At 72.9% G+C, this 111,382-nt stretch carries 103 protein-coding genes, 5 tRNA genes, 2 pseudogenes and 1 riboswitch (2 of these 111 cut by a window edge); of the genes and pseudogenes, 46 read left to right on the forward strand and 64 right to left on the reverse strand.

Features of this window, described 5'->3' with window-relative positions; translation table 11 throughout:
- Positions 1-123, forward strand: partial view of an ATP-dependent DNA ligase gene (locus ITJ48_RS09435; protein ID WP_194613490.1) — the 3' portion only. It extends 2,445 nt beyond the left edge of the window; the window shows 123 of its 2,568 coding nt (coding positions 2,446-2,568); the start codon falls outside the window, past its left edge; the stop codon is at positions 121-123.
- Positions 124-283: 160 nt separating this feature from the next.
- A complete protein-coding gene (locus ITJ48_RS09440; RefSeq protein WP_194613491.1) occupies positions 284-1,678 on the forward strand; it encodes an MFS transporter in 1,395 nt (464 codons plus the stop codon).
- Positions 1,679-1,765: 87 nt separating this feature from the next.
- Here ITJ48_RS09440 and ITJ48_RS09445 read toward each other — a convergent pair whose 3' ends face one another.
- Positions 1,766-2,413, reverse strand: coding sequence for a MerR family transcriptional regulator (locus ITJ48_RS09445; RefSeq protein WP_370544862.1), 648 nt, complete (start codon positions 2,411-2,413; stop codon positions 1,766-1,768).
- A 115-nt stretch (positions 2,414-2,528) separates the two neighbouring features.
- Here ITJ48_RS09445 and ITJ48_RS09450 point away from each other — a divergent pair, with 115 nt between their 5' ends.
- From ITJ48_RS09450 to ITJ48_RS16195, 4 genes and pseudogenes are all read left to right on the forward strand, one after another.
- Positions 2,529-3,029, forward strand: a complete 501-nt coding sequence (locus ITJ48_RS09450) for a DUF4188 domain-containing protein (protein ID WP_194613493.1) — start codon at positions 2,529-2,531, stop codon at positions 3,027-3,029.
- A gap of 52 nt (positions 3,030-3,081) precedes the next feature.
- Positions 3,082-3,672 (forward strand): GNAT family N-acetyltransferase, encoded by a 591-nt coding sequence (locus ITJ48_RS09455; protein ID WP_194613494.1) that lies wholly within the window; start codon positions 3,082-3,084, stop codon positions 3,670-3,672.
- A gap of 68 nt (positions 3,673-3,740) precedes the next feature.
- Positions 3,741-3,833: pseudogene (locus ITJ48_RS16190) on the forward strand (DivIVA domain-containing protein); the annotation flags it as partial.
- A gap of 12 nt (positions 3,834-3,845) precedes the next feature.
- A pseudogene (locus ITJ48_RS16195) lies at positions 3,846-3,998 on the forward strand (DivIVA domain-containing protein); the annotation flags it as partial.
- Positions 3,999-4,006: 8 nt separating this feature from the next.
- Here the strand turns inward: ITJ48_RS16195 and ITJ48_RS09465 are convergent.
- Positions 4,007-4,591, reverse strand: coding sequence for a gluconokinase (locus tag ITJ48_RS09465; RefSeq protein ID WP_194613496.1), 585 nt, complete (start codon positions 4,589-4,591; stop codon positions 4,007-4,009).
- Positions 4,591-5,979 (reverse strand): GntP family permease, encoded by a 1,389-nt coding sequence (locus tag ITJ48_RS09470; RefSeq protein WP_194613497.1) that lies wholly within the window; start codon positions 5,977-5,979, stop codon positions 4,591-4,593. The genes ITJ48_RS09465 and ITJ48_RS09470 overlap by 1 nt, the downstream gene beginning before the upstream one ends.
- A 210-nt stretch (positions 5,980-6,189) precedes the next feature.
- Between ITJ48_RS09470 and ITJ48_RS09475 the strand changes: the two genes are divergently transcribed.
- The 5 genes from ITJ48_RS09475 (at position 6,190) to ITJ48_RS09495 (ending at position 13,581) form a co-directional block, all read left to right on the forward strand.
- Positions 6,190-6,921, forward strand: a complete 732-nt coding sequence (locus tag ITJ48_RS09475) for a FadR/GntR family transcriptional regulator (protein ID WP_194613498.1) — start codon at positions 6,190-6,192, stop codon at positions 6,919-6,921.
- A 126-nt stretch (positions 6,922-7,047) separates the two neighbouring features.
- On the forward strand, positions 7,048-7,359 hold the full coding sequence (locus tag ITJ48_RS09480) for a hypothetical protein (protein WP_194613499.1): 312 nt from the start codon (positions 7,048-7,050) through the stop codon (positions 7,357-7,359).
- Positions 7,360-7,363: 4 nt separating this feature from the next.
- Positions 7,364-8,092, forward strand: coding sequence for a 4'-phosphopantetheinyl transferase superfamily protein (locus ITJ48_RS09485; RefSeq protein WP_194613500.1), 729 nt, complete (start codon positions 7,364-7,366; stop codon positions 8,090-8,092).
- A gap of 105 nt (positions 8,093-8,197) precedes the next feature.
- Complete coding sequence (locus ITJ48_RS09490; RefSeq protein ID WP_194613501.1) at positions 8,198-12,217, forward strand: Pls/PosA family non-ribosomal peptide synthetase; 4,020 nt, start codon at positions 8,198-8,200, stop codon at positions 12,215-12,217.
- 50 nt (positions 12,218-12,267) lie between these two features.
- A complete protein-coding gene (locus ITJ48_RS09495) occupies positions 12,268-13,581 on the forward strand; it encodes a M1 family metallopeptidase (protein WP_370544863.1) in 1,314 nt (437 codons plus the stop codon).
- Between the two features lie 18 nt (positions 13,582-13,599).
- On the opposite strand, the gene ITJ48_RS09500 is transcribed toward ITJ48_RS09495, so the two are convergent.
- Together ITJ48_RS09500 and ITJ48_RS09505 are read right to left on the reverse strand one after the other, a co-directional pair.
- On the reverse strand, positions 13,600-14,145 hold the full coding sequence (locus tag ITJ48_RS09500) for a MarR family winged helix-turn-helix transcriptional regulator (protein WP_370544864.1): 546 nt from the start codon (positions 14,143-14,145) through the stop codon (positions 13,600-13,602).
- Positions 14,142-14,405: a hypothetical protein gene (locus tag ITJ48_RS09505; RefSeq protein WP_194613503.1), complete on the reverse strand. Its 264-nt coding sequence runs from the start codon at positions 14,403-14,405 to the stop codon at positions 14,142-14,144. The genes ITJ48_RS09500 and ITJ48_RS09505 overlap by 4 nt, the downstream gene beginning before the upstream one ends.
- Before the next feature lie 116 nt (positions 14,406-14,521).
- On the opposite strand from ITJ48_RS09505, the gene ITJ48_RS09510 reads away from it, so the two are divergent.
- The gene (locus ITJ48_RS09510) at positions 14,522-15,421 is read left to right on the forward strand and encodes an SDR family oxidoreductase (protein ID WP_194613504.1); all 900 of its coding nucleotides are present in this window, start codon (positions 14,522-14,524) and stop codon (positions 15,419-15,421) included.
- Positions 15,422-15,512: 91 nt separating this feature from the next.
- Here the strand turns inward: ITJ48_RS09510 and ITJ48_RS16200 are convergent, their stop codons facing one another.
- The 10 genes from ITJ48_RS16200 to obgE all read right to left on the reverse strand — a co-directional run bounded on the left by ITJ48_RS16200 (position 15,513) and on the right by obgE (position 23,692).
- On the reverse strand, positions 15,513-16,259 hold the full coding sequence (locus ITJ48_RS16200; RefSeq protein WP_228506846.1) for a general stress protein: 747 nt from the start codon (positions 16,257-16,259) through the stop codon (positions 15,513-15,515).
- A gap of 183 nt (positions 16,260-16,442) precedes the next feature.
- A tRNA-Ala gene (locus ITJ48_RS09520) sits at positions 16,443-16,518 on the reverse strand.
- A 116-nt stretch (positions 16,519-16,634) separates the two neighbouring features.
- Positions 16,635-17,342, reverse strand: a complete 708-nt coding sequence (locus ITJ48_RS09525; protein WP_194613505.1) for an AAA family ATPase — start codon at positions 17,340-17,342, stop codon at positions 16,635-16,637.
- A gap of 68 nt (positions 17,343-17,410) precedes the next feature.
- Complete coding sequence (gene rsfS, locus ITJ48_RS09530) at positions 17,411-17,818, reverse strand: ribosome silencing factor (RefSeq protein WP_194613506.1); 408 nt, start codon at positions 17,816-17,818, stop codon at positions 17,411-17,413.
- A 45-nt stretch (positions 17,819-17,863) separates the two neighbouring features.
- Positions 17,864-19,093 carry a hypothetical protein gene (locus tag ITJ48_RS09535; RefSeq protein ID WP_194613507.1) on the reverse strand — a complete coding sequence of 410 codons (1,230 nt, stop codon included), beginning with the start codon at positions 19,091-19,093 and terminating at the stop codon, positions 17,864-17,866.
- Complete coding sequence (nadD, locus tag ITJ48_RS09540; RefSeq protein WP_123548624.1) at positions 19,090-19,725, reverse strand: nicotinate-nucleotide adenylyltransferase; 636 nt, start codon at positions 19,723-19,725, stop codon at positions 19,090-19,092. The genes ITJ48_RS09535 and nadD overlap by 4 nt, the downstream gene beginning before the upstream one ends.
- A 17-nt stretch (positions 19,726-19,742) precedes the next feature.
- Positions 19,743-19,961, reverse strand: coding sequence for a hypothetical protein (locus ITJ48_RS09545; RefSeq protein WP_123548623.1), 219 nt, complete (start codon positions 19,959-19,961; stop codon positions 19,743-19,745).
- A gap of 34 nt (positions 19,962-19,995) precedes the next feature.
- On the reverse strand, positions 19,996-21,276 hold the full coding sequence (locus ITJ48_RS09550) for a glutamate-5-semialdehyde dehydrogenase (RefSeq protein WP_194613508.1): 1,281 nt from the start codon (positions 21,274-21,276) through the stop codon (positions 19,996-19,998).
- A 47-nt stretch (positions 21,277-21,323) separates the two neighbouring features.
- A complete protein-coding gene (gene proB, locus ITJ48_RS09555) occupies positions 21,324-22,160 on the reverse strand; it encodes a glutamate 5-kinase (protein ID WP_194613509.1) in 837 nt (278 codons plus the stop codon).
- Entirely contained in the window at positions 22,157-23,692 is a 1,536-nt protein-coding gene (gene obgE / locus ITJ48_RS09560; RefSeq protein WP_192041263.1) for a GTPase ObgE, read from the reverse strand. The genes proB and obgE overlap by 4 nt, the downstream gene beginning before the upstream one ends.
- Positions 23,693-23,943: 251 nt before the next feature.
- On the opposite strand from obgE, the gene ITJ48_RS09565 reads away from it, so the two are divergent.
- Complete coding sequence (locus ITJ48_RS09565; RefSeq protein ID WP_194613510.1) at positions 23,944-24,216, forward strand: DUF4031 domain-containing protein; 273 nt, start codon at positions 23,944-23,946, stop codon at positions 24,214-24,216.
- Between the two features lie 70 nt (positions 24,217-24,286).
- On the opposite strand, the gene ITJ48_RS09570 is transcribed toward ITJ48_RS09565, so the two are convergent.
- The 5 genes from ITJ48_RS09570 to ITJ48_RS09590 are packed head-to-tail and all read right to left on the reverse strand — an operon-like array spanning position 24,287 to position 31,495.
- Positions 24,287-25,693: a hypothetical protein gene (locus ITJ48_RS09570; RefSeq protein WP_194613511.1), complete on the reverse strand. Its 1,407-nt coding sequence runs from the start codon at positions 25,691-25,693 to the stop codon at positions 24,287-24,289.
- Positions 25,674-26,585: a TIGR03943 family protein gene (locus tag ITJ48_RS09575; RefSeq protein ID WP_228506848.1), complete on the reverse strand. Its 912-nt coding sequence runs from the start codon at positions 26,583-26,585 to the stop codon at positions 25,674-25,676. The genes ITJ48_RS09570 and ITJ48_RS09575 overlap by 20 nt, the downstream gene beginning before the upstream one ends.
- A complete protein-coding gene (locus ITJ48_RS09580; RefSeq protein WP_370544865.1) occupies positions 26,578-27,633 on the reverse strand; it encodes a permease in 1,056 nt (351 codons plus the stop codon). Before ITJ48_RS09580 ends, ITJ48_RS09575 begins: the two co-directional genes overlap by 8 nt.
- 58 nt (positions 27,634-27,691) lie before the next feature.
- Positions 27,692-28,549, reverse strand: coding sequence for a hypothetical protein (locus tag ITJ48_RS09585; protein WP_194613512.1), 858 nt, complete (start codon positions 28,547-28,549; stop codon positions 27,692-27,694).
- An 18-nt stretch (positions 28,550-28,567) separates the two neighbouring features.
- Entirely contained in the window at positions 28,568-31,495 is a 2,928-nt protein-coding gene (locus ITJ48_RS09590) for an Rne/Rng family ribonuclease (protein WP_194613513.1), read from the reverse strand.
- 442 nt (positions 31,496-31,937) lie between these two features.
- Between ITJ48_RS09590 and ITJ48_RS09595 the strand changes: the two genes are divergently transcribed.
- Complete coding sequence (locus ITJ48_RS09595; protein ID WP_370544866.1) at positions 31,938-32,570, forward strand: vitamin K epoxide reductase family protein; 633 nt, start codon at positions 31,938-31,940, stop codon at positions 32,568-32,570.
- Between the two features lie 70 nt (positions 32,571-32,640).
- Positions 32,641-33,564, forward strand: coding sequence for a thioredoxin domain-containing protein (locus ITJ48_RS09600; RefSeq protein ID WP_194613515.1), 924 nt, complete (start codon positions 32,641-32,643; stop codon positions 33,562-33,564).
- Positions 33,565-33,722: 158 nt separating this feature from the next.
- On the opposite strand, the gene ndk is transcribed toward ITJ48_RS09600, so the two are convergent.
- The 4 genes from ndk to ileS form a co-directional block, all read right to left on the reverse strand.
- Positions 33,723-34,139 carry a nucleoside-diphosphate kinase gene (gene ndk / locus ITJ48_RS09605; RefSeq protein WP_123548247.1) on the reverse strand — a complete coding sequence of 139 codons (417 nt, stop codon included), beginning with the start codon at positions 34,137-34,139 and terminating at the stop codon, positions 33,723-33,725.
- A gap of 79 nt (positions 34,140-34,218) precedes the next feature.
- On the reverse strand, positions 34,219-34,629 hold the full coding sequence (locus ITJ48_RS09610; RefSeq protein ID WP_194613516.1) for a DUF4233 domain-containing protein: 411 nt from the start codon (positions 34,627-34,629) through the stop codon (positions 34,219-34,221).
- Positions 34,626-36,029 carry a folylpolyglutamate synthase/dihydrofolate synthase family protein gene (locus ITJ48_RS09615; protein ID WP_194613517.1) on the reverse strand — a complete coding sequence of 468 codons (1,404 nt, stop codon included), beginning with the start codon at positions 36,027-36,029 and terminating at the stop codon, positions 34,626-34,628. Before ITJ48_RS09615 ends, ITJ48_RS09610 begins: the two co-directional genes overlap by 4 nt.
- Positions 36,026-39,307 carry an isoleucine--tRNA ligase gene (gene ileS, locus ITJ48_RS09620; protein WP_194613518.1) on the reverse strand — a complete coding sequence of 1,094 codons (3,282 nt, stop codon included), beginning with the start codon at positions 39,305-39,307 and terminating at the stop codon, positions 36,026-36,028. Before ileS ends, ITJ48_RS09615 begins: the two co-directional genes overlap by 4 nt.
- Positions 39,308-39,588: 281 nt before the next feature.
- Between ileS and ITJ48_RS09625 the strand changes: the two genes are divergently transcribed.
- The gene (locus ITJ48_RS09625; RefSeq protein ID WP_194613519.1) at positions 39,589-40,593 is read left to right on the forward strand and encodes a cation diffusion facilitator family transporter; all 1,005 of its coding nucleotides are present in this window, start codon (positions 39,589-39,591) and stop codon (positions 40,591-40,593) included.
- Positions 40,594-40,681: 88 nt separating this feature from the next.
- Here ITJ48_RS09625 and ITJ48_RS09630 read toward each other — a convergent pair whose 3' ends face one another.
- Positions 40,682-41,899 (reverse strand): LPXTG cell wall anchor domain-containing protein, encoded by a 1,218-nt coding sequence (locus ITJ48_RS09630; RefSeq protein ID WP_194613520.1) that lies wholly within the window; start codon positions 41,897-41,899, stop codon positions 40,682-40,684.
- 260 nt (positions 41,900-42,159) lie between these two features.
- Here ITJ48_RS09630 and ITJ48_RS09635 point away from each other — a divergent pair, with 260 nt between their 5' ends.
- Complete coding sequence (locus ITJ48_RS09635) at positions 42,160-42,660, forward strand: GtrA family protein (protein ID WP_194614402.1); 501 nt, start codon at positions 42,160-42,162, stop codon at positions 42,658-42,660.
- Here the strand turns inward: ITJ48_RS09635 and ITJ48_RS09640 are convergent.
- Entirely contained in the window at positions 42,657-43,289 is a 633-nt protein-coding gene (locus ITJ48_RS09640; protein ID WP_194613521.1) for a TetR/AcrR family transcriptional regulator, read from the reverse strand. The two genes, ITJ48_RS09635 and ITJ48_RS09640, sit on opposite strands and share 4 nt — an antisense overlap.
- Before the next feature lie 91 nt (positions 43,290-43,380).
- On the opposite strand from ITJ48_RS09640, the gene ITJ48_RS09645 reads away from it, so the two are divergent.
- The 4 genes from ITJ48_RS09645 to ITJ48_RS09660 are packed head-to-tail and all read left to right on the forward strand — an operon-like array spanning position 43,381 to position 48,701.
- On the forward strand, positions 43,381-45,018 hold the full coding sequence (locus ITJ48_RS09645) for an ABC transporter substrate-binding protein (protein ID WP_194613522.1): 1,638 nt from the start codon (positions 43,381-43,383) through the stop codon (positions 45,016-45,018).
- Positions 44,996-46,063: an ABC transporter permease gene (locus ITJ48_RS09650; protein WP_194613523.1), complete on the forward strand. Its 1,068-nt coding sequence runs from the start codon at positions 44,996-44,998 to the stop codon at positions 46,061-46,063. Before ITJ48_RS09645 ends, ITJ48_RS09650 begins: the two co-directional genes overlap by 23 nt.
- Before the next feature lie 5 nt (positions 46,064-46,068).
- Positions 46,069-46,938, forward strand: coding sequence for an ABC transporter permease (locus tag ITJ48_RS09655; protein WP_370544963.1), 870 nt, complete (start codon positions 46,069-46,071; stop codon positions 46,936-46,938).
- Entirely contained in the window at positions 46,935-48,701 is a 1,767-nt protein-coding gene (locus ITJ48_RS09660) for an ABC transporter ATP-binding protein (RefSeq protein WP_194613525.1), read from the forward strand. The genes ITJ48_RS09655 and ITJ48_RS09660 overlap by 4 nt, the downstream gene beginning before the upstream one ends.
- 130 nt (positions 48,702-48,831) lie before the next feature.
- Here the strand turns inward: ITJ48_RS09660 and proP are convergent, their stop codons facing one another.
- On the reverse strand, positions 48,832-50,361 hold the full coding sequence (gene proP / locus ITJ48_RS09665) for a glycine betaine/L-proline transporter ProP (RefSeq protein ID WP_194613526.1): 1,530 nt from the start codon (positions 50,359-50,361) through the stop codon (positions 48,832-48,834).
- A 270-nt stretch (positions 50,362-50,631) separates the two neighbouring features.
- Here proP and valS point away from each other — a divergent pair, with 270 nt between their 5' ends.
- Together valS and ITJ48_RS09675 are read left to right on the forward strand one after the other, a co-directional pair.
- The gene (valS, locus tag ITJ48_RS09670) at positions 50,632-53,256 is read left to right on the forward strand and encodes a valine--tRNA ligase (protein WP_228506850.1); all 2,625 of its coding nucleotides are present in this window, start codon (positions 50,632-50,634) and stop codon (positions 53,254-53,256) included.
- On the forward strand, positions 53,256-53,510 hold the full coding sequence (locus tag ITJ48_RS09675; protein WP_194613527.1) for a hypothetical protein: 255 nt from the start codon (positions 53,256-53,258) through the stop codon (positions 53,508-53,510). Before valS ends, ITJ48_RS09675 begins: the two co-directional genes overlap by 1 nt.
- Positions 53,511-53,559: 49 nt before the next feature.
- Here the strand turns inward: ITJ48_RS09675 and ITJ48_RS09680 are convergent, their stop codons facing one another.
- A complete protein-coding gene (locus tag ITJ48_RS09680; RefSeq protein ID WP_194613528.1) occupies positions 53,560-54,414 on the reverse strand; it encodes a class I SAM-dependent methyltransferase in 855 nt (284 codons plus the stop codon).
- Between the two features lie 35 nt (positions 54,415-54,449).
- Here ITJ48_RS09680 and ITJ48_RS09685 point away from each other — a divergent pair, with 35 nt between their 5' ends.
- On the forward strand, positions 54,450-56,552 hold the full coding sequence (locus ITJ48_RS09685) for a M3 family metallopeptidase (RefSeq protein WP_194613529.1): 2,103 nt from the start codon (positions 54,450-54,452) through the stop codon (positions 56,550-56,552).
- An 87-nt stretch (positions 56,553-56,639) separates the two neighbouring features.
- Here the strand turns inward: ITJ48_RS09685 and clpX are convergent, their stop codons facing one another.
- The 5 genes from clpX to ITJ48_RS09710 all read right to left on the reverse strand — a co-directional run bounded on the left by clpX (position 56,640) and on the right by ITJ48_RS09710 (position 61,047).
- The gene (clpX, locus tag ITJ48_RS09690) at positions 56,640-57,920 is read right to left on the reverse strand and encodes an ATP-dependent Clp protease ATP-binding subunit ClpX (RefSeq protein WP_123548231.1); all 1,281 of its coding nucleotides are present in this window, start codon (positions 57,918-57,920) and stop codon (positions 56,640-56,642) included.
- 161 nt (positions 57,921-58,081) lie between these two features.
- Entirely contained in the window at positions 58,082-58,744 is a 663-nt protein-coding gene (locus ITJ48_RS09695; RefSeq protein WP_123548230.1) for an ATP-dependent Clp protease proteolytic subunit, read from the reverse strand.
- Between the two features lie 40 nt (positions 58,745-58,784).
- Positions 58,785-59,372, reverse strand: a complete 588-nt coding sequence (locus ITJ48_RS09700; RefSeq protein ID WP_123548229.1) for an ATP-dependent Clp protease proteolytic subunit — start codon at positions 59,370-59,372, stop codon at positions 58,785-58,787.
- Positions 59,373-59,589: 217 nt separating this feature from the next.
- Positions 59,590-60,912, reverse strand: a complete 1,323-nt coding sequence (tig, locus tag ITJ48_RS09705; RefSeq protein ID WP_123548228.1) for a trigger factor — start codon at positions 60,910-60,912, stop codon at positions 59,590-59,592.
- Positions 60,913-60,974: 62 nt separating this feature from the next.
- A tRNA-Pro gene (locus tag ITJ48_RS09710) sits at positions 60,975-61,047 on the reverse strand.
- Between the two features lie 152 nt (positions 61,048-61,199).
- Here ITJ48_RS09710 and ITJ48_RS09715 point away from each other — a divergent pair.
- Both ITJ48_RS09715 and ITJ48_RS09720 read left to right on the forward strand, forming a co-directional pair.
- Positions 61,200-61,270: transfer RNA gene (locus tag ITJ48_RS09715), tRNA-Gly, on the forward strand.
- Positions 61,271-61,437: 167 nt separating this feature from the next.
- Positions 61,438-62,241 (forward strand): SGNH/GDSL hydrolase family protein, encoded by an 804-nt coding sequence (locus tag ITJ48_RS09720; RefSeq protein WP_194613530.1) that lies wholly within the window; start codon positions 61,438-61,440, stop codon positions 62,239-62,241.
- Between the two features lie 22 nt (positions 62,242-62,263).
- Here the strand turns inward: ITJ48_RS09720 and ITJ48_RS09725 are convergent, their stop codons facing one another.
- The gene (locus ITJ48_RS09725) at positions 62,264-62,902 is read right to left on the reverse strand and encodes a response regulator transcription factor (RefSeq protein ID WP_194614404.1); all 639 of its coding nucleotides are present in this window, start codon (positions 62,900-62,902) and stop codon (positions 62,264-62,266) included.
- 36 nt (positions 62,903-62,938) lie between these two features.
- Positions 62,939-64,363 (reverse strand): sensor histidine kinase, encoded by a 1,425-nt coding sequence (locus tag ITJ48_RS09730; protein ID WP_194613531.1) that lies wholly within the window; start codon positions 64,361-64,363, stop codon positions 62,939-62,941.
- 181 nt (positions 64,364-64,544) lie between these two features.
- On the opposite strand from ITJ48_RS09730, the gene ITJ48_RS09735 reads away from it, so the two are divergent.
- A complete protein-coding gene (locus ITJ48_RS09735; RefSeq protein ID WP_194613532.1) occupies positions 64,545-65,036 on the forward strand; it encodes a Dps family protein in 492 nt (163 codons plus the stop codon).
- Between the two features lie 94 nt (positions 65,037-65,130).
- Here the strand turns inward: ITJ48_RS09735 and ITJ48_RS09740 are convergent, their stop codons facing one another.
- From ITJ48_RS09740 to ITJ48_RS09760, 5 genes are all read right to left on the reverse strand, one after another.
- Positions 65,131-66,696 carry an amidohydrolase family protein gene (locus ITJ48_RS09740; RefSeq protein WP_194613533.1) on the reverse strand — a complete coding sequence of 522 codons (1,566 nt, stop codon included), beginning with the start codon at positions 66,694-66,696 and terminating at the stop codon, positions 65,131-65,133.
- Positions 66,693-67,316: an FMN-binding negative transcriptional regulator gene (locus tag ITJ48_RS09745; RefSeq protein WP_194613534.1), complete on the reverse strand. Its 624-nt coding sequence runs from the start codon at positions 67,314-67,316 to the stop codon at positions 66,693-66,695. The genes ITJ48_RS09740 and ITJ48_RS09745 overlap by 4 nt, the downstream gene beginning before the upstream one ends.
- Before the next feature lie 4 nt (positions 67,317-67,320).
- Complete coding sequence (locus ITJ48_RS09750; RefSeq protein ID WP_194613535.1) at positions 67,321-68,295, reverse strand: Fpg/Nei family DNA glycosylase; 975 nt, start codon at positions 68,293-68,295, stop codon at positions 67,321-67,323.
- A gap of 100 nt (positions 68,296-68,395) precedes the next feature.
- Positions 68,396-68,881 carry a ribose-5-phosphate isomerase gene (locus ITJ48_RS09755; protein WP_123548220.1) on the reverse strand — a complete coding sequence of 162 codons (486 nt, stop codon included), beginning with the start codon at positions 68,879-68,881 and terminating at the stop codon, positions 68,396-68,398.
- A 38-nt stretch (positions 68,882-68,919) separates the two neighbouring features.
- Positions 68,920-69,546 (reverse strand): DsbA family protein, encoded by a 627-nt coding sequence (locus ITJ48_RS09760; RefSeq protein ID WP_194613536.1) that lies wholly within the window; start codon positions 69,544-69,546, stop codon positions 68,920-68,922.
- 94 nt (positions 69,547-69,640) lie between these two features.
- Between ITJ48_RS09760 and pepN the strand changes: the two genes are divergently transcribed.
- The 3 genes from pepN to ITJ48_RS09775 all read left to right on the forward strand — a co-directional run bounded on the left by pepN (position 69,641) and on the right by ITJ48_RS09775 (position 73,788).
- A complete protein-coding gene (pepN, locus tag ITJ48_RS09765) occupies positions 69,641-72,181 on the forward strand; it encodes an aminopeptidase N (protein ID WP_194613537.1) in 2,541 nt (846 codons plus the stop codon).
- A gap of 141 nt (positions 72,182-72,322) precedes the next feature.
- A complete protein-coding gene (locus ITJ48_RS09770; protein ID WP_228506852.1) occupies positions 72,323-73,330 on the forward strand; it encodes a mechanosensitive ion channel family protein in 1,008 nt (335 codons plus the stop codon).
- Positions 73,331-73,380: 50 nt separating this feature from the next.
- On the forward strand, positions 73,381-73,788 hold the full coding sequence (locus ITJ48_RS09775) for a globin (protein ID WP_194614405.1): 408 nt from the start codon (positions 73,381-73,383) through the stop codon (positions 73,786-73,788).
- Here ITJ48_RS09775 and ITJ48_RS09780 read toward each other — a convergent pair.
- Entirely contained in the window at positions 73,769-74,434 is a 666-nt protein-coding gene (locus ITJ48_RS09780; RefSeq protein WP_194613538.1) for a hypothetical protein, read from the reverse strand. The genes ITJ48_RS09775 and ITJ48_RS09780 overlap by 20 nt on opposite strands.
- 21 nt (positions 74,435-74,455) lie before the next feature.
- Between ITJ48_RS09780 and ITJ48_RS09785 the strand changes: the two genes are divergently transcribed.
- On the forward strand, positions 74,456-75,328 hold the full coding sequence (locus ITJ48_RS09785; protein ID WP_194613539.1) for an acyl-CoA thioesterase II: 873 nt from the start codon (positions 74,456-74,458) through the stop codon (positions 75,326-75,328).
- Positions 75,329-75,376: 48 nt separating this feature from the next.
- On the opposite strand, the gene ITJ48_RS09790 is transcribed toward ITJ48_RS09785, so the two are convergent.
- The 6 genes from ITJ48_RS09790 to msrA form a co-directional block, all read right to left on the reverse strand.
- On the reverse strand, positions 75,377-75,850 hold the full coding sequence (locus ITJ48_RS09790; RefSeq protein WP_194613540.1) for a thioesterase family protein: 474 nt from the start codon (positions 75,848-75,850) through the stop codon (positions 75,377-75,379).
- A 1-nt stretch (position 75,851) separates the two neighbouring features.
- Positions 75,852-77,537 carry an energy-dependent translational throttle protein EttA gene (gene ettA / locus ITJ48_RS09795; RefSeq protein ID WP_123548364.1) on the reverse strand — a complete coding sequence of 562 codons (1,686 nt, stop codon included), beginning with the start codon at positions 77,535-77,537 and terminating at the stop codon, positions 75,852-75,854.
- 27 nt (positions 77,538-77,564) lie between these two features.
- Positions 77,565-78,026: a hypothetical protein gene (locus ITJ48_RS09800; RefSeq protein WP_194613541.1), complete on the reverse strand. Its 462-nt coding sequence runs from the start codon at positions 78,024-78,026 to the stop codon at positions 77,565-77,567.
- Positions 78,027-78,110: 84 nt separating this feature from the next.
- Positions 78,111-78,695, reverse strand: coding sequence for a single-stranded DNA-binding protein (locus tag ITJ48_RS09805; RefSeq protein WP_194613542.1), 585 nt, complete (start codon positions 78,693-78,695; stop codon positions 78,111-78,113).
- A 113-nt stretch (positions 78,696-78,808) separates the two neighbouring features.
- The gene (locus tag ITJ48_RS09810; protein ID WP_194613543.1) at positions 78,809-79,060 is read right to left on the reverse strand and encodes a methyltransferase; all 252 of its coding nucleotides are present in this window, start codon (positions 79,058-79,060) and stop codon (positions 78,809-78,811) included.
- Positions 79,061-79,123: 63 nt separating this feature from the next.
- Positions 79,124-79,651 carry a peptide-methionine (S)-S-oxide reductase MsrA gene (gene msrA / locus ITJ48_RS09815; RefSeq protein WP_194613544.1) on the reverse strand — a complete coding sequence of 176 codons (528 nt, stop codon included), beginning with the start codon at positions 79,649-79,651 and terminating at the stop codon, positions 79,124-79,126.
- A 34-nt stretch (positions 79,652-79,685) separates the two neighbouring features.
- Here msrA and ITJ48_RS09820 point away from each other — a divergent pair, with 34 nt between their 5' ends.
- From ITJ48_RS09820 to ITJ48_RS09830, 3 genes are all read left to right on the forward strand, one after another.
- Positions 79,686-80,705, forward strand: coding sequence for an aldo/keto reductase (locus ITJ48_RS09820; RefSeq protein WP_194613545.1), 1,020 nt, complete (start codon positions 79,686-79,688; stop codon positions 80,703-80,705).
- 140 nt (positions 80,706-80,845) lie between these two features.
- On the forward strand, positions 80,846-81,154 hold the full coding sequence (locus ITJ48_RS16205) for a hypothetical protein (protein ID WP_228506854.1): 309 nt from the start codon (positions 80,846-80,848) through the stop codon (positions 81,152-81,154).
- Between the two features lie 168 nt (positions 81,155-81,322).
- Positions 81,323-82,147 carry a hypothetical protein gene (locus ITJ48_RS09830; protein ID WP_194613546.1) on the forward strand — a complete coding sequence of 275 codons (825 nt, stop codon included), beginning with the start codon at positions 81,323-81,325 and terminating at the stop codon, positions 82,145-82,147.
- Between the two features lie 75 nt (positions 82,148-82,222).
- Here ITJ48_RS09830 and ITJ48_RS09835 read toward each other — a convergent pair.
- The 3 genes from ITJ48_RS09835 to ITJ48_RS09845 form a co-directional block, all read right to left on the reverse strand.
- Positions 82,223-82,298, reverse strand: a tRNA-Arg gene (locus tag ITJ48_RS09835).
- A 49-nt stretch (positions 82,299-82,347) separates the two neighbouring features.
- A complete protein-coding gene (locus ITJ48_RS09840) occupies positions 82,348-82,608 on the reverse strand; it encodes a thioredoxin family protein (protein WP_194613547.1) in 261 nt (86 codons plus the stop codon).
- A gap of 84 nt (positions 82,609-82,692) precedes the next feature.
- Complete coding sequence (locus ITJ48_RS09845; protein ID WP_194613548.1) at positions 82,693-82,977, reverse strand: oligoribonuclease; 285 nt, start codon at positions 82,975-82,977, stop codon at positions 82,693-82,695.
- Positions 82,978-83,106: 129 nt separating this feature from the next.
- On the opposite strand from ITJ48_RS09845, the gene ITJ48_RS09850 reads away from it, so the two are divergent.
- From ITJ48_RS09850 to ITJ48_RS09870, 5 genes are all read left to right on the forward strand, one after another.
- Positions 83,107-83,544 carry a MarR family winged helix-turn-helix transcriptional regulator gene (locus tag ITJ48_RS09850; protein WP_192041219.1) on the forward strand — a complete coding sequence of 146 codons (438 nt, stop codon included), beginning with the start codon at positions 83,107-83,109 and terminating at the stop codon, positions 83,542-83,544.
- Complete coding sequence (locus ITJ48_RS09855) at positions 83,541-84,800, forward strand: MFS transporter (RefSeq protein WP_194613549.1); 1,260 nt, start codon at positions 83,541-83,543, stop codon at positions 84,798-84,800. Before ITJ48_RS09850 ends, ITJ48_RS09855 begins: the two co-directional genes overlap by 4 nt.
- 98 nt (positions 84,801-84,898) lie before the next feature.
- A complete protein-coding gene (orn, locus tag ITJ48_RS09860; RefSeq protein ID WP_123548205.1) occupies positions 84,899-85,519 on the forward strand; it encodes an oligoribonuclease in 621 nt (206 codons plus the stop codon).
- A 40-nt stretch (positions 85,520-85,559) separates the two neighbouring features.
- A tRNA-His gene (locus ITJ48_RS09865) sits at positions 85,560-85,635 on the forward strand.
- A 377-nt stretch (positions 85,636-86,012) separates the two neighbouring features.
- Positions 86,013-86,294, forward strand: a complete 282-nt coding sequence (locus tag ITJ48_RS09870; protein WP_192169949.1) for a metallopeptidase family protein — start codon at positions 86,013-86,015, stop codon at positions 86,292-86,294.
- Here the strand turns inward: ITJ48_RS09870 and ITJ48_RS09875 are convergent.
- The 5 genes from ITJ48_RS09875 to ITJ48_RS09895 form a co-directional block, all read right to left on the reverse strand.
- The gene (locus ITJ48_RS09875) at positions 86,291-86,935 is read right to left on the reverse strand and encodes an ATP-binding protein (RefSeq protein WP_228506856.1); all 645 of its coding nucleotides are present in this window, start codon (positions 86,933-86,935) and stop codon (positions 86,291-86,293) included. The two genes, ITJ48_RS09870 and ITJ48_RS09875, sit on opposite strands and share 4 nt — an antisense overlap.
- The gene (locus ITJ48_RS09880) at positions 86,928-87,722 is read right to left on the reverse strand and encodes an energy-coupling factor transporter transmembrane protein EcfT (RefSeq protein WP_194613550.1); all 795 of its coding nucleotides are present in this window, start codon (positions 87,720-87,722) and stop codon (positions 86,928-86,930) included. The genes ITJ48_RS09875 and ITJ48_RS09880 overlap by 8 nt, the downstream gene beginning before the upstream one ends.
- A complete protein-coding gene (locus tag ITJ48_RS09885) occupies positions 87,719-89,197 on the reverse strand; it encodes an ABC transporter ATP-binding protein (RefSeq protein ID WP_370544867.1) in 1,479 nt (492 codons plus the stop codon). Before ITJ48_RS09885 ends, ITJ48_RS09880 begins: the two co-directional genes overlap by 4 nt.
- 19 nt (positions 89,198-89,216) lie before the next feature.
- Positions 89,217-89,882, reverse strand: coding sequence for an ECF transporter S component (locus tag ITJ48_RS09890; RefSeq protein ID WP_194613551.1), 666 nt, complete (start codon positions 89,880-89,882; stop codon positions 89,217-89,219).
- A riboswitch (TPP riboswitch) is annotated at positions 89,874-89,984 on the reverse strand. (Overlaps the previous gene by 9 nt.)
- Before the next feature lie 31 nt (positions 89,985-90,015).
- On the reverse strand, positions 90,016-90,963 hold the full coding sequence (locus ITJ48_RS09895) for an NAD-dependent epimerase/dehydratase family protein (RefSeq protein ID WP_370544868.1): 948 nt from the start codon (positions 90,961-90,963) through the stop codon (positions 90,016-90,018).
- A 162-nt stretch (positions 90,964-91,125) separates the two neighbouring features.
- Here ITJ48_RS09895 and glgX point away from each other — a divergent pair, with 162 nt between their 5' ends.
- From glgX to treZ, 3 genes are all read left to right on the forward strand, one after another.
- A complete protein-coding gene (gene glgX, locus ITJ48_RS09900) occupies positions 91,126-93,324 on the forward strand; it encodes a glycogen debranching protein GlgX (RefSeq protein ID WP_194613553.1) in 2,199 nt (732 codons plus the stop codon).
- Entirely contained in the window at positions 93,321-95,717 is a 2,397-nt protein-coding gene (treY, locus tag ITJ48_RS09905) for a malto-oligosyltrehalose synthase (RefSeq protein ID WP_194613554.1), read from the forward strand. Before glgX ends, treY begins: the two co-directional genes overlap by 4 nt.
- A gap of 134 nt (positions 95,718-95,851) precedes the next feature.
- Positions 95,852-97,609: a malto-oligosyltrehalose trehalohydrolase gene (gene treZ, locus ITJ48_RS09910; protein WP_194613555.1), complete on the forward strand. Its 1,758-nt coding sequence runs from the start codon at positions 95,852-95,854 to the stop codon at positions 97,607-97,609.
- An 87-nt stretch (positions 97,610-97,696) separates the two neighbouring features.
- Here the strand turns inward: treZ and ITJ48_RS09915 are convergent, their stop codons facing one another.
- The 7 genes from ITJ48_RS09915 to ITJ48_RS09945 form a co-directional block, all read right to left on the reverse strand.
- The gene (locus ITJ48_RS09915; protein WP_370544869.1) at positions 97,697-98,503 is read right to left on the reverse strand and encodes a polyprenol monophosphomannose synthase; all 807 of its coding nucleotides are present in this window, start codon (positions 98,501-98,503) and stop codon (positions 97,697-97,699) included.
- 123 nt (positions 98,504-98,626) lie between these two features.
- Positions 98,627-99,334: a class F sortase gene (locus ITJ48_RS09920; protein ID WP_194613556.1), complete on the reverse strand. Its 708-nt coding sequence runs from the start codon at positions 99,332-99,334 to the stop codon at positions 98,627-98,629.
- Complete coding sequence (locus ITJ48_RS09925) at positions 99,331-100,509, reverse strand: glycosyl hydrolase family 8 (RefSeq protein WP_192041209.1); 1,179 nt, start codon at positions 100,507-100,509, stop codon at positions 99,331-99,333. Before ITJ48_RS09925 ends, ITJ48_RS09920 begins: the two co-directional genes overlap by 4 nt.
- A 129-nt stretch (positions 100,510-100,638) precedes the next feature.
- Positions 100,639-101,514 carry a DUF4397 domain-containing protein gene (locus ITJ48_RS09930; RefSeq protein ID WP_192169811.1) on the reverse strand — a complete coding sequence of 292 codons (876 nt, stop codon included), beginning with the start codon at positions 101,512-101,514 and terminating at the stop codon, positions 100,639-100,641.
- 98 nt (positions 101,515-101,612) lie between these two features.
- Positions 101,613-103,616, reverse strand: coding sequence for a glycosyltransferase (locus ITJ48_RS09935; protein WP_194613557.1), 2,004 nt, complete (start codon positions 103,614-103,616; stop codon positions 101,613-101,615).
- A complete protein-coding gene (locus tag ITJ48_RS09940) occupies positions 103,613-105,106 on the reverse strand; it encodes a glycosyltransferase (protein ID WP_370544870.1) in 1,494 nt (497 codons plus the stop codon). Before ITJ48_RS09940 ends, ITJ48_RS09935 begins: the two co-directional genes overlap by 4 nt.
- A 129-nt stretch (positions 105,107-105,235) precedes the next feature.
- Positions 105,236-105,784, reverse strand: a complete 549-nt coding sequence (locus ITJ48_RS09945) for a GtrA family protein (protein WP_194613558.1) — start codon at positions 105,782-105,784, stop codon at positions 105,236-105,238.
- A gap of 144 nt (positions 105,785-105,928) precedes the next feature.
- Here ITJ48_RS09945 and ITJ48_RS09950 point away from each other — a divergent pair, with 144 nt between their 5' ends.
- Together ITJ48_RS09950 and ITJ48_RS09955 are read left to right on the forward strand one after the other, a co-directional pair.
- Positions 105,929-106,933, forward strand: coding sequence for an aldo/keto reductase family protein (locus tag ITJ48_RS09950; protein WP_194613559.1), 1,005 nt, complete (start codon positions 105,929-105,931; stop codon positions 106,931-106,933).
- Between the two features lie 179 nt (positions 106,934-107,112).
- Positions 107,113-107,664 carry a YceI family protein gene (locus tag ITJ48_RS09955; protein ID WP_194613560.1) on the forward strand — a complete coding sequence of 184 codons (552 nt, stop codon included), beginning with the start codon at positions 107,113-107,115 and terminating at the stop codon, positions 107,662-107,664.
- Positions 107,665-107,762: 98 nt separating this feature from the next.
- Here the strand turns inward: ITJ48_RS09955 and yidC are convergent, their stop codons facing one another.
- Both yidC and ITJ48_RS09965 read right to left on the reverse strand, forming a co-directional pair.
- Positions 107,763-108,509, reverse strand: coding sequence for a membrane protein insertase YidC (yidC, locus tag ITJ48_RS09960; RefSeq protein WP_194613561.1), 747 nt, complete (start codon positions 108,507-108,509; stop codon positions 107,763-107,765).
- Positions 108,510-108,569: 60 nt separating this feature from the next.
- Positions 108,570-108,881 carry a hypothetical protein gene (locus ITJ48_RS09965; RefSeq protein WP_194613562.1) on the reverse strand — a complete coding sequence of 104 codons (312 nt, stop codon included), beginning with the start codon at positions 108,879-108,881 and terminating at the stop codon, positions 108,570-108,572.
- A 136-nt stretch (positions 108,882-109,017) separates the two neighbouring features.
- Between ITJ48_RS09965 and ITJ48_RS09970 the strand changes: the two genes are divergently transcribed.
- Positions 109,018-109,575, forward strand: coding sequence for a TIGR03086 family metal-binding protein (locus ITJ48_RS09970; RefSeq protein WP_194613563.1), 558 nt, complete (start codon positions 109,018-109,020; stop codon positions 109,573-109,575).
- Positions 109,576-109,706: 131 nt separating this feature from the next.
- Positions 109,707-111,382, forward strand: the 5' portion of a protein-coding gene (locus ITJ48_RS09975) for a long-chain-fatty-acid--CoA ligase (RefSeq protein WP_194613564.1). Its footprint extends 28 nt past the window's final position; 1,676 of the gene's 1,704 nt are visible here — the first part of the coding sequence; its start codon is at positions 109,707-109,709; its stop codon lies off the right edge, out of view.

Genomic DNA, 111,382 nt, shown 5'->3' on the forward strand with positions numbered 1-111,382 from the left:
ACGCCGTCGCGGGTCGGCGAGGTGTCGTTCGCCGAGTGGACGTCGACCGGCCGCCTCCGCCAGCCCTCGTGGCGCGGCTGGCGCCCCGACAAGTCGCCCGACGACGTCGTCCGCGAGAGCTGACCCGAGGCCGCCCACGTCGCCGGGCCCGTCTGGCACCCCGGAGTGGACGATGCACCCCGCAACGACGGGGTGCATCGTCCACTCCGGGGTGCAGCGCGCTGTGCAGGGACGAGAACAGCGCGAGACCGCGGCCGACACCGGCAGGGAGGAGACTCGAGGCATGACAGACGCCCGCGGCCAGCGCATCGTCCTCGTGGTCGCGGTGCTCGCCTCCTTCGTGGCGTTCCTCGACGGGTCGATCGTGACCGTGGCGCTGCCGGCCATCGCGCGGGGGCTCGGCGACGGAGGCGCGGGGCCGGCGAGCGGAGCCGACCTGACCCTGCAGCAGTGGGTCGTCGACGCGTACCTGCTCGCGCTCGGCTCGCTGATGCTCGTCGCGGGGTCGCTCAGCGACACGTTCGGCCGGGTGCGGGTGCTCCGAGCCGGCCTCGTCGCGTTCGCGCTGACGAGCGTCCTCGCCGCGCTCGCGCCCGACCCCGGCCTGCTCATCGCCGCCCGCGCGCTGCAGGGCGTCGCGGCGGCCCTGCTCGTCCCGTCGAGCCTCGCCCTCATCACGTCGACCTTCAGCGGGCCGGCTCAGGGCCGCGCGATCGGCTCGTGGACGGCCTGGACGGGCGTCGCGTTCCTCATCGGCCCGCTCGCCGGCGGCGCCCTCGTCGACACCCTCGGCTGGCGGTGGGTGTTCGCCGTGGTCGTCGTGCCGGTGGTGCTGACGCTCGCGCTGATGACGCGCCTGCCCGGCGACGCGCACCGCGGCGGACCCGACCAGCCGGCCCGCGTCGACGTCGTCGGCGCCGTCCTCGCCGCGGTCGGCCTCGCGGGCCCGGTCTTCGCGCTCATCGAGGGCCAGCGCGTCGGGTTCGACGCCTGGTTCGTCGTCGCGCCGCTCGTCGTCGGCGTCGTCGCGCTCGTCGCCTTCGTCTGGTGGGAGCGGCGGGCGCCGCAGCCGATGATGCCGCTCGACCTGTTCCGCACCCGCGAGTTCGCCGTCGGCAACCTCGCCACGGTCGGCCTCTACGCGGCGATCAGCCTCGGCACGCTGACCATCCCCCTCGTCGTGCAGGAGCTCGCCGGCCTCACGGCGACGCTCGCCGGGCTCGTCACCCTGCCGACGACGATCGTCTCGCTGCTCTTCTCGACGATGTTCGGCACCCTCGCCGCGACGCACGGACCCCGCCTCTTCATGACGGTCGGGCCGCTGATCACGGCGAGCGGGTTCCTCTGGATGCTGCTCGTCCGCGACCCGATCGACGTCTGGTGGCAGGTCGTTCCCGGGGTCGTCCTCTTCGGCCTCGGCCTGTCCGTCACGGTCGCGCCGCTCACCTCGGCCGTGCTCTCGGGCATCTCGCCGGCCCGGTCGGGCATCGCGTCGGCGGTCAACAACGCGATCTCACGGGTGGCCGGGCTGGTCGCCGTGGCGTTCCTGGGGGTGATCGCGGGAGGCGCCCTCACGGTCGACGGGTTCCACCGCGTCGTCGTCGTGGTCGCGGTGCTGCTCGTCGGCAGCGCGCTCGTGTCGTTCGTCGGCCTGCGGGGCGTGCGCCGCGCCTCCTAGCGTCGCCGCCCCCTGTCCCGTCCTGTTCCGGGCGTCCCGTCGCGTCACGGCGAGACGCGATGCTCGGGACAGGACGGGACACGAGCCCTAGACCGCAGGAGGCGGCGGCGCCGGCAGCCCGCCGACGAGGTCGCCGAAGCGCCGCCACGACGAGTCCTGCTGCGCGAGCCGCCGGAGCGCCAGCAGCAGCGGCTCGACCAGCACCGTGCCCAGCACCACGTACTGCACGGCCGCGTCGACGCTCTCGAGCGGGACCCCCGCGATCTCGGCGTCCGCGACGTCGTGCATGGCCCGCGCGTAGCCGTCGAGGCGCTCGGGCGGCAGGTCGAACCCGGCGGCCTCGAGCCCGTCGACGGCGACCTCGAGCGCGGCGAGCACGGGGCCGTCACCGGGATCGACGGTCCAGCCCCAGCGCTCGACGAGGCCGCGCGCCCGGGCGTGGTCGACTCCCTCGGGCGCGGCGGGCGTGACCGCGTGCTGGGCGACCCCGAGCACCTCCCCCACCGAGTCGTGCTCCAGGTCGAGGAACTCGAGCACTCCGCGCGCCCGCGCCACGCTCAGCCCGCCGGGGCCGAGCAGCGCCCGCACGAGCCGCAGCCGCCGTACGTGCTCGTCGCCGTAGCGGGCCTGCGTCGCCGAGGTGCGCTCGCCCTCGGGAAGCAGCCCCTCGCGCAGGTAGTACTTGATCGTCGCGATCGGGACGCCGCTCAGTTCGGCGAGCTCGGAGATGCGCACGGGTGCCCCCTTGACTTTGGATAGCTGCACTCTCCAAGATGGGAGCGCACTGGAGAGCAACACTATCCAATCGCCAGGCACCCACCCGCGGCAGACGCGTCGAAGGAGCGAGATCATGGCCCGTGTCATCCCCGGCAGGACGACCCACCGGCACGAGGGCGAGCTCGTCGTCTTCCTGATCGGCATGCGTGTGAACAAGATCTGGCGGCCCGACCAGTGGCTCCCCGTGTTCGCCGCGATGACCCCGATGATCGTCGAGTTGTTCAAGGACAAGGAGTCGGGGCTCCGCGGCCTCCGCACCACGATCGGCTCGCGAGGGCCGGTGCTGGTGCAGTACTGGGACTCGCTCGAGAAGCTCTACGCCTACGCCGGCTCGGCCGACCAGGCCCACCGTCCCGCGTGGAGCGCCTTCAACCGCCGGGCCCGCAAGGCGCCCGGCGCGGTCGGCATCTGGCACGAGACGTTCGTCGTCGAGCGCGCCGAGAGCATGTACGTCGGGATGCCCGCCTCCGGCCTCGCCCTGGCGACGGAGGCGGTGCCCGTCGGCCCGCGCGCCGACACCGCCCGCGCGCGCGCCGCGGCCGGCCGCACCACGGCCGGCCCTGCCACGCCGTGAGCCGGCCCGCAGGAGGCGCGGGTCGGCCCGCCCCCTCCGCTACCGTCGACCCGTGCTCACCACCGATCGCCTCCTCCTCCGCCGCTGGCGCGACGCCGACCGCGAGCCGTTCGCGGCGCTGAACGCGGACCCCGTCGTGATGGAGTTCTTCCCCTCGACGCGCACCCGGGCCGAGTCCGACGCGATGATCGACCGGATCGAGCAGGGCTTCGACGCGGACGGCTTCGGCCTCTGGGCCGTCGAGCGGCGCGCCGACCAGCAGCTGCTCGGCTTCGTCGGCCTGTCGCGACCCTCGGTCGACGTGGTCGTCGGCGGCCGGCCGCTCTCCGACCAGGTCGAGATCGGCTGGCGCCTGCGGCGCGACGCCTGGGGACAGGGCCTCGCCACCGAGGCCGCACGCGAGGTGCTCCGCACCGCCCTCGACCCCGACGGGCTCGACCTGTCCGAGGTCGTCAGCTTCACGGCCGCGACCAACCTCCGCTCCCGTGCCCTGATGGAGCGGCTCGGCCTCGCCCGCGACCCGGCCGACGACTTCGAGCACCCGGCCCTGCCGCCCGGCCACCGCCTCCGTCCCCACGTGCTGTACCGCGCCTCCCGCGGTCGTCCCTCCCCGGACGCCGCTCCCCCGACGACGGGGTCCTGACCGTCGCACCGAGGTCGCGACGGGCCACGACACCCTGGCAGGATCGTCGTGACCACGAGGGGGAGACGATGAGAGCAGAAGACGTCCGGGTGAAGCGGTTCTCGCCGGTGAAGTTCCGCGACGGCTACGACACGGACGACGTGGACGCGTTCCTCGCCCGCGTGCAGGCGGCCATGACCGCCGACGACGAGGGCCGTGCGGGCGCGACCGACGTGCGGCCCGAGGACGTCGTGAACGCGCGCTTCACCCCGACGAAGTTCCGCGAGGGCTACCACCAGGACGAGGTGGACGACTTCCTCGACGAGATCGTCGCCGACCTCCGCCGCCGCGGCCTCTAGGCGACCGGCGTCAGCCCGAGCAGGCGGAGCACGTCGTCCGCCTCCTCCTCCGGGGTCCGGGTGGCGTCGACGACGATGTGCCGCTCGTCGGCCTGCGGCGGCTCGAGCGTCGCGACCTGCGAGTCGAGCAGCGTCGTCGGCATGAAGTGCCCCGAGCGCTCGGCCATCCGGCCGCCGATCAGGTCGCCGCTGCCCTGCAGGTAGACGAAGACGACGTTGTGCTCGCGCAGCACGTCGCGGTACTTCCGCTTCAGGGCCGAGCAGGTGATGACGCCGGGCACGCCCTGCATCGCGTGCTCGACGATCCACGACGAGACCGTGTCGAGCCACGGCGCCCGGTCGTCGTCGTCGAGCGGCTGACCGGCGGCCATCTTGGCCACGTTCTCGTCGGGGTGCAGGTCGTCGCCCTCGGCGAGGTCCCAGCCGAGGCGCTCGGCGACGAGCGCAGCGACGGTCGACTTGCCCGAGCCCGACACCCCCATGACGACGAGCACCGGGTCCGAGTCGTGCGCCGGGTGGCGGGCCGACCCCGGCACGAGAGGCGCCGAGGAGTCGGCGCCCGCGTTCTCGAGGGTCGCCATCAGATGAACACGTCCACGATCATGACCCCGGCGAGGGCCGTGACCGACAGCACGCACTCCATCAGGCCCCACGTCTTGAGGTTCTGTCCGACGGTGGTGCCGAGGTACTCCTTGATCAGCCAGAAACCGGCGTCGTTGACGTGCGAGAGGAACACCGAGCCGGCGCCGATCGCGAGCACGAGCAGCGAGGCCTCGGGCGTCGACATGCCCTCGGCGAGCGGGGCCATGATGCCGGCCGCGGTGACGGTCGCGACGGTGGCCGAGCCGGTGGCGACGCGGACGAGCGCGGCGACGAACCAGGCGACGAGCAGCACGCTGATGCCCGACTCCGAGACGGCGTCGCCGATGACGGTGCCGATGCCGGTGTCGATCAGCACCTGCTTGAACCCGCCGCCGGCGCCGACGATGAGCAGGATGCCGGCCACGTCGGGCAGCGACGAGCCGAGCGTCTTCGACACGGCGGCCCGGTCCATGCCGCCGGCGCGGGCGTAGAACACCATCGCGTAGAGGACGGCGACGGTCAGCGCGACCATCGGGGTACCGAGGAACTCGAGCAGGTCGACCCAGGCGCCGGTGGCGGCGGGCAGCGCCGCCTCCCGGACCGAGCGGGCGAGCATGAGCACGACGGGCAGCAGGATGCCGATCAGCGCGTTGAGGAAGGTGGGGCGGCGCCGGGTGCCCTCGCCGCCGTCCTCCTCCTTCGAGACGAACAGGTCGGGCACGGGCACCGGCGCCCACTTGGCGGCGAGCTTCGAGAAGAGCGGGCCGGCGACGATCACGGTGGGGATCGCGACGAGGACGCCGAGGCCGAGGGTCAGGCCGAGGTCGGCGCCGACGGTCGAGACCGCGAGCAGCGGCCCGGGGTGCGGCGGCACGAGGGCGTGCATGGCCGAGAGGCCGGCGAGCGCCGGGATCGCGATGCGCATCAGGGGCAGGCCGGAGCGGCGGGCGACGAGCACGATCACGGGGATCAGGAGCACGAGGCCGACCTCGAAGAACATCGGCAGGCCGATCAGGGCGCCGATCAGGGCCATCACCCAGGGCAGCGCCCGCGGCGAGGCGCGCGAGATGAGCGTGTCGACGATGCGGTCCGCTCCCCCGCTGTCGCTGAGCAGCTTGCCGAACATCGCGCCGAGGCCGATGAGGATGCCGACGCTGGTCATCGTCGAGCCGAAGCCGGCGCCGAAGCTGGTGACGGCGTCGCCCGGGGCGAGGCCGGCCCCGATGCCGACGCCCACGGCCCCGAGCAGCAGCGCGAGGAACGGGTGCACCTTGAGCCAGGTGATGAGGCCGACGATCACGACGATGCCCACGAGGGCGGCGATGATCAGTTGCGCGTCGGTGCCCGAGGGCGTGGGGGCGGCCGAGGCCAAGAGCGTCAGGGTCATGCTGTCGCGTCCTCTCGAGGTCGCGACCGTGCGACCTCTTCGTCAGGTGGAGTGCTGCGTGCGGCGAGCCGGTGCCAGGAGGATCTGCCATCCTGGTGGCGCGCACGGATCTGATTAGTATGACTAATCAGATTCATGGAGTGTGCCACACGCCCGTGCTCCGGGCAACACCCGATCGTCTCGGGTGCCGTCCCACCGAAGGACTCGACCATGACGCCCGGCCTCCCCTCGTCGCGCGACCGCGGGCTGCACGGCCAGGTCGTCGACGTCCTCGGCCAGGAGGTCGTCGACGGCAGGCTCGTGCCGGGCTCCATCCTGAACCTCGACCAGCTCGCCGTCCGGTTCTCCGTCTCCCGGTCGGTGCTGCGCGAGGCGGTCCGGGTGCTGCAGTCGCTGGGGCTCGTGGAGCCCCGCCAGCGCACCGGGACCCAGGTGCAGCCCCGCTCCTCCTGGGACCTGATGAGCCCCCAGGTGATCCTCTGGCGCGGCCGCGGCCCCGAGTACTTCACCCAGATGCGCGAGCTGCTCGAGCTGCGCCTCGGCCTCGAGCCCGTCGCGGCCCGCCTGGCCGCGCGCGCCATGGACCCCCTGCAGGCCTCGCTGGTGCAGGAGGCGGCGCGCACGATGGTCGAGGCCGGCCGGTCCGGGGACGGCCACCGCTACCTCGAGGCCGACGTCGCGTTCCACACGGCCCTGCTGCACGGGTCGGGCAACGCCGTGCTCGGTCACTTCGCGACGCAGGTCGAGGCGCTGCTCCGCACCCGCGTCGAGGAGAAGCGCTTCACGATCACCGACTGGACGCCGACGGCCGCCGAGGCGCACCTCGCCCTGGCCGACTCGCTCGTCGCCGGCGACGCCGAGGCCTCGTTCTCGCGCTGCTGGCACCTGATCGAGACGACCGTCGACGAGTTCGTCCGCGAGTCCGAGGCCGCCGGCCGCTGACGGGCCCGCAGCGCGGCAGGATCGCGGCACGGCATGGCACGGCTCACAGGAGGCGCTGGCCGACCGCACAGCAGTCCGTCACCTCGCGTTCACGTGCGCGTCGCCCGCGGGGTGCACGATGCCCGCATGATCGCGATCAGCGCCGAGGTGCGGCAGGCCGACGGCATCGACTCCGTCCGCCAGCTCGAGACCAGCCTGCGGCGACACTGGGAGAGCATCCCCGTGAAGTCCCACCAGTACCTGCTGCGCTTCTGCGACGGCCCCGTGCTCGTCACGGACGAGCTGCGCTCGCTGCGCCTCGACGTCGTCGTCTCGGACGAGCGCTCCGCCGCGCACTTCGTCGAGTCGTTCCGCAACGAGATCGAGTCGCGCGTGGTCGGCCGCCCCGTCGACGTCCGCTGGTCGCGCCCCGCCGTGGCCCCGCAGCCGCTGCGCTGACCCCGTGACCACCGCCCTGTTCCCGCCGGCACCGGTGTCGACCTGGCTGGTGCCGCTCGACGACACGGCCGACGGCGTCGTCGCCTCGCTCGGGCTGGCACGGCCGGAGGGCGCCCCGGCGTCGTGGCTCGACGCCGACGAGCGCGCCAGGGCCGCGCGGCTGCACGACGCGACCGACCGCCATCGCTGGCTGGTCTCGCACGTCGCCCTCCGCCTCCTCCTGGGCGCGGCGCTCGAGGTGCACCCGTCCGCGGTGTCCGTCGTCCGGGAGGCGTGCCCGCGCTGCGGCGGCCCACACGGCCGCCCGGCGCTCGGCCCGTCCGCCGGCCGCCCGCTGCGTTTCTCGCTCAGCCGCTCCGGAGGGCACGCGCTGATCGCGCTCCGCCGCGGCCTCGACGTCGGCGTCGACCTCGAGACCGCGACCGCGGGCACGCCGTCCCCGGCTGCGCCCGCGACCGACGGCCTCGCCCGCTGGGTGCGCACGGAGGCGCTGCTCAAGTCGACGGGCGAGGGCCTGACCCGCGACCCCGACGCCGTGGCCCTGCGGCCGACGGCGCCGGGCGTCTGGAGCGAGCACGTCGAGGGCGACGACGCCGCCGGACCGGAGCTCGTGGGCCCGGCCCCCACCGTCGCCGACCTGGCGCTGCCGAGCCCGCTCGTGGCCGCCGTGGCCGGCCCCGGGCTCGACCGTGCCCGCGTCCGCGTTCACCTCCCGGCCACCGCGGCGGCCTAGGTTCCCGAGCGACCACGCCGCCCGCCGCGCGCCGCCCCACGACCGAGCAGCTCGCTCGATCGATCGGGCAGCCCTCGCCCCGAGCCCACCCGGAGAGCCCGACCGATGCCGGACACCCCCTCGTCGCCGACGCCCGACCCGTTCCCCGCCGAGACCTTCTTCCGGTCGCCGCTCGCGGCCGAGCCGCGCACCCTCGTCGACGTGCTCCGGGCGACGACGCTCGCGCACCCCGAGGCCTCGGCCCTCGAGGACGAGCGCGGGGCGCTGAGCTACCGCGAGCTCTCGGCGCAGGTCGCGACGGCGGCCGGCGTGCTCGTGGCCGCGGGCGTGCGCCGGGGCGACCGGGTCGGCGTGCGGATGCCGTCGGGCGACCGGCGCCTCCACCTCGCGATCCTGGCCGTGCTCACGGCCGGTGCGGCGTACGTGCCGGTCGACGCCGACGACCCCGAGGAACGCGCCGCGCTGGTCTTCGGCGAGGCCGACGTGGCCGGCGTCGTGGGCGCCGGCGGCGTCTACCGGACGCCCGGGCAGGCCGACCTCGAGGGCGCGGCCCTCTTCAGCGGTCGCGTCCCGCACGCCAGCACGACGACGCAGGGGGTCCCGTCGGTCGCCGCCGCCGCTCCCCGGCCCGCGGACGACGCCTGGGTCATCTTCACCTCGGGCTCGACCGGCACGCCCAAGGGCGTCGCCGCCAGCCACCGGGCGGCGTCCGCCTTCGTCGACGCCGAGGCGCGGCTGTTCCTGCAGGAGGAGCCGCTCGGGCCGGGCGACCGGGTGCTGGCCGGTCTCTCGGTCGCCTTCGACGCCTCCTGCGAGGAGATGTGGCTCGCCTGGCGCAGCGGCGCCTGCCTGGTGCCCGCGCCGCGCAGCCTGGTCCGGTCGGGGGCCGACCTCGGGCCGTGGCTCGTGACGCACGGCATCACCGTCGTCTCGACCGTGCCGACCCTCGCGGCGCTGTGGCCGGCCGAGGCGCTCGAGTCGGTCCGGCTGCTGATCTTCGGCGGCGAGGCGTTCCCGTCCGACCTCGTCGGCCGGGTCTGCGCCGACGGCCGCGAGGTCTGGAACACCTACGGGCCGACCGAGTCCACCGTCGTCGCCACGGGCGCACTGGTCGTGCCGGGCGAGCCCGTCCGCATCGGCGTGCCCCTCGACGGCTGGGACGCCGCCGTCGTGGACGAGTCCGGGCGCCCGGTCGCCGAGGGCGAGGTCGGCGAGCTGATCATCGGCGGCGCGGGCCTCGCGCGCTACCTCGACCCCGCGAAGGACGCCGAGAAGTACGCTCCGCACGAGGGGCTCGGCTGGGCCCGCGCCTACCGGAGCGGCGACCTGGTGCGCCTCGAGCGCGAGGGCCTCGTCTTCCAGGGCCGTGCCGACGACCAGGTCAAGGTCGGCGGGCGGCGCATCGAGCTGGGCGAGATCGAGTCGGCACTGCAGGCGCTGCCGGACGTCGCCGGCGCGGCGGCGGCGGTGCGGACGACCGACGCCGGCAACCAGGTGATCGTCGGCTACCTCGCCCTGGTGGCGGGCGCCTCCCTCGACCGCACGGAGGCGCTGGCCCGCCTCCGCACGGAGCTCCCTGCCGCGCTCGTCCCGCTCCTCGCCGTCGTGGACGGCGACCTGCCGACGAAGACCTCGGGCAAGATCGACCGGGAGGCGCTGCCCTGGCCCCTGCCCGAGCAAGGCGCCGCCGAGACGGGGCTGCGCGCCGACGAGGCCGTCCTCTCCGCCGACTGGCAGGCCGTGCTCGGGCTGCCCGTCGTCGACGCGGCCGCCGACTTCTTCGACCTCGGCGGCGGCTCGCTGGCCGCGGCGCAGCTCGTGGCCCGGATCCGCTCGCGCGACCCCGAGTACACGGTGGCCGAGGTCTACTCGCACCCGCGGCTCGGCTCGATGGCGGCCGACCTCGCCGCGCGGGCCGAGGAGCGAGGCGAGTCGCGCGACGACGCCGGCGCGGGCCACACGTCCGCTCGGGACGACTACCGCCGCTCAGCCCCCACGCCCCTGCGGGCGCAGTGGCTGCAGACCCTGCTCGCGCTCCCCCTGCAGACGCTCGGCGGGCTCCGCTGGCTCGTCTGGGCGCTCACCGCGTCGACGGTGCTGCGCACGGTCGACGGCTTCGAGTTCCTGCCCCGCACCTCCCCCTGGCTGCTGGCCGTCGGCCTCGTCCTGTTCGTGACGCCGCCGGGACGCATGCTGATCTCGGTCGTCGCCGCGCGCCTCCTGCTGCGGGGCGTCCAGGCCGGCGACCACCCTCGCGGCGGGAGCGTGCACCTCCGGCTCTGGGCCGCCGAGCAGGTGCAGGAGCAGGTGGCCGCGGTCGGGCTCGCCGGCGCCCCGTGGGTGAGCTACTACGCGAGGGCGCTCGGCGCACGCATCGCCCCCGACGTCGACCTGCACGCCCTGCCGCCCGTCACGGGCATGCTGCGGATCGGCCGCGGCGCGTCGATCGAGCCGGAGGTCGACCTCTCGGGCTGGTGGCTCGACGGCGACGTGCTCCGCCTCGGAGCCGTCCGGATCGGCGCGGGCAGCACCGTGGGCATGCGCAGCACCCTGCTGCCCGGCACCCGCATCGGCAAGCACGCGACGGTGGCGCCCGGCTCGGCGGTCTTCGGGCGCGTGCCGGCCGGACAGGCGTGGTCGGGCTCGCCGGCCGCCCGGAGCGGGCGCGCCAAGGCCTGGTGGCCCGCCGAGCGCCCTCCTCGCGCGACCCGGTGGCTGTGGGCCTACGGCGCCTCGTCGGTGCTGCTGTCGCTGCTGCCCGGCGTCTCGCTCGTGGCGGGCGGCCTCGTCGTCGCCGCGGGCGTCCGCGGCGCGGCGACGCTCGGCGAGGCGTGGTGGCGTGCGGTCGCCTGGGTCGTCCCCGGCACGCTCGTGGCCGGTGTCGTCGCGGCCGCGGCGGTCGTCGTGCTGGTCCGTCTGCTCGGCCTCGGCGTGGCCGAGGGGACGTGGCCGGTGCGCAGCCGCGTCGGCTGGCAGGTCTGGAGCACCGAGCGACTGCTCGACCTCGCTCGCACGTGCCTGTTCCCGATCTACTCGAGCCTCGCGACCCCGGTCTGGCTGCGCCTCCTGGGGGCCCGCGTGGGCCGGGACGTCGAGGCGTCGACGGTGCTCCTGCTGCCCGTCATGACGACCGTCCGCGACGGCGCGTTCCTCGCCGACGACACGCTCGTCGCCTCGTACGAGCTCGGCGGCGGGCACCTGCGCGTGGCCCGCGCCGAGATCGGACGCCGGGCCTTCCTCGGCAACTCGGGCATGGCGGGGCCGGGCCACCGGGTGCCGGACGACGGCCTCGTGGCCGTGCTCTCGGCGGCTCCCGCGAAGTCGCGCCCCGGCTCGTCCTGGCTCGGATCGCCGCCCGTCCGGCTGCGGCGCACTGTGGCCGCTGCCGACGAGTCGCTCACGTTCCGCCCGCCGACCCGGCTGCGGGTCGCGCGCGCCGCGTGGGAGCTCGGCCGCATCGTCCCCGTCGTCGTCACCGTGCTGCTCGGCACCTCGGTGCTCCTCGCCCTCGCCGGCCTCGCCGCCGCGTGGAGCCCGCTGCTGGCGGGGCTCGCGAGCGGACTCGTGCTGATCGCGGCCGGGCTCGTCGCCGCCGTCGTGACCACCGCCTCCAAGTGGGCCCTGATCGGCCGTGTGCGGGCCGGTGAGCAGCCGCTCTGGTCGTCGTTCGTCTGGCGCAGCGAGGTGGCCGACGTCTTCACCGAGATGCTGGCCGCGCCGTGGTTCGCCCGGGCCGCGACCGGGACCCCTGCCCTCGTGTGGTGGCTGCGCAGCCTCGGCGCCCGCATCGGCCGCGGCGTCTGGACCGACAGCTACTGGCTGCCCGAGGCCGATCTGGTCACCCTCGGCGACGGATCGACGGTCGGCCGGGGCTGCGTGGTGCAGACGCACCTGTTCCACGACCGGATCATGTCCATGGACTCCGTGACCCTCGACGCCGGCGCCGCCCTCGGCCCCCACAGCGTCGTGCTGCCGGCGGCCGTGGTCGGCAGCCACGCCACCGTCGGCCCTGCCTCCCTCGTGATGCGCGGCGAGGGCGTGCCCGTCGGCAGCCGGTGGAGCGGCAACCCGATCGGGCCGTGGCGCGAGGTCCGCCACTCCGACTACCTCGCGGCCACCTCGTGAGCGGGCCGGCCGACGGCACGGCGACCGACGAGAGCGTGTTCGATGGCACTGTGCCCGACACCTACACCCCCGGCAGCGGCGCTGACGACTTCACCGTCGCCTCCTACGACCTCGAGCTCTCGTACCGGGTCGCCACCAACCGGCTCGACGGCCGGGCGACCGTCTCGGCCGTCGCCACGGCGCCGCTGCGTCGTGCCGTGTTCGACCTCGTCGGCCTCCGCGTCTCCCGGGTGCGGGTCGACGGCCACAAGGCCCGCTTCAGCCAGAGCGCCACGAAGCTGACGGTGACGCTGCCCCAGGACGCGGAGGCGGGCGTCCGGTTCACCACCGTCGTCGACTACTCGGGCCGGCCGGCACCACGGCGCGGCCCGTGGGGCGAGGTCGGCTGGGAGGAGCTCACGGACGGGGTCATCGTCGCGGCGCAGCCGGACGGCGCCGCGACCTGGTTCCCGTGCAACGACCGCCCGGACGACAAGGCCACCTACCGCACCCGGATCGATGTCGAGCACGGCTACCACGTGGTCTGCAACGGCGACCTCGTGTCCCGTCGCTCGAGTCCCGGCAAGGTCACCTGGACCTTCGAGCAGCCGGAGCCGACCTCGAGCTACCTCGCGACGGTGCAGATCGGGCGCTACGAGTCGCGCGACCTGGCCCTCGGCACCGACGACGCGCCCCTCCGCGGCGCCCTCGTCGGCCCGCCCGACCTGCGGGCGCGGATCGACCACGACTTCGGGGCCGTGCCCGAGATGGTGCGCTGCTTCACGGCCGCCTTCGGCCCGTACCCGTTCGGCGGCTACACCGTGGTGGTGACGGCGGACGACCTCGAGATCCCGCTGGAGGCGCAGGGCGTCGCCGTCTTCGGCGCCAACCACGCCGACGGGCGCTCCGGCAGCGACCGGCTGATCGCGCACGAGCTCGCGCACCAGTGGTTCGGCAACAGCGTCGGCGTCGCCTCCTGGCGGGACATCTGGCTCAACGAGGGCTTCGCCTGCTACGCCGAGTGGCTCTGGTCGGAGTGGTCGGGCGGCACCTCGGTCGCGGCCCACGCCCGCCGCACCCACCTGCGGCTCGCCCTGCCGCCGCACGACATCACGGTGGGCGACCCCGGGCCGGACGCGATGTTCGACGACCGCGTCTACAAGCGCGGCGCCCTGACCCTCCAGGCCCTGCGGCTGACGATCGGCGACGACGCGTTCTCCGCCGTGCTGCGCGGCTGGACCGACGAGAACCGGCACGGCGCCGTGTTGACCGGCGACTTCGTGCGGCACTGCGTCCGGGTCAGCGGCCACGACGCCGGCGAGCTCGAGGCGCTCTTCGCGGCCTGGCTCCTCGAGCGCCCGCTGCCTCGCCTGCCCCGCGACTGATCGCCGCGACGGCGGGCCTCAGGCCTCGGCGGCCGCGATCAGCTTCGCCATGGTGCGGTGCAGCAGCACCAGCTCGTCACGGGTGACGTCGAGCCGGGCCATCATGCGCTCGGGGATCGATTCGGCCTGCTCGCGGAGCGCGACCCCCGCCGTCGTCAGCTCGATGCTCAGGGCGCGTTCGTCGTCCGCGCTGCGCCCGCGGGTGACCAGGCCCTGGGCCTCGAGCCGCTTCACCAGCGGCGACAGGGTGCCGGGGTCGAGCCGCAGCAGCCGGGCGAGATCGCGGAGCGCCAGCGGCCGCTGCTCCCACAGGGCGAGCATCACGAGGTACTGCGGGTGCGTGAGGCCCATCGGCTCGAGCACGGGCCGGTACGCGGAGACGACGCTGCGGGAGGCGACCGACAGCGCGAAGCAGATCTGGCTCTCGAGCGCGAGCGGGTCGACGGGCGACTGGTCGGCCTGCGACTGGTCGGCCTGCGACTGGTCGGCCTGCGACTGGTCGGCCTGCGACTGGTCGGCGGGCGGCTGGTCGACCGGCACGGAGGCGCGGGCCGCGGCGCTCACTCGCCTGCGTCCCGCGGGCAGTGCAGCATCGTGCGCGGGCCGGAGCGGTCGACGACGTGCTCGTCCATCGGGCGGCCGCAGAGCGGGCACGCGCCGCCGTGCGCGGGGGCGACGATCGGCGCCTCGTCGCGGATGCCGAGCTGTGCACCGCCGATGTAGGGGCGCAGCCGCGCGTTCATCCGCTCGACCGCGTCGCCGAACCAGCTGCCGTGCTCGTGACCGGGCTCGCGCTCGGCCCGGGAGGATCTCGTCGAAGCCATGTCGTGAGTGTACCAATGATTGGTGCCCCACACGATGGTCGAGGAGGCGGCCCGCACGTACCCCGGCAGGCCCCTGCCCTGAGCAGGCGGCCAGCCCCACGGCGTATCACGGGTTCATGACCCGCGATCAGTACACCTTCGACGACCCCCGCACCCGCTACCCCGTGATCAGCCCGGAGGTGCAGCAGCAGCCGGAGCCCGGGCTCCAGTCGCGCATGACGCCCGTCCCCGACCTCGGCGAGGACACCTACCGCGGCACCGGCCGCCTCACCGGCCGCAAGGCGCTCATCACCGGCGCCGACTCCGGGATCGGCGCGGCCGTGGCCATCGCCTTCGCCCGTGAGGGCGCGGACGTCACCCTCTCGTACCTGCCCGAAGAGGAGGAGGACGCCCGCCACGTCGTGTCGCTCGTCGAGGCGGCCGGGCAGAAGGCCGTGGCCGTCCCCGGAGACCTGACCAGCGCCTCCTTCTGTCGTGAGCTCGTGCAACGGGCCGTCGACGGCATGGGCGGGCTCGACGCGATCGTCAACGTCGCCGGCGTCCAGGTCTGGCAGGAGTCGATCGACCAGATCACGGACGAGCAGTTCGACCGCACGTTCAAGACCAACGTCTACGCGCCGTTCTGGATCATCAAGGCCGCCCTGCCGCACCTGCAGCCCGGCTCCACGATCGTCAACACGGCCTCGCTCGAGGCCTACACGCCTGCCCCCGACCGCCTCGACTACGCGACGACCAAGGGCGCCATCAACAACTTCTCGAAGGGCCTCGCGCAGCAGCTCGTCGGCAAGGGCATCCGCGTGAACGTCGTCGCCCCCGGGCCGACCTGGTCCGTGCTGCAGGTGACGCAGGGCGTCGACCCCGAGACCCTGCCCGAGTTCGGCTCGAGCGAGTCGCCGATGGGGCGCGCCGCCCAGCCCGCCGAGCAGGCTCCTGCCTACGTGTTCCTCACCAGCGCCGAGTCGAGCTTCGTCGCGGGCGAGACGCTCAACGTGAACGGCGGGATGGTCACGCCGTGAGGCGCTGAGCCGTCGGCCTCGGCCTCGGTACGTCGAAGGGCCCCGCTGGTGCGGGGCCCTTCGACGTCCGTGGTGGTTCTCGGGGTCGCTGCTAGGCGACCTTGCGCCCCTGAGCGAGCACCTGGTGCGCGCGGGCGGAGAGCTCGCCGCGCACGAGGACCTCGTAACGGCCCGCCTCCATCGTCTTCACCGAGGCGAAGTCGCGACGACCGCGTGTGGCAGCGTGGCCGACCGCACCCCAGAGGGCACCCCACAGGGCACCGGCGCCGAGGGCGATGAGAAGCACGCCGATGAACGCGACGCCCGGGGCGAAGATGCTGAAGAGCAGGCCGAGCAGGAGCCCGAACCACGCACCGCCCGCAGCGCCGCGAGCCGCAGCCTTGCCGGTGGTCAAGCGGCCCGCGACGTTCTCCACGGTGCGGATGTCGTGACCGACGATCGACACGCTCTCGACGGGGAAGCCCTCGTCGCTGAGCAGGTCGACCGCGGACTGCGCGTCCTCGTAGCGGGTGAAGGTGGCCAGCGTCTGGGGGTGGCCCTCACCGGCGAAGGCGCCGATGCCCTTGGGGCCGGGGGCGCCGGTCGTCGACGACGAGGCAGGCGCGCCCTGTTGCGGGGCGCCGTAGGGCGAGCCCTGCGGGGGCGCGCCGTACGGGGCAGCCTGAGGTGCGCCGGGAGCGACCGGCGGGTGGTCGACCGGTGCCGCAGCACCGCCCGACGGGGTCGGCGCGTACTCGCCGTACGCAGGACGGGGGCGGTCCGCACCCGTCGGCGCCCCGGAGGCGCGGGTCGCGTCGTCGTCGGGGGCGGGGGTCTGGCCGTGCTGCTCGTTGCTCATGCATGATGTCTACCGCGTCCGCCACCCGCGTGGAGCCGATGCACAGCGCACGTCCAGACCGGTGGCGCGTCCTGAGGGGGGCGACCCGCGCCTCCTGATGGTCACCCGCACTGCCGGCTGTCGTGCGAAACGAGAGATGGCCTCACCCGGAGGTGAGGCCATCCTGCGTTGCCGTCGTGCTTCTGGTGGATCTGAGGGGACTCGAACCCCTGACCCCCTGCATGCCATGCAGGTGCGCTACCAGCTGCGCCACAGACCCAGATCGTGTTGCCGTGTTGCTCGTGTTTCCGCTGCCGAAGCAACTCGTCAACCTTACTACAGAATCCGGCGGCGCAAGTACACCCGTCGCCGGGGCCCCACCGCCCCGCTCGCGCCTCAGAGGTGCCGCAGGTACCGCCCCGGCTCGTCGAGGAACGCCCGCCAGTGCTGCACGAGGTCGAGCTCGCCCCAGGTCGTCCGCTCGATGCCCCGCTCGCCGAGCTGCAGCACCGACGCGCCGGGCAGGGCTGTGAGCACCGGCGAGTGGGTCGCGCAGACGACCTGCCCGCCGGCGTCGGCGACGTCGGCCAGCGTGCCCATCAGCTGGAGGCAGGCCGTGAACGACAGGGCCGCCTCGGGCTCGTCGAGCAGGTACAGCCCTTTCTCGGCCAGCCGGACGTCGAAGGCGTGCAGGAAGCTCTCGCCGTGGCTCACGTCGTGGAAGCCCGGGTCGCCCTTCTCGTACCGCGAGAACATGTCGAGAGCCGTCTCGGACCGCAGGAACCAGCCCTTGGCCCTGCGTCCGACCATGCGGCTGCCCGTCGCGGTGCGCCCGAGCTCGAGCACGGCGCCCAGCTCGGACGGCTCGAGCTCGGACGAATACCTGCCGTGCGAGCGACCACCGCGGACGTCGGCGCCCCAGGCCTCGGCGAGGGCCTCGACGATCGTGGACTTGCCGCTGCCGTTCTCACCGACGAGGAACGTGACGGGCGCGTCGAGGGACACGCCCGTGCCGACGAGCGCGGCGACGGCCGGGACGGTGAACGGCCACTCGACCGGGTCGGCGACGAGCGCCTCCGGCACGCGGACCCGGTCGATGATCATGTCGTCAGGGTCGCACGGACCACCGACGTCACGGACGTCACCGACGTGCGGAGACGCGAGGTGCGGGCCTAGGCCTCGGAGGAGGCCGGAGCCGAGGCAGCCTCGGCGGAGGAGGCGCTCACCACGTCGAGCGGGATCGCCGGGCAGTCGCTCCACAGGCGCTCGAGCGAGTAGTACTGGCGGTCTTCGTCGTGGAAGACGTGGACGACGACGTCGCCGAAGTCGAGGAGGATCCAACGCCCCTCGGCGCGGCCTTCGCGGCGCAGGGTGCGGGCGCCGGCCTCGAGCATCTTGTCTTCGATCTCACCGGCGATCGCGACGACGTTGCGCTCGCTGCGGCCGGAGGCCAGGAGGAAGATGTCGGTGAGGGCCAGCGGCTCGGAGACGTCGAGCGCGACGAGGTCGTCGGCCTGCTTGTCGTCGGCGGCGCGGGCTGCGATCTGCAGGAGCTCGATGGCACGAGGGGTGGCTGTCACGGATTCCTTCGGGGTGGGTCGCCCCGGGACGGGACGACGGCGGCGTCAGCCGCCGAGGATGCCCGTGGCGAACCCGGCGATGACGACACCGATGATACCTGCTCCGAGGACGCCCCCGCCGATCCCCAGGATCAGGGGCAGCTTGCTGGAGGCGGGCTGGGAGGCCGCGAGGACGACCGACCGCGTCGAGGTGTGGGTGCTGATGGCCCGGCTGGCCCGGACGGGAGCCGCGTCGGTCTCGGCGCTCTCGGCGTCGCCCTGCTCGAGCAGGCGGTCGATGTCGGAGTTGTCGATGCGGGCCTGCGACCCCGTGGCGCCCAGGCTGCGGGGCAGGTCGATCGAGCCCGTGATGATGATCTCGCCGGTCGCGTTGAGCGCGCCCGTGACGTCGGCCACCTGCTGGTCGGTGAGGATGAGCGCGTTCGTCTGGCCCGTGTGGGTGCCGAGGGCACGACCGGGGGCCGTGTCGTCGTCGGGCTCGTCCGACTGGGTCGTCCAGTGGCCGACGGGCGGCACGAAGCCGCTCGGCTCGGGGACGGACGCGGGGGCGGGCTCGGCGACGGCTGCCGCTGCGGGCGACCCGGCGCTGCCGGGGGCGGCGGCCGGGTCGTCGCCGTCAGGGGTCGAGGCCGAGCCGGGCCGCGACGCGCTGAGGTCGAGGGGGAACACGGAGGGCGCGGAGGTGGGCGCGACCGCAGGCCCGGAGGACGCCGGAGTCGGCTGCCCCGTGCGGCGCGGGCCGGGCACGCGCCCGTCGTCGTCGCCGTCCGCGGCGACGCTCGGCACGACGGACGAGTCGTCGCCGACCGACTGCCGCGCGCTGGCGGGTGCGCTCTCGTCGAGCGGCGCCACGATCTCGTCCACCGTGCTGAGCGCGTCGACCAGGCGGCGACGCGGCTCGGGGCCGGGGGCCTGGAGCGGGACGGGCGCCGAGGGGCCCGTCTGCTCGGCGCGCTGGGCGCGCATCTGGCGTCGGGTCAGCCCGTCGGGACCGGCGACGGAGGCGGGAGGAGGAGTGGGCGCCGAGGCGGGGACCGGTGCGGCCGAGACCGGCGTGCCCGCAGCCTGCGGAGCCGAGGCCGGGACGAGCGTGGCGGGCACGGGCGTCGACGCGGGGGTGGATGTCGACGCCGGGGCGGCTGCGGACGCAGGCGTCGAGCCCGAGGCGGGCGCGCCTCCCGCGGTGCCCTCGGCGACGGCGCGGCCTGCCTCGCGGGCACGTTCGCGCTCGCGGATCTGGCGCCGGGTCAGCGGCTGCTCGTCGGACGTGCTCATGCGTTGCTCCGATACAGGTGGTGCTTGGAGATGTACTGGACGACCCCGTCGGGGACCAGGTACCACACCGGGAAGCCGCGGCCCACCCGAGCGCGGCAGTCGGTCGACGAGATGGCGAGGGCGGGGACTTCGAGCAAGCTTACGTCGCTCTCCGGGAGGCCGCCGACGCTGAGGTCGTGGCCCGGGCGGGTCACGGCGACGAAGTGCGCGAGGTCCCAGAGCTCTCTCACGTCTTTCCAGTCGAGGATCTGGGCGACGGCGTCGGCCCCGGTGATGAAGAAGAGCTCGGAGTCGGGACGCTGGGCCCGGATGTCGCGGAGGGTGTCGATCGTGTAGGTGGGACCGTCACGGTCGATGTCGACCCGGCTCACGGTGAACATCGGGTTGGAGGCCGTGGCCACGACCGTCATCAGGTAGCGGTGCTCGCTGTCGCTGACGCCCGACTTCATGTAGGGCTGGCCCGTGGGGACGAACAGCACCTCGTCGAGGTGGAACGACTGCGCGACCTCGCTCGCGGCGACGAGGTGGCCGTGGTGGATCGGGTCGAACGTGCCGCCCATGATGCCCACGCGGGGTCGACGACCGGTGACGAACGCCCCGGGGGTGCTCGTCGCAGGCGTCGTGCCGACCATTCTGTGGTGCCGCCGGGTCAGTGCTGCTCGGGGTGCCCGAACTCGTCGATCGGCCCGGCGTGGTGCGCCTGCGTCGACGCCTTGCGGGGCGAGCGGTTCGCGACGTCGCGGTAGCTCCACACGACGAAGCCGAGGAACAGGAAGAACAGGCCGAAGGTGGCGGCGATGACGACGGGGGGCGCGATCAGCGGCGCGAGGTCTTCGTGGGCTGCGGCCAGGAGGGCGACGTCGAGCATGGGTTCTCCGTTCCGAGGGGCGATCCCCGACAGTCTAGCCGCGCGGCCGGGCCTGGCCGCGCACCTGGCCCTGCCCTCGAACGACCCACTTCGTGCTGGTGAGCTCCGGCAGCCCCATCGGCCCCCGGGCGTGCAGCTTCTGCGTCGAGATGCCGACCTCGGCGCCGAAGCCGAACTCGCCCCCGTCGGTGAAGCGCGTCGAGGCGTTGACCATGACGACCGCGCTGTCCACCTCGTGCAGGAACCGCTCGGCGACCGCGTGGTCGTTCGTCAGGATCGACTCGGTGTGGTGCGTCGACCAGCGCGCGATGTGGGCCATCGCCTCGTCGACGTCGGCCACGACGCGCACGGCCAGGTCGAGGCTCATGTACTCGGCGGCCCAGTCGACATCCGTCGCCGGGACCGCGTCGGGGAACGTGCGCACGACGCGCTCGTCGCCGTGCACCGTCACGCCGGAGGCGCGGAGGGCGCCCAGCACCGGCGGCAGCAGGCGGTCGGCCGCGTCCGCGTGCACGAGCAGGGTCTCGAGCGCGTTGCAGACGCTCGGCCGGCTGACCTTCGCGTCGACGACGACGTCGACGGCCATCTCCTCGTCGGCGGACGCGTCGAGGAACACGTGCACCACGCCCGCCCCGGTCTCGATCACGGGGACGGTCGACTCGCGCACGACGGTCTCGATCAGCTCGGCGCTGCCGCGCGGCACGAGCACGTCGACCAGCCCGCGCGCCCGCATCAGCTCGGCGGCCCCGGCCCGGCCGTGCTCGTCGACCGTGACGACCGCGTCGGCGGGCAGTCCCGAGGCGACCAGCGCCTCCTGCACGACGTCGACGAGGACCTGATTCGTCTCGCGCGCCGCGCTGCCGCCCCGCAGCACCGCCGCGTTGCCGCTCTTGAGCGCGAGCGCGGCGATGTCGACCGTCACGTTCGGGCGGGCCTCGTAGATGACCCCGACGACGCCGAACGGCACGCGGACCTGGTCGAGCCGCAGGCCGTTGGGCAGCACCCGGCCCCGGAGGCTCTCGCCGACGGGATCGACGAGGCCGGCGACGAGCCGCACGGCGTCGGCGAGCGCCTCCAGCCGCACCGCGTCGAGGCGCAGGCGGTCGCGCAGGGCCTCGCCGACCCCCTCGTCGAGCGCCCGCGCCAGGTCGAGCTCGTTCGCGGCCACGATGCGCGGTCCCTCGGCGACGAGGGCGGCGGCCACGGCGTGCAGCGCGGTGTCCTTCTCAGCGGCGGTGAGGGTCGCGAGACGGACGGACGCCGCCTTCGCGGCACGCAGGGTCTCGGTGAACGACGGGGCGACGACGGACGACATCCCCGGAGCCTACGGCGACGGGCTCTGCCGTCGCATCTGCGGCGCCGTCAGCTGCGGGGAGCCGCGGCGAAGAACGTGCCGACGGCAGAGCCGGCCAGGGCCGCGGCGACGTTCGCCGCCGACGTGACGAGCACGGGCGTGCCGGCCGCGGCCGCGTAGCGCGCGGCGGCCACCTTGGTGCCTGCTCCCCCGGTGCCGACGCCTGCCGCGCCCGCGTCGCCGAAGGTCACCCCGGCGAGGTCGTCGCCCTGGGGCACGTCGTCGATGCGCACGGCGCCCGGCTCGTGCGGCGGGCGCGTGTACAGCGCGTCGACGTCGCTGAGCAGCACCAGCACGTCCGCGCCGATCAGCTCGGAGACGAGGGCGGCGAGGCGGTCGTTGTCGCCGAAGCGGATCTCCTGGGTCGCGACCGTGTCGTTCTCGTTGACGATCGGCAGGATGCCGAGCTCCAGGAGGCGCCCCATCGCCCGCTGCGCGTTGCTGCGCGGCGTCGGGTCGGCCATGTCGCCGGCCGTGAGCAGCACCTGTCCCGCGACGATGTCGTGGCGGCGGAGGCTCTGCTGGTACCGGAAGATGAGCACGTTCTGGCCCACCGCCGCGGCGGCCTGCTGCGTCGCGAGGTCGGTCGGCCGTGAGTCGAGCCGCAGGTGCGGCATCCCGGTCGCGATCGCGCCCGACGAGACGAGCACCACCTCGGCGCCGCGGGCGTGGGCGCCGGCCAGGGCGTCGACGAGCGGCTCGATCTGGTGCGCTGCGGCACCGCTGATCGACGACGACCCCACCTTGACGACGATGCGCCGGGCACGGGCGATGTCGCCCCGGGCCGCGACGACCGTGTCGTCGCCGGCGTGCGGCAGGGCCTCGACGGGGCCGTCGGTGCTCATTCCTGCTCGTCGCCCTCCTTGACGAGGAAGCCCTCGTCGTCGGTCCAGAGGCCCGCAGCACGTTCGCGCTGCAGCTCGGCCCGGGCCTCGGCCTTCGCGTCCATGCGCTCGAAGTAGTCCTCGCGGCGCTGGTTGCGGGTCGGGCGGTCGTTCTTGATCAGGCGCGGGTCCGTGCCGCGGGCCGAGGTCATCAGCTCGGCGGTCGAGGTCAGCGTCGGCTCCCAGTCGAAGACGATGCCGCCCTCGGGGCCGATGACGACGGTCGAGCCGGCCTGTGCACCCGCCTTGAACAGGGCGTCCTCGATGCCGATGGCGTTGAGCCGGTCGGCGAGGTAGCCCACCGCCTCCTCGTTGTTGAACTGGGTCTGCACGACCCAGCGCTCGGGCTTCTGGCCGAGGATGCGGTACACGTTGCCGTACGTGCCGCCCTCGACCTTGATGACGAACGGCTTCTCGTTGACCGCGCGGGGGCGCATGACCAGACGAGGAGGCGCGGGCCGGGCCGCGATCTCGGCGCGGCTCTGCTCGACGACCTCGGCGAGGGCGAAGGAGAGGTTGCGGAGGCCCTCGTGGCTGACGGCCGAGATCTCGAAGACGCGGTAGCCGCGGGCCTCGAGCTCGGGCGTGACGAAGTCGGCCAGCTCACGGCCGTCGGGGACGTCGACCTTGTTCAGCGCGATCAGCTGGGGGCGCTCGAGCAGGGGCGTCTGCCCCTCGGGCACCGGGTACGCCTCGAGCTCGCGGCGGATGATCTCGAGGTCGGTCAGCGGGTCGCGGCCGGGCTCGAGCGTGGCGCAGTCGAGCACGTGCAGCAGGGCCGAGCAGCGCTCGACGTGGCGCAGGAACTCGAGCCCGAGGCCCTTGCCCTCGCTCGCGCCCTCGATCAGGCCGGGCACGTCGGCGACCGTGTAGCGGGTCTCGCCCGACTCGACGACGCCGAGGTTCGGGTGCAGGGTCGTGAAGGGGTAGTCGGCGATCTTGGGCTTCGCGGCCGAGAGGGCGGCGACGAGGCTCGACTTGCCGGCCGAGGGGTAGCCGACGAGCGCGATGTCGGCGACGACCTTGAGCTCGAGCAGCACGTCGCCCTGCCAGCCGGGCGTGCCCAGCAGCGCGAAGCCCGGGGCCTTGCGCTTGGTCGACGAGAGCGCGGCGTTGCCGAGCCCGCCGATGCCGGCCTCGGCGATGACGTAGCGCATGCCGTGCTCGGTCATGTCGACGAGCTCGTCGCCGTCGACGGTCTTGACGACCGTGCCGAGCGGGACCGCGAGCTCGAGCTCCTGGCCCTGGGTGCCGCTGCGGTGGTCGCCCATGCCGGGGCCGCCGTTGTCGCTCGAGCGGTGCGGCGCGCGGTGGAACCCGAGCAGCGTGGTCACGCCGGCGTCGGCGACGAGCACGATGTCGCCGCCGTTGCCGCCGTTGCCGCCGTCGGGGCCGGCGAGGGGCTTGAACTTCTCGCGCTTGACGGAGACGCAGCCGTTGCCCCCGTTGCCTGCTCGCAGGTGGAGGGTCACGTGGTCGACGAATGTGGCCATGTATCGATCTCTTCTAGCTCTGGTGCCGGCGCGCGCTGCCCCGGGTCTGACGCGCACGGGCGACCGGTGTCGGGCCGTGCGGTGGTGCCTCGCCGTCGGCGGACGGAGGCGACGATGGTGGCCGGCAGGCCGGGCGGCCTGGCGGACTCCCGCGGAGCCGGGCGCGCCTGGGCCGGGTGAGCACCAACCTGTGATGGTACAGGGCCCGTCCGGGCCGGTCAACGCGACGGTCGCCCGACTAACATCGGCGCGTGACCATCCTGATCGACGAGCCGATCTGGCCCGCCCACGACACCGTCTGGGCCCACCTGGTCAGCGACGCCTCGTACGACGAGCTGCACGCCTTCGCCGCCGCCCAGGACATCCCCCGCCGAGGCTTCGACCACGACCACTACGACGTGCCCGAGTCGCGCTGGCACGACCTCGTCGCCGCCGGGGCCGAGCCGGTCACCGGGCTCGACCTGGCCCGCCGGCTCGAGCGCAGCGGCCTGCGCGTCTCGCAGCGGGCCAAGCGGGGGCTCTGACCGCAGCCGCGCCTCCTGCGCCCTGTCGCGCGCGCCCTGACGCGCTGCGCTTCTGTGACGCGCCTCCTGCTCACCAAGCGGCGGCGTGGCCCGTGAAGCTCGCGACGACGGCCCCGGTCTCGATGTCGACCACCGTCGTGGTCGTCCCCTGCGGCACGGGGTCGATCGTGTAGCTGTAGTCGGTGGTGTCGTCCGCCGAGGCGGTCTCGACGGCCAGGTACTGCCCGTTCGGCGAGACCGAGAACCCCTCGATCTGCGACGACTCGCCCGCGGGGCGGAACAGCACCCGCGCCTCCTCCTCGTCGTCGAGCACGATCAGGTTCGTGAAGCTGGCCCCGCCGTCGGCCGGCACGGCCACCTGCTGCACGTACTCGGTCGCGGCGACGGCGACGAGGTCGCCCCGGTAGGGCGTGCCGCCCTCGACGGCCGAGAACGGGATCGGCGTCTGCTCCCCCGTCGCCAGGTCGACGCGGAACGCCTGGAGCGCCGTGGCCGCCACGATGCCGCGGCCGTCGAGCGAGACGCCCTGCAGGGCGACGAACGTGCCGAGGGGACGAGGAGGAGCGGCGCCGGTCAGGTCGTAGAGGGCGACCTGCTCGTCGCCCGCCTGGGCGACGAGGCTCGCCTGGCCCGGCACGACCGCCCAGTCGAGCACCGACACGGGCTGGCCCGAGAGCGACAGGACGGGGGCGACGGCGCGCTGGCCCTGGAGGGGCAGCGTGTACAGGAGCTCCTGCTCGGAGCCCTGGGGCCGCCAGGAGAACGCCAGCGTGGTCGTCGCCGCGTCCGCGCCCAGCTGCGTGATCAGCCCCGTCCCGTCGGGCAGCGGCAGGGTCTCCGCGGCGACGCCGTCGTCCGAGACGAGACTCAGGGTCGACTGCTCGCCGTCGTCGGTCACGACCGCGACGGCCGTGTCGAAGGCCTCGAAGGCCTGGATCCGGGGGGCCGACCAGACCGCGGTCCGGTCGCCGCCCCCCAGGAGGGAGGCCCGTTCGAGGACGTCGTCGGCCCCCTCGGCGCCGTGGACGACGCGCCAGGTCACGGCCGGGTCCGTGCTGAAGGTCGTCCGGAGCGTGGCGTCGCGAGCCTGGTAGACGCTCGAGACGCCCTGCACCGTGACCGTGTACTCGGTGCCGTAGCGGAGCCGGTCCGCGAACTCGACCGCGACGACGTCGCCCGAGGTCTGCACCCGGAAGTCGGCGGCGGGCGAGATCGTCACCTGCTCGGGGTCGACGTGCGCGACGGGCTGGTTGGCGAACAGGCGGAGCTGCTGGCCCGACCGGTCGACGACGGCCGTGGTGTCGACCTGGACGTCGGTCAGCTTGGGCCCCTGCAGGTGCGTGAGGACCCCGAAGACGGTGCAGACGAGCGCGAGCACGACGACGAGCGAGACGAAGCGCCGCCGCTGCCGGGCGTGCCGGTCCGCCTCGTCGAGATCGCCGTCGGCCGCCCAGAGATCAGTAGAGGTAGGGGTCACTCGGCTGGCCGACCTTCTCGAGCTCGTCGGGCACCAGGGCGATCGGGTCGCTCGACGTGCGGCTCGGGTTCGTCTGGAAGCCGCCGGAGACGTCGAGCCAGTCGTCGGCCGACACCTGGCTGCGCCAGTCGACGAGGTGCACCGGCACGCCCACCGGCTGCGCGTCGACGGCGCAGCAGGTGACGACGAAGCGCGACACGTAGAACACGTCGGGGTCGTCGCCGGCCGGGACGACGAAGCCGACCACGTCGGCGGTCTTGCCCTCGAAGAACGACAGGTCGCTGGTCTGCCGCAGCAGCCCCGCCCAGTCGAGCACCGAGAACGCGGCGTAGGCGTCGGCGTCGGCGGACGCGGCGTCCTCGACGCTCGTGCCGGCGAGGGAGGCGGTGGACGAGTTCACGTCGCGCTGGCCGGCCGTCGCGCTCGTCAGCGTCGCGGGCGGGAGGACGACGAGCGACACGGCGACGGCGGTGGTGACGAGCGCGCCCGTGGCGACGGCGGCCGTGCGAGCGGCGGCACGTCCTCGACGGCGGCGGCGGGGGCGCTCGGCCGGGGCACGGACCTCGGCAGCGTGCTCGTGCACGTGCCCGTCGGGCGCGTGGCCGTCGTGGCCGTGCCCGTCGTCCTCGGCCCCCGCGTCGCGGGACGAGGGCGCCAGGACGAGCACGCCGAGCGACAGCAGCATGCCGATCGCGATCATGATCACGGTGAACACCACGTAGCGCGGGTGGATGTAGAGCACGAGCTGCCCCGTCGCCGAGAGCCACAGGGTCGAGATGCCGACCACGAGGGTCAGGAGCACGCCCTGCCACCGGTCGGCGAGGCGCGAGACGGCCTCGAGCCGGAGCGGCGCCCGGGAGGCGAGGGGAGCACGCGAGGAGGAGTCAGGCAAAGTAGTTCACCACCAGTCCGATGGCGGCGCTGGTCAGCGCCACCACGAGGGTCAGCTGCGCGAGGGTGCGCGGTCGGTACGTCGTGCGGAGCAGGGCCAGCATCTTGACGTCGATGATCGGCCCGAAGACGAGGAACGCCGCGATGCCGCCGGGCATGAAGGTCGACGCGAACGGCAGCACGAAGAACGCGTCGACGTTGGAGCAGAGCGAGATGACGAACGCCAGCACCATCATCGCGAGCACGGACCAGACGGGGTTGCTGCCCAGGGTGACGAGCACCGAGCGGGGCACCGCGGTCTGGATGCCGCCGGCCACGGCGGCGCCGATGAACAGCGCCGGCATCATGGTCGACATCTCTCGACGGAACAGCTCGACGCTCTCGCGCAGCTTCGAGGCGCCGCTGTGGCCGTGCTCCTGGGGCAGCGCGCACTCGGCCGCGAACGACCGGGTGAGCAGGCTCTCGGGGTCGGGGTGACGGCTGTAGAGCCAGCCGATCAGGTTCGCGATGAGGAACCCGCCCGCCAGCCGGGCGACGAGGATGCCGTCGCTCCAGCCGAAGGCCTGGTGCGTCGTGATGATCGTGATCGGGTTGAGGATCGGGGCGGCCAGCAGGAACGTCATCGACTCGGAGACGGTGAAGCCCTTGAGGACCAGCCCCCGCGCCAGGGGCACGTTGCCGCACTCGCAGACCGGCAGGAACATGCCGAGGAACGAGATGACGGCGCGGCGCAGCAGCGGCTGGCGCGGCAGCCACGAGGTGAAGAAGGCCTGCGGGAGCCAGACCTGCACGATGATCGACAGGACGATGCCGAGCAGCACGAACGGCACCGACTCGACGATGACGCTGATCGTGAGGGTGACGAAGTCCTGCAGGGTGTCGGGCAGCAGCTGCGGGCCGAGGGCCGGGCTCGCGAGGCGCAGCACGAGCAGCACCACGGCGATGCCGATCCCGACCGCGAGCAGCGGTCCGCGCCTCGATCGTCGGGCGGGGGCGTGCTCGTGGGCGGCTCGGCGCAGGGCGTCGCGTTCGCGGAGGGGTGCGCTCACCGGTCGTCCCCGTCATCGGCGGCGCGGTGGAGGACGTCGCGTTCGCGCAGCGGAGCCCTCACCGGCCGTCCCCGTCGTCGGCGGCGGGGGGCGCGAAGCGCGACCAGTCGTCGGCGGCGGAGGCGCCCCGAGGAGGCGTGGGCCGGGTCGCGAGGGCCGGCGGCAGCACCGCAGGCGGCCGGGCCGACCCCGCGGGGCCGTCCTCGGGCGGTGCGACGTCCCCTGCCTCGGGCTGCGCCGGGGCAGGCTCGCGTGCCGGGTGCGGGGCGGCCGCGCTCGGGCCGGCGGGCGCCTCCTCGGCGATCGCGTCGCCGTCCGGGCCGGCGACCGTCTCGCCGGCCGCCGCCCCGGTGCGTGACGCGTGCCAGGCGAGCACCACGCCGACGAGCAACAGCGCCGTGTCGACGACGCCGGCGGCGAAGGGGATGGTCGTGAGGTAGAGCGCGAGGTTGACCCAGGTGCCGCCGCTCAGCGACGCGGCGACGCCGGGCACGATGCCGACGAGCGCCAGGGCGACGGTGCCCGCCGTGCCGGCGAGGAGACCGTGGCGCAGGGCTCGGGGCAGCGACAGGCCGGGGTCGATCGGGCGCACCAGGAGCAGCACGACGAACGCGACGAGGTAGAACGGGAACGGGTAGAGCACGAAGCTGCCGAGGAACTGGCCGACGGGCGTCGCCGTGAAGTCGCTCGGCCAGGGCGTCACCGAGTAGCCGAGCGCCGAGCCGACGAGCGCCGCGAGGCCGAGGGCGAACCGCGCGACGAGCACGACGCCGAGGGCGGTCGCGGCGGCCAGGAGGCGCGCCCTGCCCTGGTCGGACCGGAGGCCGCGGACCTCGGAGACCGCCCGGCGCAGGAACACCGCAGCCCGACGGGACGACCGGTCGGTCGCCGCGTCGGGCTGCGGTGTCGAAGTCACTCCGTCACCCTAGACGAGTCACAGTTCGTCGGAGCTGACCCCCACGCCGAGGATGAACGGTCCGCCCTCGGCCTGCTCGGACGAGTCCGACGAGGCGGCTGCCGTCGTCGTGCCCGAGCTCGAGGCCCGGCGCGAACGACCGCGGCCCTGTCCGGGCTGCTTGGGCTCGGGCAGCGCGCCGAGCACGCTGTCGAGGATCTGCTCGGCGTCGTGCGTGCTCATCTTGCGGGGCTCGCGACGGGTCGCGGCCACCGGGATGTCGAGGATCGCGACGGACGACTCGGGGGTGACCGTGGCGGTCGACGCCGCACGGCGGCTGCCGCGCTTCGCCGGGGCCGCGGGCTCGGCGGCTGCGGCCGGCTGCTGAGCCGCCGCGGGGGCGACGTCGACAGCCGGGGCCTCGACGACGGGTGCCGCCGTCGGCGCCTCGGCGACCGGGGCCGTCTCGCGGGCCGGCTGGTCGTCGGCCTGCGCGTCGCGCTGTCCGCCGCCCTGCTGGCCGCCCTGCTGCTCGCCCTGCTCGGCGTCGCGCGACCTCGAGCCACGACGGCCCTTGCGGCCGCCACGGCTGCGACGCGGCTCGTCGGACGAGTCGTCCTGGGCCTCGTCGGCTCGCGTGGACGACACCGAGGCCGCGGCGGCGTCGATGGCCGCCTCGACCGCGGCGGCCGCGGTGGCGGCGCTGTCGCTGTCGGCCGGCCGGTCGCCGTCCTCGGCGTGCGCGATCGTCGACGCCGCGATGCGCGAGAGCGCGTTCTTCACGTCGTCGGTGATGGCGTGCGTGCCGGTCGTCGGGTGTGCCGACGATCCCGCCTGGCCGCCCTGGCCGCGGCCCTGACCGCCGGAGGCGCCGGCCGCGCCGCCCTGCTTGCCTGCCTGTGCTCCGCCACGGCGGCGCTGCTCCTGGCCCTTGCGCGGCTGCTGCTCCTGCACGCGGGCGGCGCTGCCTGCCTCGGCGAACGACTCGGCCAGGCCGAGGCCGAGCTTCTTGCGCGTCATCTGCACGAGGCCGAGCGAGGTGACCTCGGCGACCTGGTGCTTGGTCCGGTCACGGCTGAGGCACTCGACCAAGCGGCGCAGCACGAGGTCGCGGTTCGACTCGAGCACCATGTCGATGAAGTCGACGACGATGATGCCGCCGATGTCGCGGAGGCGCAGCTGGCGAACGATCTCCTCCGCGGCCTCGAGGTTGTTCTTCGTGACCGTCTCCTCGAGGTTGCCCCCGGAGCCGACGAACTTGCCCGTGTTGACGTCGACGACCGTCATGGCCTCGGTGCGGTCGATGACCAGCGAGCCGCCGGAGGGCAGCCAGACCTTGCGGTCGAGCGCCTTCTCGATCTGCTCGTTGAGGCGGTGCTCGTCGAACGCGTCGCGGTCGCCCTCGTAGCGCTTCACGCGGTCGAGCAGGTCGGGCGCGACGGCCGACAGGTACGACTGCAGGGTGTCGTAGGCGTCGTCGCCGTCGATGACGAGCTCGTGGAAGTCCTCGTTGAAGACGTCGCGCACGATCTTGATCAGCAGGTCGGGCTCCGAGTGCAGCTGGGCGGGGGCGTTGCCGGCCTCGACCTTGCTGCTGATGTCGGCCCACTGGTTCGTGAGGCGCGTGATGTCGAGGGTGAGCTGCTCCTCCGTGGTGCCCTCGGCCGCGGTGCGGACGATGACTCCCGCGTTCTCGGGCAGCGCCTCCTTCAGGATCTTCTTGAGGCGGGCGCGCTCGGTGTCGGGCAGCTTGCGGCTGATGCCGTTCATCGAGCCGTTGGGCACGTAGACGAGGTAGCGGCCGGGCAGCGAGATCTGGCTGGTCAGACGGGCGCCCTTGTGGCCCACCGGGTCCTTCGTGACCTGGACGAGCACGCGGTCGCCGGGCTTGAGCGCGAGCTCGATGCGGCGGGGCTGGTTGCCGTTCGACAGCGAGTCCCAGTCGACCTCGCCGGAGTACAGGACGGCGTTGCGGCCGCGTCCGATGTCGACGAACGCCGCCTCCATGCTCGGGAGCACGTTCTGGACGCGACCGAGGTAGACGTTGCCGATCAGCGAGACGTTCTGCGCCTTGGCGACGTAGTGCTCGGCGAGGGTGCCGTCCTCCATGACGCCGATCTCGATGCGGTCGCCCGACGAGCGGACGATCATCTTGCGGTCGACGCTCTCGCGGCGGGCCAGGAACTCGGCCTCGGTGATGACGGTGCGGCGGCGGCCGGCGTCACGGCCGTCGCGGCGACGCTGCTTCTTGGCCTCGAGACGGGTCGAGCCCTTGATGCGCTGCGGCTCGGTGATGAGCTCGACCTGGCGCTGCGGGCGCTCGCGGCGATCGCCGCGGTCGCCGCCCTGGCGCTGCTCGGAGTCGCGCTCTTCCCTGTCCTGCGAGCGGCCGCGCTGGCGACGGCGGGAGGTGCCGCGCTGGGGCTCGTCGCGGTCGTCGTCGTCGCGGTCGTCGTCACGCTGGTCGCGGTCGTCGTCGTCGCGGTCGTCACGGTCGTCGCGGTCGTCCCACTCGTCGTCGTGGCGACGACGCCCCGGCCGGGCCGGAAGGGGGAGGATCTCGGGCGCGTGGAAGATGAGGCTCGTCGTGGTGAGCTGGGCCGGGATGGGCCCCGACTCGGCCTCGGCGGCGTCGCTCGCGTCGTCGGCCGGAGCCTCGGCGCGCGGCGGCGCGACGGCGGCGATGTCGGCCTGGACGGCCTCGGTGTCGACCACGGCCTCGGGCTGCGCGGCGCGGGCGGTGTCGATGCTGCTGGTGCTGCTGGTCGCGGCCTCGGCCCCGACCTCCTTCTCGGTGGTCACGGGGGAAGCCTCCTGGGCGTCGTCGTTCCGGTCGTGGGGGGCGGTGCCGAGCGCGCGGCGCGCGGTCGTCGCCGGTGCGGGCACCTGGCGCGACAGGAGCCCGGCGAACAGGCCCCTCTTCTTCTTCGGCTGGCCGTCTCTGTCGTTGTCGTTCTTGTCCACCACTGCTGGTGTGCTCCTCGACCCGCCGTCGGCATCGCCGTCGCCGGGTGGTCTCGTGTCGTGGCCGGGAGGCGCCGTGCACCTGCCTGCGGCCACCGCGCCCTCTCACGGCGCGCATCGTCAGCGACGTCGCGTTCGGTCAGCCGGAGCCGGCGCCCGTCTCTGCGGGCGTCTCCCCGGATGTCGTTCGTCGACGTCAGGTTCTTCGTTGCTCTGTCCGGAACTGGCTGTCCGGCGGTGGGCGACTGCGCCCTGGCCCGGATCTAGCTGCCACCTGACGGTGCCCGCCCGCGAGGACGGCCACTCGTGGAGGCCGACCTGCCGACGGCCCCGCGGTGCAGCACGGCCCGGAAAGTCTTGATCCCGGGACTCACGCCCCGCGACTGGGTCGATTATCGCACGCCTCACCTCGGACCACGATCGGGACGGTGAGATGATCGTCGTCGTGACCGAGCAGAGAGCGCCTCAGCGCACCCACCCGTCGACGGGTCGACCCGTCGTCGTCCCGGCCGTCCTCCTGGTGATCGTCGGGCTCGTGGGGCTGCTCGGGTCGTTCGCGCTGACCGTCGACAAGTTCCGGCTGCTCGAGGACCCGACCGCCTCGCTCGGCTGCGACGTCAACCCGTTCGTCGGCTGCTCCCCGGTGATCAACAGCTGGCAGGCGTCGCTGTTCGGCTTCCCCAACCCGATCCTCGGGCTCGTCGGGTTCGCGGCCCCCGTCGCCGTGGGCGTCGGGCTGCTCGCCGGCGCACGGTTCGCCCGGTGGTTCTGGGTCGCCTTCACGGCGGGCGTGTTCCTGGCCTGGGTGTTCGTCACGTGGCTGTTCACCCAGACGGTGTTCGTCATCGGGGCCCTCTGCCCGTGGTGCATGCTCGTCTGGTCGGTGACCATCCCGCTCTTCTGGATCCTGCTGGTGTGGGGCCTCGCGCGCGGCGTGACCGTGCCGCACGGCCGGCTCCAGCGGGCCGCCGCGGCGTTCCTGCCGTTCTCCTGGATCATGCCCGTGCTGAACTACGTCGTCGTCGCCACGGTGATCGTCGTGCAGTTCCCGCTCCTCCTGCCCACCCTGCTCCGCTGAGCCGCTCAGCCTCCCCATGGGGAGGTGCGAGAGGGTCGACGAGGCCACCGACACCGACGAGCGAGGAACCATGACGCCACCAGCCGGACCAGGAGAGACCAAGCGCGAGCGACGGGAGTCCGCCCGCGAGAAGGCGCGCGTCACGCGTGAGGCGGAGGCCAAGCGCCGGCGCCGCAACAAGTGGGCCCTGCAGGGCGGCCTCGTCGTGGGCGTGCTCGCGATCCTCGCCGTCGTGGCCCTGGTGATCACGCGATCGCTCTCGCCCGCGGGCCCCGGCCCCCTGAACATGGCCAGCGACGGCATCGTGCTCTCGGGCGACGGCACGACCGTCTCCGCCGTCACGACGGAGGCCACGCCCGCCGACGGCTCCCCCACGCCGTCCGCGGCCGGCACGGCCGAGAAGCCGAGCATCGTCGTCTACCTCGACTACATGTGCCCCTACTGCGGCCAGTTCGACACCACGAACGCCGAGCAGCTCGAGACCTGGGTCACCCAGGGTGTGGCGGACCTCGAGATCCACCCCCTCGGGTTCCTCGACAACGCGAGCCTCGGGTCGAAGTACTCGACCCGGTCGGCGAACGCCCTCGCCTGCGTCGCGAACTACCAGCCCGACACGGCGCTCGACGTCAACACCGCCCTGTTCGCGCAGCAGCCGACCGAGAACACGACCGGCCTGACGAACGACGAGCTGGTGACGCTGGTGGAGGGCGCGGGCGCCGACGACCCTGCCGTCGCCTCCTGCATCACCGACGGCGAGTTCGCCGACTGGGTCGCGTCCGCGACCGAGCGCGCGCTGAACGACCCGCTGCCGAACTCCGACCTCGCGGCGGTGTCCGCGACGCCGACCGTGCTGGTCAACGGCCAGCAGTACCAGGGCTCGCCCACCGACGCCGCCGCGTTCGCGCAGTTCGTGGCCGAGGTGGCCGGCGGCCAGCCGACCGGCGACACGAGCACGGGCGAGCTGCCCGGGTCGACGGCCACGCCGTCCCCCTGACCGACGCCCGGTCGTGAACGACGAAGGAGGGGCGGGACGCCCCGCGACGGCGAAGGCAGCTGCGGAGCCGGTGCCTGGAGCCGCCGCACGGGGCCGAGCATCAGCCCCGTGCGACTACTCCCGGCATGCGCCGCAGGGGCGGCGGCACATCGATCAGATCAGAACCACAACGCGAGCTCGCGCGCGGCGCTCTCGGGGCTGTCGCTGCCGTGCACGAGGTTCTGCTGCACGGCGAGGCCCCAGTCGCGGCCGAGGTCGCCGCGGATCGTGCCGGGGGCGGCGGTGGTCGGGTCGGTCGTGCCGGCCAGCGAGCGGAAGCCGGGGATGACGCCGTTGCCCGCGACGCGGATCGCGACGGTGGGGCCGCTCTGCATGAACTCGACGAGCGGCTCGTAGAACGGCTTGCCGACGTGCTCCTCGTAGTGCTGGGCGAGCAGGTCGCGGTCGGCCTGGACGAGGCGCAGGTCGACGAGCGAGTAGCCCTTCGCCTCGATGCGGCGGAGGATCTCGCCGGTGAGGCCGCGGGCGACGCCGTCGGGCTTGACGAGGACGAGGGTCTCTTGGAGGTCGGTCACTGGTGCTCCTTCGTGTGGGGCGGGTGGTGGTTCGGGTGGCTGGGGGGCTCGTGGCCGGGCGCGACGACGCGGGCCGCGGTCAGGGCTGCGGGCCGAAGCGCGCCGCGTTCATGCGGTCGAGCTGGGTGCCCTTGACGAGGCAGTAGGTCCAGATCGCGACGAAGAGGGCCGCGACGACGTACATGACGGGGTCGAGGAGCCCGCAGGCGACGAGCCCGAGCTGGACGACCCAGCCGAGCGCGATCCCCCACCGCCAGCGCAGGGTGCGCGACACGAGGAGGATGAGGACGATGGCGCCGAGGCCGCCGCCGAACGCGACGCCCGGGGGCACCAGGTCGCGGCCGTTCACGACGAGCATGACGAAGAACAACGACATGGCCTCGAGCACGAGCACGATCGACAGCAGGCTCTCGGCCGCGCCGCGTCGACGCGCCCGGCGCGTCGGGCGCGCGGGGCCGGTGGGGTCCGCAGGAGGCGGCGCCTCGGTCACGAGAGCCCGCCCTCGGCCTGCGAGAGCGCGAGCACGTCGCCGACCAGCGTGATCGACCCGGTCACCACGACGCCGCCGGGCTCGTCGCCCTCGGCCTCGTCCGCGAGGTCGCGGGCCGTGCGGAGCGCCGCCACGAGGTCGGTCTCGACCACGACGCGTGCGGCTCCGACGACGCCGACCGCCACGGCCGCGAGCTCGTCGGCGTCCACGGAGCGGTCGGAGCCGCTCTGCGTGACGACGAACTGGTCGACCGTGCCGGAGAGCGCGCGGACGATGCCCGCGGCGTCCTTGTCGGCGAGGACCGACAGCACCGCGACGACCCGACCGAACTGGAAGTAGTCGTCGATCGCCTTGGCGAGCGCTCGCGCGCCGTGCGGGTTGTGGGCCGCGTCGACGAGGATGGTCGGCTCGTTCGCCACGATCTGCAGCCGCCCGGGCGACGTCGCCGCGGCGAGACCCTCGGCGAGCACGTCGTGGTCGAGTGCCTGGCTGCCGCTGCCGAGGAACGACTCGACCGCGGCCACGGCGACGGCCGCGTTCTGGGCCTGGTGGTCGCCGAAGAGCGGCAGCAGCAGGTCCTCGTAGCGGCCGGCGACGCCGCGGATCGTGACGACCTGGCCGCCCACCGCCACCGTCGTGGACTCGACGCCGAAGGCGACGCCCTCGACGGCCAGCGACGACTCCGTGAGCTCGGCCGCGCGCTGCAGCTCGGCCAGCGCCTCCGGCAGCTGGGCCGCGCTGACGACCGAGGCGGCCGGCTTCACGATGCCGGCCTTCGTCCGGGCGATGGCCTCGACGGTCGACCCCAGCCGGGCCTGGTGGTCGAGCGCGATCGGAGTGAAGACGGCGACCTGGCCGTCGGCCACGTTCGTGCTGTCCCACTCGCCGCCCATGCCGACCTCCAGCACGACGACGTCGGCCGGGGCGTCGGCGAAGCACGCGAACGCGAGCGCGGTCAGCGCCTCGAAGAAGGTGAGCGTCGGCTCGCCCGCCGCCTCCAGCTCGGTGTCGACCATCGTCAGGTAGGGCTGGATGTCGTCCCAGTTGGCGACGAGGCGCTCGTCGCTGATGGGCTCGCCGTCGACGACGATGCGCTCGTTGAGGCGTACCAGGTGGGGGCTCGTCATGAGCCCGGTCCGCAGCCCGTGGGCGCGGAGGACGCTCTCGATCATGCGGCTCGTCGACGTCTTGCCGTTGGTGCCCGTGATGTGGATGACGGGGTAGGCCCGCTGCGGGTCGCCGAGCAGCTCGACGGCCCGGCGCGTGGCCGACAGGCGGGGCTCGGGGGCGGACTCCCCCACGCGGGCCAGCAGCTCGTCGTGCACCCGGGTGGCCTCGGCGGCGAACTCGCCGTCGCCCTGGCCCGCGCCGTCATCCTTCTTGCTCTTCTTCGGGCTCACGCTCGTCGCACCTCCACCGTCACGGCCGAGCCGGAGCCGACCGCGACCTTCCCGTCGCGTCCCGCGACGTCGTCCTGCACGTCGACGACCAGCTCGGTCGTCAGGGTCTCGGCCTGCACCATGTCGCGGTGCGTCCCGAGCGCCGCGGCCGCGGCCGCGTCGGTCGCCACGGTCGTCACGACCCGGTCGGACACGTCGAGGCCCGCGGCCTTGCGTGCCTGCTGCACGGCCCGGACGACGTCGCGGGCCAGGCCCTCGGCCTCGAGCTCCGGCGTCGTGGCCGTGTCGAGCAGCACGAAGCCGCCGTCGCCGACGAAGGCGATCGCCGCCGACGGGTCGTCGACCGCCAGCTCGAGGGTGAACTCGCCCGGCAGCAGCTCGACGCCGCCGACGACGACGTTCTCGCCGACGGGCGCCCAGTCGCCCTTCTTCGCGGCCGGGATGACCTGCTGCACCTGCTTGCCGATGCGGGGCCCTGCCGCACGGGCGTTGACGGTCAGCTTGCGGGTGACGCCCCACTCGCCGAGGCTCTCCTCCGTCAGGGGCGTGAACGCCACCTCCTTGACGTTCAGCTCGTCGCGGAGGATCGGGCCGAACGGCTCGAGTCCGGCCGGGTCGGGCGCCACGACCGTGAGGCGAGCCAGCGGGAGGCGCACGCGCAGGCCGGTCGCCTTGCGGAGCGCCAGGCCCGACGACGCGATCGCCCGGACGGCGTCCATCGAGGCCACCAGGGCGTCGTCCGCGGGGAACGCGGAGGCGTCGGGCCAGTCGGTGAGGTGCACGCTGCGACCGCCGGTGAGGCCCTTCCAGATCTCCTCCGTCACGAGGGGCGCCAGGGGCGCGGCCACGCGCGCGACCGTCTCGAGGACGGTGAAGAGCGTGTCGAAGGCGTCGCGGTCGTCGCCGGCCCAGAAGCGGTCGCGCGACCGGCGCACGTACCAGTTGGTGAGCACGTCGGCGAAGTCGCGCAGGGCGGCCGCCGCGAGCGGCGAGTCGAGCGCGTCGAGGTGCCGCTCGACGTCGGTGACGAGGAGGCGCGTCTTCGCCAGCAGGTACCGGTCCAGCACGTCGGTCGAGTCGGTGCGCCAGGTCGCGACGAGGCCGTCCGCGACGTGCCGGCCCTCGCCTCCCGAGCTGCCCCCGTCGGCGGCGTTCGCGTACAGGGTGAAGAAGTAGTAGGTGCTCCAGAGCGGCAGCAGGAACTGCCGGACGCCCTCGCGGATGCCCTCCTCGGTCACGACGAGGTTGCCGCCGCGGATCACCGAGCTGGACATCAGGAACCAGCGCATCGCGTCGGCGCCGTCGCGGTCGAAGACCTCGGAGACGTCGGGGTAGTTGCGGAGGCTCTTCGACATCTTCTGGCCGTCCGAGCCCAGCACGATGCCGTGGCTGATGACGTTCGAGAACGCGGGCCGGTCGAAGAGCGCCGTCGAGAGCGCGTGCATGACGTAGAACCAGCCGCGCGTCTGACCGATGTACTCGACGATGAAGTCGGCGGGGGCGTGCGTCTCGAACCACTCCTGGTTCTCGAACGGGTAGTGCACCTGCGCGAACGGCATCGAACCGGAGTCGAACCAGACGTCGAAGACGTCCTCGATGCGGCGCATCGTGCTCTGCCCCGAGGGGTCGTCGGGGTTCGGCCGGGTCAGGTCGTCGATGTACGGACGGTGCAGGTCGGGCTCGCCCTGCTCGTTCGTCGGCAGGCGGCCGAAGTCGGCCTCGAGGTCGGCCAGCGAGCCGTAGACGTCGGTGCGCGGGAAGGCCGGGTCGTCGCTGCGCCAGACGGGGATCGGCGAGCCCCAGTAGCGGTTGCGCGAGATCGACCAGTCGCGGGCGCCCGCGACCCACTTGCCGAACTGGCCGTCCTTGACGTTCTCGGGCACCCAGGTGATCTCCTGGTTGAGGTCGCCCATCCGGTCGCGCACGTCGGTGACGCGGACGAACCAGCTCGAGACGGCCTTGTAGATCAGCGGGTTGCGGCAGCGCCAGCAGTGCGGGTAGCTGTGCTCGTAGCTCGCCAGCCGCACGAGGCGGCCGTCGGCGCGGAGGCGCTGCACGAGCACCTTGTTGGCGTCGAAGACCTGCAGCCCGGCGACGCCGAGCTCGTCGAACATCGGCAGGAAGCGGCCGGCCTCGTCGACCGACACGATGACGGGGATGCCGGCGGCGGCGCAGACCAGCTGGTCGTCCTCGCCGTAGGCGGGCGCCTGGTGCACGATGCCGGTCCCCTCGCCGGTCGCGACGTAGTCGGCGACCAGCAGGCGCCAGGCGTTCTCGGTGCCCCACGCCTCCGTGTCGGCGTAGACGTCCCAGATGCGGTCGTACTCGACGCCCTCGAGCTCGGCGCCGGCGAAGGTCGCCGTGACGGCGGCCTGGGCCGCCTCGGGCGAGTCGTAGCCGAGGTCTCTCGCGTAGGCGGCGAGGGTGTCGGCGGCGAGCAGGAACACGCTGCCCGTGAGCAGCTGCTGGTCGCCCGTGCGCTCGCCGGGCAGCAGGGCGTGCGGCACCGTCACGTACGTGATCTCGGGCCCCACGGCGAGCGCCATGTTCGTCGGCAGCGTCCACGGGGTCGTCGTCCAGGCGAGCGCCTCGACGCCGGTCAGGCCGAGCGACTCGGCCTTGGCGCCGACGAGCGGGAACGCGACGGTGACCGTCTGGTCCTGGCGCATCTTGTAGACGTCGTCGTCCATGCGGAGCTCGTGGTTCGACAGCGGCGTCTGGTCGTGCCAGCAGTAGGGCAGCACCCGGAAGCCCTCGTAGGCGAGCTGCTTGTCCCACAGCTGCTTGAAGGCCCAGAGGACGCTCTCCATGTAGCTGACGTCGAGGGTCTTGTAGTCGTCGTCGAAGTCGACCCACCGGGCCTGACGGGTGACGTAGCCCTGCCACTCGTCGGTGTACTGGAGCACCGAGCTGCGCGCCGCGGCGTTGAACGCGCCGATGCCCATCTCGTCGATCTGGTGCTTCTCGGTGATGCCGAGCTGGCGCATGGCTTCGAGCTCGGCGGGCAGGCCGTGGGTGTCCCAGCCGAACCGGCGGTGCACCTGCTTGCCGCGCATGGTCTGGTACCGCGGGAAGACGTCCTTGGCGTAGCCGGTGAGGAGGTGGCCGTAGTGCGGCAGGCCGTTGGCGAAGGGCGGGCCGTCGTAGAAGACCCACTCGTCGCTGCCCTCGCGGGCGCGGATCGACTCCTGGAAGGTGTCGTCGCGACGCCAGAAGGCGAGCACGCCCTGCTCGACGTCGGGGAACCGGGGCGATGCGGGTACCGGCTTGTAGGCCATGGGGGCTCCAGGTGCTGCGGATGTCCGTCCACGAGGACGCCTGCCGAGGGTTCTCGGTCGGCGCGGTACCACCTCGCTTGCCGCCCCTGGCGGGACGACCTCTCTGCTGCGGCTGTGACGGGCCTGCCCCGCTCGGGTCTAGTGACGCCTCCTGCCCCGGTGTCGGGACGATCGACGCGTTCTGCCGAGTGCTCCCCGGTGATGGCCGGATCGGTGCTCGTCCATCATACGAGCCGAGGAGGCGGGACGCGATCAGGTGCAGGCAGTGCAGAATCGGCATCATGACACCAGAGCCCTCCGCGGCGCCGCCCGCGGCGACCGAGCCGCCTACCGAGCCCGGCGCCGGGTCCGCACCGAAGCCCGAGAGCACGACGACGGTGATCGTGGCGTTCCTCGCGAACCTGCTGATCGCCGTGGCGAAGACCGTCGCGGCGTTCCTCACGGGCTCCGCGTCGATGGTGGCCGAGTCGGCGCACTCGTGGGCCGACACGGGCAACGAGATCTTCCTGTTCATCGCCGACAAGCGCGGCGTCAAGCAGAGGGACGACGACCACCCCCTCGGCTACGGCAAGGAGACCTACGTCTGGTCGATGTTCGCGGCGTTCGGGCTCTTCACCGTCGGCGCCGTGGTGTCGATCCAGCACGGCATCTCCCAGCTCGGCGCGGCCGAGGAGGCCGAGGACTACCTGGTGAACTACGTCGTGCTCGGGGTGGCCTTCCTGCTCGAGGGCACGTCGTTCCTCCAGGCCTTCCGCCAGGCCCGCGGCAGCGCCCGGGCCGGGCAGGTCCCCACCCTGCGCTTCGTGCTGCGCAGCTCGAACTCGACGCTGCGTGCCGTCTTCGCCGAGGACGCCGCCGCCCTCGTCGGCCTGCTCATCGCGTTCCTCGGCATCTTCCTGCACCAGATCACCGGCTCGGCCGTCTTCGACGCGGTCGGCTCGATCCTCGTCGGCGTGCTCCTCGGCGTCGTCGCCCTCGTGCTCGTCGACCGCAACCGCCGGTTCCTCGTGGGCGAGAGCCCGAGCGACGAGCTCGAGACGACGGTGCTCGAGCGCCTGCTCGCCCGGCCCGAGATCGCCCGCGTCACCTACCTGCACACGGAGTTCGTCGGCCCGAGCCGTCTCTACCTGGTCGCCGCCGTCGACATGACGGGCGACGACACCGAGGAGCACGTCGCCGTCGCCCTCCGCCGCGTGGAGCGCGAGCTCGAGGAGCACGACGTCGTCGAGGAGGCGGTGCTCACCCTCTCGACACCGGACGAGCCGAGCCTGCAGCCGCGTCGCTGACCGCGCCCTGCTCGGCCCTGCCGACGACGAGGGCCCGCCTCCCCTCGGGGAGACGGGCCCTCGAGCTTCCGCTCGACCGGACGTGAGGTCAGGCCCGGCGTGCCCTCCTGGCCACGACCAGCGAGGCCCCTCCGAGCAGGACCAGGCCCGTGCCGACGAGTCCGGCCCACGGCGTGGCCTCGTCCGTGCCGGTGGACGCGAGAGCACGCGGCAGGGACGGGACGACGGACCGCGCCGGCACGACGGGCACGACCGCGGTCGTCTCCACGACGGGCAGGACGGCCGGGGAGGCGGGGGCGGCCGGAGCAGTGTCCGGCTCGACCACCAGGACGTCGATCGAGTCGAAGGTCGAGCGCAGCGACGTCGCGAAGCCGTTCGCGTCGACGGACTGCTGTGCAGCAGAGACGCGCCACGATCCGTACGGCATCCAGACCACGTCCTGCCACGATCCGTCCGCGGCGACGAGGGGAGCCTCGTCGTCGTAGCCCCAGGGCACGACGGGGTCCAGTGCGAGCAGGTCGACGTCGATGACCGCACCGGGCGCTCCCGTTCCCGACAGCTCGATCGCGCCGGTGCTGAAGTCGCCCGAGGAGTACGGGACGCCCACGACGGCGGCCCCCGTGGCCGGCGTGACGAGGACCGGCGCAGGCAGGGGCGCCAGGGCCGGGACGACGACGCGGCGCTGCACCGAGCCGAGGTCTCGTCCGTCAGGGCTCGTCACCTGGACGGTGACGACGTGCTCGACGGGCACGGTGGACGCCTCGAGGAAGAACGCCTGCGAGATGCTCGTGCCGGACGAGGGCTCGTAGCGTCCGCCTCCATCGGGCGAGCTGCTCATCCGAACCGCGCTGCCCTCCGGCACCTCTGCGGTCACGACCACACCGGCGGACGGGAGCACGGCGCCGTCGAGCGGACTGGTCACCGAGAACTCCGTGGGCTCCGCGTCGACCTGCGCCGCAGCGTCACCGGTGGCAGGTGCCTCGGAGGCCGGCGCCGCCGCTTCCTCAGGCTCGACGGCCTCGGGCTCCGCGGCCTCCCCAGGCTCGGGGTCCACGGACTCCTCGGGCTCGACGGCGTCGGGTTCCCCGGCCTCCTCAGGCTCGACGGCCTCGGCCGGCACCTCGACAGCAGGCGCCCCCGCGCCCTCGTCCGCCGCGATCGCGTCCTCGGGAGCGGCGGACGCCGCCTCCGTGGTCGCGATCGGCGCGGGCTCGGCCAGCGCGGGCGCGGCAGTCAGGGCGACTCCCCCGAGAGTCAGCGCGACGATCGTCGGAAGCGCGAGCGCGACCGCCTTGTAGTCCTTCATGATGTGTCCGTCCCCGTGGGAAGCAAGGCCGCAGCGCTCCTCCCCACCCCCGGAGCGCCGGCCCCGGCGGTGTCGATGCCTGCCGGTGATCAGAACGTACCGACTCGAGACGCCCTCAGGACGCGCCATGAGCGATCCTCGTCCTCTCGTCGGGCAACATCATCCTGGAGACGTAGGGCCCCCTCGCCGCGCGCGTGCGTTGAGGGGACAACGCCCGGCGCCTTCTTAGGGAGCCCCTGTAGCGTCGATCCGTGCGCACGATGATCCGGCTGGCCAAGGCCCACCCCTCCGCCCTCCGCTTCCTCGTGGTCGGCGGCATCGGGTTCGTCATCACCATGGTGATCAACTACGGTCTCAAGCTCTTCGTCATCCCGCAGCACCCGGTGACCGCGCTGTCGCTCGGCATCATCGTCGCGACGGTCGTGTCGTACTGGATGAACAAGAAATGGTCGTTCGACGACCGCGGCGACCGCCACACCGGCCAGGAGATGCTGCTCTTCGTCGTCGTCAGCGTCATCGGCGTCGCCATCAACTCGGCGCCCCTCTACCTCTCGCGCTACGGCCTCGGCTTCGAGGTGCCTCAGGTCTCGCGTACGACGCAGGAGATCGCCGACTTCGTCAGCGGCCCCGTGATCGGCACCGCGCTGGCGATGGTGTTCCGCTACTGGGCCATGAACAAGTGGGTGTTCCCGAAGCGCGCTCAGCTCGACGACGTGCTGTCCCCCGTCTCGCCGTCGACCGCCTCCACCCCCACGGCCTAGGCGTCGACGGGCCGGTCGGCGCGCGCGAGGCCGTCGGCCACGGGGGCCAGCGCAGCCGCGACCTCCTCGTGCAGGGCCCGTCGGCGGACGCCCGCCCTGGCCCACGTCACGACCGCCGTCGACGCCGCCGCGAGCAGGCACGACGCCGCGACCTCGCTCCGGACGTCGCCGCGAGGCACGCCCTCCGACTCGCAGAGGAACGACGCCACCGTCGCGCGGATGCGCACGAGGCGCACGGCCGCGGAGGCCACGAGGTCGTCGCCGAGCCCCATCGCGTCCGACTGGGTGAGTGCCCACGGCACACGGTCGGCGGGGTGCGCGGCCGCCAGCTGCACCAGCGCCGACTCGACCCTCCGCACGGTCGACGGCCCCGAGGAGGCGCGGAGGACGTCCCCGAGGCCCGCCGCGGTCGCGTCCAGGTCGAGCCAGAACGTGTCCGCCTTCGACTCGAAGTAGTTGAAGAACGTGCCGCGGCTCACCCCTGCCCGCTGCGCGATCTGGTCGACCGTCGTGCTCGACCAGCCCTGCTCGAGGAACAGCTCGGCCGCGGCGTCCGCCAGGACGTCGGCCGACGAGCGACGGGGACGGCCCGAGGGCCGGCCGGTGCGGGGTCCCGTCTCGCCTGACATGGGGACCATCATGCCGCTAGACTCGTCCACGGCCTTCTTGTACCGAGTGCAAGAAGGTCGCCCGACGTCGTCACCCACCTCCCGGAGCCCCATGCGCACGCGCTCACTCCCCCTGCTCGCCCTCGCCTCGGCCGGCGCCCTGCTGCTCGCGGGCTGCGCCTCCGGCGGCGACGCCTCCGACGACGGGACCCCACGAGCGGGCGGCACCCTGACCTACGCCACCGGCGACGCCGAGCCGACCTGCCTCGACCCCCACGTCGGCGGCAACTACCCGCAGGCGCTCGTCTCGACGCAGTACCTCGAGTCGCTCGTGTCGAAGGACTCCGAGGGCGAGGTCGTGCCGTGGCTCGCCGACTCGTGGGAGGAGTCGGACGACGGCCTCAGCTGGACCTTCACGCTGCGCGACGACGTCTCGTTCACCGACGGCACGCCCTTCGACGCTGCCGCGGTCGCCGCCAACGTCGCGCACCTGCAGGACCCGGAGACGCTCTCGTCGACCGGCTACCTCGCCCTGCAGAAGGTCACCGGCGTCGAGGCCGTCGACGCCCGGACCGCCCGCTTCGACCTCAGCGAGCCCGACAGCGCGCTGCTCGAGTCACTCACGCAGCCGTGGCTCGCCATGGAGTCGCCGGAGGCGCTCGAGCGCTCCCAGGAGGTGAACTGCGAGTCGCCCGTCGGCACCGGCCCCTTCGTGGTCGAGTCGTGGACGAAGCAGGACCGCGTCGTCCTGACCCGCAACGACGACTACGCGTCGCCGCCCGCCGACGCCGACCACGACGGCCCTGCCCACCTCGACGAGGTCGTCTGGCGCTTCATCCCGGACTCCGCGGCCCGCTACGCGGCCCTCCAGGCCGGCCAGGTCGACGTGATCGACAACGTGCAGCCCGACACCCTCGTCGCGGCCGAGAAGGACGACTCGCTCGACGAGATCGACGCGCCCCGCCCCGGCGCCGCGAACCGGATCGAGCTGAACTCGGGCAAGGCCCCCTTCGACGACGAGCGGGTACGGCAGGCCTTCATCACCGGGGTCGACGTGAACGACGGCATCGACTCGCTCTTCTTCGGCACGGCAGACCGGTCGTACTCGGCCCTGTCGAGCGTCGAGCCCCTGGCGTACTCCGACGAGTCGCTGTTCGACGTGGACCCCGACGCCGCCGGCGAGCTGCTCGACGAGGCCGGCTGGACGGAGCGAGACTCCGACGGCTACCGCACCAAGGGCGGCGAGCGCCTCTCCCTCGAGTTCCCCGTGAGCACGAACCAGTCGATCCCCGCCGAGCAGTCGCTCTTCGAGCAGATCCAGGCCGGCGCGAAGCAGCTGGGCATCGAGGTCGTGCTGTCTCCCCTCGACCTGTCGAGCTGGTACGGCGCCCTCGCCGAGAACGACTACGACCTGGTCAGCGCGCCGTACACGAAGGTCGGACCCGACGTGCTGCGCATCCTGTACGACACGGCCGGCATCACGCCCGCGCCGAGCGGCTACTTCGCCAACCTGGCGCAGCTGAGCGATCCTGCCCTCGACCAGCTGCTCACCGACGCCGCGCAGACGAGCGACCCCGACGAGCGGGCCGACCTCTACCAGCAGGCTCAGCAGATCGTCCTCGAGAGCTACACGGTGCTGCCGCTCTACGACCAGCAGAACCACTACCTCGTGCGCTCGTCCGTGACCGGCGTCCGCGCCCTGCCGCCGGTCTCGGCCGTCACCCTGTATGACGCTTCCCGTACCGACTGAGCCGGGGCGCGACGCCGCGGCGGGCCGCGCCTCCTCGACCGCTCCCCCCACCACGGACGACGCGTCCTCCCCGTCGCCCGCGAGGCCGGAGCGCAGGAGGCGCGGGCGCGCGGCAGCGGCGGCCCGGTGGCTGACCGGTCGCGTCGTCGGCGGCGTGGTCGTGCTCTGGGCGGTCGCGACGATGGTCTTCTTCGCGATCCGGCTGGTGCCCGGTGACCCCGCCGAGGCGATCCTCGGGGGTCCGGGGTCGCAGGTGTCGGCCGAGGCGCTGGCGCTGGTGCGCGAGCAGTACGGGCTGGACGACCCGCTCCTCCTGCAGTACCTGGCCCAGCTCGGCCGTCTCGCGACCGGCGACCTCGGCACCTCGTACTCGCTCCGCACGGACGTCGGCGCGCTGCTGCTCGACCAGCTGCCCGGCACGGTCGTGCTGGCGGCGTGCGCGCTGGCCGTCGCCTGGCTGATCGCGCTGGGGACCGCCTGGTGGGCCACCCTGGGCGGCCGGGTCGCCGCCGCGGTCTCGTCCGGCCTCGAGGTCGTGGCGGCCGCGGTGCCCCATTTCTGGCTCGGCAGCGTGCTCGTGCTGGTGCTCAGCACCCAGCTCGGCCTCCTGCCCCCGGTGAGCACCGGCACCCCGATCGGCCTCGTGCTGCCGGTGGTGACGCTGGCCGTGCCGGTGGCCGGGTTCCTCGGCCAGGTGACGCGCGACTCCCTGCTGGACGCGGCGTCGTCGCCGTTCGCCCTCTCCGCCCGCGCCCGGGGCGAGTCGACCTCGGGGCTCTTCGGGCGGCACCTGCTGCGGCACGCCGCCCTTCCCGGCCTGGCCCTCTCCGGCTGGGCCTTCGGCTCGCTGCTGAGCGGGGCGGTCGTCGTCGAGTCCGTCTTCGCCCGGCCCGGCCTCGGCCGCACCCTGCTCGGGGCCGTGACGCTGCGGGACATCCCCCTCGTCACCGGCGTGGCCCTCGTCTCCGCGCTCTCGTACGTGGTCGTCGTGGCCCTCGGCGACCTGGCCGAGCGGCTCGTGGACCCTCGGGTGCGCGCGTCGTGAGCGTCGTGTCGAGCACCCGGCCGCCTCGTGACCGGCTCCGCAGCTGGTCGCCGCGCAGCCGCCTCCGCGTCCCGGAGGTCGTCGCCGCCGTCGCCCTCGCGCTCGTCGTCGTGGCGGCGGTCGCCCCGGGGCTGCTCGCCCCCGCCGACCCCCTGGCCGTCTCGCCGACCGACGCGTTCACGGCCCCGTCGCTCGCGCACCCCCTCGGCACGGACGAGTCCGGTCGGGGCATCTGGACCCGCATCGTCCACGGAGCCGGCGCGAGCCTCGCGATCGGCGCCGCGGCGACGGTGATCGGCACGGGCCTCGGCGTCGTCCTCGGCGTGGCCGCGGGCTTCGGGGGCGGGCGCCTGCCGGGGCGGGTCGCCGACGTGGCGGTGTCGCGCCTCCTCGAGGTCATGTTCGCGCTGCCGGGGCTGCTGCTCGCGCTCGTCGTCATCGCGTTCACGGGGCCGGGCGCCCTGCCCGCGACCGTCGCCGTCGGCCTCGCCACGGCGCCGGGCTACGCGCGCATCGTGCGGAGCCAGGTCGTCCGCGTCCGACGCTCGGCGATGGTCGAGGCCGCGGTCGTGCTGGGCCGTCGCCCCGCGACCGTGCTCCGGCGGCACGTGCTGCCGAACGCCCTCGCGCCCGTCGTCGTGCTCGCGACGCTGGGCCTCGGCCAGGCCGTCGTCTGGGCGTCGTCGCTCAGCTACCTCGGCCTCGGTGCGCCTCCGCCCGCCCCGGAGTGGGGCGCCATGCTCTCGGCGGGCCGCCTGTACGTCACGAGCGCGTGGTGGATGACGGTGTTCCCCGGGCTCGCCGTGGTGCTGACCGCCGCCTCGGCGACGGTGCTCGGCCGGGGGCTCGCGCGCCGGGGCGGAGGAGCCTCGTGACCGCCTCCGCTCCCCTCCTCGTCGTCGACGACCTCCGCGTGTCGTTCGGCTCCGGCCCGGTCGTCGACGGGGTCTCGTTCACGCTCGCGGCCGGCGAGTGCGTCGCGATCGTGGGCGAGTCGGGATCAGGCAAGAGCGTGACGGCGCGGGCGTTGCTCGGGCTCACGGGCGGGACGGTCGCCTCGCGTCGGCTGACGCTCGGCGACACCGACCTCGCCGGCCTCGGCGAGCGTGCCTGGCGTCGGGTGCGCGGCGCCCGGGTGGGCCTCGTGCTGCAGGACGCTCTCGTGTCGCTCGACCCGCTCCGCCCGATCGGCCGGGAGATCGACGACGCGCTCCGGCTGCACACGCGGCTGACGCCCCGCCAGCGGCGGGAGCGGGCCCTGGAGGCGCTGGTCGAGGTGGGCATGCCCGACCCGGAGGCGCGGCTCGGCTCCCGCTCGGGCGAGCTGTCGGGCGGGCTGCGCCAGCGGGCGCTGATCGCGGCCGCCCTCGCCGTCCGGCCCGAGCTGGTCGTGGCCGACGAGCCGACCACCGCGCTCGACGCCGAGGTGCAGCGGGTCGTCGTCGACCGGCTGCGCGCGCTGCGCGACGGGGGGACGGCCGTGCTGATGATCAGCCACGACCTCGGCGTCGTGCGCCGGCTGGCCGACCGGGTCGTCGTGATGCGGGCGGGCGAGGTCGTCGAGACCGGGCCGACCGCCGAGGTGCTCGACGCGCCCGAGCACGAGTACACGCGCATGCTCGTCGCGGCCCTGCCTGCCGGGGCGCCCCGCGGCACGCGGCTGTCCGCTCCGGCCGCCGCGAGCGCCGCCGCGCTGCCGGACGTCGATCGGCCCGCGCCTGCGACCCAGACGCCGACTCGTGCCGTGTCTTCCCCCATGAACCGCGAACCGGACCATGAACCAGGACATATCGCGGTTCATGGTCCGGAACGCGGTTCATCGCGCGCGCAGGCGGAGGCGGAAGCGGCGGCGGCACGGGCGCTCGACGCGCCCGTCGTGCTCTCCGCGAGCGGCCTCCGCCGTGTGTTCCCGGCGCGCGGCGCCGTGCCCGACCGGGTCGCCGTCGACGACGTCTCCCTCGAGCTGCGCGCGGGCGAGACGCTCGGCCTGGTGGGCGCCTCCGGGAGCGGCAAGACGACGACCGCGCGCCTCCTGCTCGGGCTGGACGCCCCCGACGCCGGCACGGTCCAGCTGCTGGGCGAGCCGTGGGCGCCCCTGCACGAGCGGGACCGCCGTGCCCGACGTCCGCTGCTGGGCGCGATCTACCAGGACCCGGCGAGCTCGTTCGACCCCCGGCTGCCGGTGGGCAGGCTGCTCGCCGATGCACTGACGGGCGGCGACCGCACGCGCGTCCGCAGCGATGCCCTGCGTCGTGACGTGCTGGCGCTGCTCGGCCGGGTCGGGCTCGCGGCCGACCTGGCCGACCGGGGCACCGCCTCCTTGTCGGGAGGTCAGCGGCAGCGCGTGGCGATCGCCCGCGCCCTGGCCGCGCGCCCGAGGGTCATCGTCTGCGACGAGCCGGTGTCGGCCCTCGACGTCTCGGTGCAGGCCCAGGTGCTCGACCTGCTCGACGATCTGCAGCGCGAGGAGGGCCTGGCGTACCTCCTCATCTCGCACGACCTCGACGTCGTCCGGCACATGGCCGACCGCGTCGCGGTGATGCAGCACGGGCGGGTCGTCGAGCAGGGCCGGACGGCCGACGTGTTCGCGGCCCCCCAGCACGAGCACACGCGTGCCCTGCTCGCGGCGCGCCCCTAGCGCGGGGCCGCCCTGCCGCGCCGGGCCGCGCGGCTGCGCCGACACCCCTGAGAACCGCGGAGACCCCTCGGCGCGCACGCGGGTGCGCGCGGGTCCGAGGGGTCTCGACGTGACGGGCGGTGCGGGGGCGCTAGGCCTTCGCGGACGCCTCGTCGTCAGCGGGCGGGCGGACCACCTGGATCGGCCCCGACTCCGCGAACGCCAGCGCCCAGTCCGACTTCGACACGTCGCTCGACTCGTCCGAGTACGCCGCGATCAGCTCCTGGGCCTCGGCGTCGGTCGCGACGGACGGGCCCGAGCCCAGCAGCGGCTCGTTGGCGGTCTCCTTCGTGAACGAGACGGCGACGAGGCCGATCACCGCGGCGGCCATCAGGTAGAACGCGGGGATGTCGTGGGCCCAGCCGAAGCCGCGGCCCTCCGCCCAGACGACCAGCGCCTCCGTGGCGAGGGGGGTGGTCCCGCCGAAGAGCGACACCGACACGTTGAACGCGATCGCGAGGGCGCCGTAGCGGATGATCGTCGGGAACAGCGCGGGCAGCGTCGAGGGCATCGTCGACGTGAAGGTGACGAGCACGAGGCCGAGCACGAGCAGGCCCGCGAACGACAGCACGCCGTTGTCGCTCTGCACCATGCGGAGCGCCGGGAACGACAGCACCAGGAACCCGATGCAGCCGGCGAAGAGCACGGGCCGGCGACCGAAGCGGTCGCTGAGCCGCCCGCCGAACGTGATGACGAGCATCATCAGGACCATCACCACGATGATGAAGAGCAGCCCGCTCGTCGCGTCGCGGCCGAGGGTGTTGGTCAGGTAGGTCGGCATGTACGACAGCAGCATGTAGTCGGTCACGTTGAAGACCAGCACGAGGCCGACGCAGACGATCAGCGCACGCCAGTTCTCGCGGAACAGCTTGAGGAACGGGACCTTCTGGTGCTCGCGCTCGGACGCCTCCGCCTGCTGCTTCTGGAACGCGGGGGTCTCCTCGAGCTTGAGGCGCAGGTAGAGGCCGATCAGGCCGAGCGGGCCGGCGACGATGAACGGGATGCGCCAGCCCCAGCCGAGCAGCGCTTCCTCGCTCAGGCCGAGCTGCAGGGCGGTCACGAGGGAGGCGCCGAGCACGTAGCCGCCGAGGGTGCCGAACTCGAGCCACGAGCCCATGAAGCCGCGGCGCTTGTCGGGCGAGTACTCGGCGATGAAGGTCGCGGCGCCGCCGTACTCGCCGCCGGTCGAGAAGCCCTGCAGGAGGCGCGCCAGCAGCAGCAGGATCGGGGCCCAGATGCCGATGGTCGCGTACGACGGGATGAGGCCGATCGCCAGCGTGCCCGCGGCCATGAGGATCATGGTCATGGCGAGCACCTTCTGCCGGCCGATGCGGTCGCCGAGCGGGCCGAAGAACGCGCCGCCGATCGGGCGGACCACGAAGGCCGCGGTGAAGGTGCCGAAGGTGAAGAGGATGTTGAGAGCGTCGTTCCCGGGCGGGAAGAAGACCTGCGCGATGGTCGTCGTGATGTAGGCGTAGACGCCGAAGTCGAACCACTCCATGGCGTTGCCGAGCGCGGCGGCGCTGACGGCGCGCTTGAGCATCGACTCCTCGACGACGGTGACGTCGTCCGTGGTGAGCTCGCGGCGCGCGGCCTTCGGGCTGTTCTTGCGGGCAGACATGTGTCGGGATACCTCCGGGTGGTCGGACGGAGCGCGACCACGGTGTCGGGCAAAACCGGACGAGGCTAACAGAGACCGGCATGTCAGATCCAGTGCAGTGCTCGCAACAGTGCCCTGACCGCATCTTTCCTCGCCGACGACCACGACGCCTCCTGCGCTGCCGCCTCGTGGCCACCCCGGTCGCGGCCCCCGCCGCGCGTACACTGGGGCAGTCCCACAACCAGGCGCCTCCCCACCGACACGGCGCCGCCCACAGAACCGGAGCAGCCCATGACGTCACCGATGCCCGAGAAGCCCGCCCTCGAGGGGCTGGAGGCCCGCTGGGGCCAGGTCTGGGAGGAGTCGGGCACCTACCGGTTCGACCGTGACCAGGCGACGCGCGCCTCCGTGTTCTCGATCGACACCCCGCCGCCGACCGCGTCGGGCAGCCTGCACATCGGCCACGTCTTCAGCTACACGCACACCGACGTCAAGGCGCGGTTCGAGCGCATGCGCGGCGCCAGCGTCTTCTACCCGATGGGCTGGGACGACAACGGCCTGCCGACCGAGCGTCGCGTGCAGAACTTCTACGGGGTGCGCTGCGACCCGTCGCTCCCCTACGACGCGTCGTTCACGCCGCCCTTCGAGGGCGGCGACGGCAAGTCGGCCAAGGCCGCCGACCAGGTGCCGATCTCGCGCCGCAACTTCGTCGAGCTCTGCGAGCGCCTCACCGTCGAGGACGAGAAGCAGTTCGAGGACGTCTGGCGCAAGCTCGGCCTCTCGGTCGACTGGACGCAGAGCTACCGCACCATCGACGACCGCTCGCAGGCGATGGCGCAGAAGGGGTTCCTCCGCAACCTCGCCCGCGGCGAGGCCTACCAGGCCGACGCTCCCACCCTGTGGGACGTCACCTTCCGCACCGCGGTCGCGCAGGCCGAGCTGGAGGACAAGGAGGTGCCGGGCGCGTACCACAAGCTCGCCTTCCACCGCACCGACGGCGAGGGCGACGTGCTCATCGACACGACGCGTCCCGAGCTGCTCCCCGCCTGCGTGGCCCTCGTCGCGCACCCCGACGACGAGCGCTACCAGGCCCTCTTCGGCACCACCGTGCGCTCGCCGCTCTTCGACGTCGAGGTCCCCGTGGTGGCGCACCACCTCGCCCAGCCCGACAAGGGCTCGGGCATCGCCATGGTCTGCACCTTCGGCGACACGAACGACGTGGTGTGGTGGCGCGAGCTGCAGCTGCCGAACCGTGCCGTGATCGGCTTCGACGGCCGCTTCGTCAGCGAGGCCCCGGCCGCGATCGAGTCGGAGGCGGGTCGCGAGGCCTACGCCCAGCTCGCCGGCAAGACCGTCTTCAGCGCCAAGGCCGCGATCGTCGAGCAGCTGACCGCCTCGGGCGAGCTGATCGGCGAGATCCGGAAGATCTCGCACCCCGTCAAGTTCTTCGAGAAGGGCGACAAGCCGCTCGAGATCGTCTCGACCCGGCAGTGGTACATCGTCAACGGCGCCCGCGACGAGGCCCTGCGGCAGTCGCTGCTCGAGCGCGGCCGCGAGGTCGGGTTCCACCCCGACTTCATGCGCGTGCGCTACGAGAACTGGGTCAACGGCCTGAACGGCGACTGGCTCATCTCGCGGCAGCGCTTCTTCGGCGTGCCGCTGCCCGTCTGGTACCCCCTCGACGCCGACGGCAACCCCGTCTTCGACGACGTCATCGTGCCCGACGAGGCGTCGCTGCCCGTCGACCCGTCGAGCGACCCGGCGCCCGGCTACGACGAGTCGCAGCGCGGCGTGCCCGGCGGGTTCCAGGGCGAGCTCGACGTCATGGACACGTGGGCCACCTCGTCGCTCACGCCCCAGCTCGCCGGCGGCTGGGAGGCCGACCCCGAGCTGTTCGAGCTCGTGTTCCCGTACTCCCTGCGCCCGCAGGGCCAGGACATCATCCGCACCTGGCTGTTCTCGACGGCGCTCCGCTCGCAGCTCGAGCACGGCACGGTCCCGTGGACCGACGCCTCCATCTCGGGCTTCATCGTCGACCCCGACCGCAAGAAGATGTCGAAGTCGAAGGGCAACGTCGTCACGCCGGCCGCGATGCTCGACGACCACGGCTCCGACGCGGTCCGCTACTGGGCCGCCTCCAGCCGCCTGGGCACCGACGCGGCCTTCGACCCGCAGAACCCGAAGCAGATCAAGATCGGCCGCCGCCTGGCGATCAAGGTGCTCAACGCGGCGAAGTTCGTGTACTCGTTCGAGCTGCCGTCGGGCGAGTTCACGATCACCGAGCCGCTCGACCGCGACCTGCTCGCGTCGTTCGCCGCCGTCGTCGACACCGCGACCGAGGCGCTGGTCGGCTACGACCACGCCCGCGCGCTCGAGGTCACCGAGAAGTTCTTCTGGACCTTCTGCGACGACTACCTCGAGCTCGTCAAGGAGCGCGCCTACGGGGCGACGACTCCGGCCGAGCAGGCCTCGGCCGTGCTCGCCCTGCGCACGACGATCGACGGCCTGCTGCGCCTGCTGGCGCCCTACCTGCCGTTCGCGACGGAGGAGGTCTGGTCGTGGACCCACGACGACTCCGTGCACCGCGCCTCCTGGCCGACCGCCGCCGAGCTCGGCGAGGTGGGTTCGCCCACCGGCCTGCTCGGCCTCGTCGGCGAGGCGCTGATCGGCGTCCGCCGGGCGAAGTCCGACGCCAAGGCCTCGCAGAAGACGCCCGTCGTCTCGGCGACCATCTCGGCGCCGGCCGACCAGCTCGAGGTGCTCCGCGGGGCCACCTCCGACCTGGCCGCCGTGGGCAAGATCCAGTCGCTGGACTTCGTCGAGGGCGAGTCGCTGGCCGTGACCGCGATCGAGCTGGGCGAGCTGCCGGATGCCTCTGCGGCCGCCGGCGCCCCGACCCCGGCTGCGGGCGCCTGATGCAGCTCGGCACGCGCTGGAACGTGGGAGGCGCGGCTCCGGCCAGCCTCCCTGCCCCCGTGCTCGGGGCGGTCGTCCAGGTCGAGCGCGAGCTCGCCGACGAGGGCGTCGACGCGTCGGCCTGGCGCTGGACGCTCACGTACCTCGAGCACCGGCCCGTGGTCGAGCTCGACGACGGCACGGTGATCCGCGTCGACGCCGTCACGGGCGAGGCGCACGTGCACGCCCCCGACGACGTCCCCGACGAGGACTAGCCCGGGCCGGGCGCCCACCCCCGCGTCCTCGAGCTCGCCGAGACTCGGGTCAGGCGCGGGCGACGACCTCGCCGTGCGGCATGAGCAGCCACCCGTCGGGCGCGTCGCGCCACGCGCGCCACGCGTCGGCGATCCCGTGCAGCTCGGCGTCGGTCGCGACCCCCTTCGCGATCGCGTCCCCGTGGAACGCCGACTCGGTCGCGCGCGCGGCCCAGCTGTCGCCCCACCAGGTGCGCTCCTCGTCCGAGGCGAAGCACCACGAGGAGGCGGTGCTCACGACCGCCTCGAGGCCGGCCTCGAGCGCCCAGCCCTTGAGGCGCCTCCCGGCGTCGGGCTCGCCGCCGTTGCCGCGGTGCACCTGCTGGTAGACGTCCATCCACCGGTCGAGGCCGGGCGACTCCGGGGCCCAGATGGTGCCGTGGTAATCGACCTCTCGCGCGGCGACGACTCCCCCGGGCCGAGCGACCCGGCGCATCTCGCGGAGCGCCCCGACGGGATCCGCCACGTGCTGGAGCACCTGATGCGCGTGCACGACGTCGAACGTGTCGTCGTCGAACGGCAGCTCGTACAGGTCGGCCGTGACGAACTCGACGTTCTCCACTCCTCGCGCGTCCGCGAGTTCGGCGGCCTGTGCCACGATCCCGGCCGCCGCGTCGACCCCGACGACGTGCCCGGGGGCGAGCCGCTCGGCGAGGTCGACGGTGATCGTGCCCGGCCCGCACCCGACGTCCAGCAGCGACAGCCCGGGACGGAGGTACGGCACGAGGTAGGCGGCGCTGTTCTCGACCGTGCGCCACGCGTGGCTCCGCAGCACGCTCTCGTGGTGCCCGTGGGTGTACGTCGCGCGCGGTGCGGTGGGTCCGCCCGGTGCGGTCGGCTCGCGCCGTGCGGTCGGTTCGCTCATGTGCCCGACCCTAGCGAGCCTCCTAGTGTGGGCGGATGACGAACCCGTTCCTCGAGCCGAGCTCCCTGCCGTACGCCTTGCCGCCCTTCGCCGAGATCACCGACGACGACTGGCTGCCGGCGTTCGACGCCGGCCTCGAGCAGCAGCGTGCCGAGCTCGAGGCGATCGCGACGGACCCGGCCGAGCCGACCTTCGCCAACGTCCTCGAGGCGCTCGAGCGCAGCGGGCGGATCCTCGCCCGCGTCGAGCACGCGTTCTTCGACAAGGCGTCGAGCGACTCGAACGACGTCACGGACGCCCTCGAGCTCGCGCTGGCCCCGCGGCTCGCCGAGCACGCCGACGCGATCCGCCTCGACCCCCGACTGTGGCGACGCCTGGACGCCCTGCACGCCCGACGCGAGCACCTCGACCTCACGGCCGAGCAGCGGTACCTGCTCGAGCGCACCGTGGCCGACTTCGTCCGTGCCGGCGCCGCGCTGGGCGACGACGACAAGGAGGCGCTGCGCCAGCTGAACCAGGAGCTCTCGACCCTGACCACCCGCTGCGAGAAGGCGCTGCTGGCCGACACGAACGACCTCGCGGTCGTCGTGCGCGACCCTGCCGAGCTGCGCGGCCTCACCGAGGGCCAGCTCGGGGCGGCCGCCGAGGCGGCACGGGAGCGCGGGATCGAGGACGCCTGGGTCGTGTCGCTCGTGCTGCCCACCGGGCACCCGCTGCTGGCGTCGCTCGACGACCCGGCGCTGCGGGAGCGCGTGATGGTCGCTTCCCGGTCGCGCGGACGGCGGGGCGGCGAGCACGACACCCGTGCGCTCGTGCTCGAGATCGCCCGGCTCCGGGCCCGGCGCGCCGTCCTGCTCGGGTTCCCGGACCACGCCTCATGGGTGACGGCGGGCGAGACGGCCGGCAGCCCGGCAGCCGTCGCCGACCTGCTCGGCCGGCTCGCGGTGCCCGCGGCCCGGAACGCCGCCGCCGAGCTCGCCGACCTGCGGCAGCTCGCCGCGCGCCAGGCCGAGACCGGCAGCGGCGGCGACAGCGGCAGCGGCAGCGGCAGGGACCCTGACGGTGACCACGAAGGCGACGGCGTCCGCGCCTCCGACTGGTCCTGGTGGGCCGAGAAGGTCCGCGCCGAGCGCTTCGACGTCGACACGGCCGTGATGCGCGACTACTTCGAGGCCGACCGCGTGCTGCACGACGGCGTCTTCCACGCCGCCTCCCGCCTCTACGGCCTCGAGTTCGCCGAGCGGCGGGACCTCGTCGGCCCGCATCCGGAGGCCCGGGTCTTCGAGGTGTCTGAGGACGGCGGCGCGCCCGTCGGCCTGTACGTCCTCGACCTCTACACCCGCGACTCGAAGCGCGGCGGGGCGTGGATGAACCCGCTCGTGTCGCAGTCGGACCTGCTGGGTCTCCCGCCCGTCGTCGTCAACAACCTCAACGTCTCGAAGCCCCCGGCCGGCTCGCCGACCCTGCTCACGCTCGACGAGGTGACGACGCTCTTCCACGAGTTCGGCCACGCCCTGCACGGCCTGCTGGCCCGGGTCACCTACCCGTCGTTCTCGGGCACGAACGTGTTCCGCGACTTCGTGGAGTTCCCGAGCCAGGTCAACGAGACGTGGATGCTCCGGCCGGAGGTGCTCGAGAACTACGCCGTCCACCACGTCACGGGTGAGCGGATGCCGGGCGAGCTGGTCGAGAAGCTCGTCGCCTCGCGCACCTACGGGGAGGGCTTCGCGACGAGCGAGTACCTCGCCAGCGCCCTGCTCGACCAGGCGTGGCACAGGCTCTCGCCCGAGCAGGCCGACCGGGTCGACGACGTCGAGGCGTTCGAGCAGGAGGCGCTGGCCGCGGTCGGCCTGGACCTCGCGCAGGTGCCCCCTCGCTACTCGAGCACGTACTTCGCGCACACCTTCGCGGGCGGCTACGACGCCGGCTACTACTCGTACATCTGGAGCGAGGTGCTGGACGCCGACGCCGTGGAGTGGTTCGAGGAGAACGGCGGGCTGAGCAGGGAGGCGGGCGACCGGTTCCGAGCGCGCCTGCTCGGCGTCGGCGGGTCGAAGGACCCCCTCGAGGCCTACCGCGACTTCCGTGGCCGCGACGCTCGGGTCGAGCCGCTGCTGGAGCGCCGCGGCCTCGCCTGATCCTTCCGCAGCCTTGCCCCTCACACGGCAGAACGCCCTGGACGAGAGGTGTCCAGGGCGTTCAGGAGATGTGTGGTGGTGTTCGGACTAGGCCGACTTCTCGACGCGCTCGTCCACGAGACGGGGGACGATCGTCGGTGCCGCGTTCTCGAGCACGGAGGCGCGGGTCACGACGACCGTGCCGACGGTGTCGTCGGAGGGGACGTCGAACATGATCGGCCCGAGCACCTCTTCGAGGATCGCCCGGAGGCCACGAGCACCGGTCTGGCGCAGGACGGCGAGGTCGGCGATCGACTCGAGGGCCTCGTGCTCGAACTGCAGCTCGACCCCGTCGATCTCGAACATGCGCTGGTACTGCCGCACGAGGGCGTTCTTCGGCTCGGTGAGGATCTGCATCAGAGCGGCCTGGTCCAGCTGCGTCACCGTCGTCACGACAGGGAGGCGCCCGATGAACTCGGGGATCAGCCCGAACTTGTGCAGGTCTTCAGGGAGGACCTCGCTGAAGAGGGCCGCCTCGTCTTCCTTGCTGTGCAGGGGGGCACCGAAGCCGATGCCGCGCTTGCCCGCACGGTTCGAGATGATGTCCTCGAGGCCGGAGAACGCACCGGCGACGATGAAGAGCACGTTGGTCGTGTCGACCTGGATGAACTCTTGGTGCGGGTGCTTGCGACCGCCCTGGGGAGGCACGGAGGCGACCGTGCCCTCGAGGATCTTGAGCAGCGCCTGCTGCACGCCCTCGCCCGACACGTCGCGGGTGATCGACGGGTTCTCGGCCTTGCGCGCGATCTTGTCGATCTCGTCGATGTAGATGATGCCCGTCTCGGCGCGCTTGACGTCGTAGTCGGCCGCCTGGACGAGCTTGAGCAGGATGTTCTCGACGTCCTCGCCGACGTAGCCCGCCTCGGTGAGGGCGGTCGCGTCCGCGACGGCGAACGGGACGTTGAGCCGCTTGGCCAGGGTCTGGGCGAGGTAGGTCTTGCCGCAGCCCGTCGGGCCGATCAGCAGGATGTTGGACTTCGAGATCTCGACCTCGTCGGCGAGGGACTCGGCCGCCGTCAGCGTCGACGCGGCGCGGATGCGCTTGTAGTGGTTGTAGACGGCCACGGAGAGCGCGCGCTTCGCGGCGTCCTGCCCGATGACGTACTCCTCGAGGAACGAGTAGATCTCGCGGGGCTTCGGGAGGTCGAACTCGCTCGTGGGCTCGTCGCCCGCCTCGGCCAGGCGCTCTTCGATGATCTCGTTGCAGAGCTCGACGCACTCGTCGCAGATGTAGACGCCGGGACCGGCGATCAGCTGTTGGACCTGCTTCTGGCTCTTGCCGCAGAACGAGCACTTGAGCAGATCAGCGCTCTCACCGATGCGTGCCATGCCCGGCCTCCCTACGAGATCGTCGTCGCCCCCTGTCGGACGTCGTGCACCGAGCCTAACCCGATCCCCCGACACTCCGGGACCGACCTGCGGCCCGGACGCGACGGAGCCCCGGGCAGCTCGCCCGGGGCTCCGTCGTCGCGCTCGCGACGCGTGGTCGGCTAGCGCGTGAGCGCCGGCTGGTTCTTGCGCGAGGTCAGCACCTGGTCGACCAGCCCGTAGGCCAGCGCCTCGTCGGCGCCCAGGATGTTGTCGCGCTCGATGTCGCGGTTGACCTGCTCCGGTGTCTTGTTCGAGTGCTTCGACAGCGTCTCCTCGAGCCAGGTGCGCATGCGCAGCACCTCTTTGGCCTGGATCTCGATGTCCGACGCCTGGCCGCCGCTGCTGCCGCCGGTCGCGGGCTGGTGGATCAGCACGCGGGCGTTCGGCAGGGCGAGGCGCTTGCCGGGCTGACCGGCCGCGAGCAGGACCGCGGCCGCCGAGGCAGCCTGGCCGAGGCACACGGTCTGGATCTCGGGACGGATGTACTGCATCGTGTCGTAGATCGCCGTCATGGCCGTGAACGAGCCACCGGGCGAGTTGATGTAGAGGGTGATGTCGCGATCAGGGTCCATGCTCTCGAGCACGAGGAGCTGCGCCATGATGTCGTCGGCCGAGGCGTCGTCCACCTGCACGCCGAGGAACACGATGCGGTCCTCGAAGAGCTTGGCGTACGGGTCCTGGCGCTTGTAGCCGTAGGCCGTGCGCTCTTCGAAGCTGGGGAGGATGTACCGGGAGCTGGGGGTCTGCAGTCGGCCCGCGCCGCCCATCATCGGGAGTTCCATGAGTGTGTCTCTTTCTCTGCTGACGATCGGGGAGGGAGGTCTACGACTGGTCCGTGCCGGCGCCGCCGACGACGTCGGTGGCCGAGCCGCGGATGTGGTCGACGAAGCCGTACTCCAGGGCCTCCTCGGCGGTGAACCAACGGTCGCGGTCGCCGTCCTCGTTGATCTGCTCGACGGTCTTGCCCGTCTGGGCAGCGGTGATCTCGGCCAGGCGCTGCTTCATCGAGAGGATGAGCTGGGCCTGCGTCTGGATGTCGGAGCTGGTGCCGCCGAAGCCGCCGTGGGGCTGGTGCAGCAGCACGCGCGCGTTCGGCGTGATGTAGCGCTTGCCCTTGGTGCCGGCCGTCAGGAGCAACTGGCCCATCGAGGCCGCCATCCCGATGCCCACGGTGACGATGTCGTTCGGCACGAACTCCATGGCGTCGTAGATCGCCATGCCGGCCGTGATCGACCCGCCGGGCGAGTTGATGTAGAGGTAGATGTCCTTCTCGCTGTCCTCAGCGGCGAGGAGCAGGAGTTTCGCTGCGATCTCGTTGGCGTTCTCGTCCCGCACCTCGGAACCGAGCCAGATGATGCGGTCCTTGAGAAGTCGGTCAAAAACACTGTTGGGCAGTGTCACGTCGGCCATGGTGGAGCTCCCATTCGTTGTCGCTTGTCGTCGAATCTATCCGGTGGGACGCACGGGTTCCGGGCTGTTCGCCCACGGCAATAACTTCCGCTCCGCACGGCGACGCGACCGAGCCGAGGAGGCGCGGGTGCAGTCCGGGAACGACGGAGGGCCGGGTGCACCAGCACCCGGCCCTCTCGACGTCAGCGCCTCATCGGCGCCGACGCGTCAGCTCAGCTCACGCGTGGTCGTGACCCTCGTGGTCGTCGTCGCCGCCGACGCCCGCGGTGGCGGTGAAGGCCGACAGGTCGACCTCCTTGCCCTCCCCGTCGACGACCTTGGCCTTCGACAGCACGACGGCCAGGGCCTTGCTGCGGGCGACCTCGCCGACCATGGCGGGGATCTGGCCGTTCTGGTCGAGCACCTTGATGAACTCGCCGGGCTCCATGCCGTACTGGGCGGCGCCCTGGATCAGGTACTGGGTGAGCTCGTCCTGCTCGACCTTGACCTCTTCCTTCTCGGCGATCGCGTCGAGGAGGATCTGGTTGCGGAAGGCCTTCTCGCTGCTCTCGGTCACCTCGGTGCGGTGCTCGGCGTCCTCGAGGCGGTTCTCCTGCTCGAGGTGACGGTGCACCTCGTCCTCGACGAGCTTCTCGGGCACGGGGATCTCGACGGACTCGAGCAGCTTCTCGACGACCTGGTCGCGAGCCTGGGCGCCCTGGCCGAACGTCTTCGACTTGGCCAGCTGCTCCTTCAGGTCGCCCTTGAGCTCGTCGATGGTGTCGAACTGGCTGGCGATCTGCGCGAAGTCGTCGTCGGCCTCGGGGAGCTCGCGCTCCTTGACGGCGGTGACGGTGACGGCGATCTGGGCGGTCTCGCCCTCGCGGTCGCCGCCGAGCAGCTTGGACTCGAACGTGGTGCTCTCGTCGGCGGTGAGCGACTCGAGCGCCTCGTCGATGCCCTCGATGAGCTCGCCGGAGCCGAGCTCGTACGACACGCCCTGGGCGGTGTCGACGGTGTCGTCGCCGATGGTTGCCGTGAGGTCGATCTGGACGAAGTCGCCGGTGGTGGCGGGACGGTCGACCGTGACGAGCGTGCCGAAGCGCGTGCGCAGGTTCGACAGCTCCTCCTCGACCTCGTCGTCGCTGATCTCGACCGAGTCGACGGTGAGCTCGATGCCCTCGTAGTCGGGCAGGTCGAAGTCGGGACGCACGTCGACCTCGACGGCGATGGTCAGGTCGCCGGAGAAGTCCTTCACGTCGGGCCAGGAGACGACGTCGGCCTCCGGGCGGCCCAGGACGCGGATCTCGGTCTCGGAGACGGCCTCGCGGTAGAACTTGTCGAGGCTCTCGCTGACGGCGTGGTTCAGGACCTCTTCGCGACCGACGCGCTGGTCGATGATGGGCGGCGGCACCTTGCCCTTGCGGAAGCCGGGGATGTTGATCGACTCCGCGATGTGGCCGTAGGCGTGCGTGACGCTGGGCTTGAGCTCGTCAGGGCTGACGACGATGTTGAGCTTGACGCGCGTGGGGCTGAGCTTCTCAACGGTGGTCTGGACCAATGTGGGGCTTCTCCTGTGTTGGTGGTGCTGAACTCACGTCCGAGACAGCAGGTAGACGATCGTCGGGGCGACAGGACTCGAACCTGCGATCTTCCGCCCCCAAAACGGACGCGCTAGCCACTACGCTACGCCCCGTATATCACCTGGCACGGCGAGCTCCGTTGGTCCCGTTGAGGTCGGGTGGAGACAAGCCTCGAGGGAGTCTAGCCGACCTGGGGAGCGCCCGTACCGGGCCGGTCGACGACATGCCCTATAGTTGAGGGCACCCATGTGGCCCAGGCCACTCCGGGGATGTAGCTCAATGGTAGAGCCTCAGTTTTCCAAACTGATGGCGCGGGTTCGATTCCCGTCATCCCCTCTCGATCGTTCGACGCCTCCGGCGTCCGGTGCCGCAGGCACCGTGCATGAATCCTCCTCTCGATGTCACTCGGCTCTCGACGCCGTCGACGTTGCATCCCCGAAGAGGGGGCGCGTGCTGTTGCTCACTGGTACGGAGCAGCCCCGGGGATGACGCATGATCTGAGGATGGATCGCGCGAAGATCGCCCGGACCGCGCTCGTGGGCGCGGCCCTCGCCCTGCTCGTGACGGGGTGCAGCGCCGGCGTGACCACCGCCTCCCCCGGATCTGCCCCGACCGGGGCCCCGCGGGCCGCCTCCTCTGCTGCACCGGGCGACGTCACGGCCGGCGGCGCAGGCGAGGACGACGTGCCCCGTGACGACGCCGTGCGCGTCGCGATCGTCGGTGATTCCCTGACGGCCGGCGGCGCGCGACTGCTCAGCGACGGCCTCGACGCGAACACGTGGATGACGTACGCGCGCGGCGACGGCGTCGAGTGGGTCGGCGGGTGGGCCAAGGGCGGCAGCACGATCCAGGACCAGGCCGCAGCGGTGACCCCGGTCGCCGACGTCGACGTCCTCGTGCTGATGTCGGGCACGAACGACGTGCGCAGGGGCATCGGCTTCGCCGAGTCCGCCGCCTCGTACGACGCCGTCGTCGCCACCGTCGCCCCTCGCCACGTCGTCGTCGCGGCGATCCCGCCCTACGACCGCGCGCCCGCCGCCGCCGCCGTGTACCAGCGGGCCCTCGAGCGGCACGTGCTCGAGAGGGGCTGGACCTGGACCGACCCCTGGGGCTTCGCCCGCGACGGCCTCGTGTTCGCGGCCGGGACCTCGCCCGACGGCATCCACCCCACGACGGTCGGGTACCAGCGCGTCGGCGAGTCGCTGCGCGAGACGATCCTCGAGGTGGGCGGCACCCGGGGCGACCTGCTCCAGGCCGGCCCTGCGGCGGACGGCACGGCCGAACAAGACCGCTCGCGGACCAGCTAGCGGGTCGACCGAAGCGACGACCTCACCGCTGCAGGAAGGCCAGGACGGCGAGCACCCGACGGTGGTCGCTCCCGCTGTCCTCGAGCAACAGCTTCTGGAAGATCGAGGTGACGTTCTTCTCCACCGCCCCGGTGCCGATGACGAGGGCGGCGGCGATGGCCGCGTTGGTGCGGCCCTCGGCCATCAGGCCGAGCACCTCGCGCTCACGGGGCGTCAGCGCGGCGAGCGGGTCGCCTCGTCGGCCGAGCAGCTGCGAGACGACCTGGGGGTCGAGCACCGTGCCGCCGTCGGCGACCCGGCCGAGCGCGTCGCCGAACTCGTCCACGGAGGCGACGCGGTCCTTGAGCAGGTAGCCCACTCCCCCGCTGCCGGCCTCGAGCAGGTCCCGGGCGTAGGCCACCTCGACGTACTGCGAGAGCAGCAGGATGCCGAGCCCGGGACGGCGGCGACGGGCATCGATCGCGGCGCGGACCCCCTCGTCGGTGTGGGTCGGGGGCATCCGCACGTCGAGCACCGCGACGTCGGGCGCCTTCTCGTCGAGCTCAGCCAGGAGGGAGTCCGCGTCGCCGTAGGCCCCGACGACGTCGGCGCCGATCTCGTCGAGGAGGCGGACGAGGCCCTCGCGGAGCAGCACCGAGTCGTCCGCGACGACGACGCGCAGGGCGGGGGTCACAGGTCGCTCGGGCACCCCGCCAGTCTAGGGAGCGGGCGGCGCGGCGGGAGCAGCCGGACCGGTCGCCTCGACCTCTGCGGGCGAGTCGTCGACGAGCGGGATGCTCACCGTCACGATGGTCGGCCCGCCCGCCGGGCTGGAGATGTCGAGGAAGCCGCCCAGGCCCACGAGCCGCTCCTGCACGCCGGCGAGGCCGTGCCCGTCGCGGAGGCCCGCGCCGCCCTGGCCGTCGTCGGTGACGACGAGCTCGAGCAGGGTGCCCCGGCCGTCGGGCGCGGTGCGCGTGCGGAGCACGAGGTCGGCCGAGATCGCGGACGAGTGCTTGCCCGTGTTCGTCACGAGCTCGGACGCGATGAAGTAGGCGTTCCGCTGGATCTCCGCGGGCAGCACGACGTGGGCGGGCACGCGGTCGAGCAGGGTCGTCGGGATGACCGCGCGGTCGACGAGCGACTCGAGCGCCGCGACCAGCCCGCGGTCGAGCAGCAGGGGAGGCGCGAAGCCGCGGGACAGGGCGCGCAGCTCCTCGAGGGCCTCGCGGGACTGGGCCCGCGCCTCCTCGATCAGGGCCTTGCCCTTCTCGGGGTCGGAGTCGACGGCCCTGGCCGCCGCGGCGAGGTCCATCTGCAGGCGCACGAGGCGCTGCTGCGGCCCGTCGTGGATGTCGCGCTCGAGGCGGCGGAGGGCCGTGCCCTCGGCCGAGAGGGCCGCGGTGCGCGAGATCTCGCGGTCGGCGAGCTCGACGGCGAGCTGGTCGCTGCGGAAGCCTCCGAGCATGGCGGCGGCGATCGCGTGGTGCATCACGACGAAGCCGTGCACGACGAAGGGCATCAGCAGCACGACGCCCGCGAGCACGACGGCCCCGAGCAGGAGGAGCAGGAGCCCGCCGCCGCCGCCGACGACCGCGTGCAGGCCGTCGCCGCCGGGCACGCTGCCGACGACCACGCCGCCGAAGACGAACAACGAGGCGGGGCCCGCGACGAGCAGCACGATGACCATGGTCGTGAGGGCGGCCGCGGCCGGGAACACCACGAGGCCGTAGAGCAGGTAGAGCCAGTAGTGCGGGTTCGCGAACGCCGAGAGCGCGCGGACGCCGCGGTTGTCGGAGCGGCCCCAGGTCGTGTTCGGCGTCCAGTCGACCGGACGCACGGGACGGTCGATCGCCCAGCGCAGGCGGATCACCTCGAACGTGCCGAACCAGCGCGCCAGCCACAGGCTCGCGAAGACCACGACGGCGAGGAAGACGAACCCGACGACCGAGTTGTCGGCCTGGCCGAGCGACCGGAAGAAGAGGGTGGAGAGGCCGCCGATCACGACGACCAGCACCGCCGACAGGGCCACGTAGCCGAGCTCGCGGGGCAGGGCACGCCAGCGACGCCCGTAGCCGCCGGGCGGGGGCGGCGGCGAGAGGTAGGGGTTCGTGGCGGCGCTGATGGTGCTCTCCTGGGTCATGCCTCGAGCCTCGCGGAGGCGCGGGCACCGTCCCATGGTGCCAGCGCCCGAGAGAGCGGTGGGGTTATCCCCCGCACGGCAGGTGAGGCGAGGCTGGCCTCGGTGAGCCGAGCCTCAGCTTGCTTGCGGAATCCGCTCAGCCCTCTACCGTGGGGTAGATCGTCTAGGAAAGGACACCGCCATGACCGACGCCTCCACCATCACCGTCCCCCAGGGTTCCGTCGACCCCGACGTCGCCGCCGGCGTCGCCCAGTTCCTCAGCCCGATCGTCACCGACCTCACCGCGCTGTCGGTCAACGGCAAGCAGGCGCACTGGCACGTGCGCGGCATCGCGTTCGTCGCCGTGCACGAGCTGATCGACGTGGTCGTCGACCACGCCCGCGAGTGGGCCGACCTCGCCGCGGAGCGCGTCGTCGCCCTCGGCCTGCCCGTCGACGCCCGCATCGAGACCGTCGCCGCCAAGACGAGCATCCCGACGACCTCGCCCGGCTTCAACCAGATCGACCGCACGATCGCCGAGCTGGTCGCCCAGATCGACGCCTCGCTCGTCGCCGTCCGCACGGCCATCGACGAACTCGGCGAGCTCGACGCGTCCAGCCAGGACGTCGCCATCGAGATCTCGCGCGGCCTCGAGAAGGACCGCTGGTTCCTCGCCGCGCACGTCGCCGGCTGAGCCCGCACTCCCTGACGCGCGGAGGCCGTCGCCCCTCGGGGCGGCGGCCTTCGTCGTGCGCGGCCCCGTCGCGGGCACGGCAGACCTGCGCGCCTCAGGGAGCGAGGAGCGTGAGGTGCGTGAACCGTCCCCCGAGCAGGGTCGCCGAAACGACCATCGTGCGCAGGTCGTGGTCCGTCGCGGTCAGCGGGTCGGTCTCCGTCACGACCAGGTCGGCCACGGAGCCGACCTCGACGTTCGTGCGGCCGCCGGTCGACGCGGCGAGCGCGGTGCGTGCCGCCAGCCGCTGCTCGGGGTGCCACGGGTCGCGGCCGTCCCTCGCGCGCCACACGGCGGCCGCCATCGCGACCCAGGGGTCGAGCGGAGCCACCGGTGCGTCCGAGCCGAGCTGCAGGCGCACCCCCGCCGACGCGAGGCTCCCCCAGGCGTAGGACCGCCCGGTGCGTCCGGCCCACAGCCGGTCGGCGACGTCACGGTCGTCCATCGCGTGCTCGGGCTGGACGCTCGCGACGATGCCGAGCCGCGCGAACCTCGCGACGTCCTCCGCGTCGAGCAGCTGTGCGTGCTCGATCGAGCCGCCGCAGCCGACCTCCTCGAGGGCGTCGAGGGCCGACGCGTTCGCCGCGTCGCCGATCGCGTGCACCGCGGGGACGAGGCCCGCCGAGGAGGCGCGTCTCAGGTGGTCGACGAGCGCCTCCTCGCCGTACGTCGCCACGCCCCGCGCCGCGGGGTCGCCCTCCATGCCCACGTACGGGTCGTGGCACCACGCGGTCCGGGTGCCGAGCGAGCCGTCGGTGATGATCTTGGCCGGCCCCATCTCGACGAGGCCGTGCGTGCCGGGGACGACGTCGCCGGTGCGCAGGCCGCGCCCGACGACCTCGTCGAGGTCGGCCGGGTAGACGCCGGCGCGCACGCGGAGGCAGGTCGTGCCCGCCGCCACCCGGCGCGCCCAGCGGTCGACCGAGAGGGTCATCTCGAGGTCGACGACGCCGACGACGCCCCGGGCGGCGGCGGCCTCGGCGGCCTCGCCGACCCACTCGTCGAGCTGGTCCTCCGAGACGGCGCTGACCGCGGTGCTCACGGCGAAGGCGTCCGCCTCGCGCAGCAGGCCCGTCGGGTGACCGGCGTGGCCGTGGGCCGCGAGGGCGCGGGAGTCGAGCCAGACGGAGTGCAGGTCCTTGCTGACGAGCACGACGGGGACGTCGCCGGAGACGGCGTCGAGCAGGGCCCTGGTGGGCTCGTCGGCCCAGAGCGCGTCCTGGAACCCGTAGCCGATCAGGGGCTGCCCGGGCGCCGGGGGCTGCGAGCGCAGGCGCTCCCCCACGAGCGACGCGGCCTCGGCAGCCGACCCGGCCGACGACACGTCGAGGCGACGTCGCACGAGCGCCCACTGGTCCATGTGCACGTGCGAGTCCCAGAGACCGGGGCCGAGCCACCGGCCGTCGAGGTCGACGACCGCGGCGTCGCCGACGACCGCGAGCCCCTGGCCGATCTCGGCGACGACGCCGCCGCGCAGGAGGACGTCGACGCGGTCGGCGTCGTCCGAGCCGTGGACGCCGGTGAGGCGGGCGTTCCTCAGGAGGACGGGACGCGCCTCCTCGGATCCGGTGTCCGTGTCGGGCCGCGCATCGGTGCCGGTGCCGGGCGGGACGGCGCTCACCGGTCGCGGACCCGTCGCATCTCGGCCGCGAGGGCGGGCTGGGCGTAGTGCTGCCCGTGCTCGAGCTCGTCGACGATGCGGTCGACGACCTCGGGGGGCTTGTTCTGGCTCAGCTTGGCGCGCGCGTCGAACCGGGCGACCCGCAGCCGGATGCCGACGGTGCCCTGGGCGACACGGCGCGAGCCCGCCTCGTCGAGCGTCAGGGTCGACGGCTCGGGCATCACCTTCTCGAAGTGGTCGACGAGCTCGCCGAGCACGCGGAAGTTCTCGTCGTCCGACAGGATCTCGGGCGTGCCCCAGAGGTGCGCCGTCACGTGGTTCCAGGTGGGGATGATCTGCTCGGCGGGGTACCAGCCGGGCGACACGTAGCCGTGAGGCCCCTGGACGATCACCATCACCTCGGCGGCGCCCAGCTCGAGCGACCGCTCGTCGGGCCTGCCCACGTGGCTGACGAGCACGATCGCAGCCGGGTCGGCAGGGTCGTCCTCGAGCACGACGGGGTAGTGCGAGGCGACGATCCCCTCCGTCGTCGAGGCGACGATCGTGGCCCACGGGTTCTCGCGGATCAGCCGCTTGACCTCGTCGACGTCGGACTGCACGAAGTGCGGAGTGTGGCGCATGGCCTCAAGTCTGGTCGACCGGGCACCAGTAGAGCTTCCGACCCGCGGCCATCTCCATCACGATGTTCGTGCCGCAGACCCGGCAGGGCAGGCCCTCGCGGTGGTAGACCCAGTGCCGGTCGGCCCGGCTGCGCAGGGCCTTCGCGTGCTGCGCCTTGGTGAGGCCGTCCATCGTCATCATCTGGCCGAGCTCGACGCCGCTGCGGAGCAGCTTCGTCCAGTCCTTGTAGATCGCCTTCAGCACGTCCTCGGGCACCTGGTTGCCGGGGGTGTGCGGGTCGAGCCGCGCCCGGAAGAGCAGCTCCGCGCGGTAGATGTTGCCGATGCCGCTCACGACGCTCTGGTCCATCAGCAGCAGGCCGATCGGGGTTCGCTTCTTCCGCACCGTCGTCACGAAGCGGTCGCTCCCCTTCTTCGGCGAGTCGACGAGGGGATCGGGACCGAGCTTCGCGATCGCCGTGTCGACCCCGGCCGCGTCGAGGACCTCGCACTTCGTGGGGCCGCGGAGGTCGCCGACGGCCGTGTCGGTGAGCAGGCGCACGCGCACCTGGCCGACGGGCTCGGGCGGGAACGACTCGATGTCGTCCTCGGCCTTCTCCTGCTCGGCCATGCGGACGCGGCTCCGACGCGGCGCGCCGATGCTCGCCATCGAGTCCTCGCCGTCGTCGTCCGTAGCGGCCTCCGCCTTGCGCGCGCGAGCCCGGCGCGTCCGTGACTCGGCCATCGAGTGGCCGGTGGCGATCTCTCCCGCGAAGTCCCACGCGCCGTAGAGGCCGAGGTGCACGTGCAGCCAGAGGCCGTTGTCGAACTCGAGGAACATCTGCTTGCCGACGGCCTTGGCGTCGACCATCGTCGCGCCGTCGAGCTTCTCGGCCCCGGCGGCGAACCGCCCCTGGGGAGAGCTCACCTCGCACCGGCTCCCCACGAAGGTCTGCTCGAACTGGTTGGCGATGCGGTGGACGGAATGGCCCTCGGGCACGGCGGCACCTCACTGGCTGGGTCGATCGGGCGGAGCCGATCCGACGGGGGACGACGGAGCGGCGGGGCCCGGAGGTCCCGCCGCTCCCGACGTTACGTCGTCAGTCGACCGGGTGCCCGGCGATCGCCCCGGTGGTCTCGTACTCGCCCACCTGGGCGATGCGGCGGACGTGGCGCTCGTCGTGGCTGAAGGGCTCGGCGACGAACGCGTCGATGAAGGCCAGCGCCTCCGCCTCCGTGTGCTGACGGGCGCCGATGGCGATCACGTTCGCGTCGTTGTGCTGACGGGCGAGCTTCGCGGTCGAGTCGTTCCAGACCAGGGCCGCACGGACGCCCTCGACCTTGTTCGCGGCGATCTGCTCGCCGTTGCCCGAGCCGCCGAAGACGACGCCGAGGGCCTCGTGGCCGGCCCGCTGGTCACGGACGACGGCCCGGGCTGCCGCGATGCAGAACGACGGGTAGTCGTCGAGCGGCTCGTAGCTGGTCGGGCCGTGGTCGGTGACGTCGTGGCCGGCGTCGGAGAGGTGACGGATGACGGTCTTGCTGAAGTCGAGACCGGCGTGATCGGTCGCCACGTGGATGCGCATGCTGTTGATCCTAGGACGGCCCCGGCCGCGGTCCTGCGTCAGTCGAAGATCGGGCCGACCGTGCGCGTGCGCTTGATCTCGAAGAAGCCCGGGTACGAGGCGGCGGCGACGACGCCGTCCCACAGGGTCAGGGCGATCTCGCCCTTCGGCGCCGGCGAGATGACCGGGCCGAAGAAGGCGGTGCCGTTCACGGCGATCACGGGCGTGCCGACGTCCTGGCCGACGCGGCCGATGCCGTCGAAGTGGCTGGCCCGCATCTGCTCGTCGTACGCGTCCGAGTCCGCGTGGGCGGCGAATTCCGCGGGCAGGCCGACCTCGGCGAGCGCGGCGGGGATGACGACGTCGGCGTCGGTCTCGCCGCCCGGGTGGATGCGGGTTCCGAGCGCGTCGTAGAGGGGCTTCACGATCTGCTGGCCGTGCAGCTCGCCGGCGGCGGTGACGAGGCGCGTGTAGCGCAGCATCCGGGCGAAGGCGGCCCTGTACTCGTCGCTCACGTCGTTGTCCTCGTTCAGCACCGCCAGGCTCATGATGTGGAACGTCACGTCGAGGTCGCGGTGACGAGCGACCTCGTCGACCCAGCGGCTGGTCATCCAGGCCCAGGGGCACGAGGGGTCGAACCAGAAGTCGACGGAGGTGTGGGGCGCGGGGGCGACGGTGTCGGTCATGCCCCCAGTGAACACCCCGGCGTCGGAGGGCCGGTCTAGGCTCGTCCGGGGGCCACGAGTCCCGCACCGACACCTCAAGACGGATGGAGCAAGCGTGCCCGGAGAGAACCTGACCCGACTCGAGGCGCAGGAGCGCAAGAGCGTCGTCGACGTGCAGTCGTACGAGATCGAGCTCGACCTGACCCGGGGGGCCGAGGTGTTCGGCAGCTCGACGACGGTCCGGTTCACCGCGACGCCCGGCGCCTCGACCTTCATCGACGCCCTCACGCGCACCGTGCACTCGGCCACGCTGAACGGCACCGCCCTCGACGTGGCGGCCGTCACCGACGGCGTGCGGATCCAGCTCGACGACCTCGCCGCCGAGAACGTGCTCGAGGTCGTCGCCGACGCCGAGTACACGAACACCGGCGAGGGCCTGCACCGCTTCGTCGACCCCGTCGACGACGAGGTCTACCTCTACTCGCAGTTCGAGGTGCCCGACAGCCGCCGCGTCTTCGCGGTCTTCGAGCAGCCCGACCTCAAGGCGACGTTCCAGTTCACCGTGACCGCCCCCTCCCGCTGGCAGGTCGTCTCGAACCAGCCGACGCCCGAGCCCGCGGTCGACGGCGAGGTCGCCACCTGGACGTTCTCGCCCACCCCGGTGCTCTCGAGCTACATCACGGCGATCGTCGCCGGCCCCTACGACGTCGTGCGCAGCGAGCTCACGAGCTCGGACGGCCGCACGATCCCCCTCGGCATCTTCACGCGTCGCTCGCTCACCGAGTTCCTCGACGCTGACTACATCTTCGAGAAGACGCGTCAGGGCTTCGCCTACTACGAAGACAAGTTCCGCTACCCGTACCCGTTCGACAAGTACGACCAGCTCTTCGTGCCCGAGTTCAACGCCGGCGCGATGGAGAACGCGGGCGCCGTCACCTTCGTCGAGACCTACGTGTTCCGCAGCAAGGTGACCGACGCGATCAAGGAGCGCCGGGTCGTCACGATCCTGCACGAGCTCGCCCACATGTGGTTCGGCGACCTCGTCACCATGAAGTGGTGGAACGACCTCTGGCTGAACGAGTCGTTCGCCGAGTGGGCGTCGACCATCTCGACGGCCGAGGCCACCGAGTGGACCGAGGCGTGGACGACGTTCCAGGCGATGGAGAAGAGCTGGGCCTACCGCCAGGACCAGCTGCCCTCGACGCACCCCGTCGTCGCGACGATCAACGACCTGGAGGACGTCCAGGTCAACTTCGACGGCATCACCTACGCCAAGGGCGGGTCCGTGCTGAAGCAGCTCGTCGCGTGGGTCGGCATCGACGCCTTCTACGCCGGCGTCGCCGCGTACTTCCAGAAGCACCACCACTCGAACACCGAGCTCCGCGACCTGCTCGTCGAGCTCGAGGCCACCTCGGGGCGCGAGCTCACGAGCTGGAGCGAGAAGTGGCTCGAGACCGCGGGCGTGAACACGCTGCGTCCCGAGATCGAGACGGACGCCGACGGCGTCATCACCTCGTTCGCCCTCCTGCAGGAGGCGCCGGCCGACTACCCGACGATCCGCCCGCACCGCCTCGCCGTCGGCCTCTACGACTTCGACGGCGACGCCCTCGTGCGGACGCACCGGGTCGAGATCGACGTCGACGGCACCCGCACCGACGTGCCCGAGCTCGTCGGCCAGCGCCGCGGGGCCCTCGTGCTCACCAACGACGACGACCTCGCCTACGCGAAGATCCGCCTCGACGAGAAGTCGCTCGCCACCGCGATCGAGCACCTCGCGGCGATCTCGGACCCGCTGGCCCGCGCCCTCGTCTGGGGCTCCGTCTGGGACGCCACGCGCGACGCCGAGACCTCGCCCTCCGACTACGTCCGCCTCGTGCTGTCGAACATCGCGAGCGAGACCGAGTCGACGACGATCCGCACGACCCTGACGCAGCTGGTGCAGACGGCCCGCAGCTACGTGGCGCCGTCCCATCGGGCCGAGGTGCTCGCCGAGGTCGGCGACCGCCTCCTGGAGCTGGCGAAGGAGGCGGAGGCCGGGTCGGACGCTCAGTTCCAGTTCGTGAAGTTCTTCGCCGCCGCCGCGTCGACCCCGGCGCACGCCGACGCGCTCCGCGCCCTGCACGACGGGTCGCTGGCGCTCGACGGGCTCGAGGTCGACACCGACCTGCGCTGGGAGCTGCTCGAGGGCCTCGTGCTCGTCGGCGCCGCCGGCGAGGCCGAGATCGACGCCGCGCTCGAGGCGGACAACACCGCCAACGGCGCCCAGGCCGCCGCACGGGCCCGCGCCGCGATCCCCACGCCCGAGGGCAAGCTCGCCGCCTTCGCGTCGGTCGTCGACAGCGCCGAGCAGCCGAACGCCATCGTGCGCGCGACCGCTCAGGGCTTCCAGCACACGAACGACCCGGCCGTGCTGCAGCCCGTGGTCGAGCGGTACTTCGCGTCGCTCACGGGCATCTGGGAGTCGCGCAGCTACCACATCGCCGACACGCTGGTCTCGGGCCTCTACCCGGCCGGGCTCGCCGACCAGCAGCTGGTCGACACGACGCGCGCCTGGCTCGACGCGAACCCGGACGTGCCGGCGCTCCGCCGCATCGTGGTCGAGAGCCTCTCGGGCGTCGAGCGCGCCCTGCGCGTGCAGGCGGTCGACGCGCGCTAGGCACGGGGCGCGGGCGTCCCTCGGGGGCCGCGCGCGCCTCCTGCGTCACCGTCGGACGGCGGGCCCTGCTCACAGGGTCCGCCGTCCTCGCGTCCAGGCTGCTCTCGGGCGGCGTCGGCGGCTCGTGCGAAGCTTGAGGGGATGATCGACTTCCTCGCCGCCCCTGCCACCGACACCCCTCCCGTCGAGTTCGACTGGGCAGCCTTCTGGGCGATGTGGGGCGTGCCCATCCGCATCCTCGCGATCATCGTCGTCGCGGTGCTGCTGCGGGTCGCGCTGCACTTCATGATCCGCCGCGTGGTCGACCAGGTCGTCAACGGCATCAAGCGCAAGCAGAACGTCGACGACACCCAGGCCCTGATCGCGTCGCCCCTGCAGGCGGTCCGCGTCGTGCAGCGCACGCGCACCCTCGGCAGCGTCCTGAACAACGTCGTCACGGTGCTCATCGCCGGCGTCGCCCTCGTCCTCGTGCTCGGCGAGCTGAGCTTCGACGTCGTCGCCATCGTCGGCGCGGCCAGCGTGGTGGGCGCCGGCTTGGCGTTCGGCGCGCAGAACATCGTGAAGGACCTGCTCAACGGCATCTTCATGGTCGCGGAGGACCAGCTCGGGGTCGGCGACGTCGTCGACGTCGGCCCGGCGACCGGCGTCGTCGAGGCCGTGGGCATCCGCGTCACGCAGATCCGCGACGTCAACGGGGTGCTCTGGTTCGTCCGCAACGGCGAGATCCTCCGGGTCGGCAACATGTCGCAGGGCTGGACCCGGGTCGTCATCGACCTCGCGGTGCCCTACGAGGCCGACGTCGACACGGTCCAGGCGGCCATGCTCAAGGCGGCCACCGACATGGCGGCGCTGCCGAAGTGGGGGCGCAGCATGATCGACGCTCCCGAGGTCTGGGGCCTCCAGTCGATCGCGGAAGAGCACGTCGTCATCCGCATCGTGTCCAAGACCCGGTCGTCCGAGCGCGACAACGTCGACCGCGAGCTCCGGTCGCGCCTCAAGAAGGCGACGGACGAGCTGGGCATCACGCTCCCCTCGCTCAGCAGCGTCGTCCTCACGGGCTTCGACGGCGCCTCCTCGGTGCAGGGCGCCCGCCCGCCGCAGACCGTGCCGACCCCGCACGTCCGACCCACGAAGGGCAAGCGCTCGTGACCGATCTCCCCCTCGGCCCGCCTCCCGCGGGCGCCTCCCAGCCGATCACCCTGCGCAGCGGCGCGGGGCGCGACGACGCCCAGGGCAACTTCTGGCAGCAGATCGGCGGGCGGGCGACCTTCGAGCGACTCGTCCGCCGCTTCTACGAGGGCGTGCAGACCGACGACGTGCTCTGGCCGATGTACCCGGAGCACGACCTCGAGGGCGCGATCCAGCGCCTCGCCGGGTTCCTCGAGCAGTACTGGGGCGGCCCGACCACGTACAGCGACGAGCGCGGCCACCCGCGGCTGCGGATGCGGCACATGCCGTTCACGGTCACGCCGGAGGCGCGCGACCGGTGGCTGCACCACATGCGCACCGCAGTCGACGAGCTCGAGCTCTCGCCCCTCCACGACGCGACGCTGTGGGCCTACCTCGACCGGGCGGCCCACGCCATGGTCAACGCCCCCGGCGCTTGACCAGGACGTGCCCGCGGCTGGTCGTCAGTCGTGTCCAGGCACCCGTCTCGTAGAGCGAGACCGCCTCGCCGTCGCCGAGGAACCCGAGGCTGAGCGCCGCGAACGCGGCCCCGGCAGGGACGGCCTCGACACCGTCGACCGGGCGCGACCACACCTCGGACCGCACGCGGTGGACGATCTGCTCGCCCGCGTTCTCGGGCAGGGCGGAGGCGATCTCGTCGATGCCCGCCGTCGCCGCGGCGTCGAGCGCGGGGGCGTCGGCGGCGCCCTTCGGCACCCAGCCGCCGCGCGGCGGCGAGATCGCCGCCCAGGTGACCGTCGCGACCTCGATCGGCAGGGTGACCGTCACGGGCGCCGTCGGGTCGACGACGTCGTTCTGCAGCCGGACGAGCCGCTCCTTGAGCGAGCGGACGGGGACCACCGCGTCGAATTCGGGCGCGTCGTCGAGCTGGAAGGTGCGGAGGCCCAGCACCGTCGGGCTCGAGTCGAGCAGCCCCAGCGGGTAGAAGACGGCGGCGTACACCGCGAGAACGCCGGAGCCGGCGACGAGGCGCACGGAGCCGTCCTCGACACGGCCGGCACGGCCCAGGAAGGTCGCGAGGTCGCTGAGGGACAGGGAATCGGGGAGGGCGAATGTACGGCTCATCGGCCCCCTAAACTACATCGGATGAGCGCCGATCCCCTGCAGAACCTGCTCGCCACCCTCGACCTCGCCCCGGCCGGCATCGTCGGCGGACAGGACGTCTTCACCGGCACGTCGCAGCCCGAGCCGCTCGGCCGGGTCTTCGGCGGACAGGTCATGGCGCAGGCGCTCGTCGCCGCCCAGCGGACCATCGTCGGCGACCGGCCCGTCCACTCGCTGCACGGGTACTTCCTCCGGCCGGGCGACCTCACGATCCCCATCACCTTCACGGTCGACCGCATCCACGACGGGCGGTCGTTCGCCACCCGCCGGACGCAGGCGTCCCAGGACGGACTGCCGATCTTCTCCATGATCGCGTCCTTCCAGACGCCGGACGACGGCCTCGAGCACCAGGTCGCCATGCCCGACGGCCTGCCCGAGCCGGAGGACGTGCCGAGCGACGCCGAGCTGCTCGCCGCCGTCGACCACCCGATCGCCCAGGCCTGGGCGGCCGATCGAGCGTTCGACATGCGTCACGTGCCGTCGCCGGTCTACTTCAGCGTCGAGGGCGCCCGGGTCGAGCACCAGGCCGTGTGGCTGCGCGCGACGGGGACGCTGCCCGACGACCCCGACCTGCACCGCGCCTCCTTGCTGTACGCCAGCGACTACACGCTGCTCGAGCCGATCTACCGTCGCCACGGCGTGCCGCTCGTGACGCCCGGGCTCAAGGTCGCGAGCCTCGACCACGCCATGTGGTGGCACCGCCCGGCGCGCGTGGACGAGTGGCTGCTCTACGTGCAGGAGTCCCCCACTGCCGTCGGTGGCCGAGGGCTCTCCCTCGGGCGCATCTACGACCGCTCCGGGACGCTCGTCGCGAGCGTCGCCCAGGAGGGGATGGTGCGGGTCCCCCGCGCCTGACCGGGCCGAGCGGGGCTGACGGCAACGATTAGAGGCTCACGGCCCGGATCAGCGACGACGGAACGTCAGCGGCTCCTCGACGAACGGCGTCCAGGCGGCGCGCTCGTCGTCGGTGATGCGTCGCGGCGTGCCCGACGCCGTGTCGACAAGCACGATCGAGGTCGACGCCTTCGTGTAGAGCACGGCAGGCTCGACCGCCGCGGGCGACCAGACCTCGTAGCAGACCTCGAGGCTGGCGCCCCCGAGACGGCCGATCCAGATCTGCACGTCGAGGGGCGCACGGAGGTACGGCACCGGCACCAGGTACTCGAGCTCCTGTCGTGCGATGAGGGTCATCGTGGCGGCGTCCGGCCTGCCGTCGAGCACGGCGGCGCCCGACGTCTCGCCGACCGTGCCGTCCGAGACCCAGAACGCATCGATGCGCGCCTCCTCGAGGAGGCGCAGCATCGACGCGTTGTTCACGTGCCGGTAGGCGTCCAGGTCGCTCCAGCGGACCCGGGTCGGCACGTGCAGGCGGGTCATCTCAGTCGCGCGTCAGCTTGCGGTACGTGGCGGAGCTGGGCTTCGCCGCGTCGGCGCCGAGACGCTCGATCTTGTTCTCCTCGTAGGACTCGAAGTTGCCCTCGAACCAGTACCAGTTGGGGGTGCCGTCGTCGTTCAGGCCCTCCCACGAGAGGATGTGCGTCGCGATCCGGTCGAGGAACCACCGGTCGTGGGTGATGACCACGGCGCAGCCGGGGAACTCGAGCAGAGCGTTCTCGAGGCTGCCCAGGGTCTCGACGTCGAGGTCGTTGGTGGGCTCGTCGAGCAGGAGGAGGTTGCCGCCCTGCTTGAGGGTCAGGGCCAGGTTGAGGCGGTTGCGCTCACCGCCCGAGAGCACCCCGGCCTTCTTCTGCTGGTCAGGGCCCTTGAAGCCGAACTGCGAGACGTAGGCCCGCGAGGGGATCTCCGTCTTGCCGACCGTGATGTAGTCGTGGCCCTCGGACACGACCTCCCACAGGTTCTTGTTCGCGTCGATGCCGCCGCGGCTCTGGTCGACGTACGAGATGTCGACCGTCTCGCCGACCCGCAGGTCGCCGCCGTCGAGGGGCTCGAGGCCCACGATCGTCTTGAAGAGCGTGGTCTTGCCGACGCCGTTCGGGCCGATGACGCCGACGATGCCGTTGCGGGGCAGCGTGAACGTGAGGTCGTCGATCAGCACGCGCTCGCCGAACTGCTTGCGGAGCTTCTTCGCGTCGATGACCTGCGAGCCGAGACGCGGCCCGACGGGGATCACGATCTCCTCGAAGTCGAGGACCCTCGTGCGCTCGGCCTCGGTCGCCATCTCCTCGTAGCGGGCGAGACGTGCCTTCGACTTGGCCTGGCGGCCCTTGGCGTTGCTGCGCACCCACTCGAGCTCGGACGAGAGGCGCTTGGCGAGCTTCGCGTCCTTCTTGCCCTGCACCTGGAGGCGCTCGCCCTTCTTCTCGAGGTAGGTCGAGTAGTTGCCCTCGTAGGGGTAGAGGCGACCGCGGTCGACCTCGGCGATCCACTCGGCAACGTGGTCGAGGAAGTACCGGTCGTGCGTCACGGCGAGGACGGCGCCGGGGTACTTGCTGAGGTGCTGCTCGAGCCAGAGCACGCTCTCGGCGTCGAGGTGGTTGGTGGGCTCGTCGAGGAGCAGCAGGTCGGGCTTCTGCAGCAGCAGCTTGCAGAGCGCGACGCGGCGCTTCTCGCCGCCCGAGAGGTTCGCGACCTCGGCGTCGCCCGGGGGCGTCCGAAGGGCCGACATGGCCTGCTCGAGCTGGGAGTCGAGATCCCACGCGTCGGCCGCGTCGATCTCCTCCTGCAGGGTGCCCATCTCGGCGAGCAGCGCGTCGAAGTCGGCGTCGGGCTCGGCCATCGCGGCCGACACCTCGTTGAAGCGGTCGAGCTTCTGCTTGATCGGGCCGACGCCCTCCTGCACGTTCTCGAGGACGCTCTTCGTCTCGTCGAGCTCGGGCTCCTGCATGAGGATGCCGACGGTGTAGCCGGGCGAGAGCTTGGCCTCGCCGTTGCTGGGGGTGTCGAGCCCGGCCATGATCTTGAGGATCGTGGACTTGCCGGCACCGTTGGGGCCGACGACGCCGATCTTGGCGCCGGGGATGAACGACATGGTCACGTCGTCGAGGATCAGCTTGTCGCCGACCGCCTTGCGGGCACGGACCATGGAGTAGATGTATTCGGCCATGCCCACCAGTCTATCGGTGGGGCGCCGTCACCAGTCGATCGTGCGGGTGGTGCCGACCAGGCACGACCCGGTGCCGAGGACGGGCGCGACCTCGCTGGCGAACCCGGTCGCCCCGGTCTGGCCCACGAGGCAGTCGCTGCCCCAGAGCACCGAGAACTGCACGGTGTCGGCCGCGCGCCCGATCGACGTCGAGTCCGGGGTCACCTGCATGGCCGCCTTGTCGAAGCCCGCCGCCGTGAGCGTGTCGACGATCGTGCGGCCGTCGCCCGCTCCGCCGCCGTCGAGGTGGCGCGACACCGTCGTGTCGAAGAACGCCTTCGCCTCGTCGGTCGTCGAGTCGGCCGTGAGCGTCGGCTCGGGCGCGGGCGTCGCGCCGTCCGTGGTCGGCACCGGGCTCGGGGCGGTCTCGCCCGACGTGCAGCCGGCGAGCGCGACGGCGACGAGCACGACGGCGCCCGCACGCAGGGCGACGAGTGGGAGACGGGTCACGGGGGGCCTTCCTCGGCGGGCCCGGTCAGGGCCGTGACGATCCTACGACGTGGGCCGGGGTCGGATGCCGACGCCCTCGGCGGGTCAGAAGGGCGGCGTGCCCACCCGGTCGACGACGTCGACGGGTTCGTGGCGGGCAGTGTCCCCGGCGGTGCCGACCGCCGAGGGGGCCTGCTCGTCCGGGGCAGGGCCGCCGTCCGTGGCCCATCCGCCGGACGAGGAGGCGGGCGTCTCGGCATCGGGAGCGGTCGCGGCGTCGCCCGCCGCGCCTCCTGCGGTCGCCTCGGACGCGCCCGTGGGCGCCGCCGCAGCCGACGTCGAGCGGACGAACGCCGAGCGGCCCCAGCGCAGGTCGTGACCGATCGCGTCGGCGTCGACCTCGACGGTCGTGCCCGACTTGTCGCCGGCCTCCCACGCACGGACACGGAGGCGGCCGAGGACGACGACCCGCTCGCCCTTGTGGAGGCTCTGCCCCGCGTTGGCGCCGAGCGACCGGAAGGCGGTGACGGTGTACCAGTTCGTGTCGCCGTCGACCCACTCGTCCTTGACGCGGTCGAAGCGCCGGTGGGTCGAGGCGAGCCGGAAGCTGGCGATGTCGAGGCTGGCCTCGGTGGTGACGACGCGAGGGTCGGTGGCGATGATCCCGGTGAGGGTGATGGTGTCTGTCATGCGGGGAGTCTCACGGGACCGGGCCGGTGCGCGGGCGGGCACCTCGCCTCCTTGTGGAGGGGGTGCCCGGCCCGTCGCGACGGGGAGGGACGAGGGGTGTCGCCCCGAGGAGTTCAGTGCTCGTGGAACTCCGGGTACTCGGCGCCCGGGCCGAGGGCCGCGAAGAGCGCGCTCTTGGCCACCGCCAGGGTCGGGTACTCGCCGCTCTGCTCGGGCCGGCCGACGAGACGGACGACGAACCCGTCGCCCGTGCGCCCGATCGACCCGACCGTCCCCGCCGGGCCGACGGCGACCCAGGTCTGGCCTGCGGACTCCGCGGCGTCGGTCGTGCTGGTCGTGCTGGTCGTGCTGGTCTGGTCGCTCATCGTCGAGCACCGTCCTCTCTGCAGTGGATCATCGAGTGCGCCGCGCAGCTGCGCGGCGCACGCTCAGGTCGCGAGCACCCACCTCGCGAAGCTCTTGCGCACCTTCGTCACCTTGGGCAGGGCGACCGCGGTGCAGTAGCCCTGGCCCGGGTTCCCCGCGAAGAAGTCCTGGTGCTCGGGCTCGGCCTCGGTCCACGGGCCGAGTCGCTCGATCGTCGTGACGACGCCTCCGCCCCACGTCTCGGCGGCCCGGTCGCGGGCCGTCTCGAACAGCTCGACCTGCTCGTCGTCGGCCGCGAACATCGCCGACCGGTACTGCGTGCCGACGTCGGCGCCCTGCCGGTCGAGCTGCCGCGGGTCGTGCAGCGTGAAGAAGACGTCGAGCACGACGTCGGCCGGGAGCACCCCGGGATCGAACGTCACCGCGACCGCCTCGGCGTGCCCGGTCGTCCCCGTGCAGACGTCGTCGTACGAGGGGTGCGCCGTCCCGCCGCCGGTGTAGCCGGACACGACCGCCGAGACGCCGTCGAGGGTGCGGAACACCGCGTCGAGGCACCAGAAGCAGCCGCCGGCGAGCACGAACGTGGTCATGTCGGCGAGGGTACTCCCGCCCTAGGCTGACGACATGAGATCACCCTTCACTCCCTACGTCGCCGACGACGAGCGGTACTCGAAGCTGGACTACGTCCGCACCGGGCGCAGCGGCCTCAAGCTGCCCCGCATCTCCCTCGGCCTCTGGAACAACTTCGGCACCGACCGCGCCCTCGAGACGCAGCGCGACATCGTGCTGCGCGCCTTCGACCGCGGCGTCACCCACTTCGACCTCGCGAACAACTACGGACCGCCCTACGGCTCGGCGGAGGAGCAGTTCGGCCGCATCCACGCGGCGAACCTCGTCCCCTACCGCGACGAGCTCGTGATCTCCACGAAGGCCGGCTACGACATGCGACCCGGGCCCTACGGCGACGGCGGCTCGCGCAAGTACCTGCTCAACTCGCTCGAGGCCAGCCTCGAGCGCACCGGCCTCGACTACGTCGACGTCTTCTACTCGCACCGGCCCGACCCCGAGACCCCGATCGAGGAGACGATGGGTGCCCTCGCCACGGCCGTGCACCAGGGCAAGGCGCTCTACGCGGGCATCTCGAACTACGGCCCGGAGCAGACCCAGGCCGCGATCGACGCCCTCGCCGACGAGGGCGTGCCGCTGCTCATCCACCAGCCGCGCTACAACATGTTCGACCGCGCTCCCGAGCGGGGGCTCTTCGACACCCTGCTCGAGAACGGCGTCGGCTCGATCGTCTTCTCGCCGCTCGCCGGCGGCCTGCTGACGAACAGGTACCTCTCGGGCAAGGCCCCGGCCGGGTCGCGCGCCGCCGAGGGCCGCTGGTTCACCGAGGACGCCCTCGACGAGACCTACCTCGAGCGCGTGCGCGGCCTGAACGAGATCGCGGAGGCGCGTGGCCAGTCCCTCGCCCAGCTCGCCCTGACCTGGGTGCTGAGGCAGCCCGCCGTGACGAGCGCGCTCATCGGCGCGTCGTCGGTCGCGCAGCTCGACGACAGCCTCGACGCCCTGAACGGTGCGGCGCTGAGCGACGACGAGATCGCCGCGATCGAGCCGTTCGCGGTGGACGGCACCGACCGCTGAGACGCGGGGTCCTCCCGAGCCGCACCGTCACGCCGCCCGCTCCCCCCGAGGGAGCGGGCGGCGTCGTCGATGTCGGTGGTCGTCCGTACCGTTGAGCTCGTCCTCGACAGCATCGGCCGGATGACCTCCAGGAGCACCACGTGACCCTCACGAGCACCACGATCCTCAGCCCCGACGCCACCCGCGCCGCCACGACGGCACCCGCCGAGCCCCCGACGCGCGAGGCCCTCACCGAGACCCGAGGCGGCCTCCGCCTGGTGCAGGTCCGCGACGACCTCGCTCGGGTCACCCGGGCCGGGGGCGAGGTGCTCGGCTACGTCGAGCGACTCGACGACCCGCTCGGTGACCGCTGGCGCGCCAAGCGCTTCGTCGCCCGCGAGCGTCGGTTCGTCGAGATCGGCGAGTTCTGGAGCCGGTCCGACGCGACGGACTGCTTCCGCTTCGCCTGAGCACGCTGGTGGCGCGCGGGCGGGGTCGTCGACTTGCCCCGGAATGTCGGGTGCAGTGGCCCCGAGCGACGTTCGCGAGCAACTCGATCCTCGGTCGCATGCGACACGCTCAGCGGCCCTCTCGCCCGTGCCCACTCGACCTTCGACCTCAGCTGTAGAGTTCGCCGCATGCAGTGGTGGAACAGCTTCGTGGAGTGGGCGTCGTCGGACGCCGGGTGGCGCATCGTCAGCGGGGCCGTCGTGCCCTTCGTGGCGATCGTCCTGGCGGGCGTGGTCGCCGCCCTGATCGGCCGTGCGGCCATGCGCCGTGTGGTCGCGATGCACGACGACGAGGCGAAGGCCACGGCGGTCGCCGGCATCGTCTCGGCCGCGCGCAAGGCGGCGATCTGGAGCTCGCTCGGACCGGAGGAGCGTGCCTACGCCGACCACCTCGCCCAGGAGAGCGAGGTGCGGCTCCGCCTGTTGCCGGTCTCCGGAGCCGGCACCGCGGCCAGCTGGGCCGAGCACGAGATCGCGGAGCTCAAGCGGAACTCCGCCAGCTTCAGCTACGACTCCGGGCACGCCCTCGACGAGCTGCGCGACCGACTGATCGAGTGGCAGAACAAGCCCGGCCGTGCGAAGAAGCTCTTCCGGGCCGACCTCGAGCGGTGGAGCTACGAGGAGGCGGACGTCGACAAGGGCCTCGACGCACGTCAGAAGGCCTGGGACGCCGAGCAGGCGGCCACGGCGTCGCGCGAGGCACGACCGACCACGTCGGCGCAGCCCGTGCAGACGGGTGCGCCGGCCTACGAGCAGTGGCGTGCGCCGGTCTCCCCCGCGACGCGTCCCGCCGACGAGCCGACCCCGGCTCGCGAGACCTCGTCCGAGACACGCACCACGGTGGTCGCGACCCAGTCGCCCGACGACGACACGGACTCCGACCCGGACACGACGTCTTATGGCCAGCAGGTCAGCGCCCAGGACGTCCGTCGTCGGACGACGCCCGACGCCTGACCTTCACGTCAGGGTGCCCTCGGCAGGAATCGAACCTGCGACCGGGAGATGAGAAGCACCACGTGGATCACATCATGGTGCCCTCGGCAGGAATCGAACCTGCGACCAAGAGATTAGAAGGCTCCTGCTCTATCCGCTGAGCTACGAGGGCGTGCCCCCACGATAGCGCGTGGGTCCGGTCCGCCCGGGCGGCGACGCCGTCAGACGGCGAGGGCCAGCGCGCTCAGCACCTGGTCGAGGCGAGGTGCACCCGCCGCGCGGAACACCTCGGTGCCGTCGTCGGTCAGCACGACCATGGTCGGCGTGCTCCTGATGCCCCGCGCCTCGGCCTGGTCGGCACGGGCGGCGACGTCCGCCTCGTCGACCACGAGGGCAGGGACGAGGGCCTGAGCCTCGGCCACGACGGCGCGGGCCGCGTGGCAGGGAGCACAGAAAGCGGACGTGTACAGCTCGAGCTTCATGGCCGGGACAACGAGGAGGCGCGAGGGAATGTTCCCCGCGCCTCCTCGTGTCGCGTCGACTCCCTGCGGAGCCGACGACCTGCCTCAGTTGTCGAGGTCGTCGTTGCGGTCCTCGGGGTCCTCGACCGGGTCGCTGTCCTTGACGTCGAGCGAGTAGTGGACCTGCAGCTGCTCGCCGACCATCTTCGCCTCGCCGGCCGTGTAGACGAAGCCCGTCTCGAGGCCGTCGATCAGGACGTAGTCGACGATCTCCTCGTCGTAGGAGCCGTTGGTGCTGATGCGCGTGTCTGTCCGGCCGTCGCTCGGGCCGCCCTCGAAGAAGACGACGTACTCGGATCCCTCGGCCACGGTGGGCTTGCTGTCTGTCATGGAGCCGTTCTACCAGGAGGCACCGATCCCGCGCCCAGCTTGGGTGCGCCTCCCCCGGGATCCGCCCGTCCACGGTCGCGAGACCCATTCACATTGCCAAGCTATATAGGTTGGCTATACACTTGCCGGATGACTTCACAGCCGACCGACATCCTGGAGAACCTCCTGACGTCGACCCATCGCCTGACGCGGATCGCCGCGCAGGAGACCGGCCGCACGACCTCGCCCGCCGTCTGGCGCACGCTCTCGATCCTCACGACCGACGGCTCGATGCGCGTCGGCGACCTCGCCCGGACGAGCCGCGTCAGCCAGCCGACGATGACCAAGCTCATCCACGGCCTGGCCGACGACGAGCTCGTCCGCCGCATCGCCGACGTCGACGACTCCCGCGCCTGGCTCATCGCCATCACCCCCAAGGGCACGGAGGCGCTGGCCGAGTGGAAGGGCCAGCTCGCGACCGCGCTCGGCCACCTCTTCGACGACCTCGACGACGACGAGTGGCGCGTGCTCGACCACGCCGCCCAGCTGCTGAGCACCCGCGTCGCGTCCGAGGCGGTGTCCGCATGAGCGCCGCGACCCACGGCACGGCCGCGAGCACCGGCACCGCGAAGCCGAGCATCCTCAAGCAGCCCACGGCCGTCTGGGCGATCGCGTTCGCCTGTGTCGTCGCCTTCATGGGCATCGGCCTCGTCGACCCGATCCTCCCCGCCATCGCCGAGTCGCTGAAGGCGACCCCGACGCAGACCGAGCTGCTCTTCACCAGCTACCTGGCGGTCACCGGCATCGCGATGTTCTTCACCAGCTGGGTCTCGAGCCGCCTCGGCGCCAAGAAGACCCTCATGATCGGCCTCGCCCTGATCGTCGTCTTCGCCGTGCTCGCCGCGACGAGCGGCGACGTGTGGGAGGTCATCGGCTTCCGCGCGGGCTGGGGCCTCGGCAACGCCCTGTTCATCTCGACCGCCCTCGCGACGATCGTGGGCGCCGCCTCCGGGGGCACCGCCTCCGCCATCATCCTGTACGAGGCCGCCCTCGGCCTCGGCATCGCGATCGGTCCCCTCATCGGCGGCCTGCTGGGCTCCGTGAGCTGGCGCGGACCGTTCTTCGGCGTGACCGTGCTGATGGCGATCGCGTTCATCGCCATCGCGGTCTTCCTCAAGGGCGGCGCGATCGAGAAGCCGACGCCCACGAGGCTGTCGGCGCCGTTCCGCGCCCTGGCCGTGCCGGCCCTCGGCACCCTCGCGGCGACCGCGTTCTTCTACAACATCGGCTTCTTCGTCCTGCTGGCGTACACCCCGTACCCGCTCGGCTTCGGCGCCATGGGCATCGGCCTCACCTTCTTCGGCTGGGGCGTCGGCCTCGCGATCACCTCCGTGTGGGTCGCCCCGCTGCTGACCGCCCGGATGAAGCGGACGACGGTGCTCCGCATCGCCCTCCCCCTGCTCACGCTCGACCTGCTCGCGGCGGCGCTGTTCGTCGGGACGCCCGCGGCCCTCGTCACCTGCGTCGTCGTCGGCGGCCTCGTGCTGGGCGTGCTCAACACCGTCCTCACCGAGAGCGTGATGGAGGCGACCGACCTGCCCCGCTCGGTGGCGTCGAGCGCGTACTCGGCCGTGCGGTTCATCGGCGGCGCGATCGCCCCGCCCGTGGCCACGCTCCTCGCCGACAGCATCGCGCCGAGCGCCGCCTACGTCTTCGCCGCCGCGAGCGTCGCTGTCGGCCTCGTGATCATCCTCGCCGGGCGTCGCGCCCTGCGCCGCGTCGACGACGGCCCCGAGTCGACCCGCGTCGAGGCCGAGGCGATCTCGGCCGGCGAGGTCTCGTAGCCGCGACCCGCGCGCCCGGCCCGGCCCGCGCCTCCTCCGCCCACCAGGCGAGGAGGCGCGGGCCGGGCCGTGTCGGAGCCCCGGACTAGAGTGGCGGCATGGCTACGACGAACGACCGACTGGTGTGGATCGACTGCGAGATGACGGGCCTCGACATCGCCGTCGACGAGCTGGTCGAGGTGGCCGTCGTCGTCACCGACTTCGACCTCGTGCCCGTGCACCCCGGCTTCACCATCGTCATCAAGCCCGACCAGTCGGCCCTCGACAACATGGGCGACTTCGTGACCGAGATGCACACGACCTCCGGGCTGATCGACGAGATCCCGAACGGCGCCAGCCTCGCCGAGGCCGAGTACGAGGTGCTCGAGTACATCCTGAAGTACGTCCCGACCGAGCAGCACGCGCCCCTGGCCGGCAACACGATCGGCACCGACCGCGCGTTCCTCGCCAAGTACATGCCCCGCGTCGACGGCCACCTGCACTACCGCAGCGTCGACGTCTCCTCCATCAAAGAACTGGCACGCCGCTGGTTCCCCCGCGTCTACTTCAACGCGCCGCAGAAGCACGGCGGCCACCGCGCCCTCGCCGACATCCTCGAGTCCATTCGCGAGCTCGAGTACTACCGCCGCGCCGGCTTCGTCGCCGACCCCGGCCCCACCACCGACGACGTCCAGGCGATCTCGAAGGCCGTCGTGGACGAATGGGCGCCCCGGCTGTAGTAGAGTCTTCTCGTTGCGATCGCTCCGGCAGTCGCGCATGGTGGGTATAGCTCAGCTGGTAGAGCGCCTGGTTGTGGTCTAGGAGGCCGCGGGTTCAAGCCCCGTTACTCACCCCAATGGAAAGGCCCTGCCCTACTCGGCAGGGCCTTTTTGGGGTTCCGTGCCTTCTTGTCTTCGACGCGTTCCGCGTCGAAGACGTCGTGGATGGCCGAGCACGCGCATCGGCGAAGAGCAACTTCGCTTCGCTCGTTGCCGCTGGCACGAGAAGCTGCTCGAAAGCGATGACGCGACGCGATGTTCCGGGCCGGTTCGTCGCTCCCGCGTGGGGACCCGGCGACCGCCGGCGGCAGTCAGGGGGGTGTGGGACGCTGGGGCGGTGGACGACCAGAGAGCTGACGGCGCGGCGGCAGCGGCAGGCATCGACCCGGCGACGCTGAGCCTCGCGCGGTTCGACGAGCTGGTCGTGGCCGAGCTCGACGAGCTGCCCGACGACATGGTCGACGGCCTCGACAACGTCGTCTTCGTCACCGACGACCGCCCCGAGGACGGCTCCCTCGACCTCCTCGGCCTCTACGACGGCGTCGCCCTCACCGAGCGCGGCACCTACGGCTTCGGCGAACTGCCCGACCGGATCATCCTCTACCGCGAGCCGCACCTCGCCGTCGTCGACACCGAGGACGAGCTCCGCGACGAGATCCACGTCACGCTCGTGCACGAGATCGCGCACTTCTACGGCATCGACGACGCACAGCTGCACGAGCTCGGCTGGGCCTAGCCCGCCGAGCCGCCGACGGGGTCGCCGACCGAGCCGTCGACCGAATCGCCGCGCCCGACGTCCACGACGACGTCGGCGAGGCCCCGCGGGCCGTCCGCCGCGAGGTGCCGCTCCTCCTGCTCGGCCCACACGCCCCACCACGGCTCGTAGGTCGCGCCGTCGCGCCGCAGCGCCCGGGCCCGCCGCGTCTCGTCGTCGAGCTCCAGCCAGACGCGCAGCGTCGCCAGGGCCGAGGAGGCGCGGGTCAGCGCCCCGGCGCCCTCGACGACCAGCGACACGGCCGGGTCGAGCGTCCGGCGCTCCCCCGGCACGCCGGCCTGCCAGTCCCACGTGGTCCACCCCGGGTCCGCCGCCGCGAGGATCGACGACTCGACCGCCCGCGAGGCCTCCTCGAGCCCGTGCCAGCCCGGGTACACGTCGTCGAGGTGGACGAGCTGCACCGGTCCGAGCCGGTCGACCGGCCACGCATCGACCAGGTGACGAGCCAACGTGGTCTTGCCCGAGCCGGAGCGGCCGTCGATCAGCAGCACGACGCGGTCCTGGCCGACCCGCGCCTCCTGCGCCCTCGTCAGCAGGTCGACGACGACACGACGCGCGTCGGCGTCGGGCCGGCCCACGTCGGCCGTCCCCTCCTCAGGCAAGGACGAACTCCCACGTCCTCGCGAGCACGGCCGCGGTGACGGCCGCCGCCGCGACGAGCACGCCGATCACGATCATCACGGCGTCGCGGAGCCCCACGGTCGACGGCCGGGCCCAGGTGCGCTCCGTGTCCGAGCCGAAGCCCTTCGCCTCCATCGCCGTCGCGAGCTTGCTTCCGCGACGCACCGACAGGACGAGCAGCGCGAACGCCTGCCCGGCGAGGCGGCGTGCGGCGGCGACCGGGCCCCGCGCGTCGGCGACGCCGCGCGCCCGACGGGCGAGGGCGAGCTGGCGCCAGTCGTCCGCGAAGAGCCCCGCCAGCCGGAGGCCCGCGAGGCCGCCGAGGACGAAGCGCGCCGGCAGCCGCAGCACCTGCGCGAGACCGTCGGCGAGGTCGGTGGGGTCGGTCGTCGCGAGCAGGACGATGCCGGGGATGCCGACCGCGAGGATGCGCAGCCCGATGGCGAAGGCCAACGAGACGGACCCCTCCGTCACGCTGATCCACCAGAACTGCAGCAGCACGGCGCCGTCGTCGCGACCGTAGAGCACCGTGACGACGACCGACATGGGCGCGGCGATCCAGAGCGGCGCGGTCCGCCGCAGCAGCTGCCTCGCCGAGAGCCCCGCCCACGGCAACAGCAGCAGCTCGAGACCGAGCGCCACGCCCGCCGACACCCAGTCGATCGAGAGCAGCAGCACCACCGACACGACGAGCGCGGCGAGCAGCTTCGCGACGGGGTTGACCCGCCCGACGACGCGGTCGGTCTCGACCGCCTCCAGCAGGCTCATCGCGCCTGCCCCACGACGGCGGGCCGCTCGAGGACGACCTCCTCGTCGGCCAGCGCGGCGACGAACTCGGCGTCGTGCGTGACCGCGACGACGCTGCGGCCCTCGTCGACGAGGGCCGCCAGGAGCGCGACCAGCTCGCGCCAGGTGCGCGCGTCCTGCCCGAAGGTGGGCTCGTCGAGCACGAGGAGGCGCGGCCGCGAGGCGAGGACGGTCGCCACCGACAGGCGCCGCTTCTCGCCCCCTGACAGCGTGAACGGGTTCGCGCCGGCGAGGTGGTCGAGCCGGAGGCGGGCCAGCAGCTCGTCGACGCGCTCGGCCACCTGCGCGGCCGGCTCGCCGAGCGCCTCCGGCCCGACCGCCAGCTCGCGACGCACGGTGGGGGTGAGGAACTGGTGCTCCGGGTCCTGGAACACCGTGCCGACCCGGGTGAGCAGCTCGCGCGAGCGCCACCGCACGGGCACGGTGCCGGCACCGGCGGCGAGCTCGGCCGTGGCACGCAGCTCGCCCGAGACCGGGGCGAGCAGGCCGGCGAGCGTCAGGGCGAGCGTCGACTTGCCCGCGCCGTTGGGGCCGGTCACGGCCAGCGTGCGGGCGTCGTGCACCACGAGGTCGATGTCGGAGGCGACGGAGCGGCCGCGCGGGCCGCGGTGGCCCACCGCCAGACCGGCGGCCTCGAGAAGCGGTCCCCGCGAGGAGGCGCGACGCCGGACGGGCGGCTCCGGCACGACCCCGGGGACCCACACCCCCGCCTCCGTGAGCCGTGCGCGCTGCCGGTCGAGCACCTCCTCGGGGGCGCCGTCGGCGAGGACTCCCCCGCCCGCCGCGAGCACGACGACGCGGTCGACGACGGGCAGCCAGACCGAGACGCGGTGCTCGACGACGACGAGCGTCGCGCCGGTGCGCTCGGCCACCCGGGCGACGGCGTCGCGCACCTCGACGACGCCCTCGGGGTCGAGGTTCGCCGTCGGCTCGTCGAGCAGGACGAGCCCGGGTCGCATCGCGAGGGCGCCGGCGAGCGCGAGGCGCTGCTTCTGCCCGCCGCTCAGCTGGGCGGTCGGCCACGAGCGCGGCAGATCGAGCCCGACGGCGTCGAGGGCGTCGTCGACGCGGCGCCACGTCTCGTCGCGCGGCACGCCGATGTTCTCGCAGCCGAAGGCCACGTCGTCGCCGACGCGGGCGAGGACGACCTGCGAGTCGGGATCCTGCAGCACCAGCCCGACGCGCCCGCGCTGCTCGGCCGGGGGCCGCCCGTCGACGAGCAGCTCGCCGCGGGCGTCGCCCTCGTCGTCCCCGCCCAGCACGCCCGCGAGCCCGGCGAGCAAGGTCGACTTGCCGGCCCCGGAGGCGCCGAGCAGCAGCACGCGCTCGCCCGGCTCGACGACGAGGTCGAGCTCGGACACGGCCGGGAGGATCCGGCCGGCGTGCCGCCACCCCCAGCCGCGGGCGTCGACCCGGGCGCCGGAAGTGGCGGTCACGTCGTCGAGGACGCGATGCTCAGACGCGTGCCTCGGCCGAGCGGCCGGAGGCGAAGCGGCTGAGCGCGCCGGTGCGGGCGAGCCCCCGGGCGGCGAGCCAGGAGAGCAGACCGGCCAGGACGACGCCGGAGACGACGGCGCTGATGCCGTAGACGACCTTGAACTCGAGCGCGGTCGCGGCGATCGACGAGAACGAGGTGTCGAGCAAGGCTACCGCGACGCCCGCGCCGGCCCCGGCGAGGAGGGCGACGTGGAGGCGGAAGGACGAGTAGAGGAACGCCGCGAAGACGAGCTCGGCGCCGAGGCCCTCGACGACGCCCCAGATCAGCGTGGAGAAGCCCCACTGCGTGCCGATCAGCATCGACACCACGGCGGCCATCACCTCGGTGTAGACCGCGGCGCCGGGCTTGCGGATGATCAGCCCGCCGAGCACGCCGGCGAAGAGCCAGCCGCCCGAGAGCAGGCCCGAGAGGCCGGGCGTGAAGGCCAGCAGGTTGCTGAGCGGCTCCCACGCGAGGCCCCAGGCCCAGAAGACGACGCCGCAGGCGACGCCGATGACGCTGGCGACGACGATGTCGACGACACGCCAGCGGCGCGACGGCCTCGGCGACTTCTGCGACCCCGAGGCTGTGGGACGATCCTGGCGATCGGGCTGGGCCTCGTTCGCGGACACGGAAACAGACATGTTCTCTCCTCCCTGCGCTGGCATGATCCAGATCAGGTTCGACGGTCGAAGCGTGGATCGCTTCCTCTCAGCCCGGATCACCGGACTCCCGTGTGTGTGCCGCCGATCATAGCGCCGCTGCGGCCCGGCCGCGTCAGGCGAGCGTGAGCTGGCCGTCGGCGCGCAGCCACTCGAGGCCCTCGACGATCGCCTCGACGCTCGTGTAGCGCGGCGCGTAGCCGAGCAGCCGCCGCGCCTTGTCGATGCTCATCGAGTGGCTGCGCGACAGGTGCTCCCACGACGCGTCGGCCGACTCGGGACTGCGCTGCGCTCGGAAGTCGTCGAACGACGCGACCGTGAGGTGCGCCTCCTGCCCGAAGGTCCTCGCGACCTGCTCGGCGAGGCCGCGCAGGGTCACGGCGCGCTCGCTGACGACGTGGAACGACTCCCCCACGGCCTGCGCCGGACGCTCGACGGCCCGCTGGAACGCCTGCGCGACGTCGTCGGCGTGCACGTGGTGGACGGTCTCGAGCCCGAGCCCCGGCATGACGACCTCGCGTCCCGCGGCGAGCGCCTCCCACACGTCGAGGTCGAGGTTGCCGACGGCGTTGATCATCGGCCAGCCGGGCCCGGTGATGTGGCCGGGGTGCAGCACGGCGCTCGGCACGCCGCCGGGCCGTCGCGACTCGGCGAGCAGCAGGCGCTCGATCTCGGCCTTCTGCGTGCCGTACTCGCCGACCGGCGTGCGCCGCGCCTCCTCGGTCACCGGCACCTCCGCCGACGGACCGTGCACCCAGATGGTGCCGCAGTGCAGCAGCACCGTGCCGCTGCCGCGCAGCGCGTCGACGAGCGAGAGGGCGGAGGCGGGCGTGAAGCAGATCAGGTCGACGACGACGTCCGCGTGCAGGTCGGCGATCGCCCGGCCGAACGAGCCGTCGGCGTCGCCGGCCTCGCGGTCGAGCTGCACCCGCTCGACGCTCGCCCAGGCGGCGTGCTCGCGGTAGGGCGCCGAGGCGCCGCGCGACACGGCGACGACGTCGTGCCCGGCGAGCACGAGCCGCGGCACGAGGTAGCCCCCGACGTGCCCGGTCGCGCCGATCACGACGACCCTCACGACGAGGCCCCGACGAGGAGGCGCGGGCGGGGGTCGAGGACAGCTGCCGTCGTCGGCAGCGCTGCGGTCGTCATGCCCCGACGCTAGGCGCGGCGGCCCCGGTGCGCCCGCTGCCCGTAGGCTGACGTGGTCCACGACCCGGAGGTCCGATTGCACACCTGGCCAGGCAACCCCTACCCGCTCGGCGCCACCTACGACGGCAGCGGCACCAACTTCGCGATCTTCAGCGAGGCGGCCAGCAAGGTCGAGCTCTGCCTCTTCGACGCCGACGGCGCCGAGACGCGAGTGCCCCTCACCGAGGTCGACGCCTACGTCTGGCACGCCTACCTTCCGACGGTGCAGCCCGGGCAGAAGTACGGCTACCGCGTGCACGGCGACTACGACCCCGCGACGGGCTCGCGGGCCAACCCCGCCAAGCTGCTGCTCGACCCGTACGCCAAGGCCACCTGCGGCGAGATCGACTGGGACGAGTCGCTCTTCGCGTACCACTTCGGCGACCCCGACTCCCGCAACGACGACGACAGCGGCCCGCACATGATGCTCGGCGTCGTCATCAACCCGTTCTTCGACTGGCAGGGCGACCGCCCCCCGAAGTACAGCTACGACGAGACCGTCATCTACGAGGCGCACGTCAAGGGGCTCACCGAGACGCACCCCGACATCCCCGAGGACGAGCGCGGCACCTACGCCGGCGTCGCCCACCCGGCGATCATCGACCACCTCAAGAAGCTCGGCATCACGACCCTCGAGCTGATGCCCGTGCACCAGTTCGTGCAGGACAACACGCTGCTCGAGAAGGGCCTCAGCAACTACTGGGGCTACAACACCATCGGCTTCTTCGCGCCCCACGCGGCCTACTCGGCCACGGGCGACATCGGCCAGCAGGTGCAGGAGTTCAAGACGATGGTGCGGGTGCTGCACGCCGCGGGCATCGAGGTCATCATCGACGTCGTCTACAACCACACGGCCGAGGGCAACCACCTCGGGCCGACCCTGTCGTTCAAGGGCATCGACAACGCCGCCTACTACCGGCTGATGGACGGCGACGCCAAGCACTACATGGACTACACGGGCACCGGCAACAGCCTCAACGTCCGTCACCCGCACTCGCTGCAGCTGATCATGGACAGCCTGCGCTACTGGGTGACCGAGATGCACGTCGACGGCTTCCGCTTCGACCTCGCCGCCTCCCTCGCCCGCGAGTTCTACGAGGTCGACCGGCTGTCGACCTTCTTCGAGCTCGTGCAGCAGGACCCGATCGTGTCCCAGGTCAAGCTGATCGCCGAGCCGTGGGACGTCGGCCCCGGCGGCTACCAGGTCGGCAACTTCCCGCCCCAGTGGACCGAGTGGAACGGCAAGTACCGCGACACCGTCCGCGACTTCTGGCGCGGCGAGCCCTCGACCCTCGGCGAGTTCGCGAGCCGCATCACCGGCTCGGCCGACCTCTACGAGCGCGACGGTCGCCGCCCGGTCGCGAGCATCAACTTCGTGACGGCGCACGACGGCTTCACCATGCGCGACCTCGTCAGCTACAACGAGAAGCAGAACGACGCGAACGGCGAGGGCGGCGCCGACGGCGAGAGCCACAACCGCTCGTGGAACAGCGGCGTCGAGGGCGAGACCGACGACCCGCAGGTGCGCGCCCTCCGCGAGCAGCGCCAGCGCAGCTTCCTCGCGACCCTGCTGCTCAGCCAGGGCGTCCCGATGCTGCTGCACGGCGACGAGCTGGGCCGCACCCAGCGCGGCAACAACAACACCTACGCCCAGGACAGCCCGATCAGCTGGATCGACTGGGAGGCGGCGGACCGCGAGCTCGTCGAGTTCGTCGCCGAGGTGATCAAGCTGCGGCACGACCACCCCACGTTCCGTCGTCAGCGCTACTTCAACGGCCGTCCCGTCACCCGGGGCGAGGGCGAGCCGCTGCCCGACATCGTCTGGCTGACGCCCGAGGGCGACGCCATGCAGGAGGGCGAGTGGAACGAGTCCTACGCCAAGGCGATCGGCATGTTCCTCAACGGCGACGGCATCCGGGGGCGCGACCAGCGCGGCGGCCGCATCACCGACGTGAACTTCGTCCTGTACTTCAACGCGAGCGCGGAGACGGTCACCTTCGTCCTGCCGCCCGACGAGTACGCGGAGGGCTGGGAGGTGGTGGTCGACAGCACCGTGTCGGCGCCTCCGCCCCCTGCCCAGGCCGCACCGCGCACGCCGACGGCGACGCGGACCGCGACCACCGTCCAGCCCCCCAGCACGCCGCAGATCCCTGCGGCGCTGCTCGCCGGCGACCGGCTCCCCGTGGCGGGCCGTTCCCTCGTCGTCCTCCGAGCCACGGCCGAGGAGCCCGCGTGACCCGACACGACCACCCCCGTTCCACCTACCGGCTGCAGATCAGGGCGGGCTTCGACCTGTTCGCCGCGGCCGACCAGGTGCAGTACCTGCGCGACCTCGGCGCCGACTGGGTCTACCTGTCGCCCGTGCTCGAGGCCGAGCCGGGCAGCGACCACGGCTACGACGTCGTCGACCACAGCCGGGTCGACCCCGACCGCGGCGGCGCCGCGGGCCTCGACGCCCTGTCCGAGCGTGCCCACGGCGCCGACCTCGGCGTCCTCGTCGACATCGTGCCGAACCACGTCGGCGTCGCGACCCCGAAGGCCAGCACCTGGTGGTGGGACCTGCTCACCCACGGCCGCGAGAGCAGGTACGCCGACGCGTTCGACGTCGACTGGGCGGCCGGCGGCGGCAAGGTGCTGCTGCCCGTGCTCGGCGAGCCCGCGGGCGACGACGGGCGGATCGAGGGCCTCGAGGTCGTCGAGGGCGAGCTGCACTACTACGAGAACGTCTACCCGATCGCACCCGGCACGCTCGGCGGCGCCGCGGACGGCCCTGCCGACGCCGCGGCCGTGCACGCCCGCCAGTCGTACGAGCTCGTGCACTGGAAGCGCGCCGACACCGACCTCAACTACCGTCGCTTCTTCGCGGTGAACACCCTCGCCGGCATCCGCGTCGAGGAGGGCTGGGTCTTCGACGAGTCGCACGCCGAGATCGGGCGCTGGTTCCGCGAGGGCCTCGTCGACGGTCTCCGCGTCGACCACCCGGACGGCCTGGCCGACCCGGGCGGCTACCTCGACCGGCTCGCCGCGCTGACCGGCGGCGCCCACGTGCTCGTCGAGAAGATCCTCGAGGGCGACGAGCGCCTCCCCGAGGACTGGGCGACGGACGGCACCACCGGCTACGACGCCCTCGCCGACCTCGACCGGGTCTTCGTCGACCCCCGCGGCGCCGCCGCGCTCGACGGCCTCGACTCGCGCCTGCGCGCCGACGACGACAGCGCGCACTCCCCCGCGGACGGCGACGCCCGCGCGTCGGACGAGGCGGTCGACTGGCACCGGATGATCCTCGGCACGAAGCGCGGCATCGCCGACGGCATCCTCGGCAGCGAGATCCGCCGCCTGGCGCGCCTCGTCTCGGACGACGGACGCGCGGACGACGCCGTCGTCGACGCCCTCGCCGAGCTCGCCGCCGCGTTCCCGGTCTACCGCAGCTACCTCCCGCAGGGGGCCGACCAGCTGGCCCGCGCGGCCGAGGTCGCGACCGGGAGCCGCCCCGACCTCGCGGACGAGATCGCCCGCGTCGTCGCCGTCCTCGCCGACGAGTCGCACCCGGCGTCGGTGCGCTTCCAGCAGACCAGCGGCATGGTCATGGCCAAGGGAGTCGAGGACACGGCGTTCTACCGCTACAGCCGTCTCGCCACCCTCACCGAGGTCGGCGCGGACCCCGCCGAGTTCTCGCTGACGCCCGCCGAGTTCCACGCTCGCCAGCAGGCCCGCCTGGCGGAGCGGCCCTTCGGCATGACGACGCTGTCGACGCACGACACGAAGCGCAGCGCCGACGTGCGCTCGCGGATCACCGTGCTCTCCGAGATCGGCGACGAGTGGACGGCGACCCTCGAGCGCCTCCGCGACCTCGCCCCGATCGGCGACGGCCCGTTCGAGAACGTCCTCTGGCAGAGCGTCGTCGGCGCCTGGCCCGCATCGCGCGAGCGACTGCACGCCTACGCCGAGAAGGCGAGCCGCGAGGCGAGCACCTCGACCACGTGGACCGACCGCACCGCCGACGCGGAGGCCTTCGAGGAGCGCATGCACGCGGCGATCGACGCGGTCTTCGACCACGAGGAGGTGCGGCACGAGATCGAGAGGATCGTCGACGTCGTCCGCGCCCCCGGCCGCAGCAACTCGCTCGGCCTCGCCCTGCTGCAGCTGACCGGCCCCGGCAGCCCCGACGTCTACCAGGGCGGCGAGCTGTGGGACCACTCGCTCGTCGACCCGGACAACCGTCGCGAGGTCGACTTCGCGCTGCGCCGCCGCCTCCTCGACCAGGTCGCCGCCGGCGAGACGCCGCCCGTCGACGAGACGGGCGCGGCGAAGCTGCTCGTCACGCACCGGGCGCTGACGCTCCGTCGCGACCGCCCGGAGCTGTTCACGCGCTACGGCGCCCTGCCCGTGTTCGGCGACCAGGCCGACTCGGCCGTGGCCGCCGACCGCGGCGGCGCGCTGACCATCGCGACGCGCCTGCCCGTCGCCCTCGAGCAGGCCGGGGGCTGGGGCGACACCGTCGTCCTCGTCCAGGGCCGCCGCTGGCGCGACGTGCTCACCGGGCGCGAGCACGAGGGCGGGCGCCTCCGCCTCGCCGACGTGCTCGACACGTACCCCGTCGCGCTGCTCGTCCCTGCGGAAGAGCAGTAAGGACGCCGCAGGGCAGGAACAGCGCCCCTCCGCACGACTACCGTCGACCCCCTGCGGGTCGGCGGTTCGTCGTCCTGCCCGCGGCCACCCGACCACCTGCACCTTCCCGACCACCACACCTCCCGAGGAGACCGATGAGCGTCTACGACGTCTGGGCACCCACCGCGACCACCGTGCAGCTGCACCTCGACGGCGCCGTGCTGCCGCTCGAGCACGAGACCGCGACCGGCTGGTGGCGTGCGCGGGCCGACCTCGACCGCTCCCCCGGCCACCGCTACGGGTTCCTCGTCGACGGCGGCGAGACGCCCCTGCCCGACCCGCGGTCGCGGCGCCAGCCCGACGGGGTGCACGGCCTCAGCGAGACCTGGGACGGCGACTCGTTCGACTGGACCGACGCCTCCTGGACGGGTCGTCAGCTCGCCGGCGCGGTGGTCTACGAGCTGCACGTCGGCACCTTCACGCCCGACGGCACGCTCGACTCGGCGATCGAGAAGCTGCCGCACCTGGTCGAGCTCGGCGTCGACCTCGTCGAGCTGCTGCCGGTCAACGGCGTCAACGGCCGCTGGAACTGGGGCTACGACGGGGTGGACTGGTTCACCGTGACCGACAACTACGGCGGACCCGACGCGTACCAGCGCTTCGTCGACGCCGCCCACGCCGCCGGGCTCGGCGTCGTGCAGGACGTCGTCTACAACCACCTCGGCCCCTCGGGCAACTACCTGCCCGTGTTCGGCCCGTACCTGTCGAGCAAGCACGCGAACACGTGGGGCGACAACGTCAACCTCGACGACGAGGGCTCGCACGAGGTGCGCGAGTTCATCCTCGACAACGCGCTGATGTGGTTCGAGCGGTTCCACGTCGACGCCCTGCGGCTCGACGCCGTGCACGCGCTCGTCGACGACAGCCCCGTGCACCTGCTGCAGGAGATGGGCGAGCGCACCGCCGCCCTCAGCGCCCACCTGAGCCGTCCGCTGACGCTGATCGCCGAGAGCGACCTGAACGACGCTCGCCTCGTCACGCCTCGCGACGGCGGCGGCTTCGGACCCGACCACCGTCAGGGCTTCGGCCTCGACGGGCAGTGGAGCGACGACTTCCACCACGCCCTGCACGTCGCCCTGACCGGCGAGACGAACAGCTGGTACGCCGACTTCGCGTCGCTCGACTCGCTGGCGAAGGTCGTCACGAAGGGGTTCTTCCACGACGGCACCTGGTCGTCGTTCCGCGAGGCCGACCACGGCCACCCGGTCGACGTCGAGCACATGCCCGCCTGGCGCCTCGTCGTCGCGAACCAGAACCACGACCAGATCGGCAACCGCGCCGCCGGCGACCGCCTCGCGGCCACCCGCGACGACGGCCAGCTGCAGATCGCCGCGGCGCTGACCCTCACCTCGCCGTACACGCCGATGCTCTTCATGGGCGAGGAGTGGGGCGCGTCGACCCCGTGGCAGTTCTTCACGTCGCACCCTGAGAAGGAGCTCGGCGAGGCCACCGCGAAGGGCCGCATCGCCGAGTTCGCGAAGTCGGGCTGGGACGAGTCGGTCGTGCCCGACCCCCAGGACCCGCAGACGTTCGAGGACTCGAAGCTGGACTGGTCGGAGCTCGGGCGCGGGCGCCACGCCCTGCTGCTCGACGCCTACCAGCAGCTCACGGCGCTGCGCCGTGCCGAGCCCGAGCTCACCGACCCGCGCCTCGGCCTCACGTCGGTCGAGCACGACGCCGAGGCCGGCTGGTTCGTGATGACCCGGGGCACGATCCGGGTGGCCGTCAACTTCGGGACGCAGGAGGCGCGGGTCGACGTGCCCGCCTCCTCCGTGCTCTTCGCCAGCGACGACTCGATCGCGGCCGGCGCCGAGCTGGTCCTGCCGCCGCACTCGGTCGCGGTGGTCCGCTAGCCGCGCCGCTCGACCGAGCCCGGACATGACGACGTCCGCACGGCCGGGGCTGACCACCCCTGCCGTGCGGACGGTGCCGCCTCCCTGCTAGCGCGCCTGCGCGTGGCGCACGACGGGCCCGACCCGGTGCGACGTCGCGCGGACGCTCGGCAGGCGACGGTGTCGCACGACCAGCTCGACGAGGGCACGCCCTCGTCGGCGGAGACCCCAGAGGGTCACCTTGGTCAGCGACTCCCTGACGATCGAGCCGCTCATCTTCGAGGCGCCGTGGACGCGCTCGGTGAACGTGATCGGAGTCTCGACGACCCGGAGGCCCGCCTGGAGGGCGCGCCAGAGCAGGTCGACCTGGAAGCAGTAGCCACGCGACTCGACGGCGTCGAGGTCGATGCGGCGGAGGGCCGAGGCACGGAACGCGCGGAAGCCGCCCGTCGTGTCGGCCACGCGGATCCCGAGGGCGCCGCGGGTGTACCAGCTGCCGCCGCGGCTGAGCAGCTCACGCCGCAGCGGCCAGTTCTCGACCTCGCCGCCCGGCACCCAGCGCGAGCCGAGCACGAGGTCGTCGTCGGCGAGCAGGCCGAGCATGCGGGGCAGGTCCTCGGGGTGGTGCGAGCCGTCGGCGTCCATCTCGACGATCGCGTCGTAGCCGCGCTCGAGGCCCCAGGCGAAGCCGGCGAGGTAGGCGGCGCCGAGGCCCGCCTTCTCGGTCCGGTGCATCACGTGCACGCGGGGCTCGCGGGCCGCCCAGGTGTCGGCGAGGGCACCGGTGCCGTCGGGCGAGCCGTCGTCGACGACGAGGACGTCGACGGCGGCGCCGGACGCGAGGGTCCGGCTGACGATCATGTCGAGGTTGTCCCTCTCGTCGTAGGTGGGGATGATCACGAGCGCGTCGTTCACGGGGGTGGTCCTTTCCGGTCGGGTCGGAGGGAAGGCGGTGCGGGTCGGGTGAGGTGGTGCGGTGCGGGCCGGCGCGTCGGGTGCGTCGGCCGCGGGGTCGTGCGGTGGTGAGCGTGCGGGGCGTCAGCTCGTCGACACGAGGTCGGCGAAGACGATGAGGTTGTCGACGTAGTGCCCGGTCGAGCGGTCGAACGTGCCGTCGCAGGTGATGAGGCGCAGGCTCGGCGTCGGGGTCGAGCCGTAGACGTCGCTGGTGGGGAACGTCGCCTTGGGCGTCCGCTCGCTGCCCGTGACGCGGAACGTCTCGACGGTGCCGGTCGACAGGGTCACCTGGACCTCGTCCCCGACGGCCAGCTTCGCCAGGTCGACGAAGACGGCGGGTCCGCTGCCCGAGTCGACGTGCCCGGCGATGACGGCCGGCCCGACGGCTCCGGGCACGGTGCCGTCGCGGTACCAGCCGGCCGACTCCCACGCCTGCGGCGGGTCGAGCTCGCCGGCGGCGCCGAGCCCGAGGTCCTCGAGGCCGGAGTCGACCCCGATGGACGGGATCTGCACCCGCTCGGGCGTCGCCCCCGCAGGAGGCGGGGTGTACGACGGCGCCGCGGGGTCCTGGAACGAGCCCGCGGCCCCGCTGGCGGGGTCGGCGCTCGCCGAGGCGGACGACGCCGGTGCCGTGGTCGGGGCCGAGCCCTGCGCATCCGATCCTGAGCCGGACCCGCCCGGCTGCGCCGCGACGGCGGCGACGGTCGCGCCCCCGGCGAGCAGCAGCACGGCGGCGCCGAGCGCGATCGCGGCTCGACGGTGCGACGAGACGAACTGCGAGACGCTCATCGGGACACCGCCAGCGGCGAGCAGGCGCCGAGGGCCGAGCCCTCGTCGTCGAGCTGGAGGGCGGCGAGCGCGGCCCAGGCGGCGCCGTAGTAGGTCGGAGTCGACTGCGCCAGCGCGTCGGCACGACCGAGGTCGGCCGCGGCGGCGTCGGGCTCCCCCGCACTGGCGAGCGCGGCGGCCCGCGCGGCGTAGGCGAGCGGGCTCTGGTCCTGGCCCACCTCCTGGCCGCCCAGGTCGAGCTGCATCGGCAGGTCGGGGTAGCGCTGCAGCACCGGCGCGAGCCGGGCGGCCAGCGCCACGTCGACCGGGTCGCACGACTCGGCGTACCGCAGGGCGAGCCGGCCGGCGTCGTAGCTGTACTGGACCGTGCCCGACGAGCCGTCGGCGCTCGGCAGGGGGACGACGGTGCCGTCCTGCTGCACCTGCGCCCAGTCGCTCGGCAGGGCGGTGGCGGTCAGCACGTTCGTGGTGACCGCACGGGAGCCCTGCTCGAGCTCGGCCCAGCGGGGGTCGCCGCTGGCCTCGCCGAGCTGCGCGAAGGCGGCCGGCGCGGCGTAGGAGGGGTTGTACGACCACGGGCCGGAGCCGGCGGCCCAGGGGCCGGGGAGCAGGATGCGTCCCACGTCGGTGCTCGCCGTCATCTCGTCGAGCACGTGCGTGCCGAGCTGGACTCCCTCGGTGGTCCAGGTGGGTCGGTCGAACGCCGCACCGGCGAGCACGAGGGCCCTGGCGGCGTCGACGTCGGCGTCGCTGGCGGGCATGTCGTCGACGACGGCGCCGTCGGCCCAGCGCCAGGCGAGCAGTCCGTCCTGCCGGACCAGCTCCTCCTTCGTCCAGTCCCAGATGGCGGCGAAGCGGTCCTCGTCGCCGACGGCCGCAGCGACGAGCATGCCGTAGGCCTGTCCCTCGCTGACGGTGTCGTCGCCCTGGTCGCGACGGACGACGCGGCCGTCGTCGTCCACCCACTCGTCGAGGAAGTCCTCGCCGATCTGCGTGGCGCTGCGGGCGTCGGGAGTGCTGTCGCCGGTGCCGGGGTCACTGCTCTCGGCAGGCCCCCCGGCGGTGCGGTCGGGGGCGCCGCCGGGTGCTCCGACGACGAGGAGGGCGATGCCGGCGGTCACGGCCAGGGCCGCGACGACCACTGCGGCGAGCAGTGCCTTCGTCTTCTTCGTCATGTCGTTCCTCTGGGGGTCTCGGTGTGGCTCACGGAGCGGGGTCCGCGCGGGGTGCTTCGTGGAGGGCGCTGCGGGCGGGGCCCGAGGAGGCGCGGCGACGGTGGTCGCTCACCGCGCCTCCTCGGGATCTCAGGCCCCGAACCAGCTGCGGACGGTGGCCCAGAAGCCGGCGGGCTCGTCCTTCACGGGGTGCTCGGCCAGGTAGCCGCCGCCCGTCTGGACGCCGCCCACGGGGGCCTGCGCCGTGGCCGCGCTGTCGACCACCGGCACGACGGTGAGCCCGCCGGTCGAGTTGTCGAGCACGAACAGCGTGTTGATGCTGCCGGCGGCGAGGTCGACGTCGCTCGTGCCGGTGACCTTCTGGCCGGTCAGGTCGAGGCTCCACGGGCCGGCGGCCACCTCGGCGTAGCCGCTGGCGCTGCCGAACGAGGCCTTCGACGCGATGGTCGTGCCGGTCGTCGTCGCGACCGAGACGGTCTTGCTCACGGTCGCGGCCTGGAACAGGCGCACCTTGGCCTGGCCGTCCGTCGGCGGGGTGAGGTCGTCCTTGACGACGCGGGTCTCGAGGTCGTCGTTGGGTCCGTAGGCGAGGGCCGTGATCGGCTGTCCGCTGTCGACGGTGACGTTCGTGGTGATGACCGGCTTCGCGTCGGCGGGTGCGTCGGCGGCGGTCATCGAGACGACGTAGGTGCCGGGCGTCAGCGCCTGGTACGGGCTGACCTGGCCGAACGTGACGTCGTCGAGGTCCATGACGACCTGGCCGCCGGCGAGCGAGGTCAGGGTCACGTCGACCGACTTGGTGTCGGGCGAGAGGTGGCCGACGCGGACCCAGCCGTCGCCGTCGGCGGCGTGTGCGGGCGACGCGCCGACGAGCGACCCGGCGAGGGCGACGCCTGTCGCCGCCGTGAGCGCGAGGACGGTCACGAGGCGGCGCCTCGGGGTGGTGGTCGAGGAGGCGGCGGTCGCGGAGGCGGTGCGTGCGGTGCTGCTGTGGAGTGAGGTCATCAGGATGGTTCCTTTCCGGTCGGGTGCCGCGTCCGAGAGGGCGCGACGGCGGTGAGGAGGGGTGCCGGGGGTCGTGTGGACGACCCCCGGCGACGTGGTCAGTCGGACAGGACGCCCGACGGGGCGACGGCGGAGAACGTGATGCGGAGGCCGTCTCCCTGCGGCTCGATCGAGGCCGGCTCGTAGGTGTCGCCGAGGCCGCGGAGGAGCGTGTCGAGCTGCGCGACGGTCTCGCCGCCCTGCGGCGTCACGTCGAACTGCCGGAACACGGACTCCTGCTCACCCGGCAGGGCGGCCGGGTCGGCGACCGAGATGGGCGCCGCGGCCGCGAGCTGACCGAGGACGATCAGGGCACGCGGGTCGAGGCGGCCGTCGCGGAGGGCCTGGTCGAACGTGGCCGACACCTGCAGGTCCGGGTTCTGGGCGAGCTCGGCACCGGCGGCGGACCGCGCGGCGGCGGCGGCGTCCCCGGAGCGCTGCGCCTCGGCGGCGCCGTCGCTGTCGATCCGGCGGATGTTCACCTGCTGGTCGCCGTCGCCGAAGGAGGCGACGACCGTCGAGCTCTCGAGGGCCGAGCGCACGTCGGGCGATCCTGCTCCCGACGTCCGGACCGACTCGGTCTCGAACAGGTAGTCCGAGTCGCGCCAGCCGTTCGGCGACTGAGCCTGGACGGCGCCGTCGGTGTCGATCTTGTAGAACCAGATCACGTTGTCCCGGGCGAAGCCGGCACGGACCAGGTCGACCCACACCGCGTCGTCGACGAGGAGACGGCTGTCCTTCGGGACGTTGGTCTCGACCCAGGTCTCGGCGTTGCGCATCGGCGCGTCGAGGTCGGAGTCGAGGAACCCGCGCAGCTGCACGGCCCAGAGGGGCACCAGCGCCACCACGGCGGCGACGGTGAGCGCGATCCAGGTGACGGACCCGGTGCGGACCGCGGCCGTCGAGACGGCGCCGGCCCGGCGCGCCCGCACCGACTTCACGGCGGCGTCCGTGACCGCGGCGATCAGCAGCGCCGCGAACGGCAGCAGCATGATCACGTACGGCACCGGCAGGTAGCCGCCGGGACGGAACATGAAGGCGATCAGGAAGACCATCATCACGGCGATCGGGCGGACCCGCTTCATGAAGAGGCCGACGACGGAGGCGAGGGTGCCGACGACGATCAGCACCTGGTCGAGCTGCCACCACTGCGAGACCGTCGCGAAGAAGAGGCTGCCGGTGTCGAGCACCGAGCCGCTCGCCTCGCGGGTCGCGAGCTGGAACTGGATGCCCTCGAGCAGGCTGACCCGGCCGGCGCCCGGCAGCAGCTCTCCCTTGACGGCGGCGAGCGCGACGTAGCCGAGGCCGACGAGCACGAGCAGGCTGCCCGCGATCGAGAGCGTGTAGCGGCGGGTCGACTTGTCGGCGCCGCGCCACATCATCCAGGCCAGGAACGGCAGGGCCAGCAAGTACGTCTCCTTCGAGAGCACCGCGATGCCGAACGAGACGGAGGCGGCGGCGAAGCCGGCGAGCTGGTAGCGCTTGCTGAGGGCGAAGACGAACGCGGCCAGGAGCCACGGCGTCGCGACGTTGTCGAGGTAGACCGTCCGGTGGAACTGCAGGGCCAGCGGCGACACGGCGAACACGAGGCCGGCGACGGCCGCGGCGGGGCGGCTGAGGCCGAGCTTGCGGGCGAGCAGCCAGAGCAGGGCGACGGCGACGACGGTGAAGGCGAGCATCGCCTCGCGGCCGGCCAGCACCGCGACGTCGTAGCGGTCGAAGGCTCCGGTCAGGGCCGTGTAGGCCGAGATCTGCAGCCAGCCCACCGGGGGGTGGTCGTACCAGTAGGTGTAGTGGGCGAGCTCTCCGAGGTTCTGGACGGCCCAGGCCTGGGCCGTGTACGTGCCCTCGTCGTCGATGCGCTGCGGCGAGCCGGCCATGTTGAAGGCCTGCACGACGGCGGCGATCGCCATCAGGGGCAGCAGCCAGGCGAGGCTGGCGCCGTGGCGGCGGAGCCACCCCGGCGAGCGCTCGGGGGCAGGCTGCATGGGCGTGCCGGGACGGCGCGGCGCCGAGGCGATGCGGTCGTCGACCGCCGTCGGGCGGTTCAGCGTGCTGGTCATCGGTCACCTCCGGTCATGGCGAGGGCGGGCTCCTGCTGGGACGCGCGCGGCGCCTCCTGGGGGGCAGGGGTCTCGGCGGGGCGGTGGGCTCCGGTGTGCTCCGTCTTCTCCCAGGCGTTCATGCCCCGGATCTGACGGAAGACGGCTCGCACGGCGGCGAGGGCGAGGAAGATCTGGTATGGGATGAGGCCCCAGATCAGACGGAAGTAGTCGCGGGCCCGGACCTTCTGGCCGTAGGTGCGGCCGAACTCCCGGAGGCCGGTGAACTCGACGGCCAGCAGCACCAGGGTCGGCGCCAGCGGGATGAACGAGACGAGCGCGATGGCCGTCGGCACCTTGATCGTGAAGATCAGGATGACGGAGATGGGGATCAGGAGGCCCGTGGCCGCCTGGATGAAGGGCATGGTCAGCAGGTAGCGGGCCATGAGGCGCTGGCGCAGACGCGGCAGCTTCTTCCACTCGCCCTTGCCGTAGACCTGCATGAAGCCCTGGTTCCAGCGGGTGCGCTGCTTGAGCAGCGAGACGAACGTGCCGGGGGTCTCCTCGCGGGTGACGACCTCGGGGCTGTAGGCGACGACGACCTTCGCGCCGGCGCTCGACAGGCGGACGCCCAGCTCGCAGTCCTCGGCGAGGCACTCGGCGTCCCAGCCCTCGGACCAGTCCAGCCAGTCCTTGCGGACGAAGACGGTGTTGCCGCCGAGCGGGATGAACTTCTCCTTGGCGTGGAAGTGCAGGCGCGAGCGGAACCAGAAGTAGTACTCGAGCACGTTGCGGAGGCTCCACCAGCTCGACTGGAAGTTCATCAGCTGCACGCCGCCCTGGACGACGTCCGCGTCGGTCTCGCTGAAGCGCGAGTCGACGAGCGTCAGGAGGCGGGGGTGCACCTCGTCCTCGGCGTCGAACACGCCGACGATCTCGCCGCGCGAGGTCTGCAGCGCGAGGTTGAGCGCCTTGGGCTTGTTCTTGGGGACGCTCGAGTCCACGACCACGCGGATCAGCTCGGGGTGGCGGGCCGCGGCCTCACGGGCGACGCGCTCGGTGCCCGGGTCGTCGTGGCCGACGATCGCGATGATCTCGAAGTCGGGGTGGTCCTGCAGCGCGAGGCGGTCGAGGGTCTGGCCCATGACCTCCTCCTCGTGCCGTCCGGGGACCAGCAGGGTGAACGAGTGGCGCGCGTCGAGGGGGTCGGAGCTGAACTGGCTGCCCTCGAGGTTGTCCTTCGAGCGCCAGGCGTGCAGCATCCACCACAGCGTCGAGACGGCCACCGCGGTCAGCAGCAGCGACACGAGGACGAGCGACGAGTAGCCGATCCACTCGAAGGGGCTCCAGTCGGGCAGCGAGAAGCCCGAGAGGGCCTCCCCCGCGCCGGACGTGGCGCCGCGGTTGGGCACGAACTGGTCAGGGCTCGTGGGTGCCTGCGGCGTCAGCAGGGGCTGCGGCTCGCCGGCGGCGAGCAGGGAGTGCACGGGGTGCGTCGGGTCAGTCGACACGGTCGTTCTCCTGTCGGGTCAGGGGTGGGAGGTGGTCTCCGGATCGCGACGGTCGGGTGCCGCGAGCGGGGTGGTGCCGATGGTGCGCAGTTCGGGTGGTGCGCGATGCGGGTGGGGCGGGTGGTGCGGTCAGCGGGCGTCGGCCGTGGCCGGCGCGAAGACGAACCAGCGGTAGGCGACGTAGCGGAACGCCGTGCCGAGCACGAGCCCCACGCCGTTCGCCGCGATGTTGTCGGCGAGCTGGCTGGTGTGGCCGAGCACGTAGTGCGACACGAAGAGGCACAGGGAGGCGATGGCCAGCCCCCCGACGTTCACGAGGCCGAAGACGACGGCCTCCTTGAGCACGGCACGGCCGCGGTCGGCACGGAACGTGAGGTAGCGGTTGCCGAGCCACGCGACGGCGGTCGCGATGATCACCGAGATCACCTTCGCGCCGATCGGCTTGTCGTCGAGCAGCGTGACGCGCAGCAGGTTGTAGACGCTCACGTCGACGACGAAGGCGATGCCGCCGACGAGGCCGAAGGTCGCGAGCTCGCGGAGGCGGCTCGCCACGCGCACCGAGACGGCAGCGCGGGCGGGCACGGAGGACGTCGCCGAGGAGGCGGCGGCAGGGTCGACGCCGGAAGCGTCGGCCGGTCGGGTGGTCACCCTCTGGTCGAGGGCAGTGGCGTCGGGCATGACACCGGTTCGGGGGCCCCCCGGAAGGGGGTTTGCCCGGGGTACGGCGTTGTGTGCTGGTTGCCAGGTAGGCGTCACGCGCTGTTCACATGAGCGTCCCGGCTGCCGCTCGCCTCGCGCCCGGGACGCGCGTAGCGTGAGCCCATGGAATTCAGATACCTCGGACACAGCGGTCTCAAGATCTCTGAGATCACCTACGGCAACTGGCTGACGCACGCGTCGCAGGTCGAGAACGACGTCGCGACGCAGTGCGTCCGCGCCGCCCTCGACGCGGGCATCTCGACCTTCGACACCGCGGACGCCTACGCGAACACGGGCGCCGAGACGGTGCTCGGCGCGGCGCTCGCCGGCGAGCGGCGCGAGTCGCTCGAGATCTTCACGAAGGTCTACTGGCCGACGGGCCCGGCGGGCCACAACGACACCGGCCTCAGCCGCAAGCACATCCTGGAGTCGATCGACGGCTCCCTGAAGCGGCTCGGCACCGACTACGTCGACCTGTACCAGGCGCACCGCTACGACAGCGAGACCCCGCTCGAGGAGACGATGCAGGCCTTCGCCGACGTCGTCCGCCAGGGCAAGGCGCTCTACATCGGCGTGAGCGAGTGGAACGCGGAGCAGATCCGCGCCGGCCACGCGCTCGCCGAGAAGCTCGGCGTGCAGCTCATCTCGAACCAGCCGCAGTACTCGATGCTGTGGCGGGTCATCGAGCAGGAGGTCGTCCCCGCGAGCAAGCAGCACGGCCTGAGCCAGATCGTCTGGTCCCCCGTCGCGCAGGGCGTGCTCACCGGCAAGTACAAGCCGGGCGCCGAGCTGCCCGCCGGCAGCCGCGCGACCGACGAGAAGGGCGGCGCGAACACCATCAAGCGCTTCCTGACCGACGAGGTCCTCACCGGCGTCGCCGCCCTCGAGCCGATCGCCGCCGACCTGGGGCTCTCGATGGCCCAGCTCGCCATCGCGTGGGTGCTGCAGAACGACAACGTCGCCTCCGCGATCATCGGGGCCTCGCGTCCCGAGCAGGTCGCCGACAACGTCAAGGCGGCCGGCGTGACGCTGCCCGCCGAGGTCATGACGGGGATCGACGAGGCCCTCGGCGACCTCGCGGAGCGCGATCCCGCCAAGACGGTCTCGCCCGCCCAGCGCCCGGCCTGAGCCGCCTGGCCCGCCCGCGCGACCGACCTGACGACGTTCCCGATCTCCTGCCGGAGATCGGGAATGTCGCGCGGGAGGATGCGCTTGCATATACTCGTACCGACCTTCGGTGACACGTCACCGATCTAGATCTCATCGAACAACTCACCGAACAGCCCACAGAACAGCAGGAGAACACCATGGCCATCACCGCAGAGAAGATCCCCGCCGGCACCTGGACCCTCGACCCCACGCACAGCGAGGTCTCGTTCAGCGTCCGCCACCTCGCCATCAGCAAGGTCAAGGGCTCGTTCGAGTCGTTCGACGCCTCGCTCGTCACGGACGAGGACCACACCGCCAGCAAGGTCACCGCGTCCATCGACGTGGCCTCGGTCAACACGAACCAGAAGGACCGCGACGGCCACCTCCAGACCGGCGACTTCTTCCTCGCCGAGGAGCACCCGAAGATGACCTTCGTCTCGACCAGCATCGAGGAGAAGGGCGACGACGCGTTCCTCGTGCACGGCGACCTGACCCTCCGCGGCGTCACGAAGCCCGTCACCCTGAAGAGCGAGCTCGGCGGCCTGGTCGTCGACGGCTACGGCCAGACCAAGCTCGGCTTCTCGGCCACCACGAAGATCGACCGCACCGAGTTCGGCGTGACCTGGAACGCCGCCCTCGAGGCCGGCGGCTTCACCCTCGGCAACGACGTCACCGTCACGCTCGAGATCCAGTTCGTCCTCGCGCCGTAGTCCACGCCGCACGCACGACGCGCCCCCGGGCGCGACCGTGACCGGAGGGCCCGCACCTGCACTCGCAGGGGCGGGCCCTTCGTCGTGCTCCGCCCCTCCTAGGCCAGGACCCGGCGGAGCACCGCCCGCTCCCCCAGCGTCCACGCCGCGCTCGTCACCATGTACAGGGCGGCGGCGAGCGGCACGAACGCCGCGACGACGACGGTGACGAAGGGCAGCACGCGGGCGACCGTGGCGAGGCCGGGCAGCGCCTCCTGCCCCGGCGTCGTCGCGACCGGGCCCGCGGCCCGCAGGTCGGTCCGTCGTCGCAGCTCGACGACGAGCGCGAGCACGACGAGCAGCACCACGAAGGGCCAGACGGCACCCGCCACGACGCCGCCGACGACGGGACCGACCGAGCCCACCAGCGAGGCGCCGAGCGCCGCACCGGCCAGGACGTGCCCGAGCAGGGCGTTGGCGTGCCCGGCGATCACGGGGTGCGAGAACAGCGACCAGACCGCCGTGAGCACCGGTGCCTGGGCGAGCGTCGGCAGGCAGCCCGCCAACGGCGAGACCTTCTCCGACGTGTAGAGCGCCGCCGTCGCGCGCTGCAGCGCCTGGGGGTCGCGGATCCGCCGACGCAGGTCGGCGAGGGCCGGTGCCAGGCGGCGACGGCCGATCTCCGCGCGCACCTGTGACACCCCCACGGGCACCAGCAGGACGCGGACGAGCAGGGTCAGGAGCACGACGGCGAGCGCGGACGACGAGGCGCCGGCGATCGGCTCGACGAGGTCGCTCAGCGCGACGACGACGGTGTGCAGGCCGTCGAGGACGACGGCGAGGGGCGGGAAGGCGGACAGGTCCATGGAGGTCCTCACGGCAGAAGGGAAGAGGTCGCTTCTGGCCGTCGGGCGCCGCGGGTGCGGTCAGACGGCCGGGAGGAGCCGTCCCGGCGCCCGGGCGCGCACGTGTCCGTCGGAGTCGGGGTCGCGGGCGAAGACGAGGAGGCGCACGTCGGCCGCCTCGGTCAGCACCGGCCCCGGCACGGCCGCGCCCAGCCCCGCGAGCGCCAGCACCGCGCGGGCGACGACCACGATCGCCAGCACCGCGGCGGCGCCGACGAGGCCGACGACGACCGTGGCGGGCAGCGACCCGGCGTGGCCGACGGCGAGCCCGGTCGCGAGCGCGAGCTCGAGCGGCGCGAGGACGCGCACCAGCAGCTCGAGCAGGGAGGACATGCACCCGACACTAGAGGACACGCCGGGGCGCCCGGTAGGTACGCTGACGGCGGACCCCGGATGCCGCGGCCGTCCTCGGGAAGGCTCGCGCGCCTCCTGCGTTGTCACCGTCACACCTGCTCCGAGGAGGACCCGCATGACGCACGACTGGATCACCCTGCAGCACCGGGCGCACGCCGAGTTCGCACGCCGCGTCGAGGCGGTCACCGACTGGGACGCCCCGACGCCCGACACCGAGTGGGCCGTGCGCGACCTCGTGCGCCACGTGACCCGTGAGCAGCAGTGGGTGCCCGTCCTGCTGGAGGGCGGCGACCCGAGCGAGGCGCAGGCCTCGGTCGAGCCGCTCGGCGACGACCTCGTCGACGCCTGGCACCGGTCGTCGCGCGCCGCGGCCGAGGCCTGGCGCGAGGCGGACCCGGACGCGTCCGTCCGGCTCAGCTCGGACGTCGTGCCCGTGCACGAGTACCTCGCCGAGCAGGTCGCCGACGTCACCATCCACGCGTGGGACCTCGCCCGCGCCATCGGCTCCGACGAAGAGCTGGACGACGACCTCGTCGCCGCCGTCTGGTCGGTCTTCGAGCCGCAGCGGGACGCCCTCGAGGCCTCCGGGCTCTTCGCCTCGCCGGTGCCCGTGGACGACGACGCCCCGATGCTCGTGCGCCTGCTCGCGCTGACGGGCCGCGACGCGCGCTGACGCAGGCTGCCCCGCTCGCTGACGCAGGCTGCCCTGGTCGCTGACGCGGGCTGCCCCCGCCCGCCGACGCAGGGCAGGCGGAGCGGGCGCCCTCGCAGGTCGCCCGGACCTCGGGATGGTTCGATGTCGGCATGACCGCCGACGCCGAGTCCGACGCCCGCCCCTGGCTGCACAGCTACGCCCCGGGCGTCCCCGCCGACATCGAGCCCGTGACGGGCACGCTCGTCGACCTGATCGACGACGCGGTGGCTGCCCACCGCGGCAAGGTCGCCCTCGAGTTCTTCGGGTGCGAGACCAGGTACCGCGACCTCGGCGACGAGATCGACCGGGCCGCCGAGGGCCTCCGCAAGCTCGGCGTGACGGCAGGCGACCGTGTGGCGATCCTGCTGCCGAACAGCCCGCAGCACGTGGTGGCCTTCTACGCGACGCTCCGCCTCGGCGCGGTCGTCGTCGAGCACAACCCGCTCTACACCGACCGCGAGCTTCGCCACCTCTTCGAGGACCACGGCGCGAAGGTCGCCATCGCCTGGGACAAGCTCGTCGGGCGCCTCCGCGAGCTGCCCGGCGACCTCCGCTTCGACACGGTCGTCTCGGTCGACGTGACCCGGGGCATGCCCCTCGGCACCCGGCTCGCCCTCAAGCTGCCGATCCCCGCGGCGCGGAAGTCGCGCGCGGCGCTCACCGCCCGTGCCGTCGGCGACCTCAGCTGGCCCGACCTCGTCTCGGGCCGCCCGTTGAAGAGGCGCCACCCGCGCCCTGCCCTCGACGACGTCGCCCTGCTGCAGTACACGAGCGGCACGACCGGCTCGCCGAAGGGCGCCGTGCTGACCCACCGGTCGCTCCGCAGCAACGCCGAGCAGGGACGCGCCTGGGTGCAGGGCGCCGTCGAGGGCGAGGAGACGGTGTACGGCGTGCTGCCGTTCTTCCACGCCTACGGCCTGACGCTCTGCCTCACCTTCGCGATGCGGATCGGGGCACGGCTCGTGCTCTTCCCCAAGTTCGACGTCGACCTCGTGCTCAAGGCCGCGGCGAAGCACCCGCCGACCTTCCTGCCCGCGGTCCCGCCGATCTACCAGCGCCTCGCCGAGGCCGCCGAGCAGCGCGGCGTCGACCTCCGCAGCGCGCGCTTCGCCATCTCGGGCGCGATGAACCTCCCCCTCTCGACGGTCACCGCCTGGGAGCGCGTCACGGGCGGCATGCTCGTCGAGGGCTTCGGGCTCACCGAGACGTCGCCGGTCGCCCTCGGCAACCCGATGGGGCCGACCCGTCGCCCGGGCACCGTGGGCGTGCCGTTCCCCTCGACCGAGGCGCGCGTCGTCGACCGGGACGACCCCGACCCCGAGCGCCCCGTCACCCCCGGCGCGGCTGGCGAGCTGATCCTCCGCGGGCCGCAGGTGTTCCGCGGCTACTGGAACCGCCCCGACGAGACGGCCGAGGCGTTCCTGCCCGGCGGCTGGTTCCGCACCGGCGACATCGTCAGCATGAGCGCCGACGGCTACGTCACCATCGTCGACCGCATCAAGGAGCTGATCGTCACGGGCGGCTTCAACGTCGCCCCCTCCGAGGTCGAGGAGGCGGTGCGCGGCGTCGCCGGAGTGGCCGAGGCCGCGGTCGTCGGCCTGCCGCGCGACGGCGGCGGCGAGGACGTCGTCGCCGCGATCGTCGTCGAGCCCGGCAGCACGGTCGACCCCGAGGCGGTGCGCGACCACTGCCGCGAGCAGCTCGCCGCCTACAAGGTGCCGCGTCGCGTCGTCGTGGTCGACGAGCTGCCCCGGTCGCTGATCGGCAAGGTGCTCCGCCGCGAGGT

The sequence above is a fragment of the Frigoribacterium sp. VKM Ac-2530 genome, assembly GCF_015350835.1.
Lineage (GTDB): Bacteria > Actinomycetota > Actinomycetes > Actinomycetales > Microbacteriaceae > Frigoribacterium.

Bases quoted from the DNA above. Each gene is read 5' to 3' on its own strand.
- ITJ48_RS09545 (WP_123548623.1), bottom strand. From the start codon at position 19,961: ATGCTCGACGTCGCCCTCCTGGCCGCAGCCCACGAAGACCTCGCGCCG.
- ITJ48_RS09625 (WP_194613519.1), top strand. From the start codon at position 39,589: ATGACACCAGAGCCCTCCGCGGCGCCGCCCGCGGCGACCGAGCCGCCT.
- ileS (WP_194613518.1), bottom strand. From the start codon at position 39,307: ATGGCCTACAAGCCGGTACCCGCATCGCCCCGGTTCCCCGACGTCGAG.
- ITJ48_RS09890 (WP_194613551.1), bottom strand. From the start codon at position 89,882: ATGTCTGTTTCCGTGTCCGCGAACGAGGCCCAGCCCGATCGCCAGGAT.
- ITJ48_RS09650 (WP_194613523.1), top strand. From the start codon at position 44,996: ATGACGCTTCCCGTACCGACTGAGCCGGGGCGCGACGCCGCGGCGGGC.
- ITJ48_RS09850 (WP_192041219.1), top strand. From the start codon at position 83,107: ATGACTTCACAGCCGACCGACATCCTGGAGAACCTCCTGACGTCGACC.
- ITJ48_RS16200 (WP_228506846.1), bottom strand. From the start codon at position 16,259: ATGAGCAACGAGCAGCACGGCCAGACCCCCGCCCCCGACGACGACGCG.
- ITJ48_RS09505 (WP_194613503.1), bottom strand. From the start codon at position 14,405: ATGGCTTCGACGAGATCCTCCCGGGCCGAGCGCGAGCCCGGTCACGAG.
- ITJ48_RS09645 (WP_194613522.1), top strand. From the start codon at position 43,381: ATGCGCACGCGCTCACTCCCCCTGCTCGCCCTCGCCTCGGCCGGCGCC.
- ITJ48_RS09950 (WP_194613559.1), top strand. From the start codon at position 105,929: ATGGAATTCAGATACCTCGGACACAGCGGTCTCAAGATCTCTGAGATC.
- nadD (WP_123548624.1), bottom strand. From the start codon at position 19,725: ATGGTCGGCACGACGCCTGCGACGAGCACCCCCGGGGCGTTCGTCACC.
- ITJ48_RS09805 (WP_194613542.1), bottom strand. From the start codon at position 78,695: ATGACAGACACCATCACCCTCACCGGGATCATCGCCACCGACCCTCGC.
- ITJ48_RS09830 (WP_194613546.1), top strand. From the start codon at position 81,323: ATGCAGTGGTGGAACAGCTTCGTGGAGTGGGCGTCGTCGGACGCCGGG.
- ITJ48_RS09965 (WP_194613562.1), bottom strand. From the start codon at position 108,881: ATGTCCTCCCTGCTCGAGCTGCTGGTGCGCGTCCTCGCGCCGCTCGAG.
- msrA (WP_194613544.1), bottom strand. From the start codon at position 79,651: ATGACCACGTTCGTGCTCGCCGGCGGCTGCTTCTGGTGCCTCGACGCG.
- ITJ48_RS09450 (WP_194613493.1), top strand. From the start codon at position 2,529: ATGGCCCGTGTCATCCCCGGCAGGACGACCCACCGGCACGAGGGCGAG.
- ITJ48_RS09785 (WP_194613539.1), top strand. From the start codon at position 74,456: ATGAGCGCCGATCCCCTGCAGAACCTGCTCGCCACCCTCGACCTCGCC.
- ITJ48_RS09480 (WP_194613499.1), top strand. From the start codon at position 7,048: ATGATCGCGATCAGCGCCGAGGTGCGGCAGGCCGACGGCATCGACTCC.
- ITJ48_RS09945 (WP_194613558.1), bottom strand. From the start codon at position 105,784: ATGCCCGACGCCACTGCCCTCGACCAGAGGGTGACCACCCGACCGGCC.
- ITJ48_RS09730 (WP_194613531.1), bottom strand. From the start codon at position 64,363: ATGACCCAGGAGAGCACCATCAGCGCCGCCACGAACCCCTACCTCTCG.
- ITJ48_RS09680 (WP_194613528.1), bottom strand. From the start codon at position 54,414: ATGAGCGAACCGACCGCACGGCGCGAGCCGACCGCACCGGGCGGACCC.
- ITJ48_RS09600 (WP_194613515.1), top strand. From the start codon at position 32,641: ATGACGCCACCAGCCGGACCAGGAGAGACCAAGCGCGAGCGACGGGAG.
- ITJ48_RS09810 (WP_194613543.1), bottom strand. From the start codon at position 79,060: ATGAGCGACCAGACCAGCACGACCAGCACGACCAGCACGACCGACGCC.
- ITJ48_RS09845 (WP_194613548.1), bottom strand. From the start codon at position 82,977: ATGACAGACAGCAAGCCCACCGTGGCCGAGGGATCCGAGTACGTCGTC.
- ITJ48_RS09630 (WP_194613520.1), bottom strand. From the start codon at position 41,899: ATGAAGGACTACAAGGCGGTCGCGCTCGCGCTTCCGACGATCGTCGCG.
- ITJ48_RS09755 (WP_123548220.1), bottom strand. From the start codon at position 68,881: ATGCGCATCCACGTGGCGACCGATCACGCCGGTCTCGACTTCAGCAAG.
- ITJ48_RS09470 (WP_194613497.1), bottom strand. From the start codon at position 5,979: ATGACCCTGACGCTCTTGGCCTCGGCCGCCCCCACGCCCTCGGGCACC.
- orn (WP_123548205.1), top strand. From the start codon at position 84,899: ATGGCTACGACGAACGACCGACTGGTGTGGATCGACTGCGAGATGACG.
- ITJ48_RS09760 (WP_194613536.1), bottom strand. From the start codon at position 69,546: ATGACCGACACCGTCGCCCCCGCGCCCCACACCTCCGTCGACTTCTGG.
- treZ (WP_194613555.1), top strand. From the start codon at position 95,852: ATGAGCGTCTACGACGTCTGGGCACCCACCGCGACCACCGTGCAGCTG.
- ITJ48_RS09935 (WP_194613557.1), bottom strand. From the start codon at position 103,616: ATGACCAGCACGCTGAACCGCCCGACGGCGGTCGACGACCGCATCGCC.
- ITJ48_RS09720 (WP_194613530.1), top strand. From the start codon at position 61,438: ATGGATCGCGCGAAGATCGCCCGGACCGCGCTCGTGGGCGCGGCCCTC.
- ITJ48_RS09880 (WP_194613550.1), bottom strand. From the start codon at position 87,722: ATGAGCCTGCTGGAGGCGGTCGAGACCGACCGCGTCGTCGGGCGGGTC.
- ITJ48_RS09745 (WP_194613534.1), bottom strand. From the start codon at position 67,316: ATGCGCCACACTCCGCACTTCGTGCAGTCCGACGTCGACGAGGTCAAG.
- ITJ48_RS09855 (WP_194613549.1), top strand. From the start codon at position 83,541: ATGAGCGCCGCGACCCACGGCACGGCCGCGAGCACCGGCACCGCGAAG.
- ITJ48_RS09490 (WP_194613501.1), top strand. From the start codon at position 8,198: ATGCCGGACACCCCCTCGTCGCCGACGCCCGACCCGTTCCCCGCCGAG.
- proB (WP_194613509.1), bottom strand. From the start codon at position 22,160: ATGAGCACCGACGGCCCCGTCGAGGCCCTGCCGCACGCCGGCGACGAC.
- ITJ48_RS09840 (WP_194613547.1), bottom strand. From the start codon at position 82,608: ATGAAGCTCGAGCTGTACACGTCCGCTTTCTGTGCTCCCTGCCACGCG.
- ITJ48_RS09955 (WP_194613560.1), top strand. From the start codon at position 107,113: ATGGCCATCACCGCAGAGAAGATCCCCGCCGGCACCTGGACCCTCGAC.
- ITJ48_RS09510 (WP_194613504.1), top strand. From the start codon at position 14,522: ATGACCCGCGATCAGTACACCTTCGACGACCCCCGCACCCGCTACCCC.
- yidC (WP_194613561.1), bottom strand. From the start codon at position 108,509: ATGGACCTGTCCGCCTTCCCGCCCCTCGCCGTCGTCCTCGACGGCCTG.
- ITJ48_RS09790 (WP_194613540.1), bottom strand. From the start codon at position 75,850: ATGACCCGCCTGCACGTGCCGACCCGGGTCCGCTGGAGCGACCTGGAC.
- ITJ48_RS09925 (WP_192041209.1), bottom strand. From the start codon at position 100,509: ATGACGAAGAAGACGAAGGCACTGCTCGCCGCAGTGGTCGTCGCGGCC.
- ITJ48_RS09525 (WP_194613505.1), bottom strand. From the start codon at position 17,342: ATGATCATCGACCGGGTCCGCGTGCCGGAGGCGCTCGTCGCCGACCCG.
- ITJ48_RS09675 (WP_194613527.1), top strand. From the start codon at position 53,256: ATGCAGCTCGGCACGCGCTGGAACGTGGGAGGCGCGGCTCCGGCCAGC.
- ITJ48_RS09475 (WP_194613498.1), top strand. From the start codon at position 6,190: ATGACGCCCGGCCTCCCCTCGTCGCGCGACCGCGGGCTGCACGGCCAG.
- proP (WP_194613526.1), bottom strand. From the start codon at position 50,361: ATGTCTGCCCGCAAGAACAGCCCGAAGGCCGCGCGCCGCGAGCTCACC.
- obgE (WP_192041263.1), bottom strand. From the start codon at position 23,692: ATGGCCACATTCGTCGACCACGTGACCCTCCACCTGCGAGCAGGCAAC.
- ITJ48_RS09440 (WP_194613491.1), top strand. From the start codon at position 284: ATGACAGACGCCCGCGGCCAGCGCATCGTCCTCGTGGTCGCGGTGCTC.
- ITJ48_RS09735 (WP_194613532.1), top strand. From the start codon at position 64,545: ATGACCGACGCCTCCACCATCACCGTCCCCCAGGGTTCCGTCGACCCC.
- ITJ48_RS09820 (WP_194613545.1), top strand. From the start codon at position 79,686: ATGAGATCACCCTTCACTCCCTACGTCGCCGACGACGAGCGGTACTCG.
- clpX (WP_123548231.1), bottom strand. From the start codon at position 57,920: ATGGCACGCATCGGTGAGAGCGCTGATCTGCTCAAGTGCTCGTTCTGC.
- ITJ48_RS09930 (WP_192169811.1), bottom strand. From the start codon at position 101,514: ATGACCTCACTCCACAGCAGCACCGCACGCACCGCCTCCGCGACCGCC.
- ITJ48_RS09640 (WP_194613521.1), bottom strand. From the start codon at position 43,289: ATGTCAGGCGAGACGGGACCCCGCACCGGCCGGCCCTCGGGCCGTCCC.
- ITJ48_RS09535 (WP_194613507.1), bottom strand. From the start codon at position 19,093: ATGAGCACGTCCGACGAGCAGCCGCTGACCCGGCGCCAGATCCGCGAG.
- ITJ48_RS09695 (WP_123548230.1), bottom strand. From the start codon at position 58,744: ATGGAACTCCCGATGATGGGCGGCGCGGGCCGACTGCAGACCCCCAGC.
- ITJ48_RS09870 (WP_192169949.1), top strand. From the start codon at position 86,013: ATGGTCGACGGCCTCGACAACGTCGTCTTCGTCACCGACGACCGCCCC.
- ITJ48_RS09970 (WP_194613563.1), top strand. From the start codon at position 109,018: ATGACGCACGACTGGATCACCCTGCAGCACCGGGCGCACGCCGAGTTC.
- ITJ48_RS09635 (WP_194614402.1), top strand. From the start codon at position 42,160: ATGATCCGGCTGGCCAAGGCCCACCCCTCCGCCCTCCGCTTCCTCGTG.
- ITJ48_RS09700 (WP_123548229.1), bottom strand. From the start codon at position 59,372: ATGGCCGACGTGACACTGCCCAACAGTGTTTTTGACCGACTTCTCAAG.
- ITJ48_RS09685 (WP_194613529.1), top strand. From the start codon at position 54,450: ATGACGAACCCGTTCCTCGAGCCGAGCTCCCTGCCGTACGCCTTGCCG.
- ITJ48_RS09465 (WP_194613496.1), bottom strand. From the start codon at position 4,591: ATGGCGACCCTCGAGAACGCGGGCGCCGACTCCTCGGCGCCTCTCGTG.
- ITJ48_RS09780 (WP_194613538.1), bottom strand. From the start codon at position 74,434: ATGAGCCGTACATTCGCCCTCCCCGATTCCCTGTCCCTCAGCGACCTC.
- ITJ48_RS09770 (WP_228506852.1), top strand. From the start codon at position 72,323: ATGATCGACTTCCTCGCCGCCCCTGCCACCGACACCCCTCCCGTCGAG.
- ITJ48_RS09550 (WP_194613508.1), bottom strand. From the start codon at position 21,276: ATGTCGTCCGTCGTCGCCCCGTCGTTCACCGAGACCCTGCGTGCCGCG.
- ettA (WP_123548364.1), bottom strand. From the start codon at position 77,537: ATGGCCGAATACATCTACTCCATGGTCCGTGCCCGCAAGGCGGTCGGC.
- ITJ48_RS09920 (WP_194613556.1), bottom strand. From the start codon at position 99,334: ATGAGCGTCTCGCAGTTCGTCTCGTCGCACCGTCGAGCCGCGATCGCG.
- valS (WP_228506850.1), top strand. From the start codon at position 50,632: ATGACGTCACCGATGCCCGAGAAGCCCGCCCTCGAGGGGCTGGAGGCC.